We start from the raw sequence: 114,100 nt of genomic DNA on the forward strand, positions 1-114,100 counted from the left end.
CGCCAGCGCCGACGCGACGTTGGCATTGCGCGACAGGCCTTCCTGCATCAGCACGTTGCCCTGCTCCATGGTGCTGATGGCGTTGCCGGTTTCCTGCTGGATGCTGTGGATCATCCCGGAGATTTCGTCAGTCGCCTGACGGGTACGCGACGCCAGATTGCGCACCTCGTCAGCCACCACAGCAAAACCGCGACCCTGTTCACCGGCACGGGCCGCTTCAATCGCAGCGTTGAGTGCCAGCAGGTTGGTCTGTTCGGCAATCGAGGTGATCACGCTGACGATGCCGCCGATTTCCTGGGAGCGCTGACCGAGCGTGTTGATTACAGTCGCGGTGGTGTTCAGCGCGCCGGCAATCTGCTCCAGCGAGGACGACGCTTCTTCCATCGAGCTGCGACCGATCTGGGTCTGCTGGGCATTTTCCTGGGCCAGACGCTGGGTGTTGCCCATGTTGTCGGCAATGTTCAGCGAGGTGGCGGAGAACTCTTCAACCGCACCCGCCATGCTGGTGATCTCGCCGGACTGCTGCTCCATGCCTTCATACGCGCCGCCGGACAAACCGGACAGCGCCTGCGCACGGCTGTTGACCTCTTCCGAAGCGCGGCGGATGTGCTCGACCATGGTCGACAGCGCCTGGCTCATCTGGTTGAAGGCACGGGCCAACTGACCGATTTCATCGTTGCTCGACACGTTCAGGCGCACGCTCAGATCGCCGGCACCCAGGGCTTCCGCCTGACGCACCAGATCACCCAGCGGTTGCAGTTTGCTGCGCAGCAGCCACACCGCCGAACCGACCGCAATCAGCATCGCCAGCAGGCTGCCGATGGCCAACTGGATGCCAACGCTCCAGGTCACTTCGCGGATTTCGGATTTCGGCATGCTCGCCACCACAGACCATGGTCCACCCTCGAACGGTACGGCGATGCTGTAGAAGTCTTCGGACTTGTCGCTCCAGAACCGGCCCTTGCCCGGCGTCTTCGCCAGACCGTTGACCACCGGCACCGCTTGATCCGGCGCCTGCACGCCCGCTGGCGCAACCAGCCATTTATTCTGTTCGTCCAGCAGCGCCAGGGAGCCGCTCTGGCCGATGCGGAAACGCTTGAGGTTATCGAACTGGGCGTTTTGCGCGTCGGTGTAATCGAAGCCGACGAACAACACCGCGATCACCTTGCCGCTGCTGTCACGCACCGGGGTGTACTGAGTCATGTAGGAGCGATCAAACAGCAGCGCACGGCCGACGTAGCCCTGCCCCGCCATCAACTTCGCATAAGCCGGGTGAGCGTGATCGAGCAAGGTGCCGATGGCACGGGTGCCATCCTGTTTGGTCAGCGAGGTGCTGACCCGCACGAAGTCTTCGCCGCTGCGCACGAACAGCGTGGCAACGCCCGCCGTCATCTGCTTGAACTCGTCGACTTCCTTGAAGTTGTTGTTCAACACTTCGCTGCCCAGGTGCAGGCCCGGGGTCTGGGTGCCCGCCACACTGACCGGCTCGCTCGGGTGAATGCTCAGGCCCGCGCTGAAGCGCTTCTCGAACAACCCGCTCAGGCGCTGGGTGCTTTCACGCAGCGTGCCGTGGAAGGTGCTCAACTGGTCGGCGAGCAGACGTGCCTCGCTGGCCAGGTGTTCTTCACGTGTGGCGAGGTTGGCGGTGTCCAGCGAACGCAGGGCGAACACCGTACTGCCACTGATGACAACCGCCAGTATCACGGCGAGCGCGAGGCCCAGCTGCGAGGCGATCCGGGCGCGAGGTTGAGACATGGACAGCTCCTGGCCGAGTCTGCGGATCCTCCCTGATCGCGGCTCGGAAAATTCTAATAATGGGGGTGAAGCCTGGAACCGGCACGACGGTCCCACTTGCACGTATTCGGCGGTAAAGCCGAATACTTGAGTGCACAGCGGGGTTATGGCCGAAGGCCGGCATTGTGGCGGCTCGAACGTTTCAGCTCAAGCGCGTGACCGGCGGCAACACCATGGCGTGGACTTCGCCTTGCAGGAAGTCGCTGAGCCGGCGCAAACGTTCACCTCCCGGACGGGTCTTTGGCCATACCAAGTAATAATTAAGCCCGCTGGCAACTGCCGTCGGCCACGGCAGACTCAAACGCCCTTGCGCGACATCTTCGGCCACCATCAGCAAATCGCCCATCGACACGCCATAACCCCGGGCCGCCGCGATCATCCCCAGTTCCAGGGTATCGAACACCTGCCCACCCTTGAGCGATACCTGATCCGACAGTCCCATGTGCTCCAGCCAACTGCGCCAGTCGCGGCGATCCGGCGTCGGGTGCAGCAATTCAGCGCTGGCCAGTCGCGCCACATCCCAGGGCTGGTCGTGCAAAAGACTCGGGGCGCCGACCGGAATCAGCTCTTCCGGGAACAGCAGGCTGGCCTCCCAGTCCGGCGGAAAATGCCCATCGCTCAGCAGCACCGCGCAATCGAAGGGTTCGTTGTTGAAGTCCACCGAATCCACGTCCATCCAGGCACTGGTCAGTTGCACTTCATTGCCCGGCTGCAAATGGCGAAAGCGACTGAGCCGCGCCAGCAACCAGCGCATGGTCAGGGTCGACGGGGCCTTCATGCGCAGGATGTCATCTTCGGCGCGCAAGGTATTGCAGGCTCGCTCCAGCGCGGCGAACCCCTCGCGGATGCCCGGCAGCAGCAAGCGCGCCGATTCGGTCAGTTGCAAATTGCGTCCGCTGCGATGGAACAGCCGACAGGCGAAGTGCTCTTCGAGCGTGCGGATATGCCGGCTGACCGCACTTTGAGTGATCGACAGTTCTTCGGCGGCCCGGGTGAACGAACTATGGCGTGCCGCCGCTTCGAATGCGCGCAGGGCATACAAGGGTGGAAGGCGACGGGACATGTACAGCGCTCCAATGGCGGGATTGCGCCAACTTAGCAGAATTGCTCCTGGATGAGTTTTAATCATGCCACCCATCCTTTTTATCCCTTTGTGCAAGCCGCGCCAAACCCTGAGAATCGACGGTCTCTTGCTCCCTCTTTATACGGATGTGAACACCATGCAGCGTCCTGTGCGTACCGAACTCTGGGCCATCCTGCGGCTGGCGGGGCCGTTGATTGCCTCGCAGTTGGCACACATGCTGATGGTGCTGACCGACACCCTGATGATGGCCCGCCTCAGCCCCGAAGCGCTGGCCGGTGGCGGTCTGGGCGCCGCGAGCTATTCGTTCGTGTCGATCTTCTGCATCGGTGTGATCGCGGCGGTCGGCACCCTGGTCGCGATCCGTCAGGGTGCCGGCGATATTATCGGCGCCGCCAAGCTGACCCAGGCCGGGTTGTGGCTGGCGTGGCTGATGGCGCTCGGTGCCGGGCTGCTGCTGTGGAACCTGAAACCGGTGCTGTTGCTGTTCGGCCAGACCGAGACCAACGTCAACGCGGCCGGGCAGTTTCTGATCGCGCTGCCGTTTGCCCTGCCCGGCTACCTGAGCTTCATGGCCCTGCGCGGCTTCACCAGCGCCATCGGCCGGGCGACACCGGTGATGGTCATCAGCCTCGCCGGCACCGTGGCCAACTTCCTGCTCAATTACGCGCTGATCACCGGCATGTTCGGCCTGCCAAAGCTGGGGCTGACCGGTATCGGACTGGTCACGGCGATTGTCGCCAACTGCATGGCACTGGCGCTGGCGTGGCATATCCGTCGGCATCCGGCCTATGACGCTTACCCGCTGCGCGAGGGCCTGTCGCGGCCAAACCGGCAGTACCTGAAAGAACTCTGGCGCCTGGGTCTGCCGATCGGAGGCACCTACGCGGTGGAGGTCGGGTTGTTCGCTTTCGCGGCGCTGTGCATGGGCACCATGGGCAGTACGCAACTGGCGGCGCATCAGATCGCTCTGCAAATCGTCTCGGTGGCGTTCATGGTGCCGGCGGGGATGTCGTATGCGATCACCATGCGCGTCGGCCAGCATTACGGCGCCGGGCAATTGAACGATGCGCGGATGTCCGGGCGGGTCGGCATCGTCTTCGGTGCAGTGGTGATGCTGGGGTTTGCGATGGTGTTCTGGTTGCTGCCGAATCAGCTGGTCGGTTTGTTCCTCGACCATAACGACCCGGCCTTTGCCGAGGTGATTCGTCTGGCCGTGAGCCTGCTGGCGGTGGCGGCGTGGTTCGAGCTGTTCGACGGCACGCAGACCATTGCCATGGGCTGTATTCGTGGGCTGAAGGATGCCAAAACCACGTTTCTGGTCGGACTCGGTTGCTACTGGCTGATCGGCGCGCCGGCGGCGTGGCTGATGGCGTTCCATCTACATTGGGGGCCAACTGGCGTCTGGTGGGGACTGGCGCTGGGGCTGGCGTGCGCGGCGATCAGCCTGACGCTGGCGTTCGAATGGAAGATGAAGCGGATGATTCGTCTGGAGCCCGCACCCTCGAAGCCGTTCGCCGTCGCCCAGCCTGAATAGGTGTTTCCCTGTGGGAGCAGGCTTGCTCCCACAGGGTTCTGTGGTTAAACCACGATTTCCAGCGGCGGCTGCTGACTCGCATCGAAGGTCAGGTATTCAACCAGCTCCGCCAACGGCAACGGCTTGCTGATCAGATACCCCTGCACCTGATCGCAGCCGAACCCGCGCAGCAATTCCATCTGCTCCGGGGTTTCCACCCCTTCGGCCACCACTTCCAGGTGCAGGTTGTGCGCGAGATTGATCATCGCGTGCACCAGTTTGCGGTTTTCTTCGCGCTGCTCCATGCCGCCGACGAAGCTCTTGTCGATCTTCAGCAAGGTGATCGGCAGGCTGTTGAGGTGCACGAACGACGAGAATCCGGTGCCAAAGTCATCCAGCGAGAAGCGCACGCCAAGGCGGCCAAGGGCGTCCATGGTCTGTTTGACCAAGTCGCTGCGGCGCATCACGGCGGTTTCGGTGAGTTCGAATTCCAGCCACTGCGCCTCGACACCGCGCTCGGCGATCAGACGACTGAGCGTCGGTAGCAACTGGCTGTCCTGGAACTGGCGGAACGACAGGTTGATCGCCATGTGCAGCGCCGGCAATCCGCGTTCGCGCAAGGCCTGCATGTCACGCAGAGCCCGGGAAATCACCCAGTAACCCAGCGGCACGATCAGACCGCTCTGCTCGGCCAGCGGCACGAATTCGCTCGGTGGCAGCAAGCCGCGCTCACTGTGACGCCAGCGCACCAGCGCTTCGAGGCCGACAATCTGGCCGTCCTGCATGTTCAGACGCGGCTGGTAATGCAGTTCCAGTTCGTCGCGGCGCAAGGCTCGGCGCAGCTCGCTTTCGAGGTCGGCCATGCTTCGCGCATTGCGGTTGATCCGCTCGTTGAAGATGTGAAAGGTGCAGCCTTGCGTGCTCTTCGCCTGTTGCATGGCGATGTGTGCGTGCCACATCAACGGATCGGCGCCGCCCTGGGCGCGGGCATGGGCGATACCGAGGCTGGAGCCGATCAGCAGGCTTTCGCCATCGACCCAGTAAGGTTCGGCCAAGGCTTCGGTGATGCGTTCGGCCATCCATTCAGCCCGTTGCGGGGCGCGGCGGGTGTCGATCAGCAAGGCGAATTCGTCGCTGCCCAGGCGCGCCAGTTGATCGCCGGCCTCCAGCTGGCTTTTCAGCCGTGCGACGACTTGCAGGATCAGGCGGTCGCCGGCCTGATGGCCGAGGGCGTCGTTGGCGTGACGAAAGTTGTCGAGATCGAGGTGCCCGAGGGCCAGGCCGCGACCGTCGTTTTCGGCCAGCCGAGCCGTGAGCAGAGTCTGGAAACCCTGACGGTTGGCGATGCCGGTCAAGGGATCCTGTTCGGCCAGGCGTTGCAGGGTGTTTTCCAGCACGCCGCGTTCGCGCACATGGCGCAGGCAACGGCGAAGCATGCCGGCATCGAGGGCATCGAACACCAGCCAGTCACTGACGCCATCGGGTGCGGTCGCCGGCTCGTGCTCCAGCAGCAACACCGTCGGCAGGTTGCACCGGCCGGGCGCCGGCTGCAAAGCAGGAACGGTCAACAACACCGCATGGCGGTTGTCTTCGAACAGACTGCTGACCGACTCCCAGTTCGGCGCGCTGATCAGCACCGCCGCACTCCCCAACGGAGCCAGACACTCGCGCAATAACGCTGTCCACGCTGGCTCTTCGGCCAGTAGCAGCAAACGCAAGGGTTCGACAGGCGTAGTCAAGCTGACTCCCTAGACTCTGCAATGATGTGGGCGGCGGGCATTATGCCGTTCTGCCAACCAATGACCAAATGACAACGGTTATCAAAACGTTATTTTGTGTCACGAATGAGAACATTAGCCGCAAAATCACCGCGCATCCTGCGTGAAAGTAACAAAACCGGCAAATTTGAATCGCGTGCTGCGTCACAAGTCGGAGAGAGCAGCACAAATCGCTGAGCCTGTTAAAATGCCGGCCCATTTCGTCAACGACTCCCGAATTTTCGTATGTCCCGACTCAATCCCCGGCAGCAAGAAGCCGTGAACTACGTCGGCGGCCCTCTATTGGTGCTCGCCGGTGCTGGCTCCGGCAAGACCAGCGTGATCACGCGCAAGATTGCGCACCTGATCCAGAACTGCGGCATCCGTGCCCAGTACATCGTCGCCATGACCTTCACCAACAAGGCCGCGCGCGAGATGAAGGAACGGGTCGGCACCCTGCTGCGTGCCGGCGAAGGTCGTGGCCTGACGGTCTGCACCTTCCACAACCTGGGCCTGAACATCATCCGCAAGGAACATGAACGGCTGGGCTACAAACCCGGTTTCTCGATCTTCGACGAAACCGACGTCAAGTCGCTGATGACCGACATCATGCAGAAGGAATACGCGGGCGACGACGGCGTCGACGAGATCAAGAACATGATCGGCGCCTGGAAGAACGACCTGATCCTGCCGGCCGAAGCCCTGGAAAACGCCCGCAACCCCAAGGAACAGACCGCTGCCATCGTCTACACCCACTACCAGCGCACGCTCAAGGCGTTCAACGCGGTGGACTTCGACGACCTGATCCTGCTGCCGGTGAAGCTCTTCGAAGAGCACGCCGACATCCTCGAAAAGTGGCAGAACAAGGTGCGTTACCTGCTGGTCGACGAATACCAGGACACCAACGCCAGCCAGTACCTGCTGGTGAAAATGCTCATCGGCAAGCGCAACCAGTTCACCGTGGTAGGCGACGACGACCAGTCGATCTACGCCTGGCGCGGCGCGCGGCCGGAAAACCTGATGCTGCTCAAGGACGACTATCCGTCCCTGAAAGTGGTGATGCTGGAGCAGAACTATCGCTCCACCAGCCGCATCCTGCGCTGCGCCAACGTACTGATCTCGAACAACCCGCACGAATTCGAAAAGCAGCTGTGGAGTGAGATGGGCCACGGCGACGAGATCCGCGTGATCCGCTGCCGCAACGAGGACGCCGAAGCCGAACGCGTGGCGATGGAGATCCTCAGCCTGCACTTGCGCACCGATCGCCCGTACAGTGATTTCGCGATCCTCTATCGCGGCAACTACCAGGCCAAGCTGATCGAGCTGAAACTGCAGCACCATCAGGTGCCGTACCGTCTGAGCGGCGGCAACAGCTTCTTCGGCCGCCAGGAAGTGAAAGACCTGATGGCCTACTTCCGCCTGATCGTGAACCCGGACGACGACAACGCCTTCCTGCGCGTGATCAACGTGCCGCGCCGCGAGATCGGCTCGACGACCCTGGAAAAACTCGGCAACTACGCCACCGAACGCAAGATTTCGATGTACGCCGCCACCGACGAACTCGGCCTCGGCGAGCATCTGGACAGCCGCTTCACCGATCGTCTGTCGCGCTTCAAGCGCTTCATGGACAAGGTGCGCGAGCAGTGCGCCGGCGAAGACCCGATCTCCGCCCTGCGCAGCATGGTCATGGACATCGACTACGAGAACTGGCTGCGCACCAACAGTTCCAGCGACAAGGCCGCGGACTACCGGATGAGCAACGTCTGGTTCCTGATCGAAGCCTTGAAGAACACCCTGGAAAAAGACGAAGACGGCGAAATGACCGTCGAGGACGCCATCGGCAAACTCGTCCTGCGTGACATGCTGGAACGTCAGCAGGAAGAGGAAGACGGCGCCGAAGGCGTGCAGATGATGACCCTGCATGCGTCCAAGGGACTGGAATTCCCTTACGTGTTCATCATGGGCATGGAAGAGGAAATCCTCCCGCACCGCTCCAGCATCGAAGCCGACACCATCGAAGAAGAACGCCGCCTGGCCTACGTGGGCATCACCCGCGCACGCCAGACCCTCGCGTTCACCTTCGCCGCCAAGCGTAAACAGTACGGCGAGATCATCGACTGCGCGCCAAGCCGCTTCCTCGATGAGCTGCCGCCGGACGACCTGGCCTGGGAAGGCAACGACGACACACCGACCGAAGTCAAAGCCGTGCGGGGCAATAGCGCATTGGCTGATATACGCGCGATGTTAAAGCGCTAGAATTGACCACTTTTTACTAGACCTTCGGCGCACAAAGCGCCAAATGAGGACAGCTTCATGGAAGCATTGCACCAGAAAATCCGCGAACAAGGCATCGTGCTTTCCGACCAGGTCCTGAAGGTCGACGCCTTCCTGAACCACCAGATCGACCCGGCCCTGATGAAGCTGATCGGCGACGAATTCGCCTCGCTGTTCAAGGATTCCGGCATCACCAAAATCGTCACCATCGAAGCGTCGGGCATCGCCCCGGCGATCATGACCGGTCTGAACCTCGGCGTGCCGGTGATCTTCGCCCGCAAGCAACAGTCCCTGACCCTGACTGAAAACCTGCTGTCGGCGACCGTTTACTCGTTCACCAAGAAGACCGAAAGCACCGTGGCCATCTCCCCGCGTCACCTGACCAGCAGCGACCGCGTGCTGATCATCGACGACTTCCTGGCCAACGGTAAGGCGTCCCAGGCGCTGATCTCGATCATCAAGCAAGCCGGCGCCACCGTCGCGGGCCTGGGCATCGTGATCGAGAAGTCGTTCCAGGGCGGCCGTGCGGAGCTGGATTCGCAGGGTTACCGCGTCGAGTCGCTGGCTCGCGTGAAATCGCTGAAAGATGGCGTGGTTACTTTCATCGAGTAACCCGCAACACCGCAGGACTTCTGTGGGAGCCAGTTTGCTGGCTCCCACCGTTGTTTTGGGGGTGGACAGTTATTGCGCGGTGGCCTTCAGGCCAGTGAGCAACAACCGCTGAAACAGGTCTTCTTTCAGACCTTCCGGGTGGGTGAGCTGCATGCGCGCCAGATGCTCCGGATACAGCGAAGCCTCCGGCGCATCCAGCGCTGCCTTGCCCAGCTCCAGAATCTCGGTCAGTTTGAACTTGCTCTTCAGCCAGTTCAGCGCCCGCAGCAAATCCTTCTCGACCTCATTGAAATCGCAGCCCAGCGGATATTCCGGAAACAGATTCGGATGCCGTGCGGCAATCGCCTGCAAGCGTTGCGGGGTGTTGTCGGTAAAGCGTGGATCGAGGCGGAAATCCTTCGGCAGTTTGCCGACCTTCTGTGCCTGCTCGATCAGACCCTGCTGGAAGCGCGAATCGCTGATATTGAGCAGCGCTTCGATCACCACCGCATCGGACTTACCGCGCAGATCGGCGATGCCGTACTCGGTCACCACGATATCCCGCAGGTGCCGTGGAATCGTGCAGTGGCCATACTCCCAGACAATGTTCGAACTGACGTCACCGCCGGACTCGCGCCAGCTGCGCAGCAGCAGAATCGAACGCGCATCGTGCAGCGCATGGCCCTGGGCAACGAAGTTGTACTGCCCGCCGACGCCGCTGAGCACCCGGCCATCCTGTAGCTGATCGGACACCCCGGCTCCGAGCAGGGTCATGGTGAATGCGGTGTTGATGAATCGTGCATCAAGGCGCTGCAGGCGTTTGAGTTCTTCCTGACCGTACAGCTCGTTGATGTAGCTGATGCGGGTCATGTTGAATTCAAGGCGTTTGCTGTGGGGCAGCTCACGCAGTCGCTCATAGAAGCTGCGCGGCCCGAGGAAAAAACCGCCGTGCACTGAAATGCCGTCGGTTTGCGCCGCCTCGTCGAGGTTGCCGGCGTTGGCCTGTTGCTGGGTCTGCACGTCCGGGTAGACCTTGCGCCGGATGATCCCGGCGTCCGCCAGCACCAGCAGGCCGTTGACGAACATTTCGCTGCAACCGTAAAGGCCCTTGGCGAACGGTTCGATGCCGCCCTCGCGCTCGATCAATTGCGCCCACTGGCTGAGATTCACATCGGCCAGCAACTCCCGGTAGCCTACATTGTCGGCCTGACGCGCCAGCAACGCAGCGGTCAGCGCGTCACCCATCGAGCCAATGCCGATCTGCAAGGTGCCGCCGTCGCGCACCAACGTACTGGCGTGCAGGCCGATGAAGTGGTCCTGAAACCCGACGGGCATGTTCGGCGTGGAAAACAGCGTGCTGTTGTCCTTCTCATCAATCAGCAGGTCGAAGGTGTCAATTTCGACTTCGGCGTCGCCCGGCATGTACGGCAACTCGGTGTGCACCTGGCCGACCAGCAGAACGGTCTCCCCCGCCGCCCGGCGTTTGGCGATCATCGGGAACAGGTCGAGGGTGATGTCCGGATTGCAGCTCAGGCTCAAGCGATCAGGATGTTCGCTGCTGCTGGCGAGCAACTGCGCCACCAGGTTCAGCCCGGCGGCGTAGATGTCGCGGGCTGCATGGCTGTAGTTGCTGCTGACGTAGTCCTGCTGGGCCGGCGCGCTGTTGAGCAGGCTGCCGGGCTGCATGAAGAATTGCTCGATGCGGATGTTGGCCGGCAGGCTGTCGCGGTGCAGGTCAGCAAGGAAATCCAGCTCCGGGTAATCACCGAACACCCGCTCGACGAAGGGTTCGATGAAGCGCTTCTGCAAACCGTCGCCCAACGAAGGTCGGCCGAGGCACAGCGCGGTGTAGATCGTCAGTTGCCGCTCCGGCAAACCGGCGATGCGCCGGTACAGCGCGTTGACGAAGAGATTGGGTTTGCCCAGCCCCAGCGGCAGACCCATGTGGATGTGCGCCGGCAACCGAGCCAGTACGTCGTCCACTGCCTGTTCGATCGAACACAACTGCACCATCTGAAGCCTCCCGCCCGTTCCGTGAATAGAGGTACGACCGAGATTGCCGGTTGTTTGCTGCAATGAACAGCCTCGGGCCTGAATCGCAGGCACAAAAAAACCGTCCGAAGACGGTTTTTTTCGTCAGAAGTGCACCTTATTTCAGGCCGGACATCTTCTGGATGGCGCCCTTCAGCTCGTCATCCGAGCAATCGGCGCAGGTGCCTTTCGGAGGCATCGAGTTCAGGCCGGTGATGGCTTTGGCCAGCAGGCCGTCGAGGCCGCCCTGGTGATCGGCACGGTCTTTCCAGGCTGCTGCGTCACCGATTTTCGGTGCGCCCAACAGGCCGGTTCCGTGGCAAGCGTTGCAATGTTTGGCAATCACTTCGTCCGGCGTCTTGGCGCCGCCACCGCCGCCTGCCGAAGCAGCGACTTCCATCCCCTTGCACTCTTGCCCTTGAACACAGACCTGGCCGACGGGCTCGAGGCGTTTGGCAATGTCGTCATTCGTCGCAGCTTGAGCGCTGACAGCCCAGAGGGCCAGTACGGTTGCTGGTGCAGCCAGCATTTTCATAATTAGATTCACGCGTTCACCCTCAATGGTGGCTATTCACGCCTGCGGCCACGGTTCGCAGGCGGGCGCAAGTATAGCGGTTAGCCCGCCACACTGAAACAACCCCAAAGTTAAAGGGGTCTTGTTGCGCATCGGTCAAACAGTCCGGACACCTTTGCCGCACTGGCCTGGCGTCTCTCGGTTTAAAAATTCGCCGGCGTGGCTGCGCTGATTAGTCGCGCAGGCGAGTCGAACGGATTACGGAAACGATGCGGCTTGGTACTTTCAAAGTAGTAGCTGTCGCCGGCTTCGAGGATAAAAGTTTCAAGGCCCACCACCAGCTCCAGTCTTCCTTCCACCAGAATCCCGGTTTCCTCGCCTTCGTGGGTGAGCATTTCTTCGCCAGTGTCGGCGCCCGGCGGATAGATTTCATTGAGGAACGCGATGGCCCGGCTCGGGTGCGCGCGGCCGACCAGTTTCATGGTCACGGCGCCGTCGGAAATGTCGATCAGCTCGTTGGCCTTGTAGACGATCTGGGTCGGTTTTTCCTGCAGGATCTCTTCGGAAAAGAATTCGACCATTGACATGGGAATCCCGCCCAGCACCTTCCTCAGCGAACTGATCGAAGGGCTGACACTGTTCTTTTCGATCATCGAAATGGTGCTGTTGGTGACGCCCGCGCGCTTGGCGAGTTCACGCTGGGAAAGCCCTTTGAGCTTGCGGATCGATTGCAGTCGTTCACCGACGTCCAAGGCTTGGGCCTCCTGAGTGTTGTAGAAATATTGAGCGTTATCATGGCGACAGCGTTCAGTATTTACAACACTTGGGCCCAGCCTGGGCTTCAACCCTCGGAATAGAGCCTTGGGACCCGACGCAGGTTGCAGAAGATCTGGTACGGAATGGTGTCCGCCCACTTCGCCACTTCGCTGGCGAGGATGTTCTTGCCCCACAGCTCGACGGTCGAACCGAGGCCGGCTTCCGGCACGTCGGTCAGGTCGATGCAGAGCATGTCCATCGACACCCGGCCAAGAATGCGGCTGCGTTGGCCGGCCACCAGTACCGGCGTGCCGGTCGGCGCCTGACGCGGGTAACCGTCGGCGTAACCCATGGCAACCACACCGATGCGCATCGGTTTGTCGGTGACGAATTTCGCGCCGTAGCCCACCGGTTCGCCGGCTGGCAGCTCGCGCACATTGATGACTTTCGATTCCAGCGTCATCACCGGTTGCAGGCGATCGGCCACGGCGTTGGCTTCTTCGAACGGGGTGGCGCCGTAAAGCATGATGCCAGGACGCACCCAGTCGCTGTGAATCTGTGGCCAGCCCAGCACCGCCGGCGAGTTGCGCAGGCTGACTTCGGCTGCCAGCCCCTGACGTGCGGCTTCGAACACCGCAACCTGATCGGCGCTGCTCTGCTCATGCAATTCATCGGCACGGGCGAAGTGGCTCATCAGCACGACTTTCGCCACTTTGCCGCTGGCCAGCAAACGCTGGTAAGCCGATGGGTAATCCTTCGGATGCAGGCCAACGCGGTGCATGCCCGAATCCAGTTTCAGCCACACGGTGATCGGTTTGCTCAACGCCGCCTGCTCGATCGCTTCGAGCTGCCACAGCGAATGCACCACGCACCAGAAATCATGCTCGACAATCAGCGCCAGCTCATCGGCCTCGAAAAAGCCTTCAAGCAACAGCACCGGCGCACGAATCCCGGCGGCACGCAGTTCCAGGGCTTCTTCGATACACGCCACCGCGAAGCCGTCCGCTTCAGCCTCCAGCGCCTGGGCGCAACGCACTGCGCCGTGGCCGTAGGCATCGGCCTTGATCACCGCGAGTGCCTTGGCACCGGTGACTTCACGGGCGATACGGTAGTTGTGACGCAGGGCTTGAAGGTCGATCAGGGCACGGGCAGGACGCATGGCAGCAGACTTCTTGGCGGTCATGGGAATAAAAACCGGCGCTGGCTGACGGCGTGAACCGCCAACAGCACCGGGAGAGGGATCTTTAAAACAGGTTACGGCAACGCGGCGACGATGGAGATCTCGACCAGGATGCTCGGCTTGGCCATCTTCGCTTCGACGGTGGCACGGGCTGGCGCGGCGCCTTTGGGCAGCCACTGGTCCCACACCGAATTCATCCCGGCGAAATGCGCCTCGATGTCGTTCAGGTAGATCGTCGCCGACAGCAGATGCTGCTTGTCAGTCCCGGCCAGATCCAGCAAACGCTCGATGTTGGCGAGCACGTCGCGGGTCTGCTGTTCCACCCCGGCGTTGAAGTCATCGCCGACCTGCCCGGACAGATACACCGTACCGTTGTGGCTGACGATCTGACTCATGCGCTCATTGGTGAGCTGGCGCTGGATTGCCATGCTTTGCGGACTCCTGGGTCTTGTTGCCATAACGGGAAATATCGAGGCCTTCGGCACTGATCTGCGGCTTTTTCTTCGCCATCAGGTCAGCCAGCAAGCGACCGGAGCCGCACGCCATGGTCCAGCCGAGGGTGCCGTGACCGGTGTTCAGGAACAGATTCTTGAACGGGGTGGCGCCGACGATCGGGGTGCCATCCGGCGTGGTTGGACGCAGGCCGGTCCAGAAACTCGCTTCGGCCAGGTTGCCGCCCTGAGGATAAAGGTCGTTGACGATCATCTCCAGGGTTTCACGCCGACGCGGGTTCAGCGACAGGTCAAAACCGGCGATCTCCGCCATGCCGCCGACGCGGATGCGGTTGTCGAAACGGGTAATCGCGACCTTGTAGGTCTCGTCGAGAATGGTCGAGGTCGGGGCCATGGCCGGGTTGGTGATCGGCACGGTCAGCGAGTAGCCCTTCAACGGATAGACCGGGGCCTTGATGCCCAGCGGCTTGAGCAGTTGCGGCGAGTAGCTGCCGAGAGCCAGCACGTAGCGATCGGCGGTTTCCAGCTTGCCGTCGATCCACACGCCGTTGATACGGTCACCGGCGAAATCGAGGCGCTGGATGTCCTGGCCAAAACGGAATTCCACACCCAGGTTCACGGCCATTTCGGCGAGGCGGGTGGTGAAGATCTGGCAGTCGCCGGTCTGGTCATTCGGCAGGCGCAGGGCACCGGCGAGGATGTCGGTGACGCTGGCCAGGGCCGGCTCGACGCGGGCAATGCCGGCGCGGTCGAGGACTTCGAACGGTACGCCGGACTCTTTCAGAACGGCGATGTCCTTGGCGGCGCCATCAAGTTGCGCCTGAGTGCGGAACAGCTGGGTGGTACCCAGGCTGCGGCCTTCGTAGGCAATGCCGGTTTCGGCGCGCAATTCGTCGAGGCAGTCGCGGCTGTACTCGGACAGACGCACCATGCGTTCCTTGTTCACCGCGTAACGGTTGGCGGTGCAGTTGCGCAGCATCTGCGCCATCCACAGGTATTGGTCGATGTCGGAGGTGGCCTTGATCGCCAGCGGCGCGTGGCGTTGCAGCAGCCACTTGATGGCCTTGAGCGGCACGCCCGGCGCGGCCCACGGCGAGGCATAGCCCGGCGAGACCTGGCCTGCGTTGGCGAAACTGGTCTCCATGGCCGCGGCTGGCTGCCGGTCGACCACCACCACTTCAAACCCGGCACGGGCCAGATAGTAAGCACTGGCGGTACCGATGACGCCGCTACCCAAGACCATAACGCGCATTTTTGTATCCCTCATCGCGGCGTGCCGCGTACGTCTGTTGTTAGAGCAATGATGCGCGCAGTGTAAAAAAGATTCGCCAGTGCTTTTCACTGTATAAGCGCCTATATTTGGCGACAATTCTCGGCAAAAACCCTTTTCACGGAGGCGCATCCCCTATGCGTACCAACACTCAGACCAAACGTGAGCTGGACAAGATCGACCGCAACATTTTGCGGATCCTGCAGGCGGACGGGCGGATTTCATTCACCGAACTGGGCGAAAAGGTCGGGCTCTCCACCACGCCTTGCACGGAGCGGGTGCGGCGCCTTGAGCGCGAGGGGATCATCATGGGCTACAACGCCCGCCTGAATCCGCAGCACTTGAAGGGTAGTCTCCTGGTGTTCGTCGAGATCAGCCTCGACTACAAATCCGGCGATACTTTCGAAGAGTTCCGACGCGCGGTGCTGAAATTGCCCCACGTGCTCGAATGCCACCTGGTGTCAGGGGATTTCGACTATCTGGTGAAGGCGCGGATTTCCGAGATGGCCTCGTACCGCAAGCTGCTGGGCGACATCCTGCTCAAGCTGCCGCACGTGCGTGAATCCAAGAGCTACATCGTGATGGAAGAAGTGAAAGAGAGCCTGAGCCTGCCGATTCCGGACTGATCGCTCAGACCAGCACCTGCCGGTTTTCGGCCATGTACTCGAACACCTGCTTCTCGACCCGTGGGTGAATCAGCTCCACCGGCCGCCGGCCGTTGGGGCACGGCAGGGTCTGGGTGGTGCCGAACAACCGGCAGATCAGCGGCCGCTCGTCATACACCGTGCAGCCGTTCGGCCCCAGGTGCACACAGTTGAGTTCTTCCATGGCCGCGTCCTGCTCGGCGCGCGTCTTGCGCGGCAGGCGGGCCATTTCCTCGGGCGAGGTGGTCACCGGCCCACAGCAGTCATGACAGCCCGGCACGCACTCGAACGTGGGAATCTGCTGACGCAGGGTGCGGATTTTCTGACTGTTGCAGCTCATTGCAGCGGTAACCGGAGCGAAATAGGCGGCAATTGTGCCGCAAAAGCCGTGATCCAGACACCATGAACCGACCAATGTTGCCCGGCCTCGGGCCTGCGGCTTATGCTCCGTCAAATTTTCTCGACACCCGCTCAGGATGACGCCCATGAATGCCCGCGCCCACGCCTCCGCGAGCCAACCCCACGTTGCCTCTTATTATGCCGCCAGCAGCCTGCCGCAGCCCGACCACCCGGTACTGCAAGGCGAACTGATTGCCGACGTGTGCGTGGTCGGTGGCGGTTTCTCCGGGCTGAACACCGCGCTGGAACTGGCTGAGCGCGGCTTGAGCGTGGTGCTGCTGGAAGCGCACCGGATCGGCTGGGGCGCCAGCGGTCGCAACGGCGGGCAACTGATTCGCGGCGTAGGCCACGGGCTCGACCAGTTCGCCAACGTGATCGGCACCGACGGCGTGCGTCAGATGAAGCTCATGGGCCTGGAAGCGGTGGAAATCGTCCGACAGCGCGTTGAAAAATTTCAGATCCGCTGCGACCTGACCTGGGGTTATTGCGACCTCGCCAACAAACCTTCCGACCTGGAAGGATTCGCCGAAGACGCCGAAGAACTGCGAGGCCTTGGTTACCGCTACGAAACCCGTTTGCTGCAAGCGAACGAGATGCACACCGTGGTCGGTTCCAAACGCTATGTCGGCGGCCTCATCGACATGGGTTCCGGCCACCTGCACCCACTGAACCTGGCACTCGGCGAAGCCGCAGCGGCGCAGCAACTGGGCGTCAAACTGTTCGAACAATCGGCGGTCACCCACATTGATTACGGCCCCGAAGTCCGGGTGCACACGGCGCAAGGCTCGGTGCGGGCGAAGACTCTGGTGCTCGGCTGCAACGCCTATCTCAACAATCTGAATCCGCAACTCAGCGGCAAGGTGCTGCCCGCCGGTAGCTACATCATCGCCACCGAACCACTGAGCGAAGAACAGGCCCACGCCCTGTTGCCGCAGAACATGGCGGTCTGCGACCAGCGCGTGGCACTGGATTACTACCGGCTCTCGGCGGATCGTCGCCTGTTGTTCGGCGGCGCTTGCCATTACTCGGGGCGCGATCCGAAGGACATCGCCGCGTATATGCAGCCGAAGATGCTGGAAGTGTTCCCGCAGCTCGCGTCAGTGAAGATCGATTATCAGTGGGGCGGGATGATCGGCATCGGTGCCAACCGTCTGCCGCAGATTGGCCGGCTCGCCGACCAGCCGAACGTGTATTTCGCCCAGGCCTATTCCGGCCATGGTGTGAACGCCACGCACCTGGCGGGCAAGTTGCTGGCCGAGGCCATCAGCGGCCAGCACAGCGGTGGCTTCGACCTGTTCGCCAAAGTGCCACATATCACCTTCCCCGGCGGCAAGCATCTGCGTTCGCCGTTGCTGGCGTTGGGGATGTTGTGGCATCGGCTCAAAGAGCTGGTCTGAGCTCGTTCCCACGCTCTGCGTGGGAACGATCCTTCTAGATCCGCCAGAACGGCTTCAACCCCTCCTCCAGCGCCTGTTCCCGTGTCAGCCCGACATCCTTGAGCTGCTCCGGCGTCAGGCCCAGCAACGCCTTGCGCGTGTGCAGACGATGCCAGAACAGACCCCAGCGACTCAGCCCGGACGGTGCGTTGCGCATGATCTCGTTGCGCGCGTTGTCCTGTTGCCCTGCCTCCAGTTCCTGACTGTGTAACGTCAGCCGCACATCGCTCAAGCCGTTCATTTTCATTGCTCCTGTTTACTTGGGTAGCCAGAGATTCCATGATGCGCGGGTCGACAAAAGCATTACAGATTCAACACATCTGTATTAACTCCATACAGATTTGCTGTTCCCGAGACTGAATTGTCGATTTACGCCGCATCTGTACTGGTTTTTCGAATCACCTGCATCGAGGCAGTGCCATGACCCTGTATGTGAACCTTGCCGAGTTGCTCGGCACCCGCATCGAACAAGGCTTCTACCGTCCTGGTGATCGCCTGCCGTCGGTGCGCGCCTTGAGCGTAGAACATGGGGTCAGCCTGAGCACGGTGCAGCAGGCCTATCGGATGCTGGAAGACAGCGGCCTGGCCACGCCCAAACCCAAATCCGGGTACTTCGTGCCGGCCGGTCGTGAGCTGCCGGAACTCCCGGCGGTCGGGCGTCCGGCCCAACGGCCGGTAGAGATTTCCCAGTGGGATCAGGTGCTTGAGCTGATTCGCGCCGTGCCGCGCAAGGACGTGGTGCAACTCGGTCGCGGCATGCCGGACATCTCGTCACCGACGATGAAGCCGCTGCTGCGCGGGCTGGCCCGTATCAGCCGCCGCCAGGACATGCCCGGTCTGTATTACGACAACATCCACGGCACCCTCGAACTGCGCGAACAGATCGCCCGGCTGATGCTCGACTCCGGCTGCCAGTTGAGCGCCAGTGATCTGGTGGTCACCACCGGTTGCCACGAAGCGCTGTCCACCAGCATCCACGCGATCTGCGAGCCCGGCGACATCGTCGCCGTGGATTCGCCGAGCTTTCACGGCGCCATGCAGACCCTCAAGGGGCTGGGCATGAAAGCCCTGGAAATCCCCACCGATCCGCTCACCGGCATCAGCCTCGAAGCCCTGGAACTGGCGCTGGAACAATGGCCGATCAAGGTCATCCAGCTCACCCCCAACTGCAACAACCCGCTCGGCTACATCATGCCGGAGTCGCGCAAACGTGCCCTGTTGAACCTGGCCCAGCGCTTCGATGTGGCAGTCATCGAGGACGATGTCTACGGCGAACTGGCCTACACCTACCCGCGCCCACGCACGATCAAATCCTTCGACGAAGACGGTCGCGTATTGCTGTGCAGTTCGTTTTCCAAGACCCTCGCGCCGGGGCTGCGTATCGGCTGGGTCGCGCCCGGTCGCTATCTCGAACGCGTACTGCACATGAAATACATCAGCACCGGCTCCACCGCGACACAACCGCAGATCGCCATCGCCGAATTTATCAAGGCCGGGCACTTCGAACCGCATTTGCGGCGGATGCGCACGCAATACCAGCGCAATCGCGACGTGATGATCGATTGGGTGACCCGCTATTTCCCGGCCGGCACCCGCGCCAGCAGACCGCAGGGCAGCTTCATGCTCTGGGTCGAACTGCCGGAAGGATTCGACACGCTGAAACTGAATCGAGCACTTCACGACCAGGGCGTACAGATTGCCGTCGGCAGCATCTTTTCCGCCTCGGGCAAGTACCGCAATTGCCTGCGCATGAACTACGCTGCCAAACCGACAGCGCTGGTCGAAGAAGCAGTCCGCAAGGTTGGCGCGGCAGCGATCAAATTGCTGGCGGAAGCCGACTGACCTTTTTCGAGAGACCCGCGTCCATATGCCGACCCTTGCCGCCAATCGGAACGATCCTACGTGAGCTTCAGACAGCCCCTATTCGCTCTGCTGTTACTCGCCTCGTTCCTTGGCGGTTGCGCGACCCTCGACGTACCGCGCGAGCCGAGTCAGGCATTGCCGGCTTCTGCATCGAGTTTCGGCCGCTCGATCCAGGCCCAGGCGGCGCCGTACAAAGGTCAGTCCGGCTTTCGTCTGCTGTCCAACAGCACCGAAGCCTTCACCGCCCGCGCCGAATTGATCCGCAACGCCCAGAGCAGCCTCGACCTGCAGTACTACATCGTCCACGACGGCATCAGTACGCGAATGCTGGTGGAAGAAGTGCTCAAGGCTGCCGACCGTGGTGTGCGAGTGCGCATCCTGCTGGACGACACCACCAGCGACGGCCTCGACCTGATCATCGCCACGCTGGCGGCGCATCCGAACATCCAGATCCGTCTGTTCAACCCCCTGAACCTGGGGCGCAGCACCGGCGTGACCCGTGCGGCCGGGCGGCTGTTCAACCTGTCACTGCAGCATCGGCGGATGCACAACAAGCTATGGCTGGCGGACAACAGCGCCGCCATCGTCGGCGGGCGCAATCTGGGTGACGAGTACTTCGATGCCGAGCCGAACCTGAACTTCACCGACATCGATATGCTCAGCGTCGGGCCGGTCGCCGAGCAGCTCGGGCACAGTTTCGACCAGTACTGGAACAGCGCCCTGAGCAAACCGACCGACGAGTTTCTCTCCAGCAAACCCTCGGCCAAAGACCTGCAGAACACCCGCACGCGCCTGGAAGAATCCCTCGAAGAAACCCGCAAGCAGAACCACGCGCTGTACCAACAGTTGATGACCTTCACCACCCACCCGCGCATGGACATCTGGCGCCGGGAGCTGATCTGGGCCTGGAACCAGGCGTTGTGGGATGCACCGAGCAAGGTGCTGGCGGACGGCAAGCCTGATCCACAACTGCTGCTGACCACGCAACTGGCACCGGAGCTGCGGGGCGCCAGCAAAGAACTGATGATGATTTCCGCCTACTTCGTACCGGGACAGCCGGGGCTGGTCTACCTGACCGGCCGCGCCGATGCGGGTGTGTCGGTGAGCCTGCTGACCAACTCGCTGGAAGCCACCGACGTGCCGGCGGTGCACGGCGGTTACGCACCCTATCGCAAGGCACTGCTGGAACATGGCGTGAAGCTGTACGAGCTGCGGCGCCAGCCTGGGGATAAGTTCGGCAGCGGCCCGCACCTGTTTTACAGCAAGTCGTTTCGCGGCTCGGATTCCAGCCTTCACAGCAAGGCGATGATCTTCGACGGGAAAAAAGCGTTCATCGGCTCGTTCAATTTCGACCCGCGCTCGGTACTGTGGAACACCGAAGTCGGGGTACTGGTGGACAGTCCCGAACTGGCTGCCCGCGTTCGGGAACTGGCCTTGCAGGGCATGGCGCCGGCGCTGAGTTACGAGGCAAAACTTCAGGACGGGAAAGTCGTCTGGGTCACCGAGGACAACGGCCAGATGCACACGTTGACCAAGGAACCCGGCAGCTGGTGGCGGCGGTTCAATGCGTGGTTCAGCACCACGGTGGGGCTGGAGCGGATGCTGTAGCAGCCCGCTCCAGCCGGATCATCAGGCCGGCTCCGGCACCTTGCCGAACGCCCCTTGCCGCGACAGCAGAATCACCAGACCGAACGCCCCGGCCGCCATGAACCACGGCAACGCGTGCCCACTGATCCATTGACTGCCCGCCCCCGCCGCCAACGGCCCGATCAGGCAACCGACACCCCACAGTTGCGCGACATGCGCATTGGCCCGCACCAGCGCGTCGTCGCGGTAGCGCTCGCCGATCAGGATCAGCGACAGGGTGAACAAACCACCGGCACTGGCGCCGAACAGCACCCACAGCGGCCAGATCAGCAAGGTGTCGATCAGCATCGGGATCGCCAGGCTCGACAGCATCAGCACCACGGCGCAACCGGTGAACAAGGTCCGCCGCGACAGGTAGTCGGCCAGCGCACCGATCGGCAATTGCAGCAGCGCATCGCCGACCACCACGGTGCTGACCATCGCCAGCGCGATTTCCGCCGTGAAGCCCTGTTGCAGGCAGTACACCGGCAACAGGGTCAGAATCATCGCCTCGAATGCGGCGAACAGCGACACCGCCCAGGCAATCGCCGGCAATTCGCGGCTGAAGCCCCACAGATCGCCGAACGTCACGCTGCTGGCCTCGCTGCTCGGTGCACCGCTGCGCCCCAGCAGCAAAAGCGGCGCAGCGATCAAAAGGCCGACACCCGCCCAGAAGCCGTAATCATGCTCGGTGCCGAGCGCACCCAGCAGTAACGGGCCGGACAGTTGGCTCAATGCATAACTGCTGCCATACAGCGCCACCAGTCGCCCGCGCCACTGCTCGACCACCAGTTGATTGATCCAGCTCTCGCCGAGGATGAACACGATCGTCAGGATTACCCCGATCATCAGCCGCAGTACCAGCCAGATCGGATAACTCGGCAACAATGCCAGCAGGCCGATGGACAATGCCCCGCCCCACAGGCACAGGCGCATCAGGTTCGCCGTACCGAAGCGCGCCGCCAGATGACTCGAAACCTTAGCCCCCAGCAACACACCGATGGCCGGCATCGCCGCCATCACGCCGATGGCGAACGAACCATAACCCCAGCCCTCCAGACGCAACGACACCAGCGGCATGCTGACACCCAGGGCCAGGCCAACACTCAAGACAGACGCCAACACGGCGAAATACGTCGCCCAACGCATGGTCCACGCTCCTGTGGATAATTTTTATATGCACCACAAAACACTGTGGGAGCGAGCTTGCTCGCGATAACGGTTTCACATTCAGCAGATGTGCTGACGGATACACCGCTTTCGCGAGCAAGCTCGCTCCCACAGGGATCTTTGTATCGTTCGGGAGCCTGCCGGAGCAGGCCCCCTCAACGGTTTACAGCTTGATCCAGGTCGCCTTCAGCTCGGTGTATTTGTCGAACGCGTGCAGCGACTTGTCACGGCCGTTGCCCGACTGCTTGAAGCCGCCGAACGGTGCGGTCATGTCGCCGCCATCGTACTGATTGACCCACACGCTGCCGGCACGCAGTGCCTTGGCGGTCAGGTGAGCCTTGGAAATGTCCTGCGTCCAGACCGCTGCCGCCAGGCCGTAAGGCGTGTCGTTGGCGATGTTGATCGCTTCCTCGGCCGTGTCGAAGGCGATGACCGACAGCACCGGGCCGAAGATTTCTTCCTGAGCGATCTTCATCGCGTTGCTCACGCCGTCGAAAATCGTTGGCTCGACGTAAGTGCCACCGGTTTCCTGAAGGATGCGCTTGCCGCCGGCCACCAGTTTGGCGCCGTCGGTGTGGCCCGACTCGATGTAGGACAGCACGGTGTTCATCTGCTGGGTGTCGACCAGCGCACCGACGTTGGTGGCCGGATCCAGCGGGTTACCTGGCTTCCAGGCTTTCAGCGCCTCGATCACCATCGGCAGGAATTTGTCCTTGATCGAACGCTCGACCAGCAGACGCGAACCGGCGGTGCAGACTTCGCCCTGGTTGAAGGCGATGGCGCTGGCAGCGGACTCGGCCGCAGCCTGCAGGTCCGGCGCATCGGCAAACACGATGTTCGGGCTCTTGCCGCCGGCTTCCAGCCAGACGCGCTTCATGTTCGATTCGCCGGAATAGATCATCAGCTGCTTGGCGATCTTGGTCGAACCGGTGAACACCAGCGTGTCGACGTCATTGTGCAGCGCCAAGGCTTTGCCGACGGTGTGGCCATAACCCGGCAACACGTTCAGCACGCCTTTCGGAATGCCGGCTTCAACCGCCAGTTCGGCGATGCGGATGGCGGTCAGCGGGGATTTTTCCGACGGCTTGAGGATCACCGAGTTACCGGTCGACAGCGCCGGGCCAAGTTTCCAGCAGGCCATCATCAGCGGGAAGTTCCACGGCACGATGGCGCCAACCACGCCCACTGGCTCGCGGGTTACCAGTCCCAACTGATCGTGCGGAGTCGCGGCGACTTCGTCGTAGATCTTGTCGATCGCTTCACCGCTCCAGCTCAGCGCTTGCGCCGCGCCCGGAACGTCGATGTACAACGAATCGCTGATCGGCTTGCCCATGTCGAGGGTTTCGAGCAGGGCCAGCTCTTCGGCGTGCTGCTTGAGCAGGCCGGCGAAACGGATCATGGTGGCTTTGCGTTTGGTCGGTGCCAGGCGCGACCAGACGCCGGAATTGAAAGTGGCGCGAGCGTTTTCCACAGCGCGCTGGGCATCGGCGGCGTCACAGCTGGCAATCTTGCCCAGCAGACGGCCATCGACCGGGCTGATGCACTCGAAGGTCTCGCCGGAGACGGCATCGGTGTACTCGCCATTAAGGTAGGCGCGGCCTTCGATCTTCAGGTCGCGGGCGCGTTGTTCCCAGTCGGCACGAGTCAGGGTGGTCATTCGAGTGTCCTCCTCTTGTTGAATACGAGCGCCGCGCGATCTTCGCCGGCGTCCTCAGGAATTCTGCCCGGCCAGCCTGTTTTCGGCCCAAGGCACCCGCCACCCTAAACCAGCGGCCGGGGTTGTTTCAATATATTTGACATAAGGCGGTTATACAGCCTTGCGGCGTTCAATTTAATCAACATAGACTTTGGCCCCTTCAAGCCACCGCGCCGTCATCACGGGAGAAAACAACAATGAACATCCAGAACGTCGTCGACATCAGCCTGACCATGGACCAGGCCGAACGCTACCGCCCGGACCCGGCAAAAGTCCTCAAGGGCGATCCCGAACAAGCGGTGTTCAATCAATACGACAGCCCTTGCGGGCAAATGGGCGTCGGCGTGTGGGAAGGTGCAGTCGGGCAATGGACAGTGAATTACACCGAGCATGAATACTGCGAAATCCTGCAAGGCGTTTCGGTGCTACGTGACGGCGAAGGCAATGCCAAAACCCTGCGTGTCGGTGACCGCTTCGTGATTCCGGCCGGCTTCCGTGGCACCTGGGAAGTGCTGGAGGCGTGCCGCAAGGTCTATGTGATCTTCGAACAGAAGGCCTGAGGCCTTTCATCAGGCAACAAAAAAGGCCCGTATCGTGAGATACGGGCCTTTTTCGTAAGTCGGGAAAAATCAATTACTTGATTTTGCCTTCCTTGTAGATCACGTGCTTGCGAACAACCGGATCATATTTCTTGATCTCGATTTTGTCCGGGGTAGTACGCTTGTTCTTGTCGGTAGTGTAGAAGTGACCAGTACCGGCGCTCGAGATCAAACGAATCAATTCACGCATGATTAGCTCCCTTAAACCTTGCCGTCGCGACGCAGCTCGGCCAGCACAACGCTGATGCCACGCTTGTCGATGATACGCATGCCTTTGGCGGAAACGCGCAGGCGTACGAAACGTTTCTCTTCTTCAACCCAGAAGCGGTGATGCTGCAGGTTCGGCAGGAAACGACGACGGGTTTTGTTGTTTGCGTGGGAAATGTTGTTCCCAGTCACCGGACCCTTACCGGTAACTTGACATACTCTAGACATGCCTCAGCCCTCTAAAACCACATGCCCAACCCGGCATGGGTTGGCCGCTTAATCTCTAGTCATTGTGGCGCCAGGCGCCGCGATTCTTTAGAGGTCTTACCGGCTACACCTACAAGCGAAGGAACCGGGCCCCTAGAAAAGAGCGCTGCTTTATACCAGAAAGACCACGGAGCAACAACTTTCCGTGTGCAAAGAATGGCTAAAAAGCCGCTTTTTCCGCCCGCAAGCGGCTTGGGCAAAGGCTGGCGGCAATTTTTACCATTCGTCGAAGAAAACCGATCATACCCGCAATCGAGACTTTTCCTGCCGCCACTTCCGATAAATCCTCAGCCGCGCAGCCCCGAAAATGCAAAAAGGGGATAGTCATTTGCAATCGCGACCACTAGGGTAGGCCTTTTCCAGACTGCACTTGCAGATGGGCCTTCGATCTGTAAAGGAAGCCGACCATGCGCCTCGCTGCCCTCCCCCTGCTGCTCGCCCCGCTATTGCTGAGCCCCCTGGCCCATGCCGCCGCCCTGAGCGTGTGCACCGAGGCCAGCCCCGAAGGGTTCGACGTGGTGCAATACAACTCGCTGACCACCACCAACGCTTCGGCCGACGTGCTGATGAATCGCCTGGTGGACTTCGATACCGCCAGCGGCAAGGTGGTCCCGAGCCTGGCCGATAGCTGGGAAGTCAACACCGATGGCCTGAGCTATGTGTTCAAACTGCACCCGCAGGTGAAGTTTCACACCACCGACTACTTCAAGCCGACCCGCGAGCTGACCGCCGAAGACGTCAAATTCAGCTTCGACCGCATGCTCGACCCGGCCAACCCGTGGCACAAGGTCGCCCAGAGCGGCTTCCCGCACGCCCAGTCGATGCAGTTGCCGAGCCTGATCAAGAAGATCGACGCACTGGATCCGCTGACCGTGCGCTTCACCCTCGACCACCCGGACTCGACGTTCCTCGCGACCCTGAGCATGGGTTTTGCCTCGATCTATTCCGCCGAATACGCCGACAAACTGCTGAAAGCCGGCGCGACCGACAAGCTCAACAGCCAACCGGTCGGCACCGGCCCGTTCGTCTTCACCCGATTCCAGAAAGACGCGTCGATCCGCTACAAGGCCAACCCGGACTACTTCGGCGGCAAGCCTGCGGTGGATCCGTTGATCTTCGCCATTACCCCGGACGCCAACGTGCGCCTGCAAAAGCTGCGGCGTAACGAGTGCCAGATTGCCCTGTCGCCAAAACCATTGGACGTACAGGCCGCGAAGGAAGAACCGACGCTGAAAGTCGAAAAAACTGACGCGTTCATGACCGCATTCGTCGGTATCAACAGCCAGCATCCGCCGCTGGACAAGCCGGAAGTACGTCAGGCGATCAACCTCGCCTTCGACAAGGCCAACTACCTCAAGGCTGTGTTCGAAGACACCGCCGAAGCCGCCAACGGCCCGTATCCACCGAACACCTGGAGCTACGCCAAGAGCCTGCCGGGCTACCCGCACGATGTGGAGAAAGCCAAGGCGTTGCTGGCCAAGGCCGGATTGAAGGACGGCTTCCAGACCACCATCTGGACGCGTCCGTCCGGCAGCCTGCTCAACCCGAACCCGAGCCTGGGTGCACAACTGCTGCAATCGGACCTGGCGGAAATCGGCATTCAGGCGGAAATCCGCGTGATCGAATGGGGCGAGTTGATCCGTCGCGCCAAGGCTGGCGAGCATGACCTGCTGTTCATGGGCTGGGCCGGCGACAACGGCGACCCGGACAACTTCCTCACGCCGCAGTTTTCCTGCGCGGCAGTGAAGTCCGGCACCAACTTCGCCCGCTACTGCAACGCCGATCTGGACAAACTGATCAGCGCCGGCAAGACCACCAGCGAGCAAGGCGTACGCACCAAGCTCTACGAACAGGCACAGGCGCAGATTCAGCAGCAGGCGTTGTGGCTGCCGCTGGCGCATCCGACCGCGTATGCGCTGACGCGTAAAGACGTGCAGGGTTACTCGGTCTCCCCGTTCGGGCGGCAGGATTACTCCAAGGTCACCTTCAAGTAATCCGCCCCGGCTCGCAGCGACTGCAGTCGCTGCGAGCTACATCCAGCCACACTCCGCCATCGACAACGGCTCGCCATCTCCGACGATGAAGTGATCGAGCACTCGCACATCGATCAGCTCAAGCGCTTTCTGCAATCGCTTGGTCAATAATCGATCAGCCTGACTGGGATCCGTGTTTCCCGACGGGTGGTTGTGGCACAGGATCACGGCTGCCGCATTGTTCGCCAGCGCACGCTTCACCACTTCCCTGGGATGTACGGCGGTGTTGTCGATGGAGCCCCGAAACAGCGGTTCGAAGGTCAGCACTTGGTGTTTTGAGTCCAGAAACAGGCAACCGAACACCTCGTGTGGCTCGTGGCGCAGCATGGCTTTGAGGTAGTCGCGTACGACCTGTGGATTTTCCAGCGTCGGTTTCTGGCGCATGCGCTCGGCCAGATGCCGCCGGGCCATCTCCAGCACCGCCTGCAATTGAGCAAATTTCGCCGGCCCCAGCCCCAATTGCTCGCTGAACGCCCCGAGATCTGCCTCCAGCAACGCACGCAGGCTGCCGAACTGATTCAACAAGTGTCGCGCCAGATCCACCGCGCTTTTCCCGGATACGCCGGTGCGTAAAAAAATCGCCAGCAATTCGGCATCGGAAAGACTTCCCGAGCCCTGTTCAAGCAGCTTCTCCCGCGGCCTTTCCGCCGCCGGCCAATCGCGAATACTCATACACATTCCTTGTCTGTGGGCGCCGCTGTTCCGTAGCGGTCGCTGTGATATCGTAGCCCATCTTTTTTGCGGGCGAATTCACCCTGGGGAGGGGGTTTCGCCACGTATGTCACCAACGAAATGAAAGGCAGACCTATGCAGCGGCTGTATCGGAAACGCATCGTTCTGGGCGTCGGCGGCGGTATCGCTGCCTACAAGAGCGCTGACCTTGTTCGCCGCCTGATCGACCAGGGCGCCGAAGTGCGCGTGGTCATGACCCGTGGCGGCAGCGAATTCATCACCCCGCTGACCATGCAGGCGCTGTCCGGCCACCCGGTTCACCTGGATTTGCTCGACCCGGCAGCCGAAGCGGCGATGGGCCACATCGAACTGGCCAAATGGGCCGATCTGGTGCTGATCGCCCCGGCCACCGCCGACCTGCTGGCCCGTCTGGCTCAAGGCATTGCCAACGATCTGCTGACCACACTGGTGCTGGCCACCGACGCCATCGTCGCTGTCGCTCCGGCGATGAACCAGGCCATGTGGCGCGATCCGGCGACCCAGGCCAACCTGCAACTCCTTGAAAGCCGCGGCCTGAAGACCTTCGGCCCGGCCTCCGGCAGCCAGGCCTGCGGCGACGTCGGCATGGGCCGCATGATGGAAGCCACCGACCTGGCCCAGCTCGCGGCAGACTGCTTCCAGCGTCAGGCACTGACCGGCAAGCACGTGGTGATCACTGCTGGCCCGACCCAGGAAAACATCGACCCGGTGCGCTACATCACCAACCACAGCTCCGGCAAAATGGGCTTCGCCCTGGCGGAAGCGGCGGTGGAAGCCGGCGCCCGCGTCACGCTGATCAGCGGCCCGGTGCATTTGCCGACACCGGATCGCGTCACCCGTATCGACGTGGTCAGCGCCCGCGACATGCTCGCCGCCTGTGAAGCCGCGATCCCTTGCGACATCTTCATCGCCTCGGCGGCGGTCGCGGACTACCGTCCGGAAGTCGTCGCCCCGCAAAAATTAAAGAAAGATCCTACGAGCGGTGACGGCTTCGTCCTGCAAATGGTGCGCAACCCGGACATCCTGGCCACCATCGCGACCCGTCCCGACCGTCCGTTCAGTGTCGGCTTCGCCGCCGAGACCGAACACCTGCTCGACTACGCTGCACGCAAGCTGAAGGACAAGAATCTCGATCTGATCGTCGCCAACGACGTCGCCAACCCGAGTATCGGCTTCAACAGCGAAGAAAACGCCTGCAGCGTCATCGACCGTGGGCTGCACGCCACGGTTTTCGCCCAGACCAGCAAGAGCAAGATCGCTCGCCAACTGGTCACTTTTATCGCCGAACGTCTGAACCAGGTTTAATTTACATGCACGCTTTGCAAGCCAAGATCCTCGACCCACGCATCGGTACCGAATTCCCGCTGCCGCAATACGCCACACCAGGCTCCGCCGGTCTCGACCTGCGCGCCATGCTGCAAGAGGAAATCGTGATCAAGCCGGGTGAAACCGTGCTGATCCCTACCGGTCTGTCGGTGTACATCGGCGACCCGAACCTTGCCGCGCTGATCCTGCCGCGCTCGGGCATGGGCCATAAGCACGGCATCGTGCTGGGCAATCTGGTCGGTCTGATCGACTCCGATTACCAGGGCCCGCTGATGGTCTCCTGCTGGAACCGTGGCCAGACCGAATTCACCATGCCGGTCGGCGAGCGTTTGGCGCAACTGGTGCTGGTGCCGGTGGTGCAGGCGCACTTCGAAATGGTTGAAGAGTTCGTCGAAACTGAGCGCGGCGCTGGCGGTTTCGGCCACTCTGGCACCAAGTGATCGGCTAGAAATCTGTCGTGGCGAGGGCGTGTTTCTCGCCACGAATTTCAAAATGTCATCTGCAAGGTTTAGCACCGAAAATCAAGGCATTGGCAGGCCAAAGCCACGCCGGACAAGGCGTCATGGCCCTTTCACACCACGAACTCTCTGTGAAAACCGCCGTCATACCCTTCAGTTTGAGCCAGCCGCCGAGATGATTCGTCGGCGTGTCCCGCCACTTTCGAGATGGAGCATTTCCGCAGATGAGCACCCCCGCCCAAGTCGCCCCGAAGCTTCCCGACAGCATCTTCCGCGCCTATGACATTCGCGGCACCGTGCCGGAATTCCTCAATGCCGAAACCGCCTACTGGATCGGCCGCGCCATCGGCTCCCAGAGCCTGGCCCAGGGTGAACCGAACGTGTCCGTTGGCCGTGACGGCCGCTTGTCCGGTCCTGAACTGGTTGCCGCGCTGATTCGCGGCATCGCCGAAAGCGGCTGCCACGTCAGTGACGTCGGCCTGGTGCCGACCCCGGCGCTGTATTACGCCGCCAACGTGCTGGCGGGCAAATCCGGCGTGATGCTTACCGGCAGCCACAACCCGTCGAACTACAACGGCTTCAAGATCGTGATCGCCGGCGACACCCTCGCCAACGAACAGATCCAGGTTCTGCATGAGCGTATCAAGACCGGCAACCTGAGCAGCGGCCAGGGCAGCGTGACCCAGGTCGAGATCCTCGACCGCTACACCACCGAAATCGTCCAGGACATCAAACTGGCCCGGCGCCTGAAAGTCGTGGTCGATTGCGGCAACGGCGCGGCCGGCGTGATCGCCCCGCAACTGATCGAAGCGCTGAACTGCGAAGTCATCCCGCTGTTCTGCGAAGTCGACGGCAACTTCCCGAACCACCACCCGGACCCGGGCAAGCCTGAAAACCTTGTCGACCTGATCGCCAAGGTCAAGGAAACCAAGGCTGACATCGGCCTGGCCTTCGACGGTGACGGCGACCGCGTCGGCGTGGTGACCAACACCGGCACCATCGTGTTCCCGGACCGCCTGCTGATGCTGTTTGCCCGCGACGTGCTGGCCCGCAACCCGGGCGCGGAAATCATCTTCGACGTCAAATGCACCCGTCGCCTGATCCCGCTGATCAAGGAATATGGCGGCCAGTCGTTAATGTGGAAGACCGGTCACTCGTTGATCAAAAAGAAAATGAAACAGACCGGCGCGTTGTTGGCCGGTGAAATGAGCGGGCACATCTTCTTCAAGGAACGCTGGTTCGGTTTCGACGACGGCATTTACAGCGCCGCACGGCTGCTGGAAATCCTCAGCAAGGAAAAATCCGACGCGGAAACGCTGTTCGCGACCTTCCCGAACGATATTTCCACGCCGGAAATCAATATCCATGTGACCGAAGAGAGCAAATTCAGCATCATTGATGCACTGCACGATGCGCAGTGGGGTCCAGGCGCCGACCTGACCACCATTGACGGCGTGCGGGTCGATTACGCCAAAGGCTGGGGCCTGGTGCGCGCCTCCAACACCACACCGGTGCTGGTGCTGCGTTTCGAGGCCGATGACGAGGCTGAATTGCAGCGCATCAAGGCTGTGTTCCATGCCCAACTGAAACGCGTTGCACCTGATCTCCAACTACCGTTCTGATTTCTGATTCACCCGGAGCCCTGAATGACCCTCGAACGCGAAGCCGCCGCCCACACCGCCCAGGTCCTGTCCGAAGCGCTGCCTTACATCCGACGTTATGTCGGCAAGACCCTGGTGATCAAATACGGCGGCAACGCGATGGAAAGCGAGGAGCTGAAAACCGGCTTCGCCCGCGACATCGTCTTGATGAAAGCCGTGGGGATCAACCCGGTCGTGGTTCACGGCGGCGGCCCGCAGATCGGTGATCTGCTCAAGCGCCTGTCGATCGAAAGCCACTTCGTCGACGGCATGCGCGTGACCGACGCGGCGACCATGGACGTGGTGGAAATGGTCCTCGGCGGTCAGGTCAACAAAAGCATCGTCAACCTGATCAACCGTCACGGCGGCAGCGCCATCGGCCTGACCGGCAAAGATGCGGGGCTGATTCGCGCCAAGAAGCTTACCGTCACCCGCCAGACCCCGGAGATGACTCAGCCGGAAATCATCGACATCGGCCAGGTGGGCGAAGTCGTCGGGATCAACACCGAACTGCTTAACCTGCTGGTCAAAGGCAACTTCATCCCGGTGATCGCGCCGATCGGTGTGGGTGAGAATGGCGAGTCGTACAACATCAACGCTGACTTGGTGGCCGGTAAAGTCGCCGAAGCGCTGAAAGCCGAGAAGCTGATGCTGCTGACCAACATCGCCGGCCTGATGGACAAGTCGGGCACCGTGCTGACCGGCCTGAGCACCCAGCAGGTCGACGACCTGATCGCCGACGGCACCATCTACGGCGGCATGCTGCCGAAGATCCGCTGTGCACTGGAAGCGGTTCAGGGCGGTGTCGGCAGCTCGCTGATCATCGACGGCCGCGTACCGAACGCGATCCTGCTGGAAATCTTCACCGACACCGGTGTGGGCACGCTGATCAGCAATCGCAAGCGTCCGTAAGCCGTAGCGCAAACAAAAAGACCCCGTTCAGTCAGACTGAGCGGGGTCTTTTTTTGCCCGGAAGAAGCGATCAGACGCCGAACTGGGCGCGATAGGCTTCAACGGCTGGCAGGTGCTGCTTGAGCTGCGGGTCGTCAGCCAGGAATTCCAGCACCTGATTCAGCGACACGATGCTGATGACCGGGATGCCGAAATCACGTTCGACTTCCTGAATGGCCGACAGCTCACCGTTGCCGCGCTCCTGACGGTTCAGGGCGATCAGCACGCCGGCAGCCTTGGCGCCGTCCTGGGAAGCGATGATCTGCATCACTTCACGGATCGCGGTGCCGGCGGTGATCACGTCGTCGATGATCAGCACGTCGCCGGTCAGCGGAGCGCCGACCAGGCTGCCGCCTTCGCCGTGGGCCTTGGCTTCCTTGCGGTTGAAGCACCAAGGCAGGTCACGGTTGTGGTGCTCGGCCAGCGCCACAGCAGTGGTTGCCGCCAGCGGGATGCCTTTGTAGGCCGGGCCAAACAGCACGTCGAACGGAATTCCGCTCTCGGCGATGGCTGCGGCGTAGAAACGACCCAGCTGCGCCAGCGCGGAGCCCGAGTTGAACAGGCCGGCATTGAAGAAGTAAGGACTGGTGCGCCCGGACTTCAGGGTGAACTCACCGAAGCGCAAAACGCCGCGATCGATGGCAAAACGAATGAAATCGCGCTGATACGCTTGCATGAAAAAAACCCCAAATACCACGGATTTAGCTAATTAGCTTGACGCCGTGTATCATACACGCACGCGATTTTTGGGGCCATTTATGCGGATCATCAGTGTGAACGTCAATGGTATTCAGGCTGCAGTCGAGCGAGGTTTGCTCAGTTGGCTGCAGGCACAGAATGCCGACGTCATCTGCCTGCAGGACACCCGTGCCTCCGCCTTTGAACTGGACGACCCAGCCTTCCAACTGGATGGCTACTTCCTTTATGCCTGCGACGCAGAAGTTCCCGCCCAAGGTGGCGTGGCTTTGTACTCGCGGTTGCAACCGAAGGCTGTCATCAGCGGTCTCGGTTTCGAGACGGCCGACCGCTACGGGCGCTACCTGCAAGCAGATTTCGACAAAGTCAGTATTGCCACCTTGCTGCTTCCTTCGGGGATGAACGGCGATGAGGACTTGAACCAGAAGTTCAAGCTCATGGACGACTTCGGCAAGTACCTGGACAAACAGCGGCGCAAACGTCGCGAGTACATTTATTGTGGCTCGCTGTACGTCGCGCAGCAGAAGCTCGACATCAAGAACTGGCGCGACAGCCAGCAATCCCCGGGCTTCCTGGCGCCAGAACGCGCCTGGATGGACGAGATTGTCGGCAACATGGGCTACGTAGACGCCCTGCGCGAAGTCAGCCGCGAAGGCGACCAGTACAGTTGGTGGCCGGACAACGAACAGGCCGAGATGCTGAATCTGGGCTGGCGCTTCGACTACCAGATCCTGACTCCGGGCCTGAGGCGCTTCGTGCGCAGCGCACGCCTGCCGCGTCAGCCACGGTTCTCGCAGCACGCGCCGCTGATCGTCGACTACGACTGGACGCTGACCATCTAAGCGTCGATTCGTGGATGCAAAAAAGCCGACATCGCTGTCGGCTTTTTTGTGGGCGCTGATTTTTGCTTTTATGCAGGGGACTCGAGTTGATCGTTATTTGAGCAATCGCCAGGTGAACGGATAGCGGTAAGGGAATCCGTTGTTAGCCTTCACCCCAGCAATAATCGGCAGCACAAACGAGCAAATGACCACCGGGATAATCAGCAGATACCCAATAAGCACTACCGTCAGCCCCACGCCAATGAGCGTAGCAATGGTCATCGTGATCTGAAAATTCAGCGCTTCCTTACCCTGCGCATCAATAAACGAGTCCTTCTCACGCTTCATCTGCCAGAGGATCAGCGGCCCGATCAAACTGCCAAATGGAAACCAGATCCCCAGCAAGCCGGACAAGTGACAGAACATCGCCCATTGGCGAACCTCCTGGCTCGGCTTGGGCAGCAACTCTTGCTCATCACTCATCGCGTCTTCCTTGTGGGTACGAACCGTCTCAGTCGGCCAGTGCGGCCGTTTGCAGTTCGAAGATCTCGTTCATGCCTTTCTTGGCCAGCTCCAGCATCGCGTTCAGCTCTTCAGGCTGGAACGGCGCGCCTTCGGCGGTGCCCTGCACTTCGATGAAACCACCGGTGCTGGTCATTACCACGTTGAGGTCGGTCTCGGCGGCGGAATCTTCAAGATAGTCCAGGTCAAGTACCGGCTCGCCCTGGTACATGCCCACGGAGACAGCGCCGATCATTTGCTTGAGCGGGTCGCCGCCTTTCAGGCCGCCACGCTTCTTGATCACTTTCAAGGCATCGACCAGTGCAACCATCGCGCCGGTGATCGACGCGGTACGGGTGCCGCCGTCAGCCTGGATCACGTCGCAATCGACGTACAGGGTGACGTCGCCCAGCTTGGACATGTCCAGCGCGGCGCGCAGGGAACGGCCGATCAGACGCTGGATTTCCAGGGTGCGGCCGCCCTGCTTGCCACGGCTCGCTTCACGCTGGTTACGCTCGCCGGTGGCGCGCGGCAGCATGCCGTACTCGGCGGTCAGCCAGCCCTGGCCCTGGCCTTTCAGGAAACGCGGTACGCCGTTTTCGACGCTGACGGTGCAGATGACTTTGGTATCACCGAATTCGACCAGTACCGATCCTTCGGCGTGCTTGGTGTAGTTGCGGGTAATGCGGATCGAGCGGAGCTGATCGGCAGCGCGACCACTTGGACGTTTCATAGGAGATACCTGTACTGGGGACGGAAAACTGCGGAGCATTATAGAGCTGCGCACCGCGCCTGGGCACTGCTTAAAAATTCCGGCCGTCGATCAAGGGCCCTGAAACGCACTTCGCCGACGGCCTGCAGCCCTTTGTCACACCGTGTGTTTGGGCGCATCTGCCGCACTGCGCTACAATCCTGCGCCTTTGCTGCCAGTCGGCTTAAATTCATTGATATCGAGCTGCGGAGCTTCAATCCGCGCCGATCTGTATCGCGAGGTCACCGCCATGGTGCACAGCATGACCGCCTTCGCCCGCGTCGAGAAAGCCGGCGTTCAGGGCACCCTGAGCTGGGAACTGCGCTCGGTCAACAGCCGCTACCTGGAACCCCATCTGCGCCTGCCGGAGTCGTTTCGCGACCTCGAAGGCGCCGTCCGCGAAGCCCTGCGCCAGGGCCTGTCGCGCGGCAAACTGGAATGCACCCTGCGCTTCACCGAAGAAAGCACCGGCAAGCCGCTGCAAGTGGACCGCGAGCGCGCTGCGCAACTGGTCGCTGCCGCTGAAACCGTCGCCGGCCTGATCAAGAACCCGGCCGCGCTGAACCCGCTGGAAGTGCTGGCCTGGCCCGGCGTACTGGTCGCCGACGCCACCGACCCGCAGGCGTTGAACGCCGAGGCGCTGGCCCTGTTCAATCAAGGCCTGAAAGATCTCAAGGCCGGCCGCGAGCGCGAAGGCGCGGAGCTGGCACGCCTGATCAACGATCGCCTGACCTCTATCGAGGAAGACGTGGTGACCCTGCGCGAACTGGTTCCGCAGATGCTCGCCACCCAGCGCCAGAAAGTCCTCGACCGCTTCGCCGACATGAAGGCCGAGATGGACCCGCAGCGCCTGGAACAGGAAATGGTCATGCTCGCGCAAAAGAGCGACGTGGCCGAAGAACTGGATCGCCTGAGCACCCACATCATCGAAGTTCGCCGGGTGCTGAAATCCGGCGGTGCCGCCGGTCGGCGCCTGGACTTCCTGATGCAGGAACTCAACCGCGAAGCCAACACACTGGGCTCCAAGGCCTTCGACCCGCGCAGCACCCAGGCGGCGGTCAACCTCAAGGTGTTGATCGAGCAGATGCGCGAACAAGTGCAGAATATTGAGTAAGGCTACCCCGACATGACCCACAGCACCGGCACCCTGTACATCATTTCCGCCCCTTCGGGCGCGGGCAAGAGCAGTCTGGTCAAGGCCCTGACCGACGCCAACCCGGAAATCCGCGTCTCGATTTCCCACACCACCCGCGCCATGCGCCCGGGCGAAGTGGACGGCGTGAACTATCACTTCGTGACCCGCGAAGAATTCGTGAAGATGGGCGAGCACGGCGATTTCCTCGAACGCGCCGAAGTCTTCGGCAACTTCTACGGCACCTCGCAAAGCCGCCTGCAGCAGACCCTGGACGAAGGCCACGACCTGATTCTGGAAATCGACTGGCAAGGCGCCGAGCAAGTGCGCAAGCTGATGCCGCAGGCCCGTTCGATCTTCATCCTGCCGCCATCGCTGCAGGCCCTGCACCAGCGCCTGACCAACCGCGGCCAGGACAGCGACGAGATCATCGACGGCCGGATGCGTGAAGCGGTCAGCGAGATGAGCCACTACGTCGAGTACGACTACTTGATCATCAACGACGATTTCGCCCACGCGCTGGACGATCTGAAAGCGATTTTCCGCGCCAATCAGCTGCAACAGAAACGCCAACAAGTGCGTTTCGGCAAATTGCTGGCTGAATTGCTGGGCTGAAACAGCACTTCCCAAAACCGCTGCAAGGGCTTTACATTGGTGCTTGCAGCGCGTTGAAGAGTCTGGTCAAAAAATCAGCGCTTCCCTAATCGCTGGTGATTTTTTAAACTGTTGAGTCCGCTCGCCCAACCGGGCAGCGCGCATATTGCATTCGCTCCGAGGAATACCATGGCCCGCGTAACCGTTGAAGACTGCCTAGAACACGTGGAAAACCGCTTTGAGCTGGTCATGCTCTCTACCAAGCGTGCCCGTCAACTGGCCACCGGCGGCAAAGAGCCCCTGGTACAGTGGGAAAACGACAAACCGACCGTAGTTGCGCTGCGTGAAATCGCTGAAGGCCTGATGAGCTACGAGTTCATCGCCGAGCAGGAAATCGTCCACGAAGACCCGGTCTTCGCTGCGTTCGAGGACGAGTCCAACGAGGCCGTCTAAGCCTATGCCTGGTCGACGTAGCACGGCGCGGGATCACAGCCTACGGCAGGAGTTATCATGCCGAGCATAGACGCCCTCGCCGATCGCTTATCGACCTACCTCGGCAACGACCAGGTCAACCTGGTCCGCCGAGCGTATTTCTACGCCGAGCAAGCCCACGACGGCCAACGCCGCCGCAGTGGCGAGGCGTACGTCACGCATCCTCTTGCCGTGGCAAATATTCTTGCCGACATGCACATGGACCATCAGAGCCTGATGGCCGCGATGCTGCATGACGTGATCGAAGACACCGGTATCGCCAAAGAAGCGCTGCAAGCGCAATTCGGTGAAACCGTGGCCGAACTGGTCGACGGGGTCAGCAAACTGACCCAGATGAACTTCGAGACCAAGGCCGAAGCCCAGGCTGAAAACTTCCAGAAAATGGCCATGGCCATGGCGCGCGACATTCGCGTGATCCTGGTCAAGCTCGCCGACCGCCTGCACAACATGCGCACGCTGGAAGTGCTGTCCGGCGAAAAACGCCGGCGCATCGCCAAGGAAACCCTCGAGATCTATGCTCCCATCGCCAACCGGCTGGGCATGCACGCGATCCGCATCGAGTTCGAAGACCTCGGTTTCAAGGCCATGCACCCGATGCGTTCCGCGCGGATCTACCAGGCGGTCAAACGCGCCCGGGGCAACCGCAAGGAAATCGTCAACAAGATCGAAGAGTCCCTTGGCCACTGCCTCGCCATCGACGGCATCCAGGGTGAAGTCAGCGGTCGCCAGAAACACCTCTACGGCATCTACAAGAAAATGCGCGGCAAGCGTCGGGCCTTCAACGAGATCATGGACGTCTACGCGTTCCGGATCATCGTCGACAAGGTCGATACCTGCTACCGCGTGCTGGGTGCTGTACATAATTTGTACAAACCGTTGCCGGGGCGCTTCAAGGATTACATCGCGATCCCCAAGGCCAACGGCTATCAGTCGCTGCACACCACGCTGTTCGGCATGCACGGTGTACCGATCGAGATCCAGATCCGCACCCGCGAAATGGAAGAGATGGCCAACAACGGCATCGCCGCCCACTGGCTGTACAAATCCAGCGGTGACGAACAGCCAAAAGGCACCCATGCCCGCGCCCGTCAGTGGGTCAAGGGCGTGCTGGAAATGCAGCAACGTGCCGGCAACTCGCTGGAATTCATCGAGAGCGTGAAGATCGACCTGTTCCCGGACGAGGTCTACGTGTTCACGCCCAAAGGCCGGATCATGGAGCTGCCCAAAGGCTCCACGGCGGTCGACTTTGCCTATGCGGTGCACACCGACGTTGGCAACAGCTGCATCGCCTGCCGGATCAACCGTCGTCTCGCACCGCTGTCCGAACCGCTGCAAAGCGGCTCCACGGTCGAGATCGTCAGCGCCCCCGGCGCGCGGCCGAACCCGGCGTGGCTCAATTTCGTGGTCACCGGCAAGGCGCGGACCCACATTCGCCATGCGCTGAAACTGCAACGCCGCTCCGAATCCATCAGCCTCGGCGAACGCCTGCTGAACAAGGTACTCAACGGTTTCGACAGCGCGCTGGAACAGATTCCGGCCGAACGCGTGAAGGCGATGCTCACCGAGTACCGCCTCGAACTGATCGAAGATTTGCTTGAAGACATCGGCCTGGGCAACCGCATGGCCTACGTCGTGGCGCGCCGACTGCTCGGCGAAGGCGAACAATTGCCAAGCCCGGAAGGTCCGCTGGCGATTCGCGGCACCGAAGGCCTGGTGCTCAGTTACGCCAAATGCTGCACGCCGATCCCGGGCGACCCGATTGTCGGTCACCTGTCGGCGGGCAAAGGCATGGTCGTGCACCTGGACAACTGCCGCAACATCAGCGAGATCCGCCACAACCCGGAAAAATGCATCCAGCTCTCGTGGGCCAAGGATGTCACCGGCGAATTCAACGTCGAACTGCGCGTCGAGCTGGAGCACCAGCGCGGCCTGATCGCCCTGCTGGCCAGCAGCGTCAACGCGGCCGACGGCAATATCGAGAAAATCAGCATGGACGAACGCGATGGCCGCATCAGCGTCGTCCAACTGGTGGTCAGCGTCCACGACCGTGTGCACCTGGCCCGCGTGATCAAGAAACTGCGCGCCCTGACCGGGGTGATCCGCATCACCCGCATGCGTGCATAACTCAAACATTACAAGGAGTCATACATGACCAAGACCGTTATCACCAGCGACAAGGCCCCGGCCGCCATCGGCACTTACTCCCAGGCGATCAAGGCTGGCAACACTGTCTACATGTCGGGCCAGATCCCGCTGGACCCGAAAACCATGGAACTGGTCGAAGGCTTCGAAGCCCAGACCGTCCAGGTGTTCGAGAACCTGAAAGCCGTGGCCGAAGCTGCCGGCGGTTCGTTCAAGGACATCGTCAAGCTGAACATCTTCCTCACCGACCTGAGCCACTTCGCCAAGGTCAACGAGATCATGGGCAAGTACTTCGACCAGCCGTACCCGGCCCGCGCCGCCATCGGCGTTGCTGCCCTGCCAAAGGGTTCGCAGGTTGAAATGGATGCCATTCTGGTCATCGAGTAATGCGCACGGCGCGGCCCTTCAAGGTCGCGCCGACTGCTCTGCGGTAAAGAAAAGGTTTTGAAAGGATTCCACCATGCGCAAAGCGCTTGCTCTCTCGCTGCTCGCCATTTTCCTCGGCGGTTGCGCCAGCAACCCTGCCGACCGTGACATCAGCGGCACCTGGATCAACCAGGTCGCCATCGATGCCGCCGCCAAGGGCGGCCCCCTGCGCGAAGCGCTTCAGGCCTACGGCCCGAACCTGGAATGGGACATCAACACCAAGGCCAGTCAGGCCCGCTTCACCAACGGTTTTGAGAACGTCGAAGGACGGCTGCTGGGCGAACAGTCCGGCGCCTGGAAAGTCGACTTCTACGGCAGCTCCGGCAGCGAGTTGAAGCGCGACGGCGGCCAGTTACACCAGGCCGCCAGCGAAAACGAACCACAGCAGCTCTTCGACCGTGCCCAGATCCCCGTGCCGGAAGGCGCACCGATCGGTGCCAGCTTCGAACGCGCCCTGTACGCAGCCTACCTGGGTGGCAACTGGAAGATCGCCAGCGGCCAGGGCGAAGGCGCCACCGTGCAATTCCAGGCCGACGGACAAGTCTCCGGCCTGCCCGGTGCCGACCGTTATGCCTTGTGTCTGGCGGGCGACTGCGCATCGATGAGCAGCGGCAACGACAGCATGTGGCTGCAGCAGAACGGTCAGGGCAATAACTGGATCTTTGTGCGCAAGGGCAAGGAACTGGAAATCCTGCAGGCCGTGAACACGGCACTGGCGGACGAACAACCGCAGTTCAGCCCCGGCGAACGCAAGTGGTTGCTCGAAAAGCAGTGATCTGCGCTTGAAACAAAAAAGGCGGAAGCAAGCCATTGCTCCCGCCTTTTTACGTCCGGAAGGAAGTCAGCAGCGACCTTCAAGAATCGCGGCATACCCCTCGCGATAACTTGGATACGCCGGCACCCAGCCCAACGCCTTCGCCCGGGCATTGCTGCAACGCTTGCTGCCGGTTCGACGCACGCTCTCGTCTTCCGACCATTCGGTGACACCCAGATACTCGCGCAGCCACGCCACTACCTCGGCCAGCGGTGCCGGCGTATCGTCCACGCCGATGTAGATGTCATCCAGCGCCACACCCTTGCGATCCGCCTCCAGCAGAAACGCCAGCAACCCCGCCGCGTCATCGGCATGAATGCGATTGCCATACAGTGGCGGATCGACCGCCACGCGATAGCCACGACGCACCTGGGTCAGCAGCCATTCACGGCCCGGGCCGTAAATGCCGGTCAGACGCACGATACTCGCCGGAATGCCGCTGCTGAGCGCAACCTGCTCGGCTTCCAGCATCAACCGACCGGAATACCCGGCAGCGACGGTCGCAGAGGTTTCATCCACCCACTCACCGTCCTGCTGTCCATAAACACTGCTGCTGGAGACAAACAGCAGCCGGTCTGGCACCTGGCCGTAGTCGTTCAACCACTCCAGCACATGCTGCAAACCCTGCACATAAGCCGCGCGATAACCGGCTTCATCGTGCTCGGTCGCGGCCGCGCAATACACCAGGTAATCCACGGCGCCGACCGGCCAGGTCTCGGGGCAATCTTCATTGAACAAGTCACCGGCCACACCGATAACGCCTTCCGGCAAACGTGAAACATCCCGGCGCAGGCCATACACCTGAAAACCGGCAGCCAGTAATTGCTTTGCCAGACGGCTGCCGACATCACCGCAACCGGCGATCAAAACAGAGGGCGCGGACATCAAAAATCTCCCATCGGAAAGCGACAGACTAGCCTTGGCAGGGGACGAGCGGCTAGCAATGAAGGAAAAAAAGCAACTCTATTACTTTTGTTAACAAGAATTACTTGCAATAATGCACGCCACTTTTGTTCTCGGCCTCACGAGGCCTGGAAGAGCATCACCGTTTTTCTATCTCAGGTCCGGCCAGCATGACACGCAATCAAATCCCCGCTTCGCCAACCAACCGACCTCGCGCCTGGAGCGCGGTGGCTGCCCTGCTCCTCAGCCTGATGCTGGCGCCAACCGCCGCTTTCGCTGACGCCCAGACGCCGGCCACTCCAGCCACCCACGAACAGACTGCACCGGCCGCCCCTGCCGCAGCGCCAGCCGCGACCGACCCGGTTCAAGCCGTGGACGCCAGCGCCGAAGACGCACCTGAAGTCCTCGAAGCCGACAACACCCTGGGCATGGCCCACGACCTCTCGCCATGGGGCATGTACCAGAACGCCGACATCATCGTGAAAATCGTGATGATCGGCCTGGCCATCGCGTCGATCATCACCTGGACCATCTGGATCGCCAAGGGTCTTGAGCTGATGGGCGCCAAGCGTCGTCTGCGTGGCGAAATCGCAGCCCTGAAAAAAGCCACCACTCTTAAAGAAGCCAGCGCCACTGCGGCGAAGGAAGGCACCCTCGCCAACCTGCTGGTCCACGACGCCCTCGAAGAGATGCGCCTGTCGACCAACGCCCGCGAGAAAGAAGGCATCAAGGAACGCGTGAGCTTCCGCCTCGAGCGCCTGGTGGCTGCCTGTGGCCGCAACATGAGCAGCGGCACCGGCGTACTCGCCACCATCGGTTCCACCGCACCGTTCGTCGGTCTGTTCGGCACCGTGTGGGGCATCATGAACAGCTTCATCGGCATCGCCAAAACCCAGACCACCAACCTCGCCGTCGTGGCCCCGGGCATCGCTGAAGCGCTGCTGGCCACTGCACTGGGTCTGGTCGCTGCGATCCCGGCGGTGGTGATCTACAACGTGTTCGCCCGCTCCATCGCCGGTTACAAGGCTCAGGTGTCCGATGCGTCGGCAGAAGTCCTGCTGCTGGTCAGCCGCGACCTCGACCACCAGCCTGAGCGCAGCAGCTCGCAGCCGCACATGGTCAAAGTGGGGTAATCGGCCATGGGCCTGCATTTGAAAGAAGGCGCAGACGACGATCTGGCCGAGAACCACGAAATCAACGTCACGCCGTTCATTGACGTGATGCTGGTGCTGTTGATCATCTTCATGGTGGCCGCTCCGTTGGCCACCGTGGACATCAAGGTCGACCTGCCTGCTTCGACCGCCAAACCGGCGCCACGGCCAGAGAAACCGGTGTTCCTCAGCGTGAAAGCTGACCAGCGCCTGTTCCTCGGCGAAGACGAAGTGAAGGCCGAAGCCCTCGGCGCCACCCTCGACGCCCGGACCAAAGGCAAGAAAGACACGACGATCTTCTTCCAGGCCGACAAAGGCGTGGACTACGGCGACCTGATGAGCGTGATGGACAACCTGCGCGCCGCCGGTTACCTGAAGGTCGGCCTGGTCGGACTCGAGAGCGCAGTCAAGAAATGATCACGACGCGCCATAAGCTGACGCGTTACAGCGGTAGCCTGGCCGTGGTGCTGGGCGTTCATGCGCTGGCCATCGCGCTGGCGCTGAACTGGACCGCCCGCCCGCCCATCGAACTGCCGCCCCAGGCAATGATGGTCGAGCTGGCACCGGTTCCGGCCCCGCCACCGCCTGCACCGCCGAAAGTCGTCACGCCACCGCAGCCACCGGCTCCGGTCGAAGAACTGCCGATCCCGAAACTGGCCGAAGCACCCAAGGCAGAAATTGCCGTGCCCAAGCCAGTGAAACCCAAGCCGAAGCCGCAACCGCCAAAACCGGTTGAGAAGAAACCGGAGCCTGTGAAGGAAAAACCTTCCGAGGAAAAACCGGCAGAAACTCAGCAGACCCAGGCGCCGACGGAGAAATCCGCCCAGCCGGCACCGGGCCCGTCGCCAGCACAACTGGCGGCCAAGGCCAGTTGGCAAGGCACCCTGCTCGCGCATTTGCAGAAGTACAAGAAGTACCCGCAAAGCGCACAGGCACGGGGCAAGGAAGGCTTGAACCGGCTGCGTTTCGTGGTCGATGCCGAAGGCAACGTGCTGTCGTTCGAACTGGTGGGCCGTTCTGGTAACGCTGATCTGGACCGGGCTACCCTGGACATGATCCGCCGCGCTCAACCGCTGCCCAAGCCACCGGCCGACATGTTGACCAATGGCTCGATCGAAATTGTTGCGCCGTTTGTTTACTCGCTGGAACGCCGCCGCTGATCTGCACTGGCAGAACACGGCTCGATCCCGCCAGAAAGGCACCGAAAGGTGCCTTTCTCATATCTGCAAACGGCAAACCGACATTGCCCGGTGTCGCATTCATCACTCAGTCTGATAACGTGCGTCTATCGATTGCAGCCGGTATGCTTGGCCCGCATCTTCATGGACGCTTGCTATGACCCTCACAGAATTACGCTACATCGTTACCCTCGCCCAAGAGCAGCATTTCGGCCACGCGGCCGAGCGTTGCCACGTCAGCCAGCCGACCCTGTCGGTGGGCGTGAAAAAGCTTGAAGACGAACTCGGTGTGCTGATTTTCGAGCGCAGCAAAAGCGCCGTGCGCCTGACCCCGGTCGGCGAAGGCATCGTCGCCCAGGCGCAAAAAGTGCTGGAGCAGGCCCAGGGCATCCGCGAACTGGCCCAGGCCGGCAAGAACCAACTGACCGCCCCGCTGAAAGTCGGCGCGATCTACACCGTCGGCCCGTACCTGTTCCCGCACCTGATTCCACAACTGCACCGGGTCGCCCCGCAGATGCCGTTGTACATCGAAGAAAACTTCACCCACGTGCTGCGCGACAAACTGCGCAACGGCGAACTGGACGCGATCATCATCGCCCTGCCGTTCAACGAAGCCGACGTGCTGACCCTGCAACTCTACGACGAGCCGTTCTACGTCCTGATGCCGGCCCAGCACCCGTGGACCCAGAAAGAATCCATCGACGCCGCGCTGCTCAACGACAAGAGCCTGCTGCTGCTCGGCGAAGGCCACTGCTTCCGCGATCAAGTGCTGGAAGCCTGCCCGACCCTGACTAAGGGCAACGACGGCGCCAAGCACACCACGGTCGAATCCAGCTCGCTGGAAACCATTCGCCACATGGTCGCGTCCGGCCTGGGCATCTCGATCCTGCCGCTGTCGGCGGTGGACAGCCATCACTACGCTCCGGGCGTGATCGAAGTGCGTCCACTGTCGGCACCAGTGCCGTTCCGCACCGTGGCCATCGCCTGGCGCGCGAGCTTCCCGCGGCCGAAAGCCATCGAGATCCTCGCCGACTCCATTCGCCTGTGCTCGGTCGCCAAACCCGCCGCGCCGGTCACGGCCGGTTAAGCCAGCGTCATGACGGAGCTGTCGCAGGTGTCGGTCACCGCACTCAAGGGTGTCGGTGAGGCCATGGCCGAGAAACTGGCCAAGGTCGGTCTGGAAAACCTTCAGGACGTACTGTTCCACCTGCCGCTGCGTTATCAGGATCGTACCCGCGTGGTGCCGATCGGCGCGTTGCGGCCGGGGCAGGACGCCGTGGTCGAAGGCACCGTCAGCGGCGCCGACGTGGTCATGGGCCGGCGCCGCAGCCTCGTCGTGCGCTTGCAGGACGGCACCGGCGGCTTGAGCCTGCGCTTCTATCACTTCAGCAACGCGCAGAAAGAAGGCCTCAAGCGCGGCACGCGGATTCGCTGCTACGGCGAAGCCCGGCCCGGCGCCTCGGGGCTGGAGATCTACCACCCGGAATACCGCGCCATCAACGGCGACGAACCGCCGCCGGTGGATGAGACCCTGACCCCGGTCTACCCGCTGACCGAAGGCCTGACCCAGGCCCGTCTGCGCCAGTTGTGCATGCAGACGCTGACCCTGCTCAAGCCGGCCACCCTGCCCGACTGGTTGCCGACCGAACTGGCCCGCGACTATCAACTGGCGCCACTGGCCGACGCGATCCGCTACCTGCACAACCCGCCCGCCGATGCCGACGTCGATGAACTCGCCCTCGGTCATCACTGGGCCCAGCATCGCCTGGCCTTCGAAGAACTGCTGACCCATCAACTGTCACAGCAGCGCCTGCGCGAAAGCATGCGCTCCCTGCGCGCACCGGCCATGCCGAAAGCCACGAAACTGCCGCCGAAATACCTGGCTAACCTCGGTTTCAACCCGACCGGCGCTCAGCAGCGGGTCGGCAACGAAATCGCCTACGACCTCAGTCAGCACGAACCGATGCTGCGGTTGATTCAGGGTGACGTTGGCGCGGGTAAAACCGTGGTCGCCGCCCTCGCCGCGCTGCAAGCGCTGGAGGCGGGTTATCAGGTCGCACTGATGGCGCCGACCGAGATCCTCGCCGAGCAGCACTTCATCACCTTCAAGCGCTGGCTCGAACCGCTCGGCATCGAGGTGGCGTGGCTGGCCGGCAAGCTCAAGGGCAAGAACCGCGTCGCCGCGCTGGAACAGATCGCCAGTGGCACACCGATGGTGGTCGGCACTCACGCGCTGTTTCAGGACGAAGTGCAGTTCAAGAACCTCGCGCTGGTGATCATCGACGAACAACACCGCTTCGGCGTGCAGCAACGTCTGGCGCTGCGGCAGAAAGGCGTCGGCGGGCGCATGTGCCCGCATCAATTGATCATGACCGCCACGCCGATTCCACGGACGCTGGCGATGAGCGCCTACGCCGACCTCGACACCTCGATCCTCGACGAATTGCCGCCCGGTCGAACCCCGGTCAACACCGTGCTGGTCACCGACACCCGCCGCGTCGAAGTCATCGAACGGGTGCGCAGCGCCTGCGCCGAGGGCCGTCAGGCCTATTGGGTGTGCACGCTGATCGAAGAGTCCGAAGAGCTGACCTGCCAGGCCGCCGAAACCACTTTCGAAGACCTGACCGCCGCCCTCGGCGAGTTGAAGGTCGGGCTGATCCACGGCCGCATGAAACCCGCCGAGAAAGCCGCCGTCATGGCCGAATTCAAGGCCGGCAACCTGCAACTGCTGGTCGCCACCACCGTGATCGAAGTCGGCGTCGACGTACCCAACGCGAGCCTGATGATCATCGAAAACCCCGAGCGCCTGGGCCTCGCGCAGCTGCACCAGTTGCGCGGCCGCGTCGGCCGGGGCAGCGCGGTCAGCCATTGCGTGCTGCTCTACCATCCGCCGCTGTCACAGATCGGCCGCCAGCGCCTGGGCATCATGCGCGAGACCAACGACGGTTTCGTCATCGCCGAAAAAGACCTCGAACTGCGCGGCCCCGGCGAAATGCTCGGCACCCGCCAGACCGGTCTGCTGCAATTCAAGGTCGCCGACCTGATGCGCGACGCCGATCTGCTGCCCGCCGTGCGCGATGCCGCCCAGGCATTGCTCGAACGCTGGCCCACCCACGTCAGCCCGCTGCTCGACCGATGGCTGCGACACGGGCAGCAATACGGCCAAGTGTGAGCACCGTCGCAGTTTCTCAAAGCTCGTTCCAACCAAGCTGGTTATACTCCAGCAATTGTTTCAAAAACGGATACAGACCATGACCGAAGCTGCTCTCGCCCCCGAATCCCCGCACGCTCCGTCTGTTATTCGGCTGCTGCTCAACAAGCTGGGCGTCGCCTACGAAGAAGTGCTCGACCACCACGGCCTCAACGCCTCGCGCAAAGTGCAGGCCGTGTTGCTGGACGACGCAGTCGGTGCGCTGATGGTGCTGTTTCCACAGAGCCAGTTGCTGGATCTCAACCGCCTCGCCGAGCTGACGGGCCGTCGCCTGACCGCCGTGTCCACCGAGCGCCTGGAAAAGATGCTCGGCAAACACAGCCTGAGCCTGCTGCCGGGCCTGCCGGCGCTGACCAGTTCGCCGTGCCTCTACGAAGAAAGCCTGCTGCGCGAGCCGAAGTTGCTGATCAACTCCGGCGAGCCGGGCCTGCTGCTGGAAATCGCCAGCGAAGACTTCAAGACCATGCTGACCAAGGCCAGCGCCGCCAACTTCGGCGAAGCCCTGAGCAGCATCCGCCCGAACCTCGACCGCCCGGACGATGACCGCGAGGAAATCACCCAGGCCGTGCAGGCGTTCACCGCGCGGCGCATCCAGCAACGTCTGGAAGCGACCATCGAGATTCCGCCGCTGGCCGAAACCGCACAAAAGATCATCAAGCTGCGCGTCGACCCGAACGCCACCATCGACGACATCACCGGCGTGGTCGAAACCGACCCGGCGCTGGCTGCGCAGGTAGTGAGCTGGGCGGCGTCGCCGTACTACGCTTCGCCGGGCAAGATTCGGTCGGTGGAAGACGCGATCGTCCGCGTGCTGGGCTTCGACCTGGTGATCAACCTGGCGCTGGGCCTGGCCCTCGGCAAGACCCTGAGCCTGCCCAAGGATCACCCGCAACACACCACGCCGTACTGGCAGCAGTCGATCTACACCGCCGCCGTCATCGAAGGCCTGACCCGCGCCATGCCGCGCGCCCAGCGCCCGGAAGCCGGCCTGACCTACCTCGCCGGCCTGCTGCACAACTTCGGCTACCTGTTGCTGGCCCACGTGTTCCCGCCGCACTTCTCGCTGATCTGCCGCCACCTGGAGGTCAACCCGCACCTGTGCCACAGCTACGTCGAGCAACACCTGTTGGGCATCAGCCGCGAACAGATCGGCTCCTGGCTGATGCGTTACTGGGACATGCCGGACGAACTGGCCACCGCCCTGCGCTTCCAACACGACCCGAACTACGACGGCGCCTACGCCGAATACCCGAACCTCGTCTGCCTGGCCGTGCGCCTGCTACGCGGTCGCGGGATCGGCTCCGGGCCGGATGAAGACATTCCGGATGCGCTGCTGGAGCGCGTTGGTCTTACTCGTGACAAGGCCAATGACGTCGTCAGCAAAGTACTGGAAGCCGAAGTCCTCCTGCGCGAACTGGCTTCGCAATTCAGCCAGGCCTGACTTACGCTCATAAAAAAGGCCCCACACTCAACCAAGTGTGGGGCCTTTTTTATTGCTTGGATCGTTCCCACGTCGAGGCGTCGAACCGTCTGCGTGGGAATGCAGCCCGTGACGCTCCGCGTCACCGCCTCACCTCAGACTCAAGCAGCCTTCGGCTTGGCCTTCCGCGGCTTCAAATACTTCATCAACCCCTGAAACCACATCACCAGTGCCGGGTTGCCCTTGAGCTGGATCGACTTGTCCTGAATCCCCTGCATGAACGCCAACTGCTTGTTCTTCGCCTGCATCGTGGCAAACCCGAACGCCGCGTCTTTAAAGGCAATCGCAAACGCCGGCTCCGCCACCACCCCGGACTTGCTGGTAATGCGTTGATCCTTCACCACGAAATGCCGCGCCACTTTCCCGTCCAGAGTCTGTAGCTGAAACACCAGATCCTTGTCACCCAACTGCTGCTGGAACGCAGGATTTGTCCGACTGGCCTTACCCATCAACAGACCCAGCATCCACAGAAGAAAACGAAATTTCATGCGCACAGCCTCAAAAGGAAAATGAACGGCTGGGGGAGTGTAAGGGATTCGGACGGATTCGCCACTATCCAAGACTGATAGAAGACGATGCAGGTCTTTTCTCGCATGATGACTGCCAAGTCACGCCTTGAGCCTGATCGTTCCCACGCTCTGCGTGGGAATGCATCCCGTGACGCTCCGCGTCACACCATCCCCCGTCCTACACCTGAAGAAACACATTCCTGTAGGAGCTGCCGATAGCAATGGTTTCTTGTTCCTCTACCCCGCAAATCCTTGGGAAATGTCCTTCAAACTGCGGTGCTGTCCATGAACTAGGCGTGCTCGGAGTTCATCGATAACCTCTTTCCGTCACCGCAAAATCGGTGACCGGATGTGCAAGTCCGAAAACCGGGGCAAATCTTTCCAACTCCAAAGGATTTACACCGATGATCGATCCAACCCTCACTGACGAAGAAGTTTCCCCCTACGAATTCCCAGACTCGAAGAAACTCCATGAAGCCGCCGAACGCGCCCTCGACCACCATTTCAAACCCAGCGCCCCACGCCCAAAACGCCTGGGTGGCCTGTTCGCCCTCTGCCCCAACGCCGACGCTGAAGCCCTCATGGCCAACGCCTCCGAAGACCTCCTGTCCATCAGTGCCTTCGCCGCCAACCTGGCCGACGACCTCGACGGCCCCCGCCGCTCGATGGCACTGGGCCTGAGCAGAATGGCGGATGGCGTGCGGTTGATGGTGGAAGGCACGCTCGATCACATTGAATTTCGGGAGTATCAGGTCAAGCCGTAGCTGAATCGCGAGCGGAAAAAAGGGGACGTTGAGTCCCCTTTTCCATTCTTCGGCAACAGCAACTAGCGAAAGTCCTCTGCGCTTTTTGGGGCCGTCTCTAGCCCGAAATCCGCCAACCGATGTACGTAAGCATGACCACCGGCATTACAGGACTGCCGGAATACAACTTTGTCCCCCTTGAGCACCTTCAGAGAACTCAAGAAGGCCTGGTTAACGAGGTAGGTATACGCACCGCTTTTGAACTTGATGATGTTCAGGTTCACGCTGCCTTCCGATGCATCTACAACAAAGAACTTTCCCTTGGGTGGCATAGCATTCTTCGGATAGACCAGCTCGACGTTATCCGGCACACCGTAACGGTACTGAACAGAACCGGCCGTGGGCTTGCTGTTTCCCCGCGCACAAACAGAAACCGTCTTGCCGCCCTCCAGCGGGCAGCTGAAGTAGATGTCTTCGTCATCCGAGCACAACGTTCCATCCTGTCCGCGCTTCAACGGCGCCGTCTCCTGCGAAACGCGCTCCGGCGTTTTCGCGATATCAGCACAGTTGGACAGGCAAACCAGTTTCGAAAGATCCGGATCATCGCTTTCAGTGAACAGGTAAGTCGCTGAACCATCGCGGTTGCGGGCGTGATAAACGGGAACACTGACGGCCAGCCCTTTGGCCGACACCGGCACCTTGGTATCCCCGCCCGAGACGACCCAGCCTTCGGCCTCCCCGCATAACGCCTCCAAAGCGACTTCACTGAACGAGTCTTTCGTTGGCACGACAAACGGCTTGGCATCACCTCGGCAGTCATAGCCATGCCAGTAGGGCCCGGTGTTCATATCAATATCGATCGAGAAAACATAAGCGCCTTCGAGCACAACTTTGCCGCTGTCGTAGGTGAAAACCAGCCAGCGGCGCGACTTCGCCTGGGAGTAGTTTTCTTCCTGAAGGATGTAGCGTTCGCCATCTCGGTACAGCCAAAAGCCACTCATCGCTCCAACCGGTTCCTCCATCTCGGAGAGACGCTGCCCAGAGTGTGCGTCCACCAGAAAGTTGTCCTTCAGCGCCAGCGCGCAGTCGCTGCCAACGTCCCTGCACGACGTGAGAGACGGGAACATCGGTCCCGCCACCGCAGAGAAAGAACACAGCAATAACGCGATCAAGCCCAATCTTTTCAACTTGCCACCTGCTTCAAAGCGAGTAATCCATGACTTCTTCAAGCCGCCAGCATTGCCCACGAACAAACCGATACTCGAAAACATAATCGGTATCCGGTTTCTGCAGGATGGCGACGGCGTGATCACCCTGCTCTTCCTTGACGGTCAACGTCAGGCCCTGGGCCTCTCGCTTCGCCAGATCCGGGATAATCGGGAACTTGAGCTGATCGCCGCTGAGGCTGCTTTTTTTCATCTCGGGCTCGGGATCACCGGCCACGGTCGTGACCATTTTCAGCGGCTGCTGGACGAAGGCTTTCTGCACGTCCGCGCGTTCAGAGAAGGCTGAGAGGAACGTTGAAAAGTTGGGTGAGGGGCAAGCAACACTGGTCACGTCATCGTCGGTCTTTAACGCTGTCTGGCGGATCTCCTTTTGCAGTTTCGAATCGGCAATGATCTTTGCATCAAGGTCTGCCAGACGCTTTTTGATACTCGCTGCATCCTTGTAGGCACACACGACATCGACGCCATGCTCAAGGTCTCGGCCGTCGCGACAGTTCTGCAATTCGGGGTCTGGTGGATCACCGCGGAAAAACCGCAAAGACAACTGTTCCCCCTGCTTGATGAGCGGCAATTCCAGCGTCCAATAGGTGTAGCCTTCAAAGTTACCGTATGACTCTTTTAGCTTCGTGAGCACGTACAGGGATTTCCCCGCTTGCTCAGGAAATTTGCGTTCAAAGAAAAACACCGACGCGATTTCATCACCCATGAGCGGCGCCACAAACGAGAGTTCCGGCTTCGTGGCACTCATCGTCGAGTAAAAAACCTCACCACCGGGAACGTAGGCGCCTGTCGTCTGACCCTTGAGCGTGTTCTTCAAAAACAACACGGTGATCTTCTGCTCGCCCACTGATGCCACCACCGGCGGATGCATTTGCTTGATGGTTTGCAGGTCATCAGCTGCTGCCGGTTGTGCTGTAAAACCGATGATCGATACGAGCATGCACACACAACTTGAGAACCTGGTCACTTCCATTACTTCCTTGTTGATCGACAAATTGATCAATCTTCAAAAACCAGCGCGAGTGGCCTCACGATGATTCAGGTACGCCGCACTTCAGCTCTTTGATTTGCTCGTTCTGAATCGGAATTACACAGGCGAGGCGTTTTTCGCCGGTAGGACGAAGCTCTGTCAGACTAAGCGTCACGTGCAAACCGTCGTCCGCAAAGACGTGATCCTCAAACCCGGCATAGCTATAACCCGACCTGAACGACTTGCCGTCAAAACTGCAAAAGCGCCTGGACGACAACACCCTCCAATTGCCGTCCGGCGCAAGGATTTGCACATCGAGGCACGGACTACCAAACGCGGTGACATAACGAGCAACAACATCACCAAAGCGTTGAGAGGCAGAGTTGGAAACCTTGGCGACATCGACCACTTCACTCGGATCATCCGGCGCGACAGCGTCCAGATAAGCGGCTCGCTCCAGACTCATTCTGGCGATGCAGTTGTTGGTCAGCGTGGCATATGCCTTGGATCCGGTTTCAGTCTCTATGGCTTCGAGAGGGCATGTGGTGTCGCGCAACTTGATCCACGCGCGTTGCGAGTCTCTGGCCATGGCCATGTATGCCTTCGCTTGTTCAGGCTGACGCTTCCATTGAGACTCGAATCGAGTCATCAATAGTTTGTAGCTGGCATTGAGTTTTGCATCGGCACTCTTGCGGTCGGCTTCCACGCATTGGTCGTATTGCCAGCTCACTGTGATGACTTTGCAGTTGTCCTCAGCGAGCGCGATTGAAGCGGACAGCAGGCCTAAGGACAACGCGATAAAGCGCACAAACATGTTCAATGTTTCATTCCCTGAATGACGGATCGCTCAACTGCGCGTTGAGGTATTTTCTGCGCCTTGCCGTCGGCGCTCATCGCGTCGCGGTACTGGCTGTAATAGCGCTGCGCTTCGTCTTTGCGATCAAGGCGCCAGAGTGAATCGGCGATGTTCAACATCAGCACTGTGCGTTTGCCGACGGCCTCAACGCCGCGATAGAACTTCAGCGCCAGCTCATCTTTGCCGCCCTCGGCCAGGTAAAAACCCAAGTCGTTATAGGCCTGAACATTTTGCGCCGGGGCATGACACGCCATGTAGGACTCCGGACTTAAATAGACCAGGCCCCATTCGATGGACTCTGCGCGAGACTGCGCCAGTTCGTTACTTGTGACATGTTTCAGCAAGTCCTTTGGAGACCTCGTCTCCAGGGCGGGAGTGAGCACATCGCCGTCTTCGGTAACCCATTGATTGCCCTTCCACTGCCCGACACAAAAAGTGGCCGAACGATCAGCCAACACGCAACCAGTCTCCATTGAGATAACCGTGCAATGCTGTTGCGACACCAACTTTTCTTCACCATTTTCGTCCGACAACATGCCGAATATCACTGGGTCGAGCAGCAAGGTTTTCTTGTCAGGACTGAGCATATTGGAGTGCCCATCGGCGCCAATATCGGCGCCAAAGAGCGGGAAGGTTTTGCCATTGGCGGTGAACCATGCGGTCGCCGAATCCACACCGGGCATCGTCCATTCTGTAGCCCGAAACGACACCGTGTGCCCGTCGACACCGACTATCGGCGGGTCCTCGGCAAAGGCGCTCATAGCGCTGCACAGACTGCCGATCATCAATACCCGCTTAAGGCTGCCCATAGTCGATCCTTTTAACCGAGGGACTTTCCGACTGCAGCTGCCTCTTGGTCACGCCATAAGCCTTGATCAGTTCTTCCCAGGACCCCTTCGAACCAAATGAGCGCTGATTATTATCGAAGCTGTATTGCTCCAATCGCCCCACTGTCGAGTAATACCCGTGCCATTCAGGACAGGCACCGCAACCGCCGTAGCCACCTATCGAAACAAGACTGCCCTTGGTTCCTTTCACACAATCCATCGCCACGACAACGTTACTCAGCATCTTCGCTTTCTTACCGTCAGACGTGAGCTGTGAAACCTTGTCGATGTTGCGGCGCAAGACTTTGCCGCCGATGTTGATCGTCTGGTCGGAGCAAACCGGGATGAGGTGGGTTTCCGCGTCATCCACCGTCACGGATCGGCAGGACGACACCATCACCACTTCAACGCCGCCACATTGCATGACATCGCGCTGGGTGTAGGCGTCCTTGGGAGCGGCGAAAGCTGGAAACGAGAGCAACAGCGAAAGGCTGCCCGCGAGTAGTCGGCTCATCCACTCATTCCTCATCAATTGACGGCGATTCCACGTCGGTCATGCCAAGCAGCCGGAACTCATTGTTTACGAATTCGTAGTACCGATCCCGGTTACGGTTTTCCAGGCGTTTTCCCTGGGTGTCTTCTTCACCATCGAGCGTGACGCCGGAAATGATGATCAAGCGACTATCGGGCAAATACGTCGTGTCGAAAGTGCTGCCGTCATAGGCATTCGGAAGACCGCCAACGACATCACCGGTCTGGGCGTCCAGCACTTCGCCACAAATGGCGCCGCCGCCACAGCCGAACCTGTACAGGATGTAATGGCCGGCGAAGTTGACCTTGCCTTGCAGGGCCTTCGCCCGGGTGCCGTCCATGACCGGGTTGCTTTGTTCCTGCTGCACCGGTTCATGGTTGGGGCCGCTGAAAACGGGGGTGACGGCGTAATCCTTGAAGTCGGGATCGGCGGCGAATGCCATGGAAGAGGCAGCTGATAGCAAGCTGCCGAGAACAATCGAAAATCCTTTCAAGTACTAACTCCATAACTGCAGTGGGAAACCGTTGGCTTACTCGGACTGACCTTCATAACGCTGTGTCTGCGGGTTGAATTGCCATAGATGACGCCGAGTTAACGCGTCTTTTCCCATGTAACTGATCTGGTCGCGCTTATCCCTGACGTAGGAATAGATTGCGATGTCTTTGAAGTCTCCGCCGTTCTTGGGCGGACCATCCAAGACCTTCACTCTGGCGAAATAATCTCCACCGACATGCTTCAAGTAACCATGGCACTGGATCAGGAAGGCGAAGGTTGAGTCACCCGCTGATCCGCGACTTGAGTAGGAGGTGAAAATGAAGTCTTCCTGACCGTCGTCATTGAGATCACCGCGGTACACAACCTTGCCGTACTCCACAGAAAATTGGTCCTTGTGGAGGCCGGAAAGTATGTCGTCAGGCTTGTTATCTCGACTCTCTGACCACTGAGAGAGAAAGTGCTTGGTATCAGACTCGGAATTGCACACATCCATCGCCATGCTCGCCATCGGCAACCAGGCCATACACATCAACGACAGTCGCTTCACTTCACATCCTTCGAATTCATCAATTCCAGCTCACCATCCCGATACAACACTTCGCACCCGATCCACGCCAGATCCACCTGCGGCATCACCGCCGAAGGCTTGCGCAGTTCCCGCAACAACGTCGAACCATGCGACAACCGTCCACCCATCCGCGCAATCACCGCCCGCGCGGCCTGATAGTGCGCGTGACGCCCGGGATCGAGGGTGTCTTCCAGCAAGATGTCGGCGCCAAGAATGCCCCTCACCTGCCCCGGGTAAATCATGAACCCGGTGGCCTGTTCGGCACCTTCGCGGCCGTCCTGCCAGAAGCTGCCGTCGCGCGTGCGGATGTCCGGGTGCGGCGCAAACCAGTGATCGCGATCCGCCAGAGGCATGGCGTGATGCAGGCGAAAGAAGATGCGCATCAGGTTGTCCCGATACCACTCGCGCACTTGCAGGTAGTAACCACGCAGGCCCGGCAGGCCGGTCGAATGAGCGAGCCGGATCAGCCCTGACCATTGCGGGAACGCCTGTAATGGCAACGCGCTCGACGCAGGTCGAGGTGTGGCCGGATCGGTCTCCCACGGCAGTCGATGGGGGCTGTTTTCCAGGTTGTCGTAAGCGGTGGGTGGTCGGCCCAGCCAGTCCCCGCCGCTGCTGGCCAGCGCCGTGGCGATGCACAGATTGCCCTGCACCACGAACACATAAAACCGGGTGAACCAGTCGGCCAGTTGCTGACCGTCAGCACCCTGGGCGACGAGGTCGGTCAGCTCCCGGTCGAAACGCTGCAAGCCATGCTCAAGGCTCAGCAAATGCCCGCGAGCGATACGCTGCATGCGCAAAAACAACGGCAGCGAACGCATCATCCGCAGCGGTCGCCACGGCAGATGCGGGGTCGCACCGCCGACTTCACCGGCATAGTTGCTGGCGCTGATGCCCCAGTCGGCCAACCGTGCGAGAAACAGGTCGTTGTTGATGTAGGACGCGCCGCCAAATACCGCCGTGAACGGCTCGTTGTCCTGCAACACCCGCGCATCCCAACGGGCCATGATCGCCGGAATGCTCGCGGCGGCCCGGCGCTGGGCGTACTCCACCAGCACGCTGGGTTGCAGTGGCAGGATCTCGGCGATGTTGGCGGCCGTCAGGTGCCGGCGCCAGCCGTAGTCGCTGATCGGCCGGTATTGCAGCAGCCACAGTTGCGTACCGTCCCAGGCCCATTCGACATCGCCGGGCACATAGTGAAACACCCGCAAGACATCCTGGAGAAAGCGCCACAGCACGTCTTCGGTCAAACCGTGGGCGGCCGTGAATGTGCCGCTGCGCCAGGCATCGCCGAGCCGCGAGAGCGTCGCCCGCTCCGGGCTGATCTGGCCGTCGGCAAGGGACTCAAGATGACCTTCAACCCACTCGAGTTCCACCGACAGATGACGCACAAACGCGATGCCCGACACCTGCGGCGTGATGAAGCGCTGCACCACCACTTCCTCGACACCTTCGGCAGTCAGCTCGACGATGCGCGCCGGCACGATGGCGGCCGGCTCGCGCAGATAGGTCGTGCTCAAACCGGCATTCGCCGAGTCGGCCTGATCTTCGCCGTAACTGGAGGAACGTACCGCCCAGGTCGCCTGTGGTTGGCTGGCGAGGAAGGTCGGTAGTCGCGGGTCGTTGCAATCGTTGAGAGTCAGCGCCGTCGGCACCGGTTGCCGGGCCAGTTCCGCCAGACGCAAACGCCCGCCCTTGGTGTGCGCGACAAACCCGCGTTCGCCCGACTCCAGCCACTGCGCAAACTGCGCGGGCGCGTCGATCCATGGGTAATGGCCCCAACCGGGTTTGAGGCTGATGGTCAGGTCTGCGCGCGCAAGAATTGCCGACCATGCCGCCGCTTGTTCGATGCCAAGCACCTTGTCCTGATCGCCCCAGACCAACTCGACCGGGTCGGTGATCCACTCCAGCAAGGGCAGCGCGGTGTCGGCACGGATCAGATCCCAGTGCGGCACAAACGCACGGCAGCGCGCATAACCGGCGCCCATGCGCTGGTACTGCGCGGGCGTCCAGGTCTGGTTGGAAAACTTGCGGGCGAACAGCGTGGGTTTGTTCGACAGCAGCCAGTGAATGGACTTGCGGATCGGCAGCGGTGACATCAGCGCCGGCAATCGGCGCTGCCACAAAAAGGCGCCCACCGGCGCCAGCAACACACTGCGAGAAAAGTGCCCGGGCCGACGTTGCAGTGCATGCAGCACCAGCAACGCGTTGACCCCGACGGCCATGATCGCGCTGCCCTTTTGCGTCATCGCCAACAAGGTCTGGGCGTAAGCCGCCAGATCCTCGCAGGGCGGCTGCGGGTTGGCGCCGAAGCCCGGCAGCTCCAGCGGCACCACGTCGTAACGCTGAAAATGCGGCAGCGCATCATCCCACCAATCGGCGGCGCTGCCGTTGCCGGCCAGCAGGTACATCAGAGACTTGCTCATGGGCGATCCTCAGGCCAGATCGCGCAGCGCGGCGTCGAGGGTCGGATAGCGGAACGTGTAGCCCGCCTCACTCAAACGCTGCGGCACTACGCGTTGACCGTCGAAAAACAGCTGAGCCATTTCCCCGGCCAACGCACGCACTGGCGCTGCAGGAATGTGGAACCACACCGGACGCTTGAGGACCTTGCCAACATTCTCGGCGAACGCTGCCTGACTGACGGTTTCGGGCGCGACCATGTTGTAGGTGCCACGCAAATTTTCATCGTGGAAAGATCGAGCGATCACCTGAATCACATCGTCGCGGTGCACCCAGCTCATGATCTGCTGACCATCGCCCATGCGCCCGCCGAAGCCCAGGCGAAACGGAATCAGCAATGGCAACAACGCACCGCCCGGCCCAAACACCACACCGAGGCGCAGCACCACCTGACGCACGCCAAACTGCGTCGCGGGTTGCGCCGAAGCCTCCCAACGCGCACAGAGCTCGGCCATGAAACCGTCGCCCTTGCTGGCCTGTTCATCGAGGTTTTCGCTGGCATCACGCACACCGTAAAAACCGATGGCCGAGGCCTGAATCCATAGCGCGGGTTTATGGCTCGTGTGCTTCAGCCAGGTCATCAAGGCTTCGGTGGTATCGACCCGACTGGCGAGTAGTTGCGCCTGCCGTTTGGGGCTCCAGCGTGGACCGGCGACCGGTGCGCCGGCGAGGTTGATCACCACGTCGAAGGGTTCGTCGCAGCCGAGTTCGCTCAACGACCGCACACAGCGAACGCGACCATCGAACAGGTTCGCTGCTTTCAACGGATCCCGCGCCAACACACTGACCGTGTGGCCGGCGTCGAGTAACTGATTGACCACGGCTTCACCGATAAACCCGGTGCCCCCGGTGATCAGCACGCGCTTGTAGGCCCCGCCGACAAAGGGGTTGGACTTGCTTACGGTTCTTTCTGGCGGGGACGACCGACGATCATGGCGCAGCAACCAGATCAGCGGCGGCAACAGCACCAGCAGCGCAAAACCGTCTAGCCACAGATGCGACCAGACTTGCTGTTGCGCCGAAAGCCACATGTCCTGCGGCGCCCATAACAGCACGCCCGCCATCAACCATCCCCAAATTGCGGGAGCTCTAAGACGGTTGCCGAGATGCACCAACGCGAGCATGTACAGCGAATAACTTTGCAGCGTCGCGCCGAACAGTGCGAGCCACCACACCTGCTGCTCGTGGCCGGCAGCAGGAACCGCATCGGCGCCCCAGAACGCGAGTTCGAGGGTGTGCAAATAGCCGTCGAGTAATCCGGAATGACCGGCCCAGGTCAGTGTGAGACCGGCGAGCACATGCACGATCGCCGCGGCATACAGCCAAAGCACCATCGCGGGGCGAAGAGAGAAAGAGGGGGCTGGCATTCCGTGTCCTGAGCGTATTCCTTGAGGGCGGGGAGTTTAAAGGAAAATGGGGGTTGTCAGTCGCGCGAAGACAAAACGTTTGGTCGCGTTCAGTGATCTCTATTGCGCGGAGTGAGCGTCGATCACGCCGAATAAACTCTTCAACCTGGCAATATCTTCTTCGTAAAAGCCATTACATTGGGTGACGACTACATATTCAGAGCCGGTCGCTTTTCCATGGGTACTGCATACAAGTCCAAAACCTTCCCCGCCACCTTGTCGTTCATACACGACATCCCGCGCATCCATCAGTACCCAGCCTGGCATCGCCAGTTTTTTAGTGGCTGATTCGGGCAACTGATCGAAATACATGATTCCCTCAGCATTCGGCAACTTGACGAGCAAGTTGTAGGGCGACGACAAAGCACTCATCCCCACGGTTTTCTTGACCTCGTTGAGGTCATTACCCCGCACGATAAACGTAGAGAGGCGGTCTATATCACTCTCATAAGCTGGATGATTGCGCGGCGACAGCTTCAAGACTTCCACGGTGCCCTCGTTGAGGCAACTGACCACCTCAAGGGTTGACTGGACGTCGTGAAACTCGCAGGTGGATTCTTGAGCAAATACTGTCGGTGATAGAAGTGCCGTGCAGAACGCGAGCCCCCAGGTGAAACAGGATTGGGGCACGCTCAATTGAATGGCCTTTTTACGCATTCCCATATCCCCACCCAACCAAGCAAAAACATTAATCAGCACAACATCAATGTGCCGGAAGGATACCGTCCAAATATAAAGCTCTCTCCAGACTCATCTTCGCGGCGCATCTATTCAGATCTGCAGAATAGGATGTCGTGTCCCATTCATTCTCAAACCCCTCAAGCCTGCAGTTCGAATCCCTCAGCTTTATCCACGCCCGCTGGGAGTTTTTCAGTCGATCCAGAAACGCCTTATGCTCTTCATGCCGAGACTGATACTGAAAAATATACCGAAACCCTGCTCTATCAATCACCGCGTCGTAACTGTCATTAAGCACACGATCGGCAGCCTTCATCGCTTTTTCTGCGCACTCGTCACGTTGCCCAGCCGCTACTGCCTCACAACCTGCATCTTGGGAAAAACTGACTGACGAGACTGACATCGCCACAAATGCACAGAACATCCAACGCGCGACATTCACTGAGTGCCACCTGCGCCAATACATTCAATTGAGTTGTCCATGACGACGCCTCGGGCCGACAAGCGCTCGACCGCAGCGGGGCCCGACTTAAGCTCGGTCTTGCTGGCCTCGCGGTAACAGGCCATTGCACGGGGCAGATCAGCAGCGACGACAGTGCCGGCTTCGTAGACGTCACCCAATCGCAGGAATGCGTGGGTAGAGCCTCGTAGCGCGGCGCTTTCCAATGTCGCCATCGATTTTTGCGGATCGATGCAGGCCTTGTGATCGCCGTACTCACCCTCATCGCAGTAAAACAAGGAGAGGAACACGCCATCGTCGGGATTACTCTGAAATGCCTGATTCATGAGCTCCAGAATCTGTTCATTCGGCAATCGCGGTGCCTGCCCGGAAAGACTGATTCCCGCGGCCGCCACTGCCGCCTGGGCCGAACCTTTGCGGGCGCCGTCCACATAGCTGTCCAGCGCTGCCGCGTATAAAGAGACACCGGATTCACCTGATGCCTTGTTGACCAGCCGATCGAACATCACACCTTTTTTCAACTCGCGCTCACCGGGTGAAGGGCGATCTGTTCGAGCCACGTCATCCATCACCGCTTCGAGCGCCCAGTCTTCAACACTGTTCAGCACCCAGCAGTCGCTGTGTTTGAAGACGAAAATCTTCAAAAAGGTACCCCGCTGATCACGTACGACCACCCTGTTCGGAAACTCGATCTCGGTAGTCAGACTAAACGCGGCAGCATTTTCCGTACCCAGCACGCTCAATTCATCGGCGGGCAAATGCTTGACGCTGCGCACGACAACCTTGGGTATGTTGCCTTCAGCCACGACATGAGTTGCCTTAATCGGCGACGCAGTAAACGCTTTCTGTACCGCCGAGTCCGATGAAAAGATTTTGACGAAGTCAGCGAAGTTGTTAGCCGGGCATTGCTGTTCAGTAGAGGCGAAAGCGCTAGTGCACAGGCCGGTGCTCAACAATGCAATGGAAAGCCACTGATTCAGCCTGCGTGTTGTCATACCGCAACTCGGTACCGCAAAAAAACGTTTCAACAGTGTTCTTCCTTGAGCCATTCAGGTCTTGCGTTTGGTGAATCGGGTAATGCATTGCTCTGGCCCGTTCATGCCCCAATAAGTGCTGAGCAACGCCTTACGCTTTTTGTCTACGCGCAGGTTGACGAAGCCATCGCCGCAATCGGGCTTAGCCTCTTCGAAACGGTTTGTCTCAGGTTGGTAGATGAACACTCTGAAGTAGGAGTAAGTACCCATACCGTCATCAATCTGCCAGACAGAAAAGTCCTTCATACCGTCGAAATTGAAATCGCCGATCTGCATATGCAGCGGTTTTTCCGCTTGAAAATCGATTGTCCGCGACTCGCTGTGCGCTGCGTTTTTAAGAGCGACATTCAGAGTGGAACCTTCGAGTATCAATGTCGCTTCGACGCCTTTGGCTGGACTGAACGTGGTTGTTTCGGCCCACACCGAGATCGTCCACAGCAGGGCAAGCAATGAAACCACTAGAGTTTTGAATTGCATTTACTCGTCCTACTCCCACTCGCATCCGGACTCTAGGGAGGAGTCGATGTTGGGGTTATTCAAGAAGTGGTAAACCTTTCCGTTGGACTTTTTCGTGTACTTCATCGAGACGATCTGCGTCCCTTGAGTCACGAAATCGTAGGTTCCCGCAACCTTGCCATTGACGACTTCAGACCACGTTGTGGCTCTCTGCCAAGGGGCGTCGGGACCGAGCATCTCCTCCTCGGAATCCGTCAACACAATGGAGATGGGCTCGCTGGACTTGGCATACTTGACGAATCCACCTGACCATTTGCTTGAGGAGTCGTAGTAGGTACGCAGTTCGAACTTCACCGGGCTGTCCTGTGAAAGTTCGAAGCAAAATGATTCGGTGGTGACCTTCGCATAAGCCATCAGGGGGAAGAGGCTGACCAGCAGAAGAAGGGCTTTTTTCATGTTCATTTCCTTATGAGTGATCGGGGGCCCGGGCCTATTCCGATCCCGCTACACACTGTCCATCCTGAAGATCAGGAGCCAGCGCCCGATTTCCCGACAGATACCAACTCGCAAGCGACTGACTCTCGCAATAAGCGTTCTTCTCGGCATCGTAATAAAACGCGACCTTGTGATTGGCCATCCCGCCCCGGTTGGGGACAAACAACTCGACGGCGAACACGACATCGGGCAAAGCAGTTTTTCTGTCCGACATCAGCGTGGGTGGCCCCAGAAACTTACAAGGCACGCCGTCAAAAGGCAGATCCAACCGGCCGTCTTGATACCTGTAAATCGCGCAAATGCCATTCGGATCTTCAATCACCACGGCAGCTATCGTTCCACCGCTCCAGTTCACCACGCCATCTGCAATGGCGCGAAAACTCTCGGCAGGCATTTGGTCTTCCTTTGTGAGTGCAGCGACCATCGCGGTGGGCATTGTATGGCTTGTACTGACACCGGCTGGCGCTGCGTTTGCGGACAACGCCCACGTCAACGCCAGGAACAACAGGGGAACGACTTTCACTCTAAATCCCCGAAGGCATGGCTGACCGATATGCAATGCACGACCCTTACTGCGCCGTACATTCAGGTTCAGCGAGATGTTCACCATCAACGCGGAATTTGCATAATTCGGTAGTTTCATTCACTCCAACCAACGACATCAGCTTGAAGGTCAACTGCAATTCGGTGTCGAAAAACGTGGCCCTATCCAATGAGACATCGGTGAAGCCGTTGTTAAAGTTCTTCCCTTCAATGTCGCAGAACTCCATCGAGTCGCTCGCTGCTCCTTGTCCCCCAGGCTTGAGAATCTGAATATTGACGCAGGGGCTATCGAACGTTTGGTAATAACGGACCAGTTTTCCGGAAACGTAAGCGACATCGGCTTTGTATATATCGACGACCGGCCCTCGTGCGTTGCCTGCAAATGCACAACATGAAAAACACAAAACTGAAAACAGCGACAATCCTTTCAAGACTCACCCACTCCATAAACCTGTTGATCAAATGCTTTAGTTCACTGTTTGCTCTTGTCCGGAGCCATAGCCAATTGACGGGCTCGCTCTATCGTCGCGCGAATCAAGCAGGAGTTCGACCACTCCCCGAAAACCGATTTAGACGATTTCGGCTCAGGCAGACACTCCGCATCGCGAAATTTCATCCAGGCCCTTTGGGTTTCTCTCAGACCTTTCTGTGCATTTTCGTCCAACCGTTCCATGCGCTCCCGGTAAACGAGGTTGAGCAGTGCATCCGTATCCGTCACAACCAGATCAAGCGCTCCACTCGACGCAGTTGGCCACACAACGTCCGCCAACGCCTGCTTGGTTTCGTTGTTCCAATTGTAGAAACCGTTCTCTTCAATCTTCAGCCAGGCAGAGCGCCTATGATGATTGGTCGGATCGGTCGCACTGACTTCAGACTGGTAAACAATCTCCAGATAGATCGGGTCGGTTGAGCGCTGAGGATCATTCAGCAGCGTTTGGCGAACGATGGCCCGTTGTTTTTTGCTCTCGGTGATTTCAATCGAAAAGCATGGGTCCGGGCCGGGGCGATCGGCTGACTTAACCCGCTCCAGACACTCTTTACGAAGAGCCATAGAGGTATCACCCGGCCCCCCTCCTACGTCGAGAACCCTGACGAGCAGTCGTATTTCTGGATCTTTGGAAAAATCTGCCTGAAGCACCGTTGCGATAAACGTTCCCTCTGCCTTGGCAAGAGACGACAGCAATGACAGCAAGAAAACAACGCCGATTCTAAACACTTTCATTCCTTTGTTTACCTGGAAAATCAATAAAAGCTTGCAAAGCATCTCGCCTGAGCTTGATCAACTAACAAATGATGCAGATCTATTTAAACACCTCGCCATAAAAACCAAAGAGCGCAACAGACAAACCCATCCCCATTGATACTTACCCGCCGACCCCAGTTACTCTGACTCCCCTTCGTACTTCTGAGACTCAGAGTTGAATCGCCAAATATGCGGAGTAGTCAAGGGCTCTCCATCTTTGTATTTTATTCTGCCGCTTGACTCCCGCTTATACGAATAAACCTTGATATCTTTAAAAACGTTTTCCTGCCGGCCTCCCGACTCCATGACTTCAACTTTTGCAAAGTAGCTAGCGCCAATCAACTTCAAATACCCGTGGCACTGAAGTAAAAAACTAAAAACTCGATCACCGCTTGAGCCGACACCAGTTGATGCTTCAAAGATGAAATCATCGATATCATCATCATTGAAATCGCCGACAAAAACGACCCTTCCATGATCGACTAGAAGTTCCTTGCCGTCTTGTGTCGACAACACTTTAATTTTGCTTTCGCCGATTTTCCAATCGGAAATAAAACTGACTGAATCCTTCTGAACATTGCAGACTTCACTATCAGAAGCCCATGTTAAACATGGAACAATACCGACTATAAAAAAAGCTAAATATTTCATATCAAATATTCATAATAAAATAATTTCCACCGGGCCTTACAACACCTTGAGAAAGGCCGACCCCATACGAAGAATCGAAGAAAATAGATAAAAAACGGGACGAATCTATTTTCGTAAAACCGAGCGCAACAAATAAATTCGCCCCTCTTTGCGCTTTATCTAACTAAATCTTGTTAGGCATCACAGCCTCAAATGACGCTTTAATATCACCTAGCTTCGGATCACTTTTTAGATTTGACCTAGGTAAACATGCAGAAAATGTGACTGTCGCGCCTTTCACACCTTTCAATCCATAAAAGCAATCGAACCACAGGCCATTCTTTTCCAAAGAGAATTTGCTCTCGGCAGCGGCAACTTCATCATCAGAACTCCAGAGCATGAAGGGAGATATTAATACTCTGACTTCGGCGGAACCCGACGCTGACGAATGAGCAAGATCTACCGTTCCCGTTTCCAATCCTTGCTGAAACGAAGCATCCGCAGCGTAGTTGTAGATATATCTACCACTTCCATCAAAACGTCCAGATGCTGCTAAGCTCTTTGCAAACTCAACAGGCTCAATCAGGAAAACATTTTCTTCTGTCAAAACATCTGGATTTAAATTGACATTCGAAACAAGTTCGCCATAGCACACACCACCCTCTGCCCTCACGTTCAACTTGAAGCCGGGAACCTCGGGAATTAAAACACCACAGCTATCCAGAGATGCTGATTGAGCAATTGGTAAAAACGCGAAAAACGAAAAACCTCTGAGCAGTATCGAGACAAATGGGACTGACCTGCTTAAGCTCCCCACCAAAATCAACGCCATTGACCACAACAAATACACCCGCCCCCTTCTGCGTCCATTCAACCCCCCTCACCTTTTGATAAAACTTGTTATGCAGTTAAACTAATTTACAAAATCAATAGCTTCGACCATGTTAATTACTTCCTGCAGGGCTGAGTTCTTTAAATCATCTAGATAGGCTACATCGCCACTACCGCAAAGTGCAGCTGAGTCGTGAGGAATACAGAAAGCAAAACCACGAGTTCTGCTTCGCTCTTCACCATTCGTGACATCTTGGGATATTCCAGGAGCTGTCCAATTTTTCCCGTTCAATACATAAAAGGTATTGTGCATTGCAGTATTAGCTTCTACGTCGGAGTCAAGGCTCATAACCCATCCTTTATCAGTGACTTTCCCTCCCGACAGAGCGGCTATCGTTTCTGAGTCAATAGGGTCAATGCACAAAAACTTCAAATTCACTGCTAGTGGGCGTTTAGCTTTTGGCTTGATTACTTTAGAAAATAAAAAAATACTTGGGGTTTCCCCTCGTTCCACCTCAAAACTTCCATTGTATAAATTATTCATAGTGAACTTGCATTTACCTAGATCCGCAAGAATCATCGAAGGCGATACGCCATCACCTCCGGCGAGTGCAGCTGTGGCGAACAAAAGAAACGCCATCATCCAAAACTTTTTCACCATTTTTCTCACCTTCGAATGAAAAATGGACTAGTAAAAAATCAGTAACCAGGGGATCAGAACAAATAAATCCGTCCCCTTTTTCTTTTAACGTCCCTTTAAATAAGAACAACACTCATACAAGCACAGTCGACTATTGGCCCAAGCGCTCTCCAACTCGCACTGGAACTTTTTCCAACATGCCACGCTTTAACATAGCCGCACGATAGTCAACATACAAAACCTTTGCTTCATTATTTCTTCCAAGCGCCCAAAGTGAATCTGCAACGTTAAGTTTCAACGGTATTCTGTCAGGAGCAAGAGGTAGTAATTCGTTATAAATTTGCATTGCTAACTGGTGCTCCCCCCCCTGTGCCAAGTAGAATGCAAGATCATTATATGACGAAATACTTTTCTCAGGAGGATAGCATGCCATATAAGAAGGAACCCCCATAAAAATATAATCTCTCAATAAACTGGCTCGAGATTCACTTTCAGTAACCCCAGCCACATTAGCAATCAAACCACTCGGTGAGACGCCACCAGTAGAGGTGTCAAAAATCTTTCCTGTCGCCATCTTCCACACTTCACCATGCCATGCTCCATCACACTGCTGCACCGATCCAATATTCTTAACACAGCCTGTTTCCATTGAAATTACATCGCAGTACGCTTGAGAGGAAATTTTTTCCTTACCGTTCTCATCTACAACTTCCCCTGCATCTGTTCGTTGAACCATTAAATATTTTTTCTGGGGAGACATCATGCTTATATCAGAGCTGGCCACAACCCCATCTTCTGTCGAATCAGCTCTTGCTGGAAGCGAGTAAATCTTGAATTCTTCCGTGGCGCTTCTGAATTGAATGTCATGCCACCCTCCATATTTTTCTTTATAGTCTACAAATCTGACCACATTCTCTTTTGCGCCAACAACTTCCAGCGTCGAACTATCGGCACAAACAGCACCAACACCCAACATGACAATAAAAAATGCTAATGAATATTTTTTAATCATTTGCTGCCGCCTTTAAATTAGTGTACCTATCCAACGGCTCCGTCATACCAATCCGATTAGGTCCATAAATATCAGTAATTTTTCGTTCATAAGCTGCGTGATTACTACCCCATGTTGTTATATCTTTGCTAACTGTAGGATTTTCCAAAAAGAATTTGTTTAACGCTCTTTTTAGGTTTGCACCTACGTTATTCGGCCGATTGACATGTTCATCCAAAACCGTAGCTAGCCCAAGCGTTGACAAGAATAGCTGTCCAACGGTAAAACTATAGGTACTTATTGTTTTAATACGAACATCTCTCAATCGATCCACAAACTCTGATATTTGAAGCTCCACGTATTCAGGCGAGCCCACTGCACAAGACAAAACGGAAACAGGCTTACATTGAATAACTTGCAGAAAGTTATGCTCCCCGCAACCCTCCCGTAACTTATTCTTCAAAGGCCCCTTTTCAAGTTTTTCACCACTTGAGTATTCTGGATCTTGGTAATACATCCTAGGTTCAGCGGCACTAAGATCCAAGTACCATCCTTGATTTTCAAACAGCTCGACATACTCATCAGGATAAAGCATCTTGAAATTTTTAACTTGAATCGGCAGTTCGCCCTCGCCATCAGTATTAACTGTTTTTTGCATTGCGCCCGCAGATATTATTTCACTGTCATATGCCTGGACGGTATTCACCTTCCCCTCGTTTTCACACATAACAGAAATAACTTTTTTCTCAAAAGCGGTAACATTTTTAGCTGCAGTTACAGCACCCCACTGAGGGGCATCACCCAATTTTCCTTCACCCCACGCTGCCGGACCATAACGACCATGATATCGAGTAACTTTCACAACTGGATTACAGGAGCATTGTTTCTTCTTTTCAAAATTCCCTATAAGCCCTATGGAGTGAATATGCCAAACCTTGCCATCTGAATTTAGCGCTTCCTTTATAGCTACATCTTTCCACCACGACATTTCCTTGATTCGTTTTTTTTGCGCTACCCAGTTTAAATTAGGCACATCTACCGTATGCCCCATCAATCCATCCAGCGCATCCCACTTGTTCGCGTCGTAGTACCACTCACTTTCACACTTAGTGACAAGCTGAGATATGGATTGTGCAAACCAAGGCTTTGCAAGTGCCGCCTGAATTTCTGTGGTTGTCAGCTTACCGTTTTTGTCAGTATCAATTATGTCGTACAACCCTTCCTTTACCGGCCCTTTAATTGACGTACTTGCCATAGGAACAAAAGTAGCTTTTTCCTCTTCGGTAAGCAGATCGCGATCATGAAGATACGAAGAAAGGTGATCGGCATTGCTCCCCGTTTCTTCAATGAATTTAAACCCAACCCAATCCCATGGATTATGGCGAGTAGTTATCAAGTCCTTGTCGCCCAACCATCCGCTAATCGGATTACCTTGTGCATCCCCCAGCAGTCCTTCAAGAAGCCACCATCGAGTCGTGCTGGTAGCTGCTGGACTGGCACCTACGCCTGGTGTAGTGATAGTTTGTTTGATTTTTTTTGAATCTGGCAGACTCTCTAAAACGCTGGTTGGAATAATCAGATCAAACTTATTCACCACACCACTATCATTGGCCTGAGGTGGATTTGTCGCACTGATATCCGAGCGATGGGTGATAAGTTTTGTATCCTTGTGAACCTTCATCAGGTTTTTTTGAGCCGCAGGCAAGGCAGCGGCTTTTTCTCGACTAAGAGAAACAAACTTCTCAACATCTTCGCATGTAAAAACCTCTACATGGACCAAATTACGAGCTATTCCCTCATCGTGCTCCTGATAATGACCGGCAAAACCCACCAACGCTCCAGCCTTGATAGCTACCGGATTATCGAGCAGAACAACCTTCCCCAGATCCTTGGGTTCGGTCTTGGTCTCAAGTGAAGGAAACCATACATAACCGCCAACATTTCCGCTCTCATCAGGGGCAAGTGCGGGGATCGGTGTTCCATTCACGACCTTTACGAGTTTCCGATAATTTCCAACCGCTCCCTCTTGGCTAATCTCAACTTGAGTGCCAGCAGGCAGTATCGACATAACCTCACCGGTAGTCGAACCGCTCCTACGCACTCTCAAACCCTTGGCTTGATTAGCAGGGATATTTTTCGCTAGCTCGCCAATCAGGTACTGATTTTCGCCTTTACTGTTCATTTGGGCTTTGAATACCCACCCGCCTATAGCTGCGAATTGGTCAGCTTCCGGCGCCACACTGACAACTTTTAGCCATTTTCCATCTGTACTCGCGACTCCCGTTGTAACAGTGGTGCCACGTGGCAATGTAGTCAGAATATTGGTGTAGCCCGCTGTCCCTGGGAGGTCAGCGCGTACGTTCAAACCCTCGACGGGATCACTCACACCCGCTTTTACCTGATAGCCACCATTAGCCCAGTATGAAGGCCGTTCCAACATGGGTGTTTTCGTCCTGTAGCCTTCCATGTCCAACAGGTGCATATAGAGACTATAAAACGTCAATATCGGGCCCGCAGCCTGAGCGGCGCCCGAGTTGGCAGAAGGTGTAGGGGGAGCGGGCATCTCCAGGAGATGCTTTACCAGCACGAAGCCTGTCGAAGCAAAAGCGGTGCGATCCGTATATACCGTGGCTGGATAGGTGTCATCGATACGATAGGCAACTACTTGCCCATCAGCGATACAGCGTACCTCGCTCTGTGCAGAGACTAATCCGGAAGCCTCATCAAAATGCACGCCGCCATGCCACAAGCCATTGCCGCCAAGTGGGTAATAACCATCCTGCGCCTTCGCTAAGGCCGCGTAATACCGCTGTGGATCTGTGCCACCCGCACCACCAATCTTTATCGGGTAAGACCACTTTTTAACTTTCACTGGCTCTGTCATTTGTACTTTTACCTAGTCCTTTTTTCCGTTGGCGGTCAACCAGAGAACCTGATCATTCGCATTGGTCGAGGGTCAGCCTTCTGAGGCACCGCATTCCCCAACGCCTGATCCATCAAACTCCCCGCCTTATCCTTATCCGCCGCCCCGGGGAGCACCGGCGGCTTAATCCCGATCCCGGTGCCACTCCCCGCCGAACCGCCAGCATTAATCTTCACCACCGGCCCAACCACGGTCACACCACCGCCATCGAGCTTGATGAAACTGCCGCCGCCGAGAATCGTCAGCTCAGTCCCCGCCTCAATGACAATCTTGTCCCCAGCCTTGATGTGTATCTCTTTCCCGGCACTCGTCAGTTGCGCAGTCCCGAGCTTCACATGCTGGTTCTCACCAATGGTCAGGTGGTCGTCCATCCGTGCTTCGATCTTGCGGTCGCTGATGGTGGTGCGGTGTTCTTCGGCCTTGAGTTCGGTGTAGGTGTTCTTCACCACCGTGTCGTGGCGTTCGTTGCCGACCCGGATCTTCTGGTCGTGTTCGACGTTTTCGTCCCAGTCGCGCTGGGCGTGGATGAAGATTTGTTCGGCGCCTTTTTTGTCTTCGATGCGCAGTTCGTTGTAGCCACCGCCGCCCGGGGAGCTGAGGGTTTTGAAGACGCTGCGGGTTTTGTTCGCCGGCAGGGCGTAGGGCACCGGGTTTTCCTTGTGGTACAGGCAGCCGGTCACCAATGGCTGATCGGGGTCGCCTTCGAGGAAGGTGACGAGGACTTCCATGCCGATGCGCGGGATGGAGATGGCGCCGTAGCGGTCGCCGGCCCAGGAGCTGGAGACGCGCAGCCAGCAGCTGGTCTTGTCGTCGGCCAGGCCTTCGCGGTCCCAGTGGAATTGCACCTTGATGCGGCCGTACTGGTCGCAGTGGATTTCTTCGCCTTTGGGGCCGGTGACCATGGCGGTCTGGCTGCCGAGGACGCGGGGTTTCGGGTGTTCGAGGGCGGGACGGTAGAACACGTCCCACGGGGTGGCGAGGAAGGTGTTGCGGTAGCCCTGGTGGAAGTCGTCCTTGTTGTCGGTGGTGTCGCTGGTCACCGATTCTTCGAGGACTTGCGGCTGTTTGCCTTCGTGGAAGATTTCGGTGAGCAGCCACAGGTCGTTCCACTCGCTGCGCGGGTGATCGGACATTTCCATGAAGTGGCCGCTGACCAGTCTGGTCTGGTCGCCGCGACCTTCGGCCTGGCGGTAGTCGGCACGATGACGTTCGAGGGCGCGCTGGCTGAGGAACTTGCCGCGCGCGCGGTCGATGAAGCGGCCGGGGTAGTCGTAGTCTTCGAGATCCGGTTCAGCGTCTTTGCTATCGAGAGCGCCATCCGGTTTGTACGCTGCTTCCATTTGCAGGCGCGGTTTTTCGAAGTCGTAGTCGCGGCGGGTGGTACGGCTGGTGCGGGTTTCCAGGCGCAGCCGGAAGCCTTTGAACACCGGCTCTTCGGCGACCATGCCGCTGCCCTGTACGTACGCAGTGGGCTGGCCGAGATTCGGGAACACGGTCTGGTCATCGCCGAACACCAGCAGGTGGCCTTTCGGGTTGTGCTGGAAGTGGTAGTGAATGCCTTCCTCTTCGCACAGGCGCTGGACGAAGTGCAGGTCGGTTTCGTCGTACTGCACACAGTAATCGCGATCCGGGCAAGGCTGGCTCAGCTGGAAGCTGTAGGCGTTGCCCTTGATGCCGTGCTCGTCGAGGATCAGTGCGATGATTTTCGGCGCCGACATCTGCTGGTAGATGCGCTGGTTGGTGCGGTGATGCAGGTATTGCAGCTGCGGCACCAAGGAGACTTTGTAGCGAGTCAGGCGCTTGCCGGCATCGCCCTGGGCGACGCGGTAGATCTGGCCGTGGATGCCCGAGCCTTGTGGATCGAGGGCGAGGAACGCCTGTTTGTGCAGGAGCTTTTCCAGGTCCAGATCCGGGTTTTCGCTGACCAGTTCCAGGTCGAAACGGAATGGCTGGCTGATGCCTTCGGTGCCGGTGAACGACAGGACTTGCAGGTCGCCTACGTAGTCTTCAACGGTAAGGCTGAAGTGCGTTTCGTTAGCTGGGTTGAACATAGTGTGCTCCCTGTTCGAATGTCATCCGTTACGCCCGCAGTCGCAAACGCTGCAGCCAGGACGAGGTGGTGCCCATGGCGGCACGCGCAAATGTTTCATGCAGGCGGTCGGCAGTGATGGTGCGCTCTGCCGCGTTGAAGCTCAGCGCCGTACGCAGCGCTGGCCAACACTGTTTGGGTAGGTGCTGCGGAGCTTGCAGTTCGCGATCCAGGTGTTCGTCACGGGCCTGGGTCGAGGGCAAGCGGCGGAACGGGTGTTTGCCGCCCGCGAGTTCATAGATCACGCAGGCCACGCCGTACACGTCCGCGCTGGCCGACAACGGTTGGCCCTCGAGCAGTTCGGGGGCAGCGTAGCCCGGGGTCCAGGCATTGAAGCGCTCGCGGCTCAGGTGCGGCAGGCCGGGCAGGATGCCCTCCTCGGCTTGCCCGAGACCGAAGTCGAACAGGCGCACGCCGTCTTCGCAGAGCATGACGTTGCTCGGTTTCATGTCACCGTGCAGCACGCCGCGACGGTGGGCGTAGGCCAGCGCGTCGAGCAGCGGCAGCGCGATGTCGCGCAGTTCTTTCCACGGCAGGCCCAGTGGCCGCTCGCAGAGCAGTTTGTCCAGGGTCAGGCCACGCATGAGTTCCATGGTGATGAAGGCCCGCTGGCAATCGGTGTCCACTTCGAACGTGTGCGGTCGCAGCACGTTGTCGTGGCGCAGACGTCGGGTCAGGGCGAACTCGCTGTAGAGCAAGGCACTGGCGTCCGGCGACTCGGCAAATTCTTCGCTGAGGATTTTCAGCGCAATGTAAGGATCGGGATCGCCGAACTGTTCGTGCAGCAGATCCCGGGCCCGGTAAACCGCACCCATGCCACCGGCCCCGAGCAGACGCTCGAGGTGATAGCGGCCGGCGAGTACGTCCGGCAGTGCACCGATGCTGGCCTTGGTCGGCGCCAGCAGAGGCTCTGCCTTGTTTTCCTTGGCGAAGGCGAAGTAGGTCAGGTTGTTGGCCTGCTCTTCGCTCATCAACAAGTCATCGACTGAGGATTCGAGTTCAGTCATTGGCGGATCACCACGGCAGTCAGATTGTCGCGAGCGGCACCCCGCAGGGCGCCGTCGAACAGACGTTCCAGCGCCACATGCGGCGCCGCCAGGCTGAGAGCGTTGCCGAGGGCATCGCTGCTCAAGCCTTGATACAAACCATCGCTGCACAGCAGGAACACATCGCCCGGATAGACCTCGAGTTCCAGCACATCCAGGGTCAGTTGTTCCGCCGCGCCGACCGCCCGGGTCAAGGCCTGGGCCGCCGGGTGCGCCGCTGCCTGTTCGACGCTCATCTGTTGCTCGTCGATCAGTTGCTGCTGCAGCGAATGATCCTTCGACAGCTGATACAAACGCTGCCCGCGCCACATGTAGCAACGGCTGTCGCCGGCCCAGATGCAGGCCGCGCGATTGCCGTCCACCAGCAGCGCCACGACAGTGCTGCCCATGATGCTGTCGTGACGCCCGGCGGTGACGGTCAACTCTTGCCCCAGTCGCCGGTTCAGCCAGTGCAGGCACTGGCGGATGGCTTTGAGGCGTTCGTCGAAGTCTTCGTGCTGCGGCAATTCAGCCAGGCTGGCGACGATCAACTGGCTGGCGATGTCGCCACCCTGATGACCGCCCATGCCGTCCGCGACCACCCACAGCCCATGCTGCGGGGTGTCGAGGAAGGCATCTTCGTTGCGCGACCGCACCTTGCCCGGGTCGGTTCGCGCCGCGCTGCGCCAGGGACTGGCCACCAGCATCAGAGCTGCACCGGCATACGGAAGGTACGCATCACGCCCATGTCGAACGGGTTCGGCGTGCGCTGGCTGGTCAGCAGGTAGTTGGCGCGCAGGCCACCCACGTCGGCTTTCAGCACCAGCACGTCGCGACCGGTCAGGTACTCGGTCTGCATCAGGTCGAACAGACGGAACAGCGACCACGGGCCGGAGTTCTTCTCGATGCCGATCGGGCGGCCGGCCATCTTGTCCATGACGAGGCTGGTGCGACCGTCTTCAGCATCGGTCGGCCACTTGAAGTTCATCGGCAGGATCGGACCGTGGCGGTATTCCATGGTCTTGTCGCCGAACTTGAACTCGGAACGGCTGACGGCCGGATCGAGGGTGTACGGCTCAAGCTTGAACTGCACGGTCGGTTCGGCCGGGTTGATCGAGAAGAAGCTCTGGCGAATGTTCAGTGCCGCCGCCATCTGGTCGAGGAAGACTTTGGACACCGGCAGGCTGCGACCGTCGATGCTGCGCATCCGGTAGCTGCCCGGATCACCGCTGACGAACGGACGCATGTAGCTGTCGAAGAAGCGGTCGATGGTACCTTGAGCCCGGAAGAACTCGCGGAAATCGCTGATCGCCACGTCGCTGGTGCTCGACGCGCTGAACGGGTAACGCTGGTTGATGGTCTTGCCATACACGCTGTACAGCTCGCTCTGATAACGGCCGTTCAGGTATTGGTAGGCATCGTTGAGCACCAGGCGCCACGAGTCTTCGGCCAGCACGTTGAACCACACGCTCAGCGGACGCGGCAGACGACCGGACGCATTGCGCAGGTTGGTCAGCGCATCACGCTGGCCGCTCATGCGGGTCTTGGCCAGCTCGAACGCGGCTTGCTCCGGCGTGCTGGAACGGGCGAGGCCCGCCAGTTGCAGTTGCAGGTCGTTGAGCGCGGCGAATGCCGGAGTCAGGTCAGCGGCCGGGCCGTTGTTGTCGTCGAGCAGCTTGTGCAGCGGTTCGAAGCGACGTTGCAGCGACTTCTTGGCGGTGTCCGGCAGGTTCTTCGCCACGTTCATGGCCGCAGCCTTGTCCGTCAACGCCGAAGCAAGTTTGCCGACCTTGCCGAGTTTTCCCTTCTGACCCGCCAGCGCATCGGCGGCGTCACCGGCTTCATCCACCGGCTCAGGAGCCGCCGGGAAGCGGGTGTTTTCACGCACTTCGGTCAGCAGCGCCAGCACCGGCGAGTTGGCCGAGGTCAGGCCCGCCAGTTGCTCGGCGCCTTCACCGGCATCGCTGATCGGTGGCAGCGCCACCTGGCCAACGGCCTCGCTCCAGTAGTTGGCGTAGTCGCGGAAGTACAGTTGCTCCAGCTCGACCATCAGGCGACGCAGATCCATGTCGCTGATGCCCGCGCCTTCGCCCAGCACCCAGTTGTCACGCAGGATGTCGGTGACCAGCGCGGAGCCCTGTACCGAGAAGTACTGCTGATAACCGGTCTGGGTGTAGAAGCCCGGGATCACGTATTCGGTGCCGATGAACAGCGAGCCCTGCGGGCCGAGATGTTGGCTGAAGCGATAGTCCGGCAGGTTGCGCGCCTGCTCACGGAGCATGCGGTAAACCACGTTTGCCAGCGATTCACTGCGCAGAACCTGACGCGCCTGAGTCACCAACTGCTCGTTGAGCGGGTAGATAAACGGCAGCTTCAGCAGACGCTCAAGGTGCGCGTTCAAACCGTTCTGCACCGCGGTGTTGCCGGTGTAGCGCTGCGACCAGTCGGTGGCGACCCAGTCCTTGAGCCATGCCGCGTCGCGACGATCCTTCATGTTCAGCATCAGGTACGCGCGCAGGCTGTTGATCAGCTTTTCGCGGTCCTTCATGTTGGCGCGGATCTGGCCTTCGAGCATGGTGGCAACGCGCGGCAGCAGTTGCTTCTCAAGCTCGCGCTCGTACGCTTCCTTGACCACCGGATTGACGTCCTGGCCCTGATACAGACCGACGCGCTCGTGGTACGCGGCGTCGCCCTTCTTCGGGAACACCTGAGTTGCGGCGTAGCTGGTGTCGAGGGTTTTCAGCGTACCCATGGCGTCATCGCGCGGCGACAGTGCCGTGCGTTGCTGGGTCCAGTTCTGCGCCAGATTGCGCAGGTTTTCCAGACGCTCGTAGTTGGCCGAGAAACCACCGGCCCAGAGCATGCCGAACAGCGCCAGTGCACCCAATGCACCGACGTACAACGCACGCTGGCCCCAATGGATACGGCTGCGTTCGCGCTTGTCCAGACCGGCCAGATCGGCCTCCGGGAAAATCACCCGGCTGAGCAAGTGGTGGATGAAACGCGAACGACCGCTGCGCAGCGTCGGCAGCACGCCGGCGCTCATGCCCAGACTTGCGCCGATACCGGCGGTGGTCGAATCCATTTCGTGGGTCAGGTGCGGTGCGCTGGTCAGGTAGAAACCACGCAGTTGCGTCGCTCGCTGATAGCGGTTGCCGGTGAACGCCATGTCGACGAACAGGCACAGGCGCTCGCCGATCTGTCCCATTTGATGCGGGAAATCGAGGATGCGGCCACGGCGCTGGGTGTCGCGCTCGGAGTGCATGCGCATGATCACCTGGCTGTTGAGGCGACGCAGCAGCTCTTCAAATTCGCTGCGCAGCACAGCCACGTCGGTGCCGACCTGATCCTTGCGGAAACTGGTACCCAGCACCTGATCGCTTTCTTCGCGGGTCAGTTGGTCGAAGAACTCGTCGAAGCCCAGCAGCTTGTCAGCCTTGCTCAGCACCAGATACACCGGCACGTCGACGTGCAGTTTCTGATAGACGTCTTGCAGACGTGCACGTACCTGGCGAGCCAGAGTGTCGATGTCCTGCTCGCTGCCACTGGTGAGGGTTTCCACCGGAATGGTCACCAGCACACCGTTCAGCGGACGGCCACGACGACGCTTGCGCAGCAGTTCCAGCAGAGTGGTCCAGGCGCTGCCGTCGACTTCCGAATCCGGCTGGGTCAGGTAGCGGCCGGCGGTGTCGATCAGCACACCGTGATCGGCGAAGTACCAGTCGCAATGACGGGTGCCGTGGGTGTCGCGGGTCAGCTTGCGGTCGATCTTGTTGATCGGGAATTCCAGCCCGGAGAAGTCCAGCAGGCTGGTCTTGCCGCTGGCCTGCGGACCAATCAGCAAGTACCACGGCAAGTCACTGCGCCAGCGCTCGCTGCGGCCGCGATACAGGCTCGAAGTCTTCAGGGTTTTCAGGGCGTCCTTGAAACGCTCCTTCAACTCTTTCTGCTCTTCTTCGATCAGGTCGTCACGACGGATACGGTCCTGGCCGTCTTCGGTTTCTTCGACGGCTTTCTTGCGGATACCGGCGCGCCAGCTGACGAAGACCATGGTCAGGCCCCAGATCAGGAACAGCACGCTGATGGTCAGCAACCGGGAGGTCGAACCTTCCCAGAACTTGTAGTCATCCACCGCCAACAACGGGCCGACAAACCACACCAGCAGGGCCACTAACAGCACCAGCAGCAAGGTCCAGACCCAGGTCTGGCGCAGGAAGGCGCCGACTTTCTTGAAAAACTTTTTCATCACACGTCCCTGTTTACGGCTGCGACTGCGGCTGGACCGCGGCCGGATCAAGCGGCTGATAAGGTTGCAGAACGGTGTCGCGCTGCTCGCCCAAGACCCAGGCGAAGCCCGAATACATCATCACCAGACAGACGAAGGTGAACAGCACCACCATCCACGCCGGCACGATGCGCACCAGGTTGCGGCGCTGATCGTTGAGGCCTTCCCACTGCGGCGACAATTCGCGCGGCACGTCACCACGCAACTGACGGATCTGCCGGTACAGGGCGTCGCGGATGCCTTCGAGTTCCAGCATGCCGCGCGCCTGTACGCGGTACTTGCCCTCGAAACCGAGGGACAGGCACAGGTACATCAGCTCCAGCATCGGCAGGTGCTTGACCGGGTTTTTCGACAGCCGATCGAGCAGCTGGAAGAACTTCTCGCCACCGAAGGTTTCGTTGTGGAAGCTGCTGAGCAGGCTCATCTGCGACCACTCGCTTTCGTTGCCCCACGGCGTGGTCACGACGGCTTCGTCGACCACGGTGCAGAGCACGTAACGGGCGGCCATCACCTGGCTGCTTTCGGCGCCGTTATGCAGGGCGCGCACTTCAAACAGCTTGAGCCCGGCGGTCAGGCGCTCGTTGAGCGCGTAGAGGTCTTCGCGGGTTTCGCTGTGCTTGAGGCGCACCACTTCCGACAGCAGTTCGGACGACGCGGCCACCAGCGAATTGAGGCTGATGTTGAAGGCTTCCGCCGGGCGCAGGCGCGCGGCGTAGATCATCCGTTCTTCCAGTTGTTCGAAGCGCGGTGGCGCAGCGAAGTCGGTCAGCGGACTCGCCGCCGGGCCATGGCCCTGACGGTCGAGCAGGACGGTTTTGTCGTCCTGGTTGTGTTCCATGTCCTTGATCATGTCGGTCAGTTCCTGATGGCCCAGAATTTCAGTTCAAGCTCGGCGAATTCGCCGGACACATGGAACGCGAAGCCGCCGGAGCGCTCGAGTTGTGCCAGGTCTTCGGAACTGAGTTCGAGGATGAAATAGGTTTTGTTCGAGTGGAACGCGATCTGCCGTGGGGCCACCGGCAACGGTTTGACCTTGATCCCCGGCAAGTGCAGGTTGACCAGTTGGCGGATGCGCTCCACCGGGCCGACCTTGAGGTGCGCAGGCAAGCGGTTGCGCAGTTCTTCGGAGTCGCAGTTGGCACTGGCTGCCAGCACGAACGACGCCGAGCCCAGCAGTTTGTGGTCGTGCAGCGGCGACACGATGATCCCGTACTGACGTGCTTGCAGGATCAGCTCGATGGCGTGTTGTTCCAGCACCATCGACAGCACCTGACGGATCGACTCCATCAATTTGCGGAAGCTCGCACCCTGGTCGGCGTGGGAGTAGCGGCTGTCCAGACGCGGGCGTTTGCTGTCGCTGGAGAAGGTCGCCAGATCGCCGAGCATGGTCAGCAGCGTGCGGTACAACTCTTCCGGGTGAACCTGCTCCAGGCCCAGGTAGTGGCGCAGCAGCAGTTCGGTGCGGTTGATCAGTTGCAGCATCATGAAGTCGCCGATTTCCGCGCCGCCGACCTTGCCGTTCGAACGAATACGCTCGGCAATGGTGTCGCCCCGGTGACCGAGCATGCTGATCACTTCTTTCAGGCACGACAGCAGGTAGCTGGAGGCGTGGGCCTGAATGTAGGTCGGCACGAAGTCCGGGTCGAGGCTGATCACGCCGTCCGGCGTGGTGTCGAGCACGTCGCAGATCTTCAGCTTCACGTAGGCCTGGTCGCTCTGCTGCTCGCCGAGCAACAGCTTGAAGTCCGGGCGACCGCATTTGACCTGGCTCGCCGAATCGTCGCCGGCGTTGGAGTCGGCCACTTCGGTTTCGTAGGCGGTATAACGCGCGAGCACGTCGGACTGCTCCGGGCGACGGGCCTCGATGTGGTTACCGGTAACCAATGGCAGTGCCAGGTAGATCGGCATGTTGCCGGTGTTCGGCGGCACGTCCAGCGCCAGCGGTTCGGTGTTGCCACCGAGTTCGAACAGGCTGCCGTCCGGCAGGATCCCCGAGGCTTCACTGATCACCAGTTTGCCCATGTTGAGGAACTGCAAGTCGATCTCGAGATTCAGGAAACCCCAGGTGTAGCCGCCCAGCAACTGGGTGCGGGTCTTCATCTGGTGATCGTAGTAGCGGTCGTTGTGCTGGAAGTGCTGCGGACGCAGCAGCATGCCTTCCTGCCAGATGACTTTATGGGTATTCATGATCAGTCATCCGCCTTGGCGAGCACTTCGTTGGTTTTGCGGATACCGGCCTGGTCCAGCGTCAGATCGGCTTCGGTGACTTCCAGCGGCGTGATCGGGAACGTGTGGCGCCACTTGGTTTCCGGCAGGTCGCGATACGCGGCGAGGATGCCGATGTAGCGGCTGCCCTCCTCCACGCTGAGTTTCAGTTCCACGGTTTCACCCGGGCGCAGCTCGAGTTCTTCGCTGGCCACCAGGTCCGGGTTGAGGGATTCCTTGGCGCGCTCGTAGAGGCTGAAGAAGTCGGCGTTCTCGAAGGTGACCGGGTGCTTGAGTTCGAACAGGCGCACCACGATCGGCGACGGACGACCGTTGAGGTCAGGGTTCAGTTGATCGCTGCCAGTGATCTTCAGGTTGATCTTGGTCACTTTCGAATACGGCGACATCGACGAGCAACCGGCGAGCAGCACCAACAGGGTGAGCGCGGTCAGCGTCTGGAAAAAAGCGGTCGAGCGGCGAGACATGCGCATCATCCTTGGTGGTCGGTGTGGAGGGTGGAGATCAGGCGGATCTGTTCTTCGTAAGCCTGGGCGAAGTCGCGGGCCAGCAGGCGCTCGCTCCACTCATCGTCCTGACGCAGCGCGTGGTGGTAGCGGTTGAACGCTCTCCAGCGGCCGCCGGAAGTGGCGAGCAACGGCTTGTTGTCGCGCTCGAAACGCAGGGTCAACTGCTCCGGCGAGAAGTGCTCCAGCGTGCCGCGCACCGCCGCACGGCTGGCGGTCAGCAGCGCCACCTGATGCGCCTGCAAGTCGCGGAACGCACGGGAGATCGCCTGCTCGGCCGGCAAGTGGCCCGGCTTGTGCGGCTGCAACAGGATGTCCAGCGCTTCGCTCGGATCGACGGCGAATTTCAGCGGATTCTTGTTGGTGCCTTGCACGGTGGTCTGGGCCAGGCGCAGTTCGTTTTTCAGCTCGGAGCGGGTGCGCAGGCTCTGTTGCAGACCGCCGATGCTCTGGCGCAGCAGACGTGCGGCGTTGACCGCCAGCGCCTCGCGCTCGTCATGGCTCAGGCCTTTCAGATCGACACCCAGCGCTGCACCGAAGTGATCCCAGAAACCCTGTGGCTGACGCTCGACCTCTTTCGGTGCCGGCGCAGGTTCAGGCTTGGGCTCGACGATCAGCTCCGGCACCATCAGGCTTTCCATGTCGATGCGCGCATAGTCGGCGCGCTGACGGGAGTCTTCGGGGTCGGTGACCGGCGCGAGCATTTCCTCGAATTCCGAGTACACGCGCTCTTGCTGCTCCAGCGACTTCAACGGATCGAGGTCGAGGAACGCGTCGTCCGGAATGATGGTGCCGGCGGCCCGTGGCAGGCCCGCTTCACCGTCGAACGTCGCCGGGTCGCGCACCAGTCGCGCACGAATCTCGAAGTCGCCCAGCACGTAGGTGCTGCCGTGTTCGATACGCACCGGTTCGCCCTTGTGCAGACGAGCGCCGCTGTCGCCGTCCTGCACACCGTTGCTGCTGGTGTCGGTCAGGAAGAACGTGCCCTCGCGATAACTCACGATCGCGTGGTGGTTGGACAAGTGACGCTTGCGGTCAGGGATGATCCAGTCGCAGTCCTCGCCCCGCCCGATCACGCCGCCGGCCTGTTTGAAGGTCCGCTGGCACAGCTCGGTGGGCACGAACTGCTTGGTGTTCAGCATTTCGAAAACCAATTCCATGTTTGATGCTCCTTGCGGTCACTTGCCGCGATTGACCGCCTGCGGATCACCCAATGGGCGGTAATCGTTATCGTTGAATTTGTAATTGCCGCTACAGCCGCCGAGGCCGCATAGAACGACGAGGGTCAGCAGGACAGCGTGCCAGTGACGAACAGACATCAGAGGGTCTCCAGGTGTAGACAAAGCACAAAGCGCCGACCCTTTCGGGCGGCGCTGATATAAGCGGACGAGGTGAAACCGACGGACCTTTGCCTACCCATCGAAGTCACCCAGATTGATGTTCAAACGGCCAAGCCGGTAAAGCAGCGTGCGCCGGGGCAAGCCCAGTTCCCGGGCGGCGAGCGTCTGATTGCCGTCGTTCTTGCGCAGGCAATCGAGCAGAAGATTGCGTTCGACCGCTTCCAGTCGTTCGCGCAGATTGAGGCCGCAGTGGTCTTCCGGCGCCGGTGCCGGTTCCAGTCGCAGCGAAAAATGCTCGGCCAGCAACTCACCGCCCTCGCACAACAGCACTGCCCGTTCGACCAGACCTTTGAGTTCGCGCACGTTGCCGGGGAAGGTGTAACCGGACAGGTGATCCAGCGCCGCTTCCGACCAGCGCACCGGATCCCGCTGCAGGAATGCGCAGGCCTTGTCGGCGAAGTGCTTGGCCAGATCGAGAATGTCGCCTTCGCGCTGACGCAGGGCCGGCAACTCGATCGGGAATTGCGCGAGACGGTAGTAAAGGTCTTCGCGGAATTTGCCTTCGCTGACCAGCACCGACAGGTCGCGGTGAGTCGCGGCGATGATGCGCACGTCGATCTTGTGGGTGTCGTTGGAACCCAGCGGACGGATCTCGCCTTCCTGCAACACGCGCAGCAACTTGGCCTGCAACGCCAGCGGCATGTCGCCGATTTCGTCGAGCAACAGCGTCCCGCCATTGGCCGCGTCGAACAGCCCGGCGCGGTCGCGGTCGGCGCCGGTGAACGCGCCTTTGCGGTAGCCGAACAGCTCGCTTTCCAGCAGGTTTTCCGGGAACGCCGCGCAGTTCTGCACGATGAACGCCTGGGACCGGCGCGGGCCGCAATCATGGATCGCCCGCGCGACCACTTCCTTGCCGGTGCCGGTCTCGCCGCGCAACAGCACGGTGTACGGGCTGTGCAGGACTTTGCTGATCAGCGAGTAGGTCTGGCGCATGGCCGCGCTCTTGCCGATCAGGCCGTAGCCGCTGGCACTCGGCAGGCTGCGCACGATCGGCGCCGCTGCATCCTGCGGTTGCCGCAGACGTTGCAGCAAATGCAACTGACCGAGCACGAACGAGCCGAGCTGACCGAGGGAATCGGCAAACCCTTGCAGGTTGATGTGGCGACGGCTGGCGCACAGCAACAGGCCTTCGACCGCCTTCTGCCCGTTGACCAGCGGCACGCACAACAGCGACTGCCACGCCGCGAACGATGCCGGCAGGAAACTGGTTTCGTGCAGGCTGCCGCCCAGGTCGTCGAAGCACACCACGCGGTTCTGGCACAGGGCGAACTGCAGCAATTGCTCGCCGTTGTAATCCGCCGGCAGGCTCGCCGCACCACGCGGTTGCAGCAAGCCGTCGAGGCACTCGGCGTTCATTCCGAGGCTGGTGTGCGTGGCGTCGAGCAGGTACAGCTGCGTCAATTCGCAACCGCTCAACCCGGCCACGCCGCGCACGAAGTCACCCAGCAGCGCAGCACCGTCTGCCGAGCGCGACAGGCTGGCGAACTGCGCCAGCAAGGCTTCGGCATAGAGCAGTGGCTGCGGCACTTGAGTGAACATCACACTCACCTCAGGCGAACTCGCAGGTCACGCTGGCGTCGCCGTCGAGCGTCGCATGCACGCGCTTGAGGCTTTCACCGGTGGCCATGGCGTCGAGCAAGCGGTCGGCCACCAGCGGCAACACGTGCTGGTCGAGCAAGTGGTCGATCAGGCGCGCACCGCTTTCGCTCTGGGTGCAGCGCTCGGACAGGTGATCGACGAGGTTCTGGCACCAGCTGAAATCCAGCTGACGACGGTTCAGGCGCTCGCCCAGACGACCGAGTTTGATCTCGATCAGCTCGCGCAGCACCGGGCCGCCGACCGGGTAGTACGGCACCACTTTCATCCGCGCCAGCAGCGCCGGTTTGAAGTGTTTGCTGAGCACCGGGCGAATGGTTTCTTCCAGCACTTCGGCGGTCGGGCGCGCGCCGTCTTCGCAGAGGTCGCTGATCTTGTCGCTGCCCAGGTTCGAGGTCATCAGGATCAGCGTGTTGCGGAAATCGATCTCGCGCCCTTCGCCGTCGTTGGCCACGCCTTTGTCGAAGATTTGGTAGAACAGGTTGAGCACGTCCGGGTCGGCCTTCTCGACTTCATCGAGCAACACCACCGAGTACGGTTTCTGGCGCACGGCTTCGGTGAGCATGCCGCCCTCGCCGTAACCGACGTAGCCTGGCGGCGCACCGATCAGGCGGGAAACAGTGTGCTTCTCCTGGAATTCGGACATGTTAATGGTGGTGATGAAGCGGTCGCCGCCGTACAACAGGTCGGCGAGTGCCAGTGCGGTTTCGGTCTTGCCGACGCCGCTCGGGCCCACCAGCAGGAACACGCCGACCGGTGCGTCAGGCTTGTTCAGACCGGCAGCGGTGGCGCGCATCGAGCGATCCAGTGCGTGGACGGCTTGTTCCTGACCACGGATGCGGGTGCGCAGGTCAGTGGCGAAGCTTGCGACTTTGGCGTTGTGTTCGCGGGCCAGTTGCGCCAGCGGCACGCCGGTCCAGGCGCTGATCACTTCGGCCACCAGACGCGGGCAGACCTCGAAGCTGACCAGACGCTCCTTGACCTGAGCGGCGGTCAGGGCGCTGTGGGTTTCGTTGAGTTGCGCTTCCAGCGCTTCGACGCTGAGGGTCTCGTCGATTTCGGCGGCGTGGGTTTCGATCACGGTGCCTTCGGCGTCTTCCTCAACGGTGACAACCGGCTCGACCGCAGCGGCTTCACGGGCCTTGGCCAGTTGCTGACGCAGCTCCAGCAGGCGCTCGGCCAGTTGTTTCTGCTCGGTCCACAGGGTTTCCAGTGCGACCATTTCGTCTTCGGCTTCGTCCAGACGCGCTTCCAGTGCATCCAGCGCTTCGTGGTCGATCAGCAGACCGGCTTCGGCATCGCGGCGCAGGGCCTGACGCTGACGGCCACCTTCAGCCAGCTCGCCACGCAGGCGCTCCAGGCTTTCCGGGGCAGCGGCGAGGCTGATGCGAACGCGGGCGCAGGCGGTGTCGAGTACATCGACCGCTTTGTCCGGCAGTTGGCGACCGGCGAGGTAGCGGGCGGACAGTTCCGCTGCCGAGACCACCGCATCATCGCGCAGGTAGATACCGTGGCTCTTCTCGTAGACCTGAGCCAGGCCACGCAGGATGGTCACTGCTTCGCTCACGGTCGGTTCGTGCAGCTGAACCGGTTGGAAACGACGGGCCAGTGCCGGGTCTTTCTCGAAGTATTTCTTGTACTCGGCCCAGGTGGTCGCAGCGATGGTGCGCAGTTCGCCACGGGCCAGCGCCGGCTTCAGCAGGTTGGCCGCATCGGAACCACCGGCATTGCCACCCGCGCCGATCAGGGTGTGGGCTTCGTCGATGAACAGGATGATCGGCTTCGGCGAGGCTTTGACCTCGTCGATCACGCCTTTCAGACGACGCTCGAATTCACCTTTGACACTGGCGCCGGCCTGCAACAGGCCCATGTCCAGCGACAGCAACTCGACGCCCTTGAGCACTTGCGGCACTTCACCGGCAGCGATGCGCGAGGCCAGGCCTTCGACGATGGCGGTTTTACCGACACCGGCTTCACCGACCACGATCGGGTTGTTCTTGCGGCGACGGGCGAGGATGTCGACCATCTGGCGGATCGCGCCATCGCGGCACAGCACCGGGTCGAGTTTGCCGTCGCGGGCCTGTTGGGTCAGGTTGTGGGTGAAGCGCTCCAGCAGCGATTCGCCTTGGGCAGCCGGTTTACCGTTGGCCGCTGCTTGCGGCTGTTGCGACAGGGCAAATTCTTTCAGGCGATCGATGTTCAGTTTGGCGAGCAACGGCTGGTAGCGACTGCCGGCGTAGCGCATCGGGTTGCGCAGCAGCGCGAGGATCAGCGCCGCGTCTTCGACCGAGGTCTGACCCAGTTCAAGGTTGGCCACCAGCAGCGCGTCTTGCAGCCACTGCACCAGCTCCGGCGCGAACACCGGGTTGCGCGAAGCGCTGTGTTCAACCCGCGATTGCAGGGCGGCGCTCAGTTCGCCAGCGTCCACATCGGCATCTTGCAGCGCGCGGGAGAGCAGACCGTTCGGGCGCTCCAGCAGGCCCAGCATCAGGTCTTCGACCAGAATCTTGCTGCCGCCACGAGCGACGCAGCGCTCGGCCGAACGCTCCAGATCGCGACGGGTTTCGGCGTCCAGCGCCTGGATGAGTTGTTGCAGGTCTACGTTGATCATGGCTCACGTCCTTAATGAATTTTGCTGCCGAGTGTCACCACGCCGTCTGCTTTCTCGCAGCCCAGCCAACTGGTCCACCCCAGGCGACAGTCGTTCTTCTCGCCGATGCGCAGTTCGCGGATTTCTTCCGGGCGCAGCACCAGGCGAATGTCGTAATCGAGCGGGTCACGCAAGGTGAACCGCACCAGCGCGCAGAGCGGCTGGTAACCGAAACCGATGGGCAGGAATTCGTGGAAGCGTTCCCAGTCGAGTTCGGTGATGTGAATGCGGAACTTGCCGCTGCGGTCGCGCACGTGTTCGCCCAGCACCAGGTCTTCACCCAGCACGCTGTTGGCGAAGCCGAGGCGGTTGCGTTGCTCTTCGAGGATTTCCACGCGGCGCTCGATGCACTGCTCGATGACCAGGTCTTCGTGCTTGAAGTAGTAACGCAGCACCGCTTCGATCAGCGCCGCCGAGTGCGCCCGCAGGCTGAGCAGGCCGAGGTACGGCAGCAGGCGTTTCCAGTTCAGTTCCTTGGCCCGGCGGATCTCGTCGCCGCCGAGGCCGATCAGGGCGAACAGCTGCGACGAGAACGGGTCAACCGCACCGCTCTGGAAGCTCGCGCGATAGCGATACTTGCGCCAGATCGGCAGCAGCAGGCGTTGCAGGCGATGGTGGAACAGGTCGAGGAAATTGCGCGTCGGGTTGCCGTCTTCACTGTCGCCCAGGGCTTGTTCGCCGTAGAACGCCGGCAGCGGCGAACCGGAACCGACCAGGCCGATCAGGTTGAAACGCAGGCGCGCGCGCATCTGCCCGTGTTCTTCGAAAAACTCCACGCGATCGACGTCGCTGCCGGGAAATCCCAGGCTCGGGTTGGCCTGGAATTCCAGCTGGTCGTACAGATCGTCTTCGCTCAGGTACGGGTGCGCGTCGCGCAGCCGGTCGATCACCAGCAGCACGGCCTGAAACAGCGAGTACTCGCGTATTACCCGGGTCAGCCCGCTTAAAGCAGGGGCTGCAGACCCATACGTGGTGTCCATTGGTACACCTCTCCCTGTGTGCTTTTTACCCGCAGCTCGTGGAACGAATTGAGACTGGCGTAAAGCGCGAAAAACTCGTTGAGAACCGAGGCGAAGACGAACAGGTCGCCTTCACCGATATACCCTTCCGGGTCGATGGTCAGTTCGGTACGCAAACCGCGCACCGGCAGACCACGGTGCAGCCGGTCCACGTGGTGATGCTTGATCAGTTTCAAACCGCCGAGCAGGCGCTTGCTGACCTTCTCCGCGTGCTGGTCGTAGTAGCGCGGCAGGTCGTAGGTTTCGAGAATAACCTTCAGTGCATTGACGTCGGCCAGCGACAGATAGTTAAGCGACATGTTGCTGATCAGCTTCCACAGGAAGTCACGGTTCAGCGGCGGCGCGAAACTGGAAGTGGCCGGGGTGATGTTGCGGAAACTCAGGAACTCCGGCGTTTCTTCGCAGGCCATGCAGATCTGCCCGAGCTTGAGTTTGCGCGGCAGGTTCTGGTTGGTGCAGACCAGCTCGATCGACAGGGTTTCGTGGGCTTCGGTGTGGCGGATACCGAAGCTCAGATAGGTGTCGAGGCCGTCGTGCAGCAGCGACGAACGCTGGCGGATGCTGTAATGCGGACGGCTGTTGGGCACATCGAAACTCGGGTCGTGCTCGAAGGATTCGAACGGCACGTATTCCTGATAACCGAGGCCGCCGGGCTTCCAGCCGGTCACGGTTTCCACCGAAAACACGCCGCAGTTTTCCAGATCGAATTCCGCCGGCAGCAGCAGGTATTCATCCTGTTTGCCGTCGAGGCGGATCGGCAGCGCGTCGTGCTTGAACAGGTTGACGATCGGCGTGCAGAACAGCTTCACGTTATCCAGGGTCGGACGCATGCGCATGATGCCGCTCTTGCGGATATCGAAGCGCAATTCCAGGCCACGCATCTGCTTGAGGGTGTCTTCCGGCAGCGCCTTGAGAATGTCCAGACCGTGGACATCGACGAACAGGAACTTGTCCTGGAAGGCGAAGTATTCCTGCAGGTAGCGATAGCCCCGGAAGGTGTTCAGCGGATACGGGATCAACGCTTCTTCTTCGGCAAAACCCACTGGCTTGACGCGGTCGCCCGGAATCTTGAACGCCATCGGTTTGCCGCTCACACCGTCGATAGGCTTGCCGGCGCCGTCGAGCGGGATCAGTTCGATGCCGTCGAGGTTGCGCAGCAGGCTCAGGTAGAGCATCTGGCTGATGTAGCGCTCACCGGCAAAGTGCAGACGCAGCTTGCTCAGCTCCAGCTCGCCGAGGTGGCCGTCGGCACTCATTTCCAGGCGCAGGCTGAGCAGCGAACCGTCGCCCTTCACCGAGTAGTTCAGCGCGGCCAGATCCAGCGCCATGACTTCGGTCGGGTAGCAGGTGCGGAAGCGGCAACGCACGTCTTCGATCGGCACGCTTTCAATCGGCGTATCCCGCTCGACCTTCAGCGCCGGCCCCGAGCGCTTGAGCGGATCGAACTGCAGAATGCTGAACGCCGGCAGCGGGCGCATGTAGTTCGGCCACAGCAACTGCATCAGCGAATGGCTGAGCTCCGGCAACTCGTCATCGAGCTTCTGGCGCAGCCGCCCGGTCAGAAACGCAAAGCCTTCCAGCAACCGCTCCACGTCCGGATCCCGCCCGGCCTGTCCCAGGAACGGCGCCAGCGCCGGACTACGCTCGGCGAAACGGCGGCCCAGTTGGCGCAGTGCGGTGAGTTCGCTTTGGTAGTAGTGGTTAAAGGACACGGGTTACCTGCCTGGTAGTGGAACTCATCAAAAAAATATCCTGTAGAGCGCGACCGTCACGCCGGCACACACGTAACCGCCGATCAGGAGGTACGGCACGAGCAGGATCCAGCTGTAGGCCATGAAAGCACTGTAGAACGGCCCGGCAACCAGACTGCACAAGCCATAAAGCATCCATGGCACCGCGTAGAAAGGGATGAACTTCAACGGCGCCAGCCAGACCATCCGCAGCGCCTGCTGCTCATTGCGGCTCTTCGCGGCCCGCGAGCTCCATAGCGCAAACAACAGCAACCCGGGCATGCCGAACCACAACAGATACACCCAGTGGGTCTCGGACGAATCGAATGTCGAATAATCGCCAATCCACAGGCCATAGGATGAAAACGCCAACATGATCAGGAATGGCGCCCACAAGGCACCCATGAAGAAACTCAGCTGTGCGCGACTAAGCAGGGGCATCTCGTTCGATACACCTATCACGGGCAAGCCTCCATCCTCGAAAACACGCGCCTCCATTGCGTCATGATGCATACCGTGTGTTTTCTGCATGAGAGAGCTTCTGGCGATCAGGCGCATTCCGGCACCCACCAGTCTTCGTAGCCTTGCGTGCCGGGATACAGCACTGTCGAGCCATTGAACTCGGGAGCAACCGCAAAAATTTCAGTCACTCGAAAATTCCATTCCGAGGATTCGAGCAGCGCGCCGTCCTTTGTGTACACCCGAAAAAAATACTTGCCGCTGAACAACCCAAACACTTGTCCGATCATCCCCAGCTTGTGATACCCGGGTGTGTATGTGACGAGATAGCACTCGCCCGACTCGCTCGATTGTCGCGCCAAGGCCTGCGCCGTTAAGCCACCGAAAATCTTCAACCCAAGCACGACAGTGCATATGGACACACCGATCAGCGCCGAAGCCAGCAACAGACGCGGCATTGCTCGACGGCTGTGAGCCTCCAGCGGTTGCAGTGCCGCGTGCTTGCGCCAGCGGGTGTAAGCAGTGTGGATGGCGTTGGTCAGCAGAATGGCGCAAACCGTCAAGCCACCTGTCAGCGCGCAATAAGCCAAACCACGAACGGGGTACTGCGGCAGCAGATAAAACAGAATCGCCAGCATCATCAAAATCACCAGGCCAAACTGGATGGATTGACGCTGGATGAAGACCAAAATCAAATTCAGGAAAACGAAAAAATAGAAAATCAGATACATCGCCATGCCGATGGCGACACCGCGCGAGGTCAACCCACCGACCAGTTGTTTATAGGCGGGAACCGCATAGCCATTCATAACGATATAAATCACACAGGCTAGCGAGTGCACGGCCAGACCGATGGCGTGACGGCTATTCATGTGCAACTCCGGTCATGGCTTTATCGGCACTCTGGAATGAGGACGTGCCTTCAGCCCCCAAAAAAACCATTACCGACATTCTGGAATTATCCAACTTTCCCAGCCTTCAGAACCCGGATACAAGATCATCTCGCCATGAAATTCCGGGGCAGCCCCTGGATCTCCCTCTCGCATCCATAGATACCACTCAGATGTTTTTAGAAGTTTTCCATCCATTGAATAGACCCGATAGAAGGATTGACTGCTGAATAGCTCCAACAAACTTCCTGCGATTCCCAAAAATCCATAATCAGCTGCATATCTGGCGATGTAGCATTTACCAGATTCACTCACATAAGTTTTTAATGGCTTTGCAACCAGAGAACTATGAACTTTCAGCGCGAGAAGCATCGCCAGAAGCAATGACACAGCCAGCAGCAGATAAACGCCTCGTTTTCTGTTAGCACTGATCATGACGCTACCATCGGCGTTGCCCTCGCCACGAACTCACCGAAATCAGCACTCATGAAACGAAAAGCAATGGATGTTGGCAACTTCTTCACGGTCGAATAAACAAACAAATCGCCACCTTTGCCATGTAGAGCACGGTACTGGTTGAAGCTATCGTTAGTTACCTTGTGGTACAACTGGCCATCGGCCTCAAATGTATCTCGACCCAACGCACTAAATCCTTTCACGCCACTTTCAAAGCTCCAGTACCCAAGCGGCTGATTATTACTGCTGTCATTCAAAAACTCATACGTATCACGTATGTAGCAACCAATTTCTTCGATGTGCAAAGTAGCCGGTGTTTTTTTGGTTTTCGAAACCGTTGAAAATTTGGTAACAGCAAACTTTACGGAAAACCCTCCCAACGTTCCGTAAACATCATCCAGTGGATCAGTAATTCTTGCCCACTTATCAGTCCCGATAGACCTGCGATTGTACTGCGACGTCACTTCCAACTCTTGGGCGCTCATAGAACTGAAATCATATTCGCCTGTTTTCAGATCCATGCTTGCCTGATCAAGAATCCCGAGATCTCTCAGACGCGTCATAAACTGCAAAAGACCAGGCGCCAGTTGATTCAATCCTTTGGTACGCCCGATCAGCTCGTTGTACTGACTGGCATACGCTGCTTTTTCGAGTAACGCTTTTACATCTTCGCCTGTGTGCGGTGACGCACTGTTCAACCAATCGAACTCCAGATCATCAAACAGTTTTTCTGGAGTGAGTTTTTTAACGTCAAGACGACCTTCTTTTTCGTCGGTAGTCATTTCGTAAGGCTTGCCATCGAACCAGCGCTGCATCAGTCGTGCGGCCTGCACCCAGCCCATTTTTCTCATGGCGCCAGGAATATCCGTGATCTGGAATTCGTCCACAGACACTTCTACTGGCGTCTTGTCAGAAGAAGGGGTGAGCTGGGTCGTGAGTGGTGCCGGTGCGGTCATGTCATAAACCCTATGCAATCACGAGCGAAGACTGTGGTTCGAAGGTAAGCGTGACGCTTTCAGCCAAATTGGAAGCAATCGGCGCCGTTTTGCCCTGTGCATCAGTAACGCCTTTGATTTCTTTGCCAGAAGCCGTTCTCAGGGTGTAGGCACGGTTTGCGACCGGAGCTCCGGTTCTCGGATTGCGTGCTACGAAGTGCTGGGTAAAAGGCCAACTGAGCTCCACCGGCAACGGCGGCACAAACGGCGCCGGCGAATGCGAATTGCCGATAATCACCGTCCCGGATCCAGCCGTGACTTTATTGCCGTGAGAGCCAACCGAACCAACGGTGGCAGCCGGCTTGCCATTGATCAGAACCGTCGTCGCCAGATCGCCGACCAACGCACCACCACACGCGGAAGCATCGCCTTCGCGGGCGGCCGCGAGGCCATCGAAGAACACGTCGCCCGAACCGGCGGCAATCGGGTTGGTGCCGTGGCCGGGAAGCGGGCAAGCAGTGGGGTCGGATACGCGTGCTGCAGGTTTGCCAGACATCGGGGTTCTCCTTAGTTGACCTTGGCTTGAGGACTGTTCATTTCTTGACCACACGCTGGAATATTCCAGCCCTCGTAGCCCGTCGCTGTCGGATAGATCGCATGACCGTAAATCCACTGCGAGCGTTCATCGGTGGTGAACTCGTTCTGCCAGAGCAACCATTCGGACGATTTCAGCAGCGTGCCGTCTTTTGCGTAAACCCGGAAAAAGGCTTCGCTGGCAAACAGCTTGAAAATCATTCCCGGTATGCCGAGGGCCGAATACTGCGGAATGTAGGAGCGGATGAAGCACGTACCCGCGTCGTTCCAGTCGGTGGAGTACTCGTGAGCCAGCCGTGCCGCCGTCGTTTTCACGTAACAGGCAGCTGAAACCAGGGCAGCAGCCGTCAGGGCGAAAAATAGCAACACGCCACGCCCCCACTTCGCCAACGTACCCGGATTCACGGCGTTCCCTCGCATGGTCCTAATTCACCTTCACTTGACCGCTGCCATCCAGGCGCGCGGCGAAACTGACCTGGCGCTTGAAACCCTCGACTTCCAGCAGGCCTTCGATGCTGAAGGCCAGGCGAAGCTGATCGTGGTCACGCGGCAGGGAAATGACACGCACGTTGCTCAGGCGCGGCTCGTAGGCTTCGATGAAGCTTTCGATGGCCAGGCGGGCCTGACTCAGGGAGTCGTGCAGGCTCAGGCGCATGTCATTGAGATCGGGCAACCCGTAGTCGGACAGCGTTTGCACGCTGCCGGCCCGGGTGCTGAGCATTTTGGCCAGATGGGCAGCCACCGACGCCATGGCCGAAGCCTCGAGGCTCCTGCCCTTGCGTAGTTCCGCGTCGCCGTTGAGGCGTTCGAAAAGGCTGCCGTATCCGTCCATGAGTCGCTCTTACTCTTTGTCCAGCTTGCCAACCAGCGACAGGGTGAAATCGGCACCCATGTACTTGAAGTGCGGGCGCACGTTCAGGCTGACGCGGTACCAGCCCGGCTCGCCTTCAACGTCGCTGACGATCACTTGCGCAGCGCGCAGCGGACGACGGCCACGCACTTCGGCGCTCGGGTTTTCCTGGTCGGCCACGTACTGGCGGATCCACTTGTTCAGTTCCAGCTCGAGGTCGGTACGCTCTTTCCACGAACCGAGTTGCTCGCGCTGCAGCACTTTCAGGTAGTGAGCCAGGCGGTTGACGATCATCATGTACGGCAGTTGGGTGCCGAGCTTGTAGTTCAGCTCTGCAGCCTTGCCTTCTGCGCTGATGCCGAAGAACTTCGGCTTCTGCACCGAGCTTGCGGAGAAGAACGCCGCGTTGTCGGAGCCTTTACGCATGGTCAGGGAGATGAAGCCTTCCTCGGCCAGTTCGTATTCACGACGGTCGGAAACCAGAACCTCGGTAGGAATCTTGGTTTCGATTTCGCCCATGCTTTCGAAGTGGTGCAGAGGCAGGTCTTCAACGGCGCCGCCGCTCTGTGGGCCGATGATGTTCGGGCACCAGCGGAACTTGGCGAAGCTGTCGGTCAGCTTGGTGCCGAACGCGTAAGCGGTGTTGCCCCACAGGTAGTGCTCGTGGCTGTTGGCAACGTTTTCCTTGTACACGAACGATTTGACCGGGTTTTCTTCCGGGTCGTACGGGTTACGCAGCAGGAAACGCGGAACGGTCAGGCCAACGTAGCGGGAGTCTTCCGAGGTACGGAAGCTCTGCCATTTGGTGAATTGCGGGCCTTCGAAGTGATCTTTCAGATCCTTCAGGTCCGGCAGACCGGTGAAGCTTTCCAGGCCGAAGAATTTCGGGCCGGCAGCGGCGATGAACGGCGCGTGGGACATGCAGGATACGCTGGCCACGTACTGCATCAGTTTCACGTCCGGCGAGCTTGGGGACAGGTAGTAGTTGGCGATGATCGCGCCAACCGGCTGACCACCGAACTGGCCGTATTCAGCGGTGTAGATGTGCTTGTACAGGCCCGACTGCATCACTTCCGGCGAATCTTCGAAGTCGTCCAGCAGGTCGTCCTTGGAGACGTTGAGGATTTCGATCTTGATGTTTTCGCGGAAGTTGGTGCGATCGACCAGCAGTTGCAGGCCACGCCACGACGATTCCAGCGACTGGAAGTCCGGGTGGTGCAGGATTTCGTCCATCTGACGGCTGAGCTTGGCATCGATCTCGGCGATCATGCGGTCAACCATGGCTTTCTTGACCGGCTCACCGTTGTTCTGCGGCTTGAGCAGCTCTTCGATGAACGCCGACACACCGCGCTTGGCGATGTCGTAGGCTTCGTCGTCCGGCGTCAGGCGGGTTTCGGCGATGATGCTGTCGAGGATGCTGTATTCGCCGTTTTCGGCGGCGTTCTGTTGTGCTGCGCTAGTGCTCATTGTGTTGGCTTCCTTGGCTGCTGGAGTCTCAGGCGTCCGGGGCTGCGGCGTTCAGGCCCAGCTCACCGAGTACGCGACCGCGGGATTCATCGTCGGCGAGCACGCCTTCGATGGCTTTACGGAACGCAGGTGCGTTACCCAGCGGGCCTTTGAGGGCCACCAGCGCGTCGCGCAGTTCCATCAGCTTTTTCAGCTCGGGCACTTGCTCGACCAGGCTGGCCGGGTTGAAGTCCTTCATCGAATTGACGCGCAGTTGCACGGCCAGTTCGTCAGCTTCGCCATCTTCCTGCAGACGGTTCGGTACGCTCAGTGTCAGCTGCAGCTCTTGCTTGGCCAGCACTTCGTCGAAGGTCATCTTGTCGATGCTGATCGGCTTGCGATCCTCGATCTTGCGATCGTCCTTGCGGTGGGTGTAGTCACCGATTGCCAGCAGCTTCAGCGGCAGTTCAATCTCTTCCTGAGCACCGCCGGTGGCGGGTTTGAAGGTGACGTTGATGCGTTCCTTGGGGGCTACCGAGCCTTCTTTGGCCATGGCTTTTCTCCTTGCGGTTGTGGCCCTGGGGCCTATTCGAGTACCACTTCGAGATCGAGGTGGCACAGCCTGCGATAAATCTCTTCCTTGCGTTCACGCACTGCATGGTTCTGCGGTAACAACTCGCAGCAACTGTGCAGCAGGTGCAGCACTTCCAATGCAAGATCGGGCTCCCAGGCGTGCAGGCCTGAGTCCTGTAATGTCTGATCGAGGGTTTCGAGCTGGTTCTTGGCGAGTTCGTATTTCTTGGCCAGGAAGCACAGCCGCGCGAGGGCGAACTGCCAGAAGAAGCGCTCGCGGCCGCCGTGAGCCGATTGCAGACCCTGCTTGAGGATCTGCACGGCAGGCTTGAGGCCTTCCTTGCGCAGGATCGGCTGGACTTCTTCCAGCGCCTTTTCCCAGGCCGGCTGAGTCTGGACGTCATCGGACTCGACCTTGCGCGGCGCGCTGGCGCTTTGCAGGTGCGGCATGACGTTGCCGGCGATCCACGCCCGGGTGGACGGATCGGCGAACGGTGCGCCGTCATGGAATCGCAGCTCGATGATGCCGGGCAGGCGCTGAACCAAAAGCGCGAAGTGGATTTCCACTTCGCGCATGGCGAGCTCGGCGTTGAGGTTCTGGAGGCATTCCCAGACCATTCGTTGGCCATCGAACCAGAACGGCGCCTTCGCCAGGCTCGCCTCCAGTTCCACCAGCAGGTCGGCGTATTTGCCCTGGTCGAAACGGTCCTGATACTGCTTGAGCTTGTCGACCGGCAACCCGCGCAGCATGGTGATCTGCTCGGCGTTGCGCTCGGGCACCGCGTCGATCGTCATCCACAGCAAGGTGCGGTTGAGGCGCAGGGCGCGCAGGTCGGTAGCCTTCTGCTTGAGCCACCAGGCGCACAACGGACGGGCGCTTTCCTGCTGGGCACGCAGGGCCTTGTGGGCTTCTTTCTCGTTGTCGATCGGCGCGCCGGGCGCCAGCAACTGGCTGGCGGCCTGTTTGACCTGCGCCACCGCCGCGCCCACAACACCGGGGGCCGGCTGATTGTCGGCGGCGCGCTGGATCATGGTTTTCAGGCGGCGGGAGAGCGGCAGCAGCAGCGGCGCATCATCGCCCAGATGTTCGGTACAGGCCGCATCGAGACCGGACAGATGCTCGGACAACTGCCGGAACATCGGCAACTGTTCCTTGATCGCGATGTTCTCGGTGATCACCTGCTCCAGACGCGGCACCAACCAGCCGATGGCAGCAGCCCGGGTGCGGGGTTTGAGCGGATGGACCTCGGCCCAATTATTTTCCGACAAGTGGTGCAGCAAACCGAGGCCGGCGAGCAGCCCGGGGAAGGATTCACGCTGGTACAACGACCAGGCGAGCCAGGCCCCAACGCGCAAATCCTTGGATTGGGTACGCAGCAGGTTTTCGCTGTTTTCGCGGATTTTCAGCCAGTCGATCTGCCCGCTTTCGTGCATCGACGAGGCTTTGGCCAGCTCGCTTTCCAGGGCCTCGAATTCGCTCGAAAAACGAACGTCTTCACCCGCGAAATTCTCTTTGGAAACAGAGACTTTAGCGAGTTCGAGGTAATGGGCGGAAAGTTTGCTTGAGTAGGACATCCATGGCCTTTATTTGGATTACGGTCGTGCGCCTATTGGAGTTGCTGCGGCGCGGGGACAGTATCGAAGAGCAGTGAGAAGACTCATCCAATTGAGTGTGTGCTCTTTCAAGTGCGCGCATCGTAATCACAATGATGGCCACTAGCAAGCATCCGATTAAACAACAAGACGAACTGTTCATTGGGGTGTGTAGGAGATCGCCCTATATGTGACAGGGGTTTCCCCGATATCGGTTTATATTTCACATTTTCTGCCTCCAACCCCGTAAGCATTGATCTAGAGCGCCCAGCGAAAGCCAGCAACAGTGATGGCACGCCCGTTCCATAAATACGGATGAAAGCATGACAAAACCGGAAAAAATTTGAAGTAGGACGCTTCCGAAAATACACCCTCATCTATTAACAAATGAATGGCGACAACTGCGGACAATAAAAGTGCCATCAAATTGATGGCAATTCATATGTTGAATATTGTTGGAATACCTGCACAGACAGGATTATCGCGCGGGTTCTTTATCGCCTGGAATCACTTTCCCACAGGCATTTCCCACAACCCTGAGGTTGTTTTACAACACGGAATACTCCGACTTAAACCAGGGACTCTTCTTACATAAATTTGTTTCATGCCTTGTTAGCGTGCCGGGCAATGTTCGCGTGCGCAGACCAGGGAGGGTTTTGACATCACGCCAAATTTCCCTCTCGGCTTAAGGACAAGCGTATGTCTGGAGCTGTCAGTTCTGCGCGCTTTACGCTGCAGATCCCCGCCGTTCGCAACGACCTCAAGGTACTAGCTCTCGAAGGCTCCGAGGCCGTCAGCACGCTTTATGCCATCAAGGTTGAACTCGTCAGCGAGGTCCCTGACTTCGACGTGGAAAGTTTGCTGGGGCAGCCGGCGTTCCTTCGATTCGGGCTGGACGGCGAAGGTATTCATGGGCGCATCGAGAATGTGCAGGCCGGTGAGTCGGAAAAGCGACTGTCGCACTATGGCCTGACACTGGTTCCAGAGCTTCACTATTTGCAGTTCAGTCACGACCAACGGATTTTCCAGAACCAGACTGTCCCGCAGATCATCACGCAAGTGCTCAAACGGCACGGCATCCTTGCCGATGCGTTCAGGTTCCATGTCCAGACCTTGCCACCACGTGCGCATTGCACCCAGTACGGTGAAACCGATTTCGAGTTCATCCAGCGGTTGTGCGCCGAAGAAGGTATTGCGTGGCATCACCAACACTCGGTCGAGAGGCATCTGCTGGTGTTCACCGATGACACGGTGTTCCTGCCAACTCTGCGTGCGACTCCCTATCGGCAGGATTGTGGGATGGTGCCCGAGCACCCGGTGGTCAGCCGGTTTTCGCTGCACGCCCGAACACGCACCAGTCATGTCACACGCCGCGATTACGATCTGAAACGCCCGCATCTCTTGCTGGAAAGCCGCTTCAGCGCCGGGTTCACGCCGCGACTTGAAGACTATCGCTACCCATTAGCGATGGAGAACGAAAAGAGCGGCAAACAACTTGCCCGTCAGGCCCTGGAGCGCCATCGCGCCGACTATGAAACGGCCGAGGGCCAGAGCAACCAGCCGACCCTGCGCTGTGGTTACCTGTTCGAGCTGACCGAACACACCCGCAAGCAATGCAACGGCCTTTGGCAGTTGCTTGAAGTCACCCACACCGGGCGACAACCTCAAGTGCTGGAGGAATCGGCCACCAACGAACTCAAGCCCACCGACGGTTTCACCCAGGGATACCGCAACAGCTTCCGCGCCATTCCTGCCGATGTGGTTTTCCGCCCGCCTCTGCCTGCACACCGGCCACCGCTGGTGAGCCAGACCGCGCGGGTGACCGGGCCAAAAGGTGAAGAGATCTACTGCGATGAATTCGGTCGCGTGAAGATCGAATTCCCCTGGGACCGGGCCGAATTGAACAGCGAACGCAGCAGTTGCTGGGTACGCGTGTCGTCGAGCTGGGCTGGAAACGGCTTCGGTGCCGTCACCCCTCCCCGTGTTGGGATGGAAGTGGTGGTGACCTTTCTGGAGGGCGACCCCGACCATCCGCTGATTACCGGCTGCGTGATCAACAGGGTCACGCCCGCGCCTTACAAGCTGCCCGAGCACAAGACCCGAACCGTGCTGCGCAGTCGCAGCTCACCCGACACCGGCGGCTACAACGAACTGACGCTTGAAGACCGTGCCGGCCAGGAACTGGTTTATCTGCGCGCCCAACGTGACATGGAGCGGCAGATTCTCCATGACAGTCGGCTGGAGGTTGGGCGGGATCGATGGGAAAACATCCAGGGCAGCAGCCAGACGACTGCCGGAAAAATCATCGCCGTCGAGGCGGGCCAACAGGTGCAGATCAAGGCCGGCGCCAGCGTGGTACTGGATGCGGGCGCCTGCATCACGCTGAACGCGGGCGGTCATCACATCGTGATCGATGAGGGCGGGATCCACAGCAGTACCGAGATTGTGACGGGGGGAAAGTTATCCGCAGGTAAAGCAGCTGAACTTCCAGCGGCCGAAATGGCGGCGGCCCTGGCCGCTGGACAGGCGGCTGCCTCTACTCAAGCTCCGGAGAACGGCGAACTCGAAGAAGAGGAAGAAGAAGTCGAGTTGGAGGATGAAAAGCCTGCCGGGATTACGTTGCGGATCGGCGTGTTTTTCGATGGGACGGGGAACAATCTGTTCAACAGCGAGCAGGTGAAAGGTTGCTATGCGCGGGATGTAAATCTTGAAGAGGAAGCCGAGGACATTCGACAGTTCTGCCAGACGCATGGGTATGACGGGCAGGGCAATGTGCCGGATAGCAGTTATGGGAATGACACTAGCAATGTGGCGAAGTTGTATAGGTTGTATCGCGATGACCAAGGACGGCGACTGGCAGAAGAAGAAACCATCTGGCACCTACCGATTTACTTTGATGGCATAGGTACGAGTGCCAATGAGGACGACTCGGTGTTTTCGCAAATGACCGGCACAGGTGCACAAGGTGTATTGGCGAGAGTCAAGCAAAGCCCAGCGAGCATCATTGCCGGGATTCGCGTTTTTGAGCTGGCAAACCCGACCTTGAAAGTGGAATCCGTTCAGTTCGACATCTTCGGCTTCAGCCGCGGTGCCGCTGCTGCGAGACACTTCGCCAATGAAGTAATGAAAGGCGAGCAAAGCCCGCTGGCGCAATTACTTCCCGCGGGCTCGTCACTGTTCCTTGAGAGCTTCTCCTGGCGGGCCAACATCGATGTCAGCATCAACTTCATCGGCATCTTCGACACCGCTGCCGCCATAGGAAGCATGGCTGACGGCGATTTCAGCGTCCATGACGCCAACAACCCCGGAGTCAATCTGTATCTGGCGCCGGACATTGCAAAGAAAGTTGTGCACCTGGTTGCCCGGGACGAACGCCGCCACAACTTTTCGCTCAACAGCGGTGGAAGCGCCGACATTGTGTTGCCGGGCGTCCACTCCGACTTGGGCGGCGGGTACTTACCGAATCTTGTTGAACGGGTACTGCTGAGCAAGCCGCGCTGCAGTCGCGACGTGGATTTTGATACCCCCTCGTCGTCGACCAATGCTTATCGATTGGCCGAGCAAGAACTCGGCAGGCTTCAGGACCAACTGCATCTCTATGGGCTGACGCTTCAAGTCAAAACCTGGGCGGTGGAAACGGTCAGCAACGTCAAGGGCGATCGGCGCAAATCAAAGAATGTGTATGCGGCGGTCTACAGCGAACGAGTCGTGCGCAATGACCTGTCCCTGATTTACCTGCGAATCATGCGGGAGCTGGCGAGCCGGCACGGGGTCGAGTTCGAAACGATTAGCCAAGAATCTCAGAGTTACCCGTTACCGGAAGAGCTCATGGGTATCGCTCGAAAAATGATGACGTTTGCGCTGGGTGAATCCCGCAGTCTCGATCTGAGCCTGAACGAGCATGCGCTACTCGCTCAACGCTACATTCATCTGTCATCCAACTGGAATGCTGCGAAGGGACTCAACGAAACCGGGCTGAGCATCCTGTTTATCAACCGCCCCGCCGATCAGTCTGTTCGTGTGGTGCACCCCAATGCGTGAGAACTCGTACATGCTCAAGATTGGCTTTGCATTGATATTCATTGTGTTGCTGGGCGGCTGCACATCCGGTGGTACAAGATCGCTGCCTTATGACGGCTGGATGCTCAGGTTTTTCACACCCGACTACATGGAGGCCTGGATCGAAAATGCTGACGTCGTGGACGTCAACAAACGCGTGTTTCTGGACGCAGCCGGAGGAGTTCCAGCCTTTGCCTATCCTCGACCGTACAGCAAAGGCGTGCCCACCACTTTCCGTGGGCAGGCACCAGGATGGCCGGAACATCCGGTAGGCAAAGGTCGACGTGTCACGGGGGCCGCGCTGCCCTATCTGGTCTTCGTCCGCTGGCAGTCTATGGCCGAACCACAGACTTACAAAGCCTTCATAAAAATCCCGGACTCAGTGCGCCAGATCATGCTCAAGGGTGAGAGAGTTTTCTGTCGGGCTGACGGCAAGTGGATCACGGATTACCGAAATATGATGGTCATCGGCCTCGCGCCAGGCGGCATCGCCAAGGTCTGGCTGGGCGGCCAGTGTCTTTTGTCGACCGAAGTCATGCGGGTCCAGGGCAAGATCGATCCCAAAGGTCCCTATGGTGGCAAGACCAACGGAAGACACAGGCAGCTCTATGAAGAATCCAAGGCCTACATAGAAAAATACGGCATCCCCTACGACTCCTGGTGACCACCCGATTGTCAGGCACCGTCTACCGCCAGCGACCACAATACAACTCACTGCAACTCATCACTGATACGGACATTGGCAAATGGATGAAAACAGAAGGCCCATCAAGACCCGCTCGGCGGGTTGGGCGCGGCGCTTCACGGACGTGCTGGTCAAGCGGGATATTTCCCCCAACCAGATTTCCGTCGTCAGCATGGTTTTCGCGCTGTTCGGTGCCGTGACGCTGAACATCGATAACGGCGTGGCCGGTTCGATCCTGTGCATCGTCGGCATTCAGTTGCGGCTGTTGTGCAATCTGTTCGACGGGATGGTGGCGATCGAAGGCGGCAAGCAGTCGGCCATTGGCAGCCTGTACAACGAGTTTCCGGATCGGGTGGCGGACAGCCTGCTGATCGTCGGGCTGGGTTTTGCCATCGGGCAGTCCGATCTTGGCTGGTTTGCCGCGCTGGCCGCCGCGTTGACGGCGTATGTCCGGGTCTTCGGCGGTTCACTTGGGCTCACGCAAAGCTTCATGGGGCCGATGGCCAAGCAGCACCGGATGGCCGTGATGACGGTGGCCTTGGTGTTGAACGTGTTCGAAACCAGTTACTACGCGACGCACTACGCTTTGCTGATCGCGCTGGTGATCATCGCCCTTGGCTCCGTCGCCACCTGCGTAACGCGAACCCTGGCCATCGCCAGACAACTGAAGGGGAACACCCATGTGGATCAGTAATGCACTGATTTCGGTGCTGCGCTTCTTGATCGGCGTGACCGCCCGCTGGGAAAGCCCGCCGGATCTCTCGCGCCAGCGCATCTATTTCGCCAACCACACCAGCCACATGGACACCCTGGCGATCATCGCCGCGCTGCCTCCGGAAGCCCGGGTGAACGTGAAGCCGGTGGCCGCCGCCGACTACTGGGGCAAGAACCGCTTCCTGTCGTACATCTCGCAGAAAGGCCTGAATGCGGTGCTGATCGAACGCAATCCGGCGCCGGGCGTCAACGTGCTGGAACCGATCTTCGACGTGGTGCGCGCCGGTCATTCGATCATCATCTTCCCCGAAGGCACCCGCTCGACGCAGGCGTTGCCCGGTGAGTTCAAATCCGGAATCTTCCGTTTGGCCGAGACCTTCCCCGAGGTCGATCTGGTGCCGATCTACCTGGAAAACCTGCATCGCTCGATGCCAAAAGGCAAACACGTACCTTTGCCGATCATTTGCACGATCCGCATCGGCGACCCGCTGCAACGGATTGCAGGCGAGGAGAAACAGGTGTTCCTGGAGCGGGCGCGTGACGCCATCGTGAGGTTGTCGAAATGAGTCTGGAAACCAAGTTCCTGTGGTTCTTCGCGGCAATCGCCGGGTTGCTGGCGGTGGCTTCGCTGATTGGCGGCGTACTGGCCAGACGCGCACAAAGCGAAAGCTCGATCGCAACCATCGAAAACCTCAACCAGCGTGTAAATGCCTGGTGGGGGATGGTCATTATTTTCTTCGTGTCCTGGCTGCTCGGCCCCAATGCGACGGTGGTGTTGTTCGGTTTCATTTCACTGTTTGCACTGCGTGAGTTCATCACGCTGACGCCCACGGCGCGTGGTGATCATAACGCGCTGTTTTCGGCGTTTTTCATTCTGATCCCGCTGCAATACCTGCTGATCGGCACTCATTGGTATTCGATGTTCACCCTGCTGGTACCGGTGTACGCCTTCCTGCTGCTGCCGGCGATTGCCGTGCTGAGCCAGGACACCGAGGGTTTTCTGGAGCGCACGGCGAAGATTCAGTGGGGCGTGATGATCTGCATCTACTGCATCAGCCATGCGCCCGCGCTGTTGTTGCTGGATCTGCAGGGATTCCAGGGCCAGAACGCACTGCTGCTGTTCTACCTGGTGTTCGTGGTGCAGATGAGTGACGTGCTGCAGTACGTGTTCGGCAAGCTCTTCGGTAAACGCAAGGTGGCGCCGCTGGTGAGCCCGTCGAAAACCGTAGAGGGGCTGGTCGGTGGCGGGCTCTCCGCCACGCTGATCGGTGGCTGCATGTTCTGGATGACGCCGTTCAGCTTCTGGCAATCGCTGCTGATGTCGCTGGTCATTGTGGTGATGGGTTTCCTCGGCGGCCTGGTCATGTCCGCGATCAAGCGCAGCCTGAGCGCGAAAGATTGGGGCACGATGATCAAGGGCCACGGCGGGATGCTCGACCGGATGGACTCGATCTGCTTCGCCGCACCGATTTTCTTTCACCTGACCCGGTACTTTTTCTCGGTCTGAGCCGTGCAATTGCTACAGGCACAAAAAATGGGCACCCGACCGCAATCGGTGTGCCCATTTTTTCATTACGGTTCTCCCCCGTTACTCAGGGAGTGCGCCGCAATTATGGATTGACGCTGTCTTTCAACGATTTGCCTGGCTTGAACGCAACGGTGTTGCTGGCCTTGATCTTCACCGGCTCACCGGTTTGCGGGTTTTTGCCGGTGCGGGCACCGCGATGGCGTTGCAGGAAGGTGCCGAAGCCCACCAGCGTGACGCTGTCCTTGCGATGCAGGGCGCCGGTGATTTCTTCGAGGACGGCGTTGAGAACGCGGTTGGCCTGCTCTTTGGTCAGATCCGCTTTTTCAGCGATTGCAGCGGCGAGTTCTGGTTTACGCATTAGTGAAGCCCCTTTGAGTCGGTTTTTTGTTGTTATGTCCGTGCTGTTCTCGTTGGAACAGCGCCCAAGGCGCCGCAGGCTCTACTCTGCGGCAGACGGGAGTGAGGATGGCACGCGGTTAAGGGCGGCGCCAGTCTCCCCGCGACCTTTGTGGGGGCAAAAGCGGGGTGATTCCGACAGAACGACCAGTATTTACGCCAGCAAGGCCGGAAGCTGTTTGTTCAGCGCGAGTTTTTCCATCACCGCCGCGCCCGTCAGTGCATAACCGAGCAATTGCCCTTCTGCGTCGTGACACAGCGCCTTGACGTCGCCGCCCTGCCCTTCGACCGTCCAGACGCCTTCGCGGCCCCGTGGCGGCGGCGAAACCACCAGCGGGCAGACCGGCGTTTTAACCGTGATCGGCATCGGTCCGTAGTTGACCGCCGTCGGGTTGCCGGCCAGGGTCTGTGCCAGCGCTCGCGCACAACTCATGAGGGGCATTACGTACAAAAGATTCAGCCCGTCGACTTCGGCGCAGTCGCCCAAGGCGTAAATGTTGGCGTGAGAGGTTTGCAGATGGCGGTCGACCATCACGCCGCGATTGGTCTGGATACCGGCGGCTGCCGCCAGATCGATCCGTGGGCGCAGACCGATGGCCGACACCACCACATCGCAAGGGACAACCTGGCCGTCGGACAGGTGGGCTTCCAGTCCATCGGCGACTTTTTGCAGTCGGGTCAGCACCGGGCCGAGGTGGAAACGCGCACCGAGGCTTTCCAGCCCGGCCTGCACCGCTGCCGCTGCGGCCGGGTGCAGCAGGGTCGGCATCACTTGCTCGCACGGCGCAACCAGTTGTACCTCATAACCGCCGAGGATCAGGTCGTTGGCGAACTCACAGCCGATCAGGCCGGCACCGAGCAGCAACACCCGACGCTTGCCCGCCGCCGCCGCGCGAAACCGTGCGTAGTCTTCGAGATCGTTGATCGGGAACACAAGATCCGCGCCATCGCCTTCAATCGGCACACGCACGGTTTCGGCGCCCCAGGCGAGGATCAGGTCGCGATAGCTCACCGCTTCCTCACCGATCCACAACCGCTTGTGGCCCGCGTCGATACCGCTGATGCGGGTGTGCGTGCGAATCTCGGCCTTCAATTGCTCGGCCATGGCGCCAGGTTCGGCCATGCTCAGGCCGTCGGCGTCCTTGTTCTTGCCAAAGCCGGTGGAGAGCATCGGCTTGGAGTAGGAACGACCGTCATCGGCGGTAATCAACAGCAGCGGGGTTTCGCCATCGAGTTTGCGAAACTCGCGGGCCAGGTTGTAACCCGCCAGCCCGGTGCCGACGATTACGACAGGTGCGCTCATGCCTTACTCCTTGTGGGTTCTCAGTTGATTTCGATCATTTCGAAGTCCATCTTGCCGACACCGCAGTCCGGGCACAGCCAGTCTTCCGGCACGTCCTGCCACAGGGTGCCCGGCGCGATGCCGTCGTCCGGCCAGCCATCGGCTTCGTTATAGATCAGGCCGCAGACCACACATTGCCACTTCTTCATTCAGGTACTTCCTCAGGGTTCAGGCTTTAGCCGGCGCGGACGGTCGATGGTGCAGCGCTGCCGTCCGGCTCAGGGCGTTTTGTACTGATCGTACCGGCCAGATGCAAGCCTGTTCGGCGCAATGGCGGCCCGGATCAATCAAACTCGCGGTTCGCCATGGTAAGCTCGCCGCCTCATTTGCTGCCAATAATGACTCATTGTGCAACTCAAAAACGCCCCGCTGTGGCGCCTGCAAAGCCACCTGAACCCCCTCCCCGACACGTCCACGCTCGACTGGCTGTTCGACGAAGGCTCCCTGACCCGCCGCCTGACCCGCCTGTCCGATGACGGCTTCAGCGTCACGCCGCTGTTCGAAGGCTGGCAGACCCTGCGCGACGACGAATGCGCGGCGCTGGAGCTGGCCGAAGGCAGCGAAGGCTGGGTGCGCGAGGTGTATCTGCGCGGGCATGGCGAGGCCTGGGTGTTCGCCCGCAGCGTGGCGTCGCGCAGTGCCTTGCAGGGCGATGGATTGCATATGGATGAGTTGGGCAGCCGCTCGCTGGGCGAACTGCTGTTCTGCGATCACGCGTTCCAGCGGCGCGCCATCGAAGTCTGCCATTACCCGGAACACTGGCTGCCCGAGGATTCCCGGGCTCCCGGACTGTGGGGCCGCCGCTCGCGTTTCGACCGTGGTGCATTGAGCGTACTGGTGGCGGAGATTTTCCTGCCTACGCTGTGGGAAGCCGTCCGCACCCGTCCGGAGAACTGCTGATGTATCAAAGCCTGCTCAAATCCCTGAATCGCCTGAACCCGCGTGCCTGGGATTTCATTCAGTTGACCCGGATGGACAAGCCGATCGGCATTTACCTGCTGCTGTGGCCGACGCTCTGGGCCCTGTGGATTGCCGGCAAAGGCTCGCCGTCGCTGGCCAACATCGTGATTTTCGTCCTCGGCGTGGTACTGACCCGCGCCGGCGGGTGCGTGATCAATGACTGGGCCGACCGCAAGGTCGACGGCCATGTGAAGCGCACTGCCGAACGCCCGCTGGCCGCCGGCCGGATCAGTTCGAAAGAGGCGCTGGTATTCTTCGCCCTGCTGATGGGCGTGAGTTTCCTGCTGGTGCTGTGCACCAACGCCGCGACGATCTGGTTGTCGCTGGGTGGCCTGGCGCTGGCGTTCACCTACCCGTTCATGAAGCGCTACACCTATTACCCGCAAGTGGTGCTGGGCGCGGCATTCTCCTGGGGGATGCCGATGGCGTTCACCGCCGAAACCGGTGAGCTGCCGGCCACCGCGTGGCTGCTGTGGATCGCCAACCTGCTGTGGACGGTGGGTTACGACACCTATTACGCGATGACCGACCGCGACGATGACCTGAAGATCGGCGTGAAATCCACGGCGATCCTGTTCGGCGAAGCGGACCGGGTGATCATCCTGACCTTGCAGGCCCTGTCGCTGGGCTGCCTGTTGCTGGCCGGGTCGAAGTTCGAGTTGGGAATGTGGTTCCACCTCGGCCTGCTGGTGGCGGCCGGGTGCTACGCCTGGGAGTTCTGGTACACCCGTGATCGCGACCGGATGCGGTGCTTCAAGGCGTTTTTGCACAACCACTGGGCCGGACTGGCGATTTTCGTCGGGATCGTGCTGGATTACGCGTTGCGCTGACCTCAAAGCATCGCGGCCCGAGGCAATGCCTGCGGGCCGCGATCCAGCTCACTGCCAATGGCTTACTTGTGCTCGTGAACCACGTGCCATACGTCCTTCATGCCATCGCCTTTCATCTCTCCAGGCTTCTCGTCCTTCATGAATGTGTACAACGGCTTGCCGTCGTAGGCGTATTGCATCATGCCGTCATCACGTTTGATGACCGTCCATTTGCCTTCGGCCTTGGCGCCCGCCGGAGCCATCATCGGTGGCCAGTTCTTGGCGCAATCGCCGTTGCACATCGACTTGCCGCCAGCGTCCTTGTCGAACGTATAAACGGTCATGCCTTTGTGATCGACCATCATGCCGTCTTTCATCATGGCCGGCTCGGCCGCCATCGCCAGTCCAGGAAGAGTCAGGGCGGCAGCCATCAGCAAAGCCTTAAAGGAAGCAGTCATTTGAGTCATGGAAACCTTCTTTTGTGGTTGTCAGGATTCGGACTTAGAGCTTAGTTCAGGATCTGCACAATCGCCGCTGGACTAAAATACTGTCACACGACTGCAATAATTCCGTTATCTAATGCGGCGCAAGACAGTTAAATGACAAGAGGATTAAGGCATGGTTGGCAGGAGCATTCTGATCGTCGACGACGAAGCGCCCATTCGCGAAATGATCGCCGTTGCGTTGGAAATGGCCGGCTATGACTGCCTCGAGGCAGAGAACTCGCAGCAGGCGCACGCCATTATCGTCGACCGCAAACCGGACCTGATCCTGCTCGACTGGATGCTGCCCGGCACCTCCGGCATCGAGCTGGCCCGCCGCCTCAAGCGTGACGAGCTGACCGGGGACATCCCGATCATCATGCTCACCGCCAAAGGCGAAGAAGACAACAAGATCCAGGGTCTGGAAGTCGGCGCCGACGACTACATCACCAAACCGTTTTCCCCACGCGAACTGGTGGCACGCCTCAAGGCTGTGCTGCGTCGCGCCGGCCCGACCGATGGCGAAGCGCCGATCGAAGTCGGCGGCCTGCTGCTCGACCCGATCAGCCACCGCGTGACCATCGACGGCCGTCCGGCCGAAATGGGCCCGACCGAATACCGTCTGCTGCAATTCTTCATGACCCACCAGGAACGTGCCTACACTCGTGGCCAGTTGCTGGACCAGGTCTGGGGCGGCAACGTCTATGTTGAAGAGCGCACGGTCGACGTGCACATCCGACGCCTGCGCAAGGCGCTCGGCGACGCCTACGAAAATCTGGTACAAACCGTGCGCGGCACCGGCTACCGGTTCTCCACCAAAGCCTGAGCCGAGCGCCAGCCCCCCGTAGACAAGGACCGCATTTTCCGTGAACCAAAACTGGCATGGCACCCTGATTCGCCACATGCTGTTGCTGGTCACCGGCTGCCTGGTGATCGGCCTGATCACCGGTTATTACGGCTGGAGTCTGGCGGCGGGACTGGGCCTGTACCTGGCCTGGACGCTCAAGCAACTGCTGCGCCTGCACGAATGGCTGCGCCTGCACCAACCCGATGAAGCACCGCCCGACGGCTACGGCCTGTGGGGCGAGGTGTTCGACAGCATCTACCACCTGCAACGCCGCGACCAACGGGTACGCGGACGCCTGCAAGCGGTGATCGACCGCGTTCAGGAGTCTACCGCCGCGCTGAAAGACGCGGTGATCATGCTCGACAGCGACGGCAACCTGGAATGGTGGAACCGCGCCGCCGAAACCCTGCTCGGCCTCAAGACCCCGCAGGACAGCGGCCAGCCGGTGACCAACCTGGTTCGCCATCCGCGCTTCAAGGAATACTTCGAGCAGGAAAGCTACGCCGAACCGCTGGAAATCCCCTCGCCGACCAACGATCGTGTACGCATCCAGCTGTACCTCACGCGCTACGGCAACAACGAACACTTGATGCTGGTGCGCGACGTCACGCGCATCCATCAGCTGGAACAGATGCGCAAAGACTTCATCGCCAACGTCTCCCACGAGCTGCGTACCCCGCTGACGGTGATCTGTGGCTACCTGGAAACCCTGCTCGACAACGTCGAGGAAGTGAACCCGCGCTGGAGCCGCGCCCTGCAGCAGATGCAGCAACAGGGCGGGCGCATGCAAACCCTGCTCAACGACTTGCTGCTGCTGGCCAAACTGGAAGCCACCGATTACCCGTCGGATAACCAGCCCGTGCATATCGACACCCTGCTGCAGTCGATCAAGAGCGATGCGCAGCAGTTGTCAGGCTCGAAGAATCAGCGCATCACCCTGGAAGCCGACACCAGCATCCTGCTCAAGGGCAGCGAGGCGGAACTGCGCAGCGCGTTTTCCAACCTGGTGTTCAACGCCGTCAAATACACCCCGGCCGAAGGCAATATCCGCATCCGCTGGTGGGGCGACGATCAGGGCGCGCACCTGAGCGTGCAGGATTCGGGGATCGGCATCGACAGCAAACACCTGCCGCGCCTGACCGAACGCTTCTACCGCGTCGACTCCAGCCGCAACTCCAACACCGGCGGCACGGGCCTGGGCCTGGCCATCGTCAAACACGTGTTGCTGCGCCACCGCGCGCGGATGGAGATCAGCAGCGTGCCCGGCCATGGCAGCACATTCACCTGCCATTTCGCCCCGGCGCAGGTCGCCCAGGCACGGGTCATCAGCGCCGCTGAGTAATGCCGGACTAGGCAATCGCCAGGTCAGCCGCTACATTGGCTGACTTGCGCCTGCCTTTCAGGCGCGATTTCTTCTCTCTTACGAATCACACGGAACCCGCAAAACTCCATCATGGACCCTTCCCCTGGCTTGTCCCTCGCTACCATTTTCGCCGATTTCGGCATGATTCTTTTCGCTCTGATCCTGGTTCTGCTCAACGGCTTCTTCGTTGCGGCGGAGTTCGCCATGGTCAAACTGCGCTCGACCCGGGTCGAAGCCATCGCTGAACAGCATGGCTGGCGCGGGCACATCCTGCGCACGGTGCACAGTCAGCTCGATGCTTACCTCTCGGCGTGCCAGCTCGGTATCACCCTCGCCTCCCTCGGCCTGGGCTGGGTCGGCGAGCCGGCGTTCGCGCACATTCTCGAGCCGCTGCTGAGCGTGGTCGGCGTGCAGTCGGCCGAAGTCGTCAAAGGCATTTCGTTCTTCACCGCGTTCTTCATCATTTCCTACCTGCACATCGTGGTCGGCGAACTCGCACCCAAATCCTGGGCGATCCGCAAACCCGAATTGCTGTCGCTGTGGACGGCGGTGCCGCTGTACCTGTTCTACTGGGCCATGTACCCGGCGATCTACCTGCTCAACGCCAGCGCCAACACCATCCTGCGCATCGCAGGGCAAGGTGAACCCGGCCCGCATCACGAGCACCATTACAGCCGCGAAGAACTGAAACTGATCCTGCACTCCAGCCGTGGCCAGGACCCGAGCGACCAGGGCATGCGCGTGCTGGCCTCGGCGGTGGAAATGGGCGAGCTGGAAGTGGTCGACTGGGCCAACTCCCGGGAAGACCTGATCACCCTGGAGTTCAACGCCCCGCTGAAAGAAATCCTGGCGATGTTCCGTCGCCACAAGTTCAGCCGTTATCCGGTGTACGACAGCGAGCGCCAGGAGTTCGTCGGCCTGCTGCATATCAAGGATCTGCTGCTCGAGCTGGCGGCGCTGGATCACATCCCCGAGTCGTTCAACCTCGCCGAACTGACCCGCCCGCTGGAGCGCGTTTCCCGGCACATGCCGCTGTCGCAGTTGCTTGAGCAGTTCCGCAAGGGCGGCTCGCACTTCGCCGTGGTCGAAGAGGCCGACGGCAACATCATCGGCTACCTGACCATGGAAGACGTGCTGGAAGTGCTGGTCGGCGACATCCAGGACGAACACCGCAAGGCCGAGCGCGGCATCCTCGCCTACCAGCCAGGCAAGTTGCTGGTACGGGGCGATACGCCGCTGTTCAAGGTCGAGCGCCTTCTGGGAATCGACCTGGATCACATTGAAGCCGAAACCCTCGCCGGGCTGATCTACGAAACCCTGAAACGGGTCCCGGAAGAGGAAGAAGTGCTGGAAGTCGAAGGTCTGCGGATCATCATCAAGAAGATGAAAGGCCCGAAAATCATTCTGGCCAAGGTGCTGATGCTCGACTGACGGGGATTACCGCTTGCCCAACGCAAAGTTGGGCAACGCCCCCAGCGGCTGGTTGAACTGATACGGAATCGACACCAACCCCCCACCTGTATTGCGCTGCACCACGAAGTGCAGGTGCGGGCCGCTGCTGTTGCCGGTATTGCCGGACAGCGCCAGCGGACTGCCCACCGCCACTCGCTGACCTTCCCGCACACCCACCGACCCTTGCTTGAGATGCAGATACACGCCCATCGTGCCGTCGTCGTGCAGCACCCGCACGAAATTGCCGGAAGGATCGGTGCCGCGCCCGCTCTGGGAGTTCTCGGTCTTCACCACCACACCGGCCCGCGCCGCGATGATCGGCGTACCGACCGGCATGGCGATGTCCATCGCGTATTTGTTCTTCGGCCCGTAATGGCTGTAGTCGCCATTGGCACCCTGACTCAGACGGAATGGCCCGCCCCGCCACGGAAACGGATAGCGATAACTCTGAGCCGCGCCAGCGGGGTCACCGAGGGAATACTGGAACATCGGGGTGTACACCAGCGGCTTGCCGCCGGACACCGCCGTCAGCAACGCCAGCCGCGTATTGCTGCGCGCCGGCAACACCCGACGGATCGTTTCCGCGGGAGCGCCACGCACATTGCTCATCCCGGTAAACGCCAGCGCAACCTCGACCGGCGCATACAGGTCGTTGCGCACGAACACCACGTCCGTGCCCTTCTGCTTCTTGATGTCGAGATAGACCTGGCGTTCGAGGCGCTCGACCATCCGGTCCTGAAACACGAACACCTGGGAGCCTTTGCTCGGACGGTCGCTGTACGAAACCACTCCGTTGGCATCGGTGGATTTGTAGATCGTCATGGCCACAGTCGAGGTGGAGGCCATGAGCAGACCACAGAAAAACAGCAGGCGCAGGGGCATGGGCAAAAGTTCTGTCGAGTGAGGCCTGGGATTGAGCCTAGCAGCTGAGACAGACCAGGGTAGTGCAGAGATGTTTCAAACAACGCACGCAACGTTTCGACTCGTCACAAAGCGCCAATCACCGAAATGATGCCGGCGCTTCCAGCTCAACGGGTAGCCACTAACCGTTCAAGGCTTGGCGCCCATTGAATAATGTTCGCGTTCCGATGCCGTCCACTTTTCATCGCCAGAGGCAAACTCAATCACGTAATACCAAACCTGTGAACTATCTCCCGCAAAGGTTTCGGACTTTTCCTTGGGTACAACGGTTTGGATTTTTTGAGTCTGAACCGCTTCGATTACCTCAGAAAATCCGCCTGATTGCCCAGCAATGAAAACCCGGACTTTCGCACCTTCAATGCGAGGATCATCTTTCGCACTTGAAAGAGTCAGTCCCTTCATCAGTTGCTCGTAGCTGACATGACCTGCAGTGGCTTCATTGATCAAAAGGTGCGGAAGTGTCGGATCGACCAACTCTCTGGCCGCCTTGGCTTGCTCTTTCGATATTTTTTCCCACATGGCGAAGCTCCTTGCTCGTTCAGCAATCCCGGTTGGATTGACGAAACCAAGGCTATTTCGAATGCTCGACTTGCACACCTGTCAGATCTGACAGTACCGATGAATGGTCGATTTTTGACCTGCCAAACACGACTCGGCCCCTTCCTGAAAATCAGGAAGGGGCCGAGTCGTTAGCAACAGAGAACTCTGGCTGCGAGGCGTATTACGCGCCCGGAACGAAGTGTTTCTGCGCCGTGCCACGTGCGATCAGGCGGGAGATGTAGTCGAGCTTCTGCGCGTCCTGGTCGACGAAACGGAAGGTCAGTTGCAGCCAGTCGCTGTCGGCTTTCTGCTCATGCGCCACGATGGCGTGCAGGTAGCCGTTGAGGCGGGCGATTTCGGCGTTGTCGCCCTGCTCCAGATCGAGCACGGCGCTGTCGAGGATCTGCGGCAGGGTGTCGGTGCGTTTCACCACCAGCAGCGCTTCCTTGATGCTCAGGGCCTTGATCACGCATTGCTGGGTGCCGCTTGGCAGGCGCAGCTGGCCCTGACCACGACCGCTGGCCGGAGCGGCGGAGGCTGCCGGTGCTTTCACGGGCGGGCTGTTGAGCAGGCCACGCTGTGGCGCGGCGGCAGGTGCCGGGGCCGCGGCAGCAGGCTTGGCAAACGGATTCACGGGAGCTACCGCCGGTGCGGAGCCGATGACCGCTGCCTTGCCGCCCGTCAACGCGCTCAGGGAGTCGTTGCCGAACGCCGAATTCATCTTGGTCGGGGCGCTGTTCATCAGGGTGTCGAGCTTGCCGACCTTGTTCAGGGCCTGCTTGACCTTGGTCAGCAGTTGCTCGTTGGTGAACGGCTTGCTGACGTAGCCGGAAACGCCGGCCTGAATCGCCTGTACCACGTTTTCCTTGTCGCCACGGCTGGTGACCATGACGAACGGCATGGTCTTGAGATTGTCCTGCTCACGGCACCAGGTCAGCAGTTCGAGGCCAGACATTTCCGGCATTTCCCAGTCGCACAGAACCAGGTCGAACGCTTCCTTGGCCAGCATGGCCTGAGCCTTTTTACCGTTGACGGCGTCCTCGGTGCGGATCCCCGGGAAGTAATTACGCAGGCACTTTTTCACCAGGTCACGAATGAACGATGCATCGTCCACGACCAACACACTGATCTTGCTCATCCAACACCCCTATTAAAATCCCGGCAAGCATAACGCTGGCTGATGGCACATTGCCAAAACTCTTCAGTCACGCCGGGACTTTTCGTTCGCGGGTGCTGCTTTTTAATTCGCTTCTGCCTTCTGAAAAGCAGAAACAAAAACGCCCGGCCAAAGGGCCGGGCGCTTTTCTCAGGCAATCTTACTTATCGTCAGCATCGCCCGGAACATTAGCGGTTTCACCACTTGTTCCTTCAACTTCTTCCTTCATGCGCTTGAGGCCCATGTGGCGCACGTCGGTGCCGCGCACCAGGTAAATCACCAACTCGGAGATGTTGCGTGCGTGATCGCCGATCCGCTCCAGCGAACGCAGCACCCAGATAATGCTCAAGACCCGCGAAATAGAGCGTGGGTCTTCCATCATGTAGGTCGCCAGCTCGCGCAGGGCAGTCTTGTATTCGCGGTCGATGATCTTGTCGTACTGCGCCACCGACAACGCCAGATCGGCGTCGAAGC

At 59.7% G+C, this 114,100-nt stretch carries 110 protein-coding genes and 1 pseudogene (2 of these 111 only partly in view); 37 read left to right on the forward strand and 74 right to left on the reverse strand.

Annotation, left to right across the window (positions count from 1 at the left end; translation table 11 throughout):
* Both AC07N4_RS17165 and AC07N4_RS17170 read right to left on the reverse strand, forming a co-directional pair.
* Positions 1 to 1,755 carry the 5' portion of a methyl-accepting chemotaxis protein gene (locus tag AC07N4_RS17165; RefSeq protein WP_102620718.1) on the reverse strand. It extends 222 nt beyond the left edge of the window, so only the first 1,755 of its 1,977 coding nucleotides appear in the window; it begins with the start codon at positions 1,753 to 1,755; the stop codon falls past the left edge of the window.
* A 181-nt stretch (positions 1,756 to 1,936) separates the two neighbouring features.
* A complete protein-coding gene (locus tag AC07N4_RS17170; protein WP_273538012.1) occupies positions 1,937 to 2,857 on the reverse strand; it encodes a LysR substrate-binding domain-containing protein in 921 nt (306 codons plus the stop codon).
* A gap of 157 nt (positions 2,858 to 3,014) precedes the next feature.
* On the opposite strand from AC07N4_RS17170, the gene AC07N4_RS17175 reads away from it, so the two are divergent.
* Positions 3,015 to 4,412, forward strand: coding sequence for a NorM family multidrug efflux MATE transporter (locus AC07N4_RS17175; RefSeq protein WP_096817311.1), 1,398 nt, complete (start codon positions 3,015 to 3,017; stop codon positions 4,410 to 4,412).
* Positions 4,413 to 4,456: 44 nt separating this feature from the next.
* Here AC07N4_RS17175 and AC07N4_RS17180 read toward each other — a convergent pair whose 3' ends face one another.
* Positions 4,457 to 6,130, reverse strand: a complete 1,674-nt coding sequence (locus AC07N4_RS17180; protein WP_096817309.1) for a putative bifunctional diguanylate cyclase/phosphodiesterase — start codon at positions 6,128 to 6,130, stop codon at positions 4,457 to 4,459.
* A gap of 264 nt (positions 6,131 to 6,394) precedes the next feature.
* Between AC07N4_RS17180 and rep the strand changes: the two genes are divergently transcribed.
* On the forward strand, positions 6,395 to 8,404 hold the full coding sequence (rep, locus tag AC07N4_RS17185; protein WP_085731399.1) for a DNA helicase Rep: 2,010 nt from the start codon (positions 6,395 to 6,397) through the stop codon (positions 8,402 to 8,404).
* Between the two features lie 57 nt (positions 8,405 to 8,461).
* Positions 8,462 to 9,034 (forward strand): xanthine phosphoribosyltransferase, encoded by a 573-nt coding sequence (locus tag AC07N4_RS17190; protein WP_007920398.1) that lies wholly within the window; start codon positions 8,462 to 8,464, stop codon positions 9,032 to 9,034.
* Between the two features lie 69 nt (positions 9,035 to 9,103).
* Here AC07N4_RS17190 and AC07N4_RS17195 read toward each other — a convergent pair whose 3' ends face one another.
* From AC07N4_RS17195 to dadA, 6 genes are all read right to left on the reverse strand, one after another.
* Positions 9,104 to 11,026, reverse strand: coding sequence for an acetyl-CoA hydrolase/transferase C-terminal domain-containing protein (locus AC07N4_RS17195; RefSeq protein ID WP_102620716.1), 1,923 nt, complete (start codon positions 11,024 to 11,026; stop codon positions 9,104 to 9,106).
* A 136-nt stretch (positions 11,027 to 11,162) separates the two neighbouring features.
* On the reverse strand, positions 11,163 to 11,579 hold the full coding sequence (locus tag AC07N4_RS17200; protein ID WP_025112727.1) for a c-type cytochrome: 417 nt from the start codon (positions 11,577 to 11,579) through the stop codon (positions 11,163 to 11,165).
* A gap of 182 nt (positions 11,580 to 11,761) precedes the next feature.
* Positions 11,762 to 12,310: a cupin domain-containing protein gene (locus tag AC07N4_RS17205; protein WP_096817305.1), complete on the reverse strand. Its 549-nt coding sequence runs from the start codon at positions 12,308 to 12,310 to the stop codon at positions 11,762 to 11,764.
* Between the two features lie 89 nt (positions 12,311 to 12,399).
* Positions 12,400 to 13,473, reverse strand: a complete 1,074-nt coding sequence (alr, locus tag AC07N4_RS17210) for an alanine racemase (protein WP_493065756.1) — start codon at positions 13,471 to 13,473, stop codon at positions 12,400 to 12,402.
* 95 nt (positions 13,474 to 13,568) lie between these two features.
* Positions 13,569 to 13,922 (reverse strand): RidA family protein, encoded by a 354-nt coding sequence (locus AC07N4_RS17215; protein ID WP_039765240.1) that lies wholly within the window; start codon positions 13,920 to 13,922, stop codon positions 13,569 to 13,571.
* Entirely contained in the window at positions 13,894 to 15,198 is a 1,305-nt protein-coding gene (gene dadA / locus AC07N4_RS17220; RefSeq protein WP_273537730.1) for a D-amino acid dehydrogenase, read from the reverse strand. The genes AC07N4_RS17215 and dadA overlap by 29 nt, the downstream gene beginning before the upstream one ends.
* A gap of 155 nt (positions 15,199 to 15,353) precedes the next feature.
* Between dadA and AC07N4_RS17225 the strand changes: the two genes are divergently transcribed.
* Positions 15,354 to 15,842 (forward strand): Lrp/AsnC ligand binding domain-containing protein, encoded by a 489-nt coding sequence (locus tag AC07N4_RS17225; protein ID WP_003177284.1) that lies wholly within the window; start codon positions 15,354 to 15,356, stop codon positions 15,840 to 15,842.
* A gap of 4 nt (positions 15,843 to 15,846) precedes the next feature.
* On the opposite strand, the gene AC07N4_RS17230 is transcribed toward AC07N4_RS17225, so the two are convergent.
* On the reverse strand, positions 15,847 to 16,200 hold the full coding sequence (locus AC07N4_RS17230; protein WP_085685871.1) for a YkgJ family cysteine cluster protein: 354 nt from the start codon (positions 16,198 to 16,200) through the stop codon (positions 15,847 to 15,849).
* Positions 16,201 to 16,345: 145 nt separating this feature from the next.
* On the opposite strand from AC07N4_RS17230, the gene AC07N4_RS17235 reads away from it, so the two are divergent.
* Positions 16,346 to 17,656: an NAD(P)/FAD-dependent oxidoreductase gene (locus AC07N4_RS17235; RefSeq protein ID WP_493065625.1), complete on the forward strand. Its 1,311-nt coding sequence runs from the start codon at positions 16,346 to 16,348 to the stop codon at positions 17,654 to 17,656.
* Between the two features lie 34 nt (positions 17,657 to 17,690).
* On the opposite strand, the gene AC07N4_RS17240 is transcribed toward AC07N4_RS17235, so the two are convergent.
* Positions 17,691 to 17,936: a DUF1127 domain-containing protein gene (locus AC07N4_RS17240; protein ID WP_192559289.1), complete on the reverse strand. Its 246-nt coding sequence runs from the start codon at positions 17,934 to 17,936 to the stop codon at positions 17,691 to 17,693.
* Between the two features lie 179 nt (positions 17,937 to 18,115).
* Here AC07N4_RS17240 and AC07N4_RS17245 point away from each other — a divergent pair, with 179 nt between their 5' ends.
* Both AC07N4_RS17245 and AC07N4_RS17250 read left to right on the forward strand, forming a co-directional pair.
* Positions 18,116 to 19,537: an aminotransferase-like domain-containing protein gene (locus tag AC07N4_RS17245; protein WP_192559290.1), complete on the forward strand. Its 1,422-nt coding sequence runs from the start codon at positions 18,116 to 18,118 to the stop codon at positions 19,535 to 19,537.
* A gap of 60 nt (positions 19,538 to 19,597) precedes the next feature.
* Positions 19,598 to 21,166: a phospholipase D family protein gene (locus tag AC07N4_RS17250; protein ID WP_493065624.1), complete on the forward strand. Its 1,569-nt coding sequence runs from the start codon at positions 19,598 to 19,600 to the stop codon at positions 21,164 to 21,166.
* 21 nt (positions 21,167 to 21,187) lie between these two features.
* Here AC07N4_RS17250 and AC07N4_RS17255 read toward each other — a convergent pair whose 3' ends face one another.
* Positions 21,188 to 22,333, reverse strand: a complete 1,146-nt coding sequence (locus AC07N4_RS17255; protein WP_096817292.1) for an MFS transporter — start codon at positions 22,331 to 22,333, stop codon at positions 21,188 to 21,190.
* Between the two features lie 184 nt (positions 22,334 to 22,517).
* Positions 22,518 to 24,011, reverse strand: coding sequence for an aldehyde dehydrogenase (locus tag AC07N4_RS17260; RefSeq protein WP_085708877.1), 1,494 nt, complete (start codon positions 24,009 to 24,011; stop codon positions 22,518 to 22,520).
* A gap of 236 nt (positions 24,012 to 24,247) precedes the next feature.
* Here AC07N4_RS17260 and AC07N4_RS17265 point away from each other — a divergent pair, with 236 nt between their 5' ends.
* A complete protein-coding gene (locus AC07N4_RS17265; RefSeq protein WP_085708876.1) occupies positions 24,248 to 24,610 on the forward strand; it encodes a cupin domain-containing protein in 363 nt (120 codons plus the stop codon).
* 73 nt (positions 24,611 to 24,683) lie between these two features.
* Here the strand turns inward: AC07N4_RS17265 and rpmG are convergent, their stop codons facing one another.
* On the reverse strand, positions 24,684 to 24,839 hold the full coding sequence (gene rpmG / locus AC07N4_RS17270) for a 50S ribosomal protein L33 (RefSeq protein ID WP_003177274.1): 156 nt from the start codon (positions 24,837 to 24,839) through the stop codon (positions 24,684 to 24,686).
* Between the two features lie 11 nt (positions 24,840 to 24,850).
* Positions 24,851 to 25,084 (reverse strand): 50S ribosomal protein L28, encoded by a 234-nt coding sequence (rpmB, locus tag AC07N4_RS17275; RefSeq protein ID WP_003177273.1) that lies wholly within the window; start codon positions 25,082 to 25,084, stop codon positions 24,851 to 24,853.
* Between the two features lie 446 nt (positions 25,085 to 25,530).
* Here rpmB and AC07N4_RS17280 point away from each other — a divergent pair, with 446 nt between their 5' ends.
* Positions 25,531 to 27,117, forward strand: a complete 1,587-nt coding sequence (locus AC07N4_RS17280; RefSeq protein ID WP_493065623.1) for an ABC transporter substrate-binding protein — start codon at positions 25,531 to 25,533, stop codon at positions 27,115 to 27,117.
* Between the two features lie 36 nt (positions 27,118 to 27,153).
* On the opposite strand, the gene radC is transcribed toward AC07N4_RS17280, so the two are convergent.
* A complete protein-coding gene (radC, locus tag AC07N4_RS17285) occupies positions 27,154 to 27,828 on the reverse strand; it encodes a RadC family protein (RefSeq protein WP_096817287.1) in 675 nt (224 codons plus the stop codon).
* A gap of 135 nt (positions 27,829 to 27,963) precedes the next feature.
* Between radC and coaBC the strand changes: the two genes are divergently transcribed.
* The 4 genes and pseudogenes from coaBC (at position 27,964) to argB (ending at position 32,203) form a co-directional block, all read left to right on the forward strand.
* Positions 27,964 to 29,172 (forward strand): bifunctional phosphopantothenoylcysteine decarboxylase/phosphopantothenate--cysteine ligase CoaBC, encoded by a 1,209-nt coding sequence (gene coaBC, locus AC07N4_RS17290; RefSeq protein WP_085708873.1) that lies wholly within the window; start codon positions 27,964 to 27,966, stop codon positions 29,170 to 29,172.
* A 5-nt stretch (positions 29,173 to 29,177) separates the two neighbouring features.
* On the forward strand, positions 29,178 to 29,633 hold the full coding sequence (dut, locus tag AC07N4_RS17295) for a dUTP diphosphatase (protein WP_096817283.1): 456 nt from the start codon (positions 29,178 to 29,180) through the stop codon (positions 29,631 to 29,633).
* Positions 29,634 to 29,869: 236 nt separating this feature from the next.
* Positions 29,870 to 31,273: pseudogene (locus AC07N4_RS17300) on the forward strand (phosphomannomutase/phosphoglucomutase); the annotation flags it as partial.
* A 24-nt stretch (positions 31,274 to 31,297) separates the two neighbouring features.
* Entirely contained in the window at positions 31,298 to 32,203 is a 906-nt protein-coding gene (gene argB, locus AC07N4_RS17305) for an acetylglutamate kinase (RefSeq protein WP_003229488.1), read from the forward strand.
* 70 nt (positions 32,204 to 32,273) lie between these two features.
* Here the strand turns inward: argB and pyrE are convergent, their stop codons facing one another.
* On the reverse strand, positions 32,274 to 32,918 hold the full coding sequence (pyrE, locus tag AC07N4_RS17310; protein WP_011336558.1) for an orotate phosphoribosyltransferase: 645 nt from the start codon (positions 32,916 to 32,918) through the stop codon (positions 32,274 to 32,276).
* Between the two features lie 82 nt (positions 32,919 to 33,000).
* Here pyrE and crc point away from each other — a divergent pair, with 82 nt between their 5' ends.
* Entirely contained in the window at positions 33,001 to 33,780 is a 780-nt protein-coding gene (gene crc, locus AC07N4_RS17315) for a catabolite repression control protein Crc (RefSeq protein ID WP_007920349.1), read from the forward strand.
* Positions 33,781 to 33,873: 93 nt separating this feature from the next.
* On the opposite strand, the gene AC07N4_RS17320 is transcribed toward crc, so the two are convergent.
* Entirely contained in the window at positions 33,874 to 34,242 is a 369-nt protein-coding gene (locus tag AC07N4_RS17320; protein WP_096817279.1) for a DUF4870 domain-containing protein, read from the reverse strand.
* 28 nt (positions 34,243 to 34,270) lie between these two features.
* Positions 34,271 to 34,993, reverse strand: a complete 723-nt coding sequence (gene rph, locus AC07N4_RS17325; RefSeq protein WP_085731379.1) for a ribonuclease PH — start codon at positions 34,991 to 34,993, stop codon at positions 34,271 to 34,273.
* A 268-nt stretch (positions 34,994 to 35,261) separates the two neighbouring features.
* Here rph and AC07N4_RS17330 point away from each other — a divergent pair, with 268 nt between their 5' ends.
* The 6 genes from AC07N4_RS17330 (at position 35,262) to AC07N4_RS17355 (ending at position 40,572) form a co-directional block, all read left to right on the forward strand.
* On the forward strand, positions 35,262 to 36,125 hold the full coding sequence (locus AC07N4_RS17330; protein WP_007954440.1) for a YicC/YloC family endoribonuclease: 864 nt from the start codon (positions 35,262 to 35,264) through the stop codon (positions 36,123 to 36,125).
* A gap of 12 nt (positions 36,126 to 36,137) precedes the next feature.
* Positions 36,138 to 36,758: a guanylate kinase gene (gene gmk / locus AC07N4_RS17335; RefSeq protein ID WP_003229498.1), complete on the forward strand. Its 621-nt coding sequence runs from the start codon at positions 36,138 to 36,140 to the stop codon at positions 36,756 to 36,758.
* Between the two features lie 168 nt (positions 36,759 to 36,926).
* Positions 36,927 to 37,190, forward strand: coding sequence for a DNA-directed RNA polymerase subunit omega (gene rpoZ, locus AC07N4_RS17340; protein ID WP_003229503.1), 264 nt, complete (start codon positions 36,927 to 36,929; stop codon positions 37,188 to 37,190).
* 57 nt (positions 37,191 to 37,247) lie between these two features.
* Positions 37,248 to 39,353, forward strand: a complete 2,106-nt coding sequence (spoT, locus tag AC07N4_RS17345) for a bifunctional GTP diphosphokinase/guanosine-3',5'-bis pyrophosphate 3'-pyrophosphohydrolase (RefSeq protein ID WP_007954439.1) — start codon at positions 37,248 to 37,250, stop codon at positions 39,351 to 39,353.
* A gap of 24 nt (positions 39,354 to 39,377) precedes the next feature.
* Entirely contained in the window at positions 39,378 to 39,758 is a 381-nt protein-coding gene (locus AC07N4_RS17350; protein ID WP_003229509.1) for a RidA family protein, read from the forward strand.
* A gap of 73 nt (positions 39,759 to 39,831) precedes the next feature.
* Positions 39,832 to 40,572, forward strand: a complete 741-nt coding sequence (locus tag AC07N4_RS17355; protein ID WP_096817275.1) for a putative periplasmic lipoprotein — start codon at positions 39,832 to 39,834, stop codon at positions 40,570 to 40,572.
* Positions 40,573 to 40,638: 66 nt separating this feature from the next.
* Here the strand turns inward: AC07N4_RS17355 and AC07N4_RS17360 are convergent, their stop codons facing one another.
* Positions 40,639 to 41,496, reverse strand: coding sequence for an SDR family oxidoreductase (locus tag AC07N4_RS17360; protein WP_493065622.1), 858 nt, complete (start codon positions 41,494 to 41,496; stop codon positions 40,639 to 40,641).
* A gap of 188 nt (positions 41,497 to 41,684) precedes the next feature.
* Here AC07N4_RS17360 and exbB point away from each other — a divergent pair, with 188 nt between their 5' ends.
* From exbB to AC07N4_RS17390, 6 genes are all read left to right on the forward strand, one after another.
* Positions 41,685 to 42,647 carry a tonB-system energizer ExbB gene (gene exbB, locus AC07N4_RS17365; protein WP_493065621.1) on the forward strand — a complete coding sequence of 321 codons (963 nt, stop codon included), beginning with the start codon at positions 41,685 to 41,687 and terminating at the stop codon, positions 42,645 to 42,647.
* Positions 42,648 to 42,653: 6 nt separating this feature from the next.
* Positions 42,654 to 43,082 (forward strand): TonB system transport protein ExbD, encoded by a 429-nt coding sequence (gene exbD, locus AC07N4_RS17370; protein ID WP_096817269.1) that lies wholly within the window; start codon positions 42,654 to 42,656, stop codon positions 43,080 to 43,082.
* Complete coding sequence (locus AC07N4_RS17375) at positions 43,079 to 43,825, forward strand: energy transducer TonB family protein (RefSeq protein WP_096817268.1); 747 nt, start codon at positions 43,079 to 43,081, stop codon at positions 43,823 to 43,825. Before exbD ends, AC07N4_RS17375 begins: the two co-directional genes overlap by 4 nt.
* 175 nt (positions 43,826 to 44,000) lie before the next feature.
* Positions 44,001 to 44,930 carry a hydrogen peroxide-inducible genes activator gene (locus AC07N4_RS17380; protein WP_007954418.1) on the forward strand — a complete coding sequence of 310 codons (930 nt, stop codon included), beginning with the start codon at positions 44,001 to 44,003 and terminating at the stop codon, positions 44,928 to 44,930.
* Between the two features lie 9 nt (positions 44,931 to 44,939).
* Entirely contained in the window at positions 44,940 to 47,015 is a 2,076-nt protein-coding gene (gene recG / locus AC07N4_RS17385; RefSeq protein WP_166221845.1) for an ATP-dependent DNA helicase RecG, read from the forward strand.
* Positions 47,016 to 47,094: 79 nt separating this feature from the next.
* Positions 47,095 to 48,495 carry an aminoacyl-tRNA deacylase and HDOD domain-containing protein gene (locus AC07N4_RS17390; protein ID WP_085708861.1) on the forward strand — a complete coding sequence of 467 codons (1,401 nt, stop codon included), beginning with the start codon at positions 47,095 to 47,097 and terminating at the stop codon, positions 48,493 to 48,495.
* A 140-nt stretch (positions 48,496 to 48,635) separates the two neighbouring features.
* Here the strand turns inward: AC07N4_RS17390 and AC07N4_RS17395 are convergent, their stop codons facing one another.
* Entirely contained in the window at positions 48,636 to 49,022 is a 387-nt protein-coding gene (locus AC07N4_RS17395) for an SCP2 sterol-binding domain-containing protein (protein WP_011336568.1), read from the reverse strand.
* Positions 49,023 to 49,447: 425 nt separating this feature from the next.
* Here AC07N4_RS17395 and AC07N4_RS17400 point away from each other — a divergent pair, with 425 nt between their 5' ends.
* Positions 49,448 to 49,807: a DUF6124 family protein gene (locus AC07N4_RS17400; protein ID WP_493065620.1), complete on the forward strand. Its 360-nt coding sequence runs from the start codon at positions 49,448 to 49,450 to the stop codon at positions 49,805 to 49,807.
* Positions 49,808 to 49,869: 62 nt separating this feature from the next.
* Here AC07N4_RS17400 and AC07N4_RS17405 read toward each other — a convergent pair whose 3' ends face one another.
* From AC07N4_RS17405 to tssA, 45 genes are all read right to left on the reverse strand, one after another.
* Positions 49,870 to 51,057: a hypothetical protein gene (locus tag AC07N4_RS17405; protein ID WP_493065619.1), complete on the reverse strand. Its 1,188-nt coding sequence runs from the start codon at positions 51,055 to 51,057 to the stop codon at positions 49,870 to 49,872.
* Positions 50,987 to 51,952, reverse strand: a complete 966-nt coding sequence (locus AC07N4_RS17410) for a hypothetical protein (protein ID WP_493065618.1) — start codon at positions 51,950 to 51,952, stop codon at positions 50,987 to 50,989. The genes AC07N4_RS17405 and AC07N4_RS17410 overlap by 71 nt, the downstream gene beginning before the upstream one ends.
* 88 nt (positions 51,953 to 52,040) lie before the next feature.
* Positions 52,041 to 52,796 (reverse strand): lysozyme inhibitor LprI family protein, encoded by a 756-nt coding sequence (locus tag AC07N4_RS17415; RefSeq protein ID WP_102620701.1) that lies wholly within the window; start codon positions 52,794 to 52,796, stop codon positions 52,041 to 52,043.
* A gap of 2 nt (positions 52,797 to 52,798) precedes the next feature.
* Positions 52,799 to 53,647, reverse strand: coding sequence for a tetratricopeptide repeat protein (locus tag AC07N4_RS17420; protein WP_102620700.1), 849 nt, complete (start codon positions 53,645 to 53,647; stop codon positions 52,799 to 52,801).
* Positions 53,634 to 54,179, reverse strand: a complete 546-nt coding sequence (locus AC07N4_RS17425) for a hypothetical protein (protein WP_102620699.1) — start codon at positions 54,177 to 54,179, stop codon at positions 53,634 to 53,636. Before AC07N4_RS17425 ends, AC07N4_RS17420 begins: the two co-directional genes overlap by 14 nt.
* A gap of 4 nt (positions 54,180 to 54,183) precedes the next feature.
* The gene (locus AC07N4_RS17430; protein ID WP_102620698.1) at positions 54,184 to 54,639 is read right to left on the reverse strand and encodes a hypothetical protein; all 456 of its coding nucleotides are present in this window, start codon (positions 54,637 to 54,639) and stop codon (positions 54,184 to 54,186) included.
* Between the two features lie 87 nt (positions 54,640 to 54,726).
* The gene (locus AC07N4_RS17435) at positions 54,727 to 55,239 is read right to left on the reverse strand and encodes a hypothetical protein (protein ID WP_256580563.1); all 513 of its coding nucleotides are present in this window, start codon (positions 55,237 to 55,239) and stop codon (positions 54,727 to 54,729) included.
* Positions 55,236 to 57,686 carry an alpha/beta fold hydrolase gene (locus AC07N4_RS17440; RefSeq protein ID WP_102620697.1) on the reverse strand — a complete coding sequence of 817 codons (2,451 nt, stop codon included), beginning with the start codon at positions 57,684 to 57,686 and terminating at the stop codon, positions 55,236 to 55,238. The genes AC07N4_RS17435 and AC07N4_RS17440 overlap by 4 nt, the downstream gene beginning before the upstream one ends.
* A gap of 9 nt (positions 57,687 to 57,695) precedes the next feature.
* Complete coding sequence (locus tag AC07N4_RS17445) at positions 57,696 to 59,090, reverse strand: TIGR01777 family oxidoreductase (RefSeq protein ID WP_102620696.1); 1,395 nt, start codon at positions 59,088 to 59,090, stop codon at positions 57,696 to 57,698.
* Positions 59,091 to 59,189: 99 nt separating this feature from the next.
* The gene (locus AC07N4_RS17450) at positions 59,190 to 59,786 is read right to left on the reverse strand and encodes a hypothetical protein (protein WP_102620695.1); all 597 of its coding nucleotides are present in this window, start codon (positions 59,784 to 59,786) and stop codon (positions 59,190 to 59,192) included.
* Positions 59,787 to 59,832: 46 nt separating this feature from the next.
* Entirely contained in the window at positions 59,833 to 60,249 is a 417-nt protein-coding gene (locus tag AC07N4_RS17455; protein ID WP_158243860.1) for a lysozyme inhibitor LprI family protein, read from the reverse strand.
* On the reverse strand, positions 60,246 to 61,295 hold the full coding sequence (locus AC07N4_RS17460) for an SEL1-like repeat protein (protein WP_493065617.1): 1,050 nt from the start codon (positions 61,293 to 61,295) through the stop codon (positions 60,246 to 60,248). Before AC07N4_RS17460 ends, AC07N4_RS17455 begins: the two co-directional genes overlap by 4 nt.
* Before the next feature lie 21 nt (positions 61,296 to 61,316).
* The gene (locus AC07N4_RS17465; RefSeq protein ID WP_102620692.1) at positions 61,317 to 61,778 is read right to left on the reverse strand and encodes an XAC2610-related protein; all 462 of its coding nucleotides are present in this window, start codon (positions 61,776 to 61,778) and stop codon (positions 61,317 to 61,319) included.
* 9 nt (positions 61,779 to 61,787) lie between these two features.
* A complete protein-coding gene (locus AC07N4_RS17470) occupies positions 61,788 to 62,213 on the reverse strand; it encodes a hypothetical protein (RefSeq protein ID WP_102620691.1) in 426 nt (141 codons plus the stop codon).
* Between the two features lie 34 nt (positions 62,214 to 62,247).
* A complete protein-coding gene (locus AC07N4_RS17475) occupies positions 62,248 to 62,646 on the reverse strand; it encodes a hypothetical protein (protein ID WP_102620690.1) in 399 nt (132 codons plus the stop codon).
* Between the two features lie 175 nt (positions 62,647 to 62,821).
* Entirely contained in the window at positions 62,822 to 63,226 is a 405-nt protein-coding gene (locus AC07N4_RS17480) for a hypothetical protein (RefSeq protein WP_146013070.1), read from the reverse strand.
* Positions 63,227 to 63,267: 41 nt separating this feature from the next.
* Complete coding sequence (locus AC07N4_RS17485) at positions 63,268 to 64,017, reverse strand: lysozyme inhibitor LprI family protein (RefSeq protein ID WP_493065616.1); 750 nt, start codon at positions 64,015 to 64,017, stop codon at positions 63,268 to 63,270.
* Positions 64,018 to 64,176: 159 nt separating this feature from the next.
* The gene (locus AC07N4_RS17490; RefSeq protein ID WP_102620688.1) at positions 64,177 to 64,689 is read right to left on the reverse strand and encodes a hypothetical protein; all 513 of its coding nucleotides are present in this window, start codon (positions 64,687 to 64,689) and stop codon (positions 64,177 to 64,179) included.
* A 163-nt stretch (positions 64,690 to 64,852) separates the two neighbouring features.
* The gene (locus AC07N4_RS17495) at positions 64,853 to 65,542 is read right to left on the reverse strand and encodes a hypothetical protein (RefSeq protein WP_493065615.1); all 690 of its coding nucleotides are present in this window, start codon (positions 65,540 to 65,542) and stop codon (positions 64,853 to 64,855) included.
* 39 nt (positions 65,543 to 65,581) lie between these two features.
* Complete coding sequence (locus AC07N4_RS17500; RefSeq protein ID WP_493065614.1) at positions 65,582 to 66,160, reverse strand: hypothetical protein; 579 nt, start codon at positions 66,158 to 66,160, stop codon at positions 65,582 to 65,584.
* 130 nt (positions 66,161 to 66,290) lie between these two features.
* Positions 66,291 to 67,151 (reverse strand): tetratricopeptide repeat protein, encoded by an 861-nt coding sequence (locus tag AC07N4_RS17505; protein WP_493065613.1) that lies wholly within the window; start codon positions 67,149 to 67,151, stop codon positions 66,291 to 66,293.
* Entirely contained in the window at positions 67,144 to 70,014 is a 2,871-nt protein-coding gene (locus tag AC07N4_RS17510) for a hypothetical protein (RefSeq protein ID WP_493065612.1), read from the reverse strand. The genes AC07N4_RS17505 and AC07N4_RS17510 overlap by 8 nt, the downstream gene beginning before the upstream one ends.
* Before the next feature lie 35 nt (positions 70,015 to 70,049).
* Complete coding sequence (locus tag AC07N4_RS17515; RefSeq protein ID WP_493065611.1) at positions 70,050 to 72,104, reverse strand: type VI secretion system Vgr family protein; 2,055 nt, start codon at positions 72,102 to 72,104, stop codon at positions 70,050 to 70,052.
* A gap of 28 nt (positions 72,105 to 72,132) precedes the next feature.
* Complete coding sequence (locus AC07N4_RS17520; protein WP_493065610.1) at positions 72,133 to 73,149, reverse strand: serine/threonine-protein kinase; 1,017 nt, start codon at positions 73,147 to 73,149, stop codon at positions 72,133 to 72,135.
* Positions 73,146 to 73,874 (reverse strand): PP2C family protein-serine/threonine phosphatase, encoded by a 729-nt coding sequence (locus tag AC07N4_RS17525; protein ID WP_011336583.1) that lies wholly within the window; start codon positions 73,872 to 73,874, stop codon positions 73,146 to 73,148. The genes AC07N4_RS17520 and AC07N4_RS17525 overlap by 4 nt, the downstream gene beginning before the upstream one ends.
* On the reverse strand, positions 73,874 to 77,413 hold the full coding sequence (gene tssM, locus AC07N4_RS17530; protein WP_493065609.1) for a type VI secretion system membrane subunit TssM: 3,540 nt from the start codon (positions 77,411 to 77,413) through the stop codon (positions 73,874 to 73,876). The genes AC07N4_RS17525 and tssM overlap by 1 nt, the downstream gene beginning before the upstream one ends.
* A gap of 13 nt (positions 77,414 to 77,426) precedes the next feature.
* Positions 77,427 to 78,302 (reverse strand): type IVB secretion system protein IcmH/DotU, encoded by an 876-nt coding sequence (icmH, locus tag AC07N4_RS17535; RefSeq protein WP_007954389.1) that lies wholly within the window; start codon positions 78,300 to 78,302, stop codon positions 77,427 to 77,429.
* 5 nt (positions 78,303 to 78,307) lie between these two features.
* Positions 78,308 to 79,639, reverse strand: a complete 1,332-nt coding sequence (gene tssK, locus AC07N4_RS17540; RefSeq protein ID WP_096817226.1) for a type VI secretion system baseplate subunit TssK — start codon at positions 79,637 to 79,639, stop codon at positions 78,308 to 78,310.
* A 2-nt stretch (positions 79,640 to 79,641) separates the two neighbouring features.
* Positions 79,642 to 80,142, reverse strand: coding sequence for a type VI secretion system lipoprotein TssJ (tssJ, locus tag AC07N4_RS17545; protein WP_102620680.1), 501 nt, complete (start codon positions 80,140 to 80,142; stop codon positions 79,642 to 79,644).
* A 5-nt stretch (positions 80,143 to 80,147) separates the two neighbouring features.
* Positions 80,148 to 81,341 (reverse strand): type VI secretion system-associated FHA domain protein TagH, encoded by a 1,194-nt coding sequence (tagH, locus tag AC07N4_RS17550; protein ID WP_096817222.1) that lies wholly within the window; start codon positions 81,339 to 81,341, stop codon positions 80,148 to 80,150.
* An 18-nt stretch (positions 81,342 to 81,359) separates the two neighbouring features.
* The gene (locus tag AC07N4_RS17555) at positions 81,360 to 81,500 is read right to left on the reverse strand and encodes a hypothetical protein (protein ID WP_003229566.1); all 141 of its coding nucleotides are present in this window, start codon (positions 81,498 to 81,500) and stop codon (positions 81,360 to 81,362) included.
* A 93-nt stretch (positions 81,501 to 81,593) separates the two neighbouring features.
* On the reverse strand, positions 81,594 to 83,120 hold the full coding sequence (locus AC07N4_RS17560; RefSeq protein WP_493065608.1) for a sigma-54 interaction domain-containing protein: 1,527 nt from the start codon (positions 83,118 to 83,120) through the stop codon (positions 81,594 to 81,596).
* 10 nt (positions 83,121 to 83,130) lie between these two features.
* Positions 83,131 to 85,788 (reverse strand): type VI secretion system ATPase TssH, encoded by a 2,658-nt coding sequence (tssH, locus tag AC07N4_RS17565; protein WP_493065607.1) that lies wholly within the window; start codon positions 85,786 to 85,788, stop codon positions 83,131 to 83,133.
* A gap of 11 nt (positions 85,789 to 85,799) precedes the next feature.
* A complete protein-coding gene (gene tssG / locus AC07N4_RS17570; RefSeq protein ID WP_096817216.1) occupies positions 85,800 to 86,807 on the reverse strand; it encodes a type VI secretion system baseplate subunit TssG in 1,008 nt (335 codons plus the stop codon).
* Positions 86,771 to 88,558 (reverse strand): type VI secretion system baseplate subunit TssF, encoded by a 1,788-nt coding sequence (gene tssF / locus AC07N4_RS17575; RefSeq protein WP_096817214.1) that lies wholly within the window; start codon positions 88,556 to 88,558, stop codon positions 86,771 to 86,773. Before tssF ends, tssG begins: the two co-directional genes overlap by 37 nt.
* Positions 88,559 to 88,585: 27 nt before the next feature.
* On the reverse strand, positions 88,586 to 89,017 hold the full coding sequence (locus tag AC07N4_RS17580; protein WP_493065755.1) for a hypothetical protein: 432 nt from the start codon (positions 89,015 to 89,017) through the stop codon (positions 88,586 to 88,588).
* A gap of 107 nt (positions 89,018 to 89,124) precedes the next feature.
* Positions 89,125 to 89,907, reverse strand: a complete 783-nt coding sequence (locus AC07N4_RS17585) for a hypothetical protein (RefSeq protein ID WP_493065606.1) — start codon at positions 89,905 to 89,907, stop codon at positions 89,125 to 89,127.
* 69 nt (positions 89,908 to 89,976) lie between these two features.
* A complete protein-coding gene (locus tag AC07N4_RS17590) occupies positions 89,977 to 90,360 on the reverse strand; it encodes a hypothetical protein (protein ID WP_493065605.1) in 384 nt (127 codons plus the stop codon).
* The gene (locus tag AC07N4_RS17595; RefSeq protein WP_493065604.1) at positions 90,357 to 91,337 is read right to left on the reverse strand and encodes a DUF6402 family protein; all 981 of its coding nucleotides are present in this window, start codon (positions 91,335 to 91,337) and stop codon (positions 90,357 to 90,359) included. The genes AC07N4_RS17590 and AC07N4_RS17595 overlap by 4 nt, the downstream gene beginning before the upstream one ends.
* 10 nt (positions 91,338 to 91,347) lie before the next feature.
* Positions 91,348 to 91,872, reverse strand: a complete 525-nt coding sequence (locus AC07N4_RS17600) for a PAAR domain-containing protein (protein WP_493065603.1) — start codon at positions 91,870 to 91,872, stop codon at positions 91,348 to 91,350.
* A gap of 11 nt (positions 91,873 to 91,883) precedes the next feature.
* Positions 91,884 to 92,315: a hypothetical protein gene (locus tag AC07N4_RS17605; protein ID WP_493065602.1), complete on the reverse strand. Its 432-nt coding sequence runs from the start codon at positions 92,313 to 92,315 to the stop codon at positions 91,884 to 91,886.
* Positions 92,316 to 92,334: 19 nt separating this feature from the next.
* Positions 92,335 to 92,742: a type VI secretion system baseplate subunit TssE gene (gene tssE, locus AC07N4_RS17610; RefSeq protein WP_007954373.1), complete on the reverse strand. Its 408-nt coding sequence runs from the start codon at positions 92,740 to 92,742 to the stop codon at positions 92,335 to 92,337.
* 9 nt (positions 92,743 to 92,751) lie between these two features.
* Entirely contained in the window at positions 92,752 to 94,227 is a 1,476-nt protein-coding gene (gene tssC, locus AC07N4_RS17615; RefSeq protein ID WP_096817193.1) for a type VI secretion system contractile sheath large subunit, read from the reverse strand.
* Between the two features lie 28 nt (positions 94,228 to 94,255).
* A complete protein-coding gene (gene tssB, locus AC07N4_RS17620; RefSeq protein WP_096817191.1) occupies positions 94,256 to 94,759 on the reverse strand; it encodes a type VI secretion system contractile sheath small subunit in 504 nt (167 codons plus the stop codon).
* A 32-nt stretch (positions 94,760 to 94,791) separates the two neighbouring features.
* The gene (gene tssA / locus AC07N4_RS17625) at positions 94,792 to 96,354 is read right to left on the reverse strand and encodes a type VI secretion system protein TssA (protein WP_102620672.1); all 1,563 of its coding nucleotides are present in this window, start codon (positions 96,352 to 96,354) and stop codon (positions 94,792 to 94,794) included.
* Between the two features lie 717 nt (positions 96,355 to 97,071).
* On the opposite strand from tssA, the gene tssI reads away from it, so the two are divergent.
* The 5 genes from tssI to AC07N4_RS17650 all read left to right on the forward strand — a co-directional run bounded on the left by tssI (position 97,072) and on the right by AC07N4_RS17650 (position 103,337).
* The gene (gene tssI, locus AC07N4_RS17630) at positions 97,072 to 100,413 is read left to right on the forward strand and encodes a type VI secretion system tip protein TssI/VgrG (RefSeq protein WP_493065601.1); all 3,342 of its coding nucleotides are present in this window, start codon (positions 97,072 to 97,074) and stop codon (positions 100,411 to 100,413) included.
* Positions 100,406 to 101,095 (forward strand): DUF2931 family protein, encoded by a 690-nt coding sequence (locus AC07N4_RS17635; protein ID WP_102620670.1) that lies wholly within the window; start codon positions 100,406 to 100,408, stop codon positions 101,093 to 101,095. Before tssI ends, AC07N4_RS17635 begins: the two co-directional genes overlap by 8 nt.
* Positions 101,096 to 101,177: 82 nt before the next feature.
* On the forward strand, positions 101,178 to 101,810 hold the full coding sequence (locus tag AC07N4_RS17640) for a CDP-alcohol phosphatidyltransferase family protein (RefSeq protein ID WP_493065600.1): 633 nt from the start codon (positions 101,178 to 101,180) through the stop codon (positions 101,808 to 101,810).
* Complete coding sequence (locus tag AC07N4_RS17645; protein ID WP_102620668.1) at positions 101,797 to 102,396, forward strand: lysophospholipid acyltransferase family protein; 600 nt, start codon at positions 101,797 to 101,799, stop codon at positions 102,394 to 102,396. The genes AC07N4_RS17640 and AC07N4_RS17645 overlap by 14 nt, the downstream gene beginning before the upstream one ends.
* A complete protein-coding gene (locus AC07N4_RS17650) occupies positions 102,393 to 103,337 on the forward strand; it encodes a phosphatidate cytidylyltransferase (protein ID WP_273535694.1) in 945 nt (314 codons plus the stop codon). Before AC07N4_RS17645 ends, AC07N4_RS17650 begins: the two co-directional genes overlap by 4 nt.
* 103 nt (positions 103,338 to 103,440) lie before the next feature.
* Here AC07N4_RS17650 and AC07N4_RS17655 read toward each other — a convergent pair whose 3' ends face one another.
* From AC07N4_RS17655 to AC07N4_RS17665, 3 genes are all read right to left on the reverse strand, one after another.
* The gene (locus AC07N4_RS17655; RefSeq protein WP_003213368.1) at positions 103,441 to 103,716 is read right to left on the reverse strand and encodes an HU family DNA-binding protein; all 276 of its coding nucleotides are present in this window, start codon (positions 103,714 to 103,716) and stop codon (positions 103,441 to 103,443) included.
* 192 nt (positions 103,717 to 103,908) lie between these two features.
* Complete coding sequence (locus AC07N4_RS17660; RefSeq protein ID WP_102620666.1) at positions 103,909 to 105,057, reverse strand: NAD(P)/FAD-dependent oxidoreductase; 1,149 nt, start codon at positions 105,055 to 105,057, stop codon at positions 103,909 to 103,911.
* 20 nt (positions 105,058 to 105,077) lie between these two features.
* Positions 105,078 to 105,245 (reverse strand): rubredoxin, encoded by a 168-nt coding sequence (locus tag AC07N4_RS17665; RefSeq protein WP_007954349.1) that lies wholly within the window; start codon positions 105,243 to 105,245, stop codon positions 105,078 to 105,080.
* Between the two features lie 199 nt (positions 105,246 to 105,444).
* On the opposite strand from AC07N4_RS17665, the gene AC07N4_RS17670 reads away from it, so the two are divergent.
* Positions 105,445 to 105,996, forward strand: coding sequence for a chorismate--pyruvate lyase family protein (locus tag AC07N4_RS17670; protein WP_102620665.1), 552 nt, complete (start codon positions 105,445 to 105,447; stop codon positions 105,994 to 105,996).
* Positions 105,996 to 106,886: a 4-hydroxybenzoate octaprenyltransferase gene (gene ubiA / locus AC07N4_RS17675; RefSeq protein ID WP_096817178.1), complete on the forward strand. Its 891-nt coding sequence runs from the start codon at positions 105,996 to 105,998 to the stop codon at positions 106,884 to 106,886. Before AC07N4_RS17670 ends, ubiA begins: the two co-directional genes overlap by 1 nt.
* 62 nt (positions 106,887 to 106,948) lie before the next feature.
* Here ubiA and AC07N4_RS17680 read toward each other — a convergent pair whose 3' ends face one another.
* Entirely contained in the window at positions 106,949 to 107,332 is a 384-nt protein-coding gene (locus AC07N4_RS17680) for a COG4315 family predicted lipoprotein (protein ID WP_096817176.1), read from the reverse strand.
* Between the two features lie 151 nt (positions 107,333 to 107,483).
* Between AC07N4_RS17680 and phoB the strand changes: the two genes are divergently transcribed.
* The 3 genes from phoB (at position 107,484) to AC07N4_RS17695 (ending at position 110,988) form a co-directional block, all read left to right on the forward strand.
* Entirely contained in the window at positions 107,484 to 108,173 is a 690-nt protein-coding gene (gene phoB / locus AC07N4_RS17685; protein ID WP_003229608.1) for a phosphate regulon transcriptional regulator PhoB, read from the forward strand.
* 76 nt (positions 108,174 to 108,249) lie between these two features.
* Positions 108,250 to 109,536, forward strand: coding sequence for a phosphate regulon sensor histidine kinase PhoR (phoR, locus tag AC07N4_RS17690; protein ID WP_218887987.1), 1,287 nt, complete (start codon positions 108,250 to 108,252; stop codon positions 109,534 to 109,536).
* 111 nt (positions 109,537 to 109,647) lie between these two features.
* Complete coding sequence (locus tag AC07N4_RS17695) at positions 109,648 to 110,988, forward strand: hemolysin family protein (RefSeq protein WP_493065599.1); 1,341 nt, start codon at positions 109,648 to 109,650, stop codon at positions 110,986 to 110,988.
* Between the two features lie 6 nt (positions 110,989 to 110,994).
* Here AC07N4_RS17695 and AC07N4_RS17700 read toward each other — a convergent pair whose 3' ends face one another.
* The 4 genes from AC07N4_RS17700 to phoU all read right to left on the reverse strand — a co-directional run.
* Positions 110,995 to 111,891, reverse strand: coding sequence for a peptidoglycan DD-metalloendopeptidase family protein (locus AC07N4_RS17700; protein ID WP_096817172.1), 897 nt, complete (start codon positions 111,889 to 111,891; stop codon positions 110,995 to 110,997).
* Between the two features lie 168 nt (positions 111,892 to 112,059).
* Positions 112,060 to 112,449 (reverse strand): hypothetical protein, encoded by a 390-nt coding sequence (locus tag AC07N4_RS17705; protein ID WP_493065598.1) that lies wholly within the window; start codon positions 112,447 to 112,449, stop codon positions 112,060 to 112,062.
* 202 nt (positions 112,450 to 112,651) lie between these two features.
* Complete coding sequence (locus AC07N4_RS17710) at positions 112,652 to 113,608, reverse strand: response regulator (RefSeq protein WP_493065597.1); 957 nt, start codon at positions 113,606 to 113,608, stop codon at positions 112,652 to 112,654.
* A 178-nt stretch (positions 113,609 to 113,786) separates the two neighbouring features.
* Positions 113,787 to 114,100, reverse strand: partial view of a phosphate signaling complex protein PhoU gene (gene phoU, locus AC07N4_RS17715; protein ID WP_007954334.1) — the 3' end only. Its footprint extends 448 nt past the window's final position; 314 of the gene's 762 nt are visible here — the last part of the coding sequence; the start codon falls outside the window, past its right edge; it ends in the stop codon at positions 113,787 to 113,789.

It is taken from the genome of Pseudomonas sp. GW821-FHT09E04, from assembly GCF_059416185.1.

Coding starts and splice junctions, on each gene's coding strand:
- AC07N4_RS17470 (WP_102620691.1), bottom strand. CDS start 62,213: ATGAAAAAAGCCCTTCTTCTGCTGGTCAGCCTCTTCCCCCTGATGGCT.
- rpmB (WP_003177273.1), bottom strand. CDS start 25,084: ATGTCTAGAGTATGTCAAGTTACCGGTAAGGGTCCGGTGACTGGGAAC.
- AC07N4_RS17695 (WP_493065599.1), top strand. CDS start 109,648: ATGGACCCTTCCCCTGGCTTGTCCCTCGCTACCATTTTCGCCGATTTC.
- AC07N4_RS17390 (WP_085708861.1), top strand. CDS start 47,095: ATGACCGAAGCTGCTCTCGCCCCCGAATCCCCGCACGCTCCGTCTGTT.
- AC07N4_RS17710 (WP_493065597.1), bottom strand. CDS start 113,608: ATGAGCAAGATCAGTGTGTTGGTCGTGGACGATGCATCGTTCATTCGT.
- AC07N4_RS17175 (WP_096817311.1), top strand. CDS start 3,015: ATGCAGCGTCCTGTGCGTACCGAACTCTGGGCCATCCTGCGGCTGGCG.
- AC07N4_RS17280 (WP_493065623.1), top strand. CDS start 25,531: ATGCGCCTCGCTGCCCTCCCCCTGCTGCTCGCCCCGCTATTGCTGAGC.
- AC07N4_RS17360 (WP_493065622.1), bottom strand. CDS start 41,496: ATGTCCGCGCCCTCTGTTTTGATCGCCGGTTGCGGTGATGTCGGCAGC.
- coaBC (WP_085708873.1), top strand. CDS start 27,964: ATGCAGCGGCTGTATCGGAAACGCATCGTTCTGGGCGTCGGCGGCGGT.
- icmH (WP_007954389.1), bottom strand. CDS start 78,302: ATGATCAAGGACATGGAACACAACCAGGACGACAAAACCGTCCTGCTC.
- tssA (WP_102620672.1), bottom strand. CDS start 96,354: ATGTCCTACTCAAGCAAACTTTCCGCCCATTACCTCGAACTCGCTAAA.
- exbD (WP_096817269.1), top strand. CDS start 42,654: ATGGGCCTGCATTTGAAAGAAGGCGCAGACGACGATCTGGCCGAGAAC.
- AC07N4_RS17590 (WP_493065605.1), bottom strand. CDS start 90,360: ATGATCAGTGCTAACAGAAAACGAGGCGTTTATCTGCTGCTGGCTGTG.
- AC07N4_RS17560 (WP_493065608.1), bottom strand. CDS start 83,120: ATGTTCACTCAAGTGCCGCAGCCACTGCTCTATGCCGAAGCCTTGCTG.
- radC (WP_096817287.1), bottom strand. CDS start 27,828: ATGAGTATTCGCGATTGGCCGGCGGCGGAAAGGCCGCGGGAGAAGCTG.
- AC07N4_RS17200 (WP_025112727.1), bottom strand. CDS start 11,579: ATGAAAATGCTGGCTGCACCAGCAACCGTACTGGCCCTCTGGGCTGTC.
- AC07N4_RS17265 (WP_085708876.1), top strand. CDS start 24,248: ATGAACATCCAGAACGTCGTCGACATCAGCCTGACCATGGACCAGGCC.
- AC07N4_RS17515 (WP_493065611.1), bottom strand. CDS start 72,104: ATGTTCAACCCAGCTAACGAAACGCACTTCAGCCTTACCGTTGAAGAC.
- AC07N4_RS17375 (WP_096817268.1), top strand. CDS start 43,079: ATGATCACGACGCGCCATAAGCTGACGCGTTACAGCGGTAGCCTGGCC.
- AC07N4_RS17585 (WP_493065606.1), bottom strand. CDS start 89,907: ATGAATAGCCGTCACGCCATCGGTCTGGCCGTGCACTCGCTAGCCTGT.
- AC07N4_RS17420 (WP_102620700.1), bottom strand. CDS start 53,647: ATGGGCAGCCTTAAGCGGGTATTGATGATCGGCAGTCTGTGCAGCGCT.
- AC07N4_RS17425 (WP_102620699.1), bottom strand. CDS start 54,179: ATGAGCCGACTACTCGCGGGCAGCCTTTCGCTGTTGCTCTCGTTTCCA.
- AC07N4_RS17680 (WP_096817176.1), bottom strand. CDS start 107,332: ATGACTCAAATGACTGCTTCCTTTAAGGCTTTGCTGATGGCTGCCGCC.
- AC07N4_RS17430 (WP_102620698.1), bottom strand. CDS start 54,639: ATGGCATTCGCCGCCGATCCCGACTTCAAGGATTACGCCGTCACCCCC.
- AC07N4_RS17440 (WP_102620697.1), bottom strand. CDS start 57,686: ATGAGCAAGTCTCTGATGTACCTGCTGGCCGGCAACGGCAGCGCCGCC.
- argB (WP_003229488.1), top strand. CDS start 31,298: ATGACCCTCGAACGCGAAGCCGCCGCCCACACCGCCCAGGTCCTGTCC.
- AC07N4_RS17510 (WP_493065612.1), bottom strand. CDS start 70,014: ATGACAGAGCCAGTGAAAGTTAAAAAGTGGTCTTACCCGATAAAGATT.
- tagH (WP_096817222.1), bottom strand. CDS start 81,341: ATGGAATTGGTTTTCGAAATGCTGAACACCAAGCAGTTCGTGCCCACC.
- AC07N4_RS17405 (WP_493065619.1), bottom strand. CDS start 51,057: ATGTTTTCGAGTATCGGTTTGTTCGTGGGCAATGCTGGCGGCTTGAAG.
- rph (WP_085731379.1), bottom strand. CDS start 34,993: ATGAAACGTCCAAGTGGTCGCGCTGCCGATCAGCTCCGCTCGATCCGC.
- AC07N4_RS17190 (WP_007920398.1), top strand. CDS start 8,462: ATGGAAGCATTGCACCAGAAAATCCGCGAACAAGGCATCGTGCTTTCC.
- AC07N4_RS17580 (WP_493065755.1), bottom strand. CDS start 89,017: ATGCCCCTGCTTAGTCGCGCACAGCTGAGTTTCTTCATGGGTGCCTTG.
- AC07N4_RS17705 (WP_493065598.1), bottom strand. CDS start 112,449: ATGTGGGAAAAAATATCGAAAGAGCAAGCCAAGGCGGCCAGAGAGTTG.
- AC07N4_RS17475 (WP_102620690.1), bottom strand. CDS start 62,646: ATGCCTGCCGAGAGTTTTCGCGCCATTGCAGATGGCGTGGTGAACTGG.
- dadA (WP_273537730.1), bottom strand. CDS start 15,198: ATGCGCGTTATGGTCTTGGGTAGCGGCGTCATCGGTACCGCCAGTGCT.
- tssE (WP_007954373.1), bottom strand. CDS start 92,742: ATGGACGGATACGGCAGCCTTTTCGAACGCCTCAACGGCGACGCGGAA.
- crc (WP_007920349.1), top strand. CDS start 33,001: ATGCGGATCATCAGTGTGAACGTCAATGGTATTCAGGCTGCAGTCGAG.
- AC07N4_RS17225 (WP_003177284.1), top strand. CDS start 15,354: ATGCGTACCAACACTCAGACCAAACGTGAGCTGGACAAGATCGACCGC.
- AC07N4_RS17400 (WP_493065620.1), top strand. CDS start 49,448: ATGATCGATCCAACCCTCACTGACGAAGAAGTTTCCCCCTACGAATTC.
- AC07N4_RS17660 (WP_102620666.1), bottom strand. CDS start 105,057: ATGAGCGCACCTGTCGTAATCGTCGGCACCGGGCTGGCGGGTTACAAC.
- tssH (WP_493065607.1), bottom strand. CDS start 85,788: ATGATCAACGTAGACCTGCAACAACTCATCCAGGCGCTGGACGCCGAA.
- AC07N4_RS17665 (WP_007954349.1), bottom strand. CDS start 105,245: ATGAAGAAGTGGCAATGTGTGGTCTGCGGCCTGATCTATAACGAAGCC.
- AC07N4_RS17640 (WP_493065600.1), top strand. CDS start 101,178: ATGGATGAAAACAGAAGGCCCATCAAGACCCGCTCGGCGGGTTGGGCG.
- AC07N4_RS17230 (WP_085685871.1), bottom strand. CDS start 16,200: ATGAGCTGCAACAGTCAGAAAATCCGCACCCTGCGTCAGCAGATTCCC.
- AC07N4_RS17170 (WP_273538012.1), bottom strand. CDS start 2,857: ATGTCCCGTCGCCTTCCACCCTTGTATGCCCTGCGCGCATTCGAAGCG.
- rep (WP_085731399.1), top strand. CDS start 6,395: ATGTCCCGACTCAATCCCCGGCAGCAAGAAGCCGTGAACTACGTCGGC.
- AC07N4_RS17465 (WP_102620692.1), bottom strand. CDS start 61,778: ATGCAATTCAAAACTCTAGTGGTTTCATTGCTTGCCCTGCTGTGGACG.
- tssB (WP_096817191.1), bottom strand. CDS start 94,759: ATGGCCAAAGAAGGCTCGGTAGCCCCCAAGGAACGCATCAACGTCACC.
- rpoZ (WP_003229503.1), top strand. CDS start 36,927: ATGGCCCGCGTAACCGTTGAAGACTGCCTAGAACACGTGGAAAACCGC.
- tssJ (WP_102620680.1), bottom strand. CDS start 80,142: ATGTCTCGCCGCTCGACCGCTTTTTTCCAGACGCTGACCGCGCTCACC.
- AC07N4_RS17595 (WP_493065604.1), bottom strand. CDS start 91,337: ATGACCGCACCGGCACCACTCACGACCCAGCTCACCCCTTCTTCTGAC.
- AC07N4_RS17380 (WP_007954418.1), top strand. CDS start 44,001: ATGACCCTCACAGAATTACGCTACATCGTTACCCTCGCCCAAGAGCAG.
- AC07N4_RS17485 (WP_493065616.1), bottom strand. CDS start 64,017: ATGAAAGTGTTTAGAATCGGCGTTGTTTTCTTGCTGTCATTGCTGTCG.
- AC07N4_RS17700 (WP_096817172.1), bottom strand. CDS start 111,891: ATGCCCCTGCGCCTGCTGTTTTTCTGTGGTCTGCTCATGGCCTCCACC.
- AC07N4_RS17330 (WP_007954440.1), top strand. CDS start 35,262: ATGGTGCACAGCATGACCGCCTTCGCCCGCGTCGAGAAAGCCGGCGTT.
- AC07N4_RS17415 (WP_102620701.1), bottom strand. CDS start 52,796: ATGTTTGTGCGCTTTATCGCGTTGTCCTTAGGCCTGCTGTCCGCTTCA.
- alr (WP_493065756.1), bottom strand. CDS start 13,473: ATGCGTCCTGCCCGTGCCCTGATCGACCTTCAAGCCCTGCGTCACAAC.
- AC07N4_RS17635 (WP_102620670.1), top strand. CDS start 100,406: ATGCGTGAGAACTCGTACATGCTCAAGATTGGCTTTGCATTGATATTC.
- spoT (WP_007954439.1), top strand. CDS start 37,248: ATGCCGAGCATAGACGCCCTCGCCGATCGCTTATCGACCTACCTCGGC.
- AC07N4_RS17655 (WP_003213368.1), bottom strand. CDS start 103,716: ATGCGTAAACCAGAACTCGCCGCTGCAATCGCTGAAAAAGCGGATCTG.
- AC07N4_RS17395 (WP_011336568.1), bottom strand. CDS start 49,022: ATGAAATTTCGTTTTCTTCTGTGGATGCTGGGTCTGTTGATGGGTAAG.
- phoR (WP_218887987.1), top strand. CDS start 108,250: ATGCTGTTGCTGGTCACCGGCTGCCTGGTGATCGGCCTGATCACCGGT.
- AC07N4_RS17350 (WP_003229509.1), top strand. CDS start 39,378: ATGACCAAGACCGTTATCACCAGCGACAAGGCCCCGGCCGCCATCGGC.
- AC07N4_RS17650 (WP_273535694.1), top strand. CDS start 102,393: ATGAGTCTGGAAACCAAGTTCCTGTGGTTCTTCGCGGCAATCGCCGGG.
- AC07N4_RS17320 (WP_096817279.1), bottom strand. CDS start 34,242: ATGAGTGATGAGCAAGAGTTGCTGCCCAAGCCGAGCCAGGAGGTTCGC.
- AC07N4_RS17215 (WP_039765240.1), bottom strand. CDS start 13,922: ATGGCAATCCAGCGCCAGCTCACCAATGAGCGCATGAGTCAGATCGTC.
- ubiA (WP_096817178.1), top strand. CDS start 105,996: ATGTATCAAAGCCTGCTCAAATCCCTGAATCGCCTGAACCCGCGTGCC.
- gmk (WP_003229498.1), top strand. CDS start 36,138: ATGACCCACAGCACCGGCACCCTGTACATCATTTCCGCCCCTTCGGGC.
- AC07N4_RS17235 (WP_493065625.1), top strand. CDS start 16,346: ATGAATGCCCGCGCCCACGCCTCCGCGAGCCAACCCCACGTTGCCTCT.
- AC07N4_RS17600 (WP_493065603.1), bottom strand. CDS start 91,872: ATGTCTGGCAAACCTGCAGCACGCGTATCCGACCCCACTGCTTGCCCG.
- tssK (WP_096817226.1), bottom strand. CDS start 79,639: ATGAATACCCATAAAGTCATCTGGCAGGAAGGCATGCTGCTGCGTCCG.
- tssG (WP_096817216.1), bottom strand. CDS start 86,807: ATGGACACCACGTATGGGTCTGCAGCCCCTGCTTTAAGCGGGCTGACC.
- AC07N4_RS17255 (WP_096817292.1), bottom strand. CDS start 22,333: ATGCGTTGGGCGACGTATTTCGCCGTGTTGGCGTCTGTCTTGAGTGTT.
- tssI (WP_493065601.1), top strand. CDS start 97,072: ATGTCTGGAGCTGTCAGTTCTGCGCGCTTTACGCTGCAGATCCCCGCC.
- exbB (WP_493065621.1), top strand. CDS start 41,685: ATGACACGCAATCAAATCCCCGCTTCGCCAACCAACCGACCTCGCGCC.
- AC07N4_RS17525 (WP_011336583.1), bottom strand. CDS start 73,874: ATGCTGGTGGCCAGTCCCTGGCGCAGCGCGGCGCGAACCGACCCGGGC.
- AC07N4_RS17490 (WP_102620688.1), bottom strand. CDS start 64,689: ATGAAATATTTAGCTTTTTTTATAGTCGGTATTGTTCCATGTTTAACA.
- AC07N4_RS17450 (WP_102620695.1), bottom strand. CDS start 59,786: ATGCGTAAAAAGGCCATTCAATTGAGCGTGCCCCAATCCTGTTTCACC.
- phoB (WP_003229608.1), top strand. CDS start 107,484: ATGGTTGGCAGGAGCATTCTGATCGTCGACGACGAAGCGCCCATTCGC.
- AC07N4_RS17260 (WP_085708877.1), bottom strand. CDS start 24,011: ATGACCACCCTGACTCGTGCCGACTGGGAACAACGCGCCCGCGACCTG.
- AC07N4_RS17245 (WP_192559290.1), top strand. CDS start 18,116: ATGACCCTGTATGTGAACCTTGCCGAGTTGCTCGGCACCCGCATCGAA.
- AC07N4_RS17520 (WP_493065610.1), bottom strand. CDS start 73,149: ATGACTGAACTCGAATCCTCAGTCGATGACTTGTTGATGAGCGAAGAG.
- AC07N4_RS17445 (WP_102620696.1), bottom strand. CDS start 59,090: ATGCCAGCCCCCTCTTTCTCTCTTCGCCCCGCGATGGTGCTTTGGCTG.
- AC07N4_RS17410 (WP_493065618.1), bottom strand. CDS start 51,952: ATGCTCGTATCGATCATCGGTTTTACAGCACAACCGGCAGCAGCTGAT.
- pyrE (WP_011336558.1), bottom strand. CDS start 32,918: ATGCAAGCGTATCAGCGCGATTTCATTCGTTTTGCCATCGATCGCGGC.
- AC07N4_RS17505 (WP_493065613.1), bottom strand. CDS start 67,151: ATGATTAAAAAATATTCATTAGCATTTTTTATTGTCATGTTGGGTGTT.
- recG (WP_166221845.1), top strand. CDS start 44,940: ATGACGGAGCTGTCGCAGGTGTCGGTCACCGCACTCAAGGGTGTCGGT.
- AC07N4_RS17355 (WP_096817275.1), top strand. CDS start 39,832: ATGCGCAAAGCGCTTGCTCTCTCGCTGCTCGCCATTTTCCTCGGCGGT.
- tssC (WP_096817193.1), bottom strand. CDS start 94,227: ATGAGCACTAGCGCAGCACAACAGAACGCCGCCGAAAACGGCGAATAC.
- AC07N4_RS17555 (WP_003229566.1), bottom strand. CDS start 81,500: ATGTCTGTTCGTCACTGGCACGCTGTCCTGCTGACCCTCGTCGTTCTA.
- rpmG (WP_003177274.1), bottom strand. CDS start 24,839: ATGCGTGAATTGATTCGTTTGATCTCGAGCGCCGGTACTGGTCACTTC.
- AC07N4_RS17240 (WP_192559289.1), bottom strand. CDS start 17,936: ATGAACGGCTTGAGCGATGTGCGGCTGACGTTACACAGTCAGGAACTG.
- dut (WP_096817283.1), top strand. CDS start 29,178: ATGCACGCTTTGCAAGCCAAGATCCTCGACCCACGCATCGGTACCGAA.
- AC07N4_RS17500 (WP_493065614.1), bottom strand. CDS start 66,160: ATGGTGAAAAAGTTTTGGATGATGGCGTTTCTTTTGTTCGCCACAGCT.
- AC07N4_RS17195 (WP_102620716.1), bottom strand. CDS start 11,026: ATGGTGCAGTTGTGTTCGATCGAACAGGCAGTGGACGACGTACTGGCT.
- AC07N4_RS17645 (WP_102620668.1), top strand. CDS start 101,797: ATGTGGATCAGTAATGCACTGATTTCGGTGCTGCGCTTCTTGATCGGC.
- tssM (WP_493065609.1), bottom strand. CDS start 77,413: ATGAAAAAGTTTTTCAAGAAAGTCGGCGCCTTCCTGCGCCAGACCTGG.